We start from the raw sequence: 83,922 nt of genomic DNA, 5'->3' as shown, positions 1-83,922 counted from the left end.
CCGCTACGAACGCAAAGCCGTCCACTTCCTCGCCTTCGCCAGCATCGCCAGCACCCTCATCTGCTACCGCCGACTCACCAATTGAGATGACCTTTAAGGCGATCAGGGGGTGGCGATCTGTTCCTGGTTTCACGAAGCCGTTCGGGCCACATGGACGACGTCACCGCGCAGGATCCCAAATCCCGTGTCATTTACCGATGCCGTGGCCTGCTGTTGTTCGGGATGTCTCACAGCGACGACCGTGATTCTGTCTCAGGCGCCTGGCCATCTTCTCTCGCGGCCGGCCAGTTGCGGTGTGAGCTGCCGGCGAACCCTTCGTGGCGAAGCGGGGCGAGGTCGCCACCGATCGGCCGGGGATGGAGTCAGGGATGTCGTCCGACGGCGAGCGTCAGTCGGTGATCACGGGGCTGCGGTGGATCCACTCGTCACTGTGGACCGACTGGTGCATGAAGTCGGCCACGTCCGCACGGCTGATCGTCGGGTTGCCCTTCATCGGCAACCGGTCCCTCGCGCTGTAGGTCCCCTGGGCCGGGCCATGGGTCAGCCGGGTGGGGTAGACGATGGTCCAATCCAGACCGCTGTTGCGAATGCGCTCGTCCGCGATCTCCTTGTCTGCATAGATCGCTCGCGTAATCGTGCGGTAGATCACCTTCTGCGGTGCGCTCGCCCAGCCGTAGGTGCTACCGACGCCGAACGACGACAGCCACACCAGCCGGGAGACGCCCGCTTCCTCGGCCGCACCGATCACGGCCGCCGAGGAGCGCGTGAAGAGGCCGTCGGCGCGCACGGAGTTGCCTCTGCCGAGGGCGGAGACGATCGCGTCGTGCCCGACCGCGACGGCGGAGATGTCACGCTGCGAAGTGGCGTCCCCGATGACCGGCGTGACTCGCTCGGCAAGGTTGCCCATGGCCTCCGGGTTGCGCACGAAGGCCGTGACCGAGTCACCGGATCGCACGGCCAGGTCGACGAGATGGCGTCCGGTGGGACCGGTGGCGCCCAGGATGAGCAGCTTCACGTCAGGGGAATCTTTCGTGTGGAGGCGAGGGGGAAGCCAGGATCTGCCGGGTCTTGAGGTTCGCGAAGCCGTGTTCATTCGCCCCCGACCCGGCGGTGGGCTCCTTTCTCGGCTGCGGTGAGCTGATCGTTCCGGGCGGCCTCGCAGCCGGTGATGACCACCGGGTCGTCGTCGGGAACGTATTCCGTTGCCCGTCGGCGGCGAGCCGATCATCAAGTAGTCGATCACCGACTCGTCCGTACCCGTGCACCACGGCTGGCGTTCAGGCGAGGTCCGCGAGGTCTTCCTCTGTGAGGGTGATCGAGCCGGCGGCGACGTTGTCCTCCAGGTGCGCGAGGGACCCCGTGCCGGGGATGGCCAAGGTGACCGGGGAGGAGGCGAGCAACCAGGCCAGGCCGATCTGGGGAACGGTGGCGCCGTGCCGGGCTGCGACCTTGGCCAGCCGCCCGTCGCTGAGGTCTCGACCGCCACCGACCGGGAAGAAGGGCACGAAGGCGATGCCCAGCTCCTCGCAGGCGGCCAGGAGGTCCGCGTCGTCGCGCCGGTCGGCGTGGTACTGGTTCTGCACGGCCATGACGGGTGCGATGGTGCGGGCCTCCGCGAGGTGGTCGGCGTCGACGTTGCTGAGGCCGAGGTGGCGGATCAGTCCCTCCTCGCGCAGTGCGGCGAGCGCCTCGAAGCGTGCGGCGAGCAACTCGCCGTGCGGGGGTTCCATGAGGCCGATGCGCAGGTAGACCAGGTCGAGGCGGCTCACGGCCAGGCTTTCGAGGTTGGCCTCGACCAGGCCACGCATGTCGGCCGGAGGGGCCGCGGAGATGCCGTCAGGGCTGACGTGGGGGCCCACCTTGGTGGCGATGACGAGGTCGGACGGGTACGGGTGGAGGGCCTGGCGGATCAGGGTGTTGGCGCGGACCTTACCGTCGTCGCTGAAGTAGAAGTCGGCGGTGTCGATGTGGTTGACGCCGAGTTCGACGGCGCGGCGCAGTACGGCACGGCCGGTCTCGGGGTCGCGGGCGGGTCCGTTCATGCCCTGCTGGGACGGGAGGCGCATGGCGCCGAAGCCGAGGCGGTTGACGGGCAGGTCGCCGCCGAGGCGGAAGGAGTCGCTCATGGGGCCAGCGTGCGCGGCCCGTTTCGTACGGGCCAGCCATTGGCAGTTTGCTGCCAACGGCATAATGGACCTATGGCAGAGATCATGACGCTCCGCGGCGATCTTGAACTCCAAGCCCGGCTAGCACCGATCGTCACCGCAGGTGAAATGGAGTTCGTCAACGTTTCCCGTGACCTCGACACCTGGCCCGGCGCTCGTGAGAGTGCCCACCTGCGGGCACGGCACGGCGGAGCGAGTCTGGTCCGCAAGCTTTTCAGCCCCGCCGTGCTCGCCGACCAGCGCGACCGGTGGACCTTGCGTGAGATGACCGCCCAGGGATTCCAGGTTCGTATCGCCGCCGCCCCGTTGCCGCAGGGAATGGTGTTCATCGACCGGCGGACCATGATCCTCACCGAGCCCGCGAGCGCAGGTCCAGCCGTCGGCGGGCACCGCCAGTACGCCATGAGTGCCGCGCCCGCGCTGGTCAGCGGGGCCTATGCGCTGTTCGAAGCCGCTTGGGAGACCGCCGCTGATCTCGAGGTCTTCCTCAGCTCCGATCGCCCCCAGCTGGATGCTCAGGCACGCACGGTCCTGCGGGCGCTCGGCTCTGGTGCCACGGACGAGGCAGCCGCACGAGAACTTGGCATGTCGCTGCGCACCTACCGTCGCCGGGTCGCCGAACTCCTCGTCGCTCTCGACGCGGATTCGCGATTCCAGGCCGGGATACGCGCGGGCGAGCTGGGCCTGACCCGCGGGTGATCAACCTCCGTAAATGAAGGCGCGGCGCTGTCCCGGGTGCGCGTCCAGTCGTTGCGCTACCAAGACACTCTCCATCGAAGGTCTGCCTCACGTTCGATTCACTCCAGTCAGTGAACAGGGTGACCGGCCAGACTCAGATCGGTAGCCTTCCTGTGGCGGCTCTGTGACCTGCGCCGTCCGCGCTGTCTCAGGCTGCTTCACCGGTGGGCCGTCTCAACTCCACCGCACTTCACCGTGGTTCGCCGGGCCAGCGATGAAAGTGCACGCCGCTGACCTGAGGCGACGACCTCCTGTCGTGTTGCAGGAAGCGGCTGACATGTGCGTGCCGGGCAGCGACTGCGCGCATTCGGAGGATCTCGTCGTGATCCGTGATCCGCACCTCGTCCTCGACGAACACCCAGGCAGTGCGCCCTACCTCGGTGCCTGGAAGCCGCCGATCTTCTGCTCGAGCAGTTCGGCCAGCCGCAGCGGGGTGCGGTCCTCGAACATCGGACCGATGAGCTGCACTCCCACCGGCAGACCCTCGGGGGACCGGCCCGCTGGTATGGCGGTGGCGGGTAGGCCGGGCATGGTGGCCAGACCGGCCCAGACGAGCTGGTCGAAGTACGGGCACTCGACGCCGTCGATGTCGAGCCGGCGTTCCAGCGGATTGGGGTTGTGGTCGTGCGGGAACGCGGGAGTGGGCGTGATCGGGCACACCACGGCGTCGAACTCGGCGAACAGTTGCCGCCAGCCGTGGCGGTGCAGTTCGCGGTGGTTGTTCGCCTGGAGCCAGTCGCGGTGGCTGAACACCATGCCGCGCAGCCGTGCCGCGTCGAGACTCTGGTCGTCCGCGCTCAGTGCGGCGGCGCGGGTCCGTAGCCGATCGTACGGTTCGACGGGAAAACGTGCGACGGAGCCCGAAACCAGCAACTGGCTGTAGAGCGTCCCGGCCTCGGTCAGATCGGGTAGCAGCGGACTGTGCCGTTCGACGTGGGCGCCGCCCTCGACTAGCGCGTCGGCGACTCGGTTCACGCCGGCCCGCACCGCCGACCCGGTGGGGATGAGCGGATGTTCGTCGAGGATCAAGACCCGGAAGTCGCGGAGCCGTTCGTGGCGCGCGGGCGGCAGCCTCAAGTGGTGCGCCACGCCGAGCGTCAACGGATCCGGTCCGGCCATGACGTCGAGCAGGAGCGTGAGGTCGCGGGCGGTGCGTGCCATCGGACCGACGACGGCGAGGTCGAGGTCGACCGGCAAGGCCGGTGCGGACGGCGGGACCATACCGCGGTTGGCCGCCAGCCCGAGTGTCGGCTTGTGTGCGTAGACACCGCAGAAATGTGCGGGGGTGCGCAACGAACCGGCGATGTCGGAGCCGATGGACAGCGCGCCGAATCCGGACGCCAGGGCCGCCGCTGACCCGCCGGAGGATCCCCCCGGCGTGCGACCGTGATCCCACGGGTTATTGGTGGTGCCGTAGATCTCGTTGAAGCTCTGCACATCTTGCAGCCCCAGGGGCACATTGGTCTTCCCGAGCACCACCGCGCCTGCGGCCTTGAGCCGCGACACCTGCACCGCGTCCTCGGCCGGCACATAGTCCCGGTGTTGCGGCATGCCCCAGGTCGTGGGCAGCCCGGCGATGTTGTAGGACTCTTTGACCGTCACTGGAATGCCGAGCAGCGGCCGGTCCTCACCGCGGGCGCGCGCGTGGTCGGCATCGCGCGCGGCGGCCCGTGCACGGTCGAAGTCCGGCACACAGATCGCGTTGATCGCCTTGTCGTCCCGCTCGATACGGGTGATTGCCTCGTTGGTCAGTTCCGCCGAGGTCACTTCACCGGTACGCAAGGCAGCCGCGAGGTTTTCGGCAGTCGGAAATTTCCACTCCATGAATCCGACCGTAGCGGCCAGTGGAAGAGGTCATGAAATGCCGCTTCGCACAACGGGATGGGCGTCCCCATACTCGTGATGCTTCTCTTCGGCCACAGACGATTCGCCCGACCGCAGGCCATGGCGGCGTGCGGCGGCTTCGCCTGTGAGGCGCTGTCGAGACTCAGTGTTCAGCCTGGTCAACTCTTTGGATGACAGCCACCGTCGGGTGACCGGGTTGAGTCGTAGCCGGACCGGAGGGCCTCTCTGTGAACCCCGCTGGTGGGCGTCGCTCTGTCCAGCGCGCCTGTCCCGGCCGTCACGTGCGGGCCGTGTGGCCCTGCGAGCGGCGTGGCGTGCCCCGCGTGCCGCTGCGGGCCTGTTCAGTCCCGGCTGCCCCGTCCGATTCGCGCTCTACGCATATGCCGCTTGGCTGCGGACTCTGACCGTATGGGGGTTTTCGAGGACGGGATTGTGCTGCCCGAGCGGCGGCCGGACGAGTCGGATGACGACTACTGGGACCGGGTCGAGCAGGTGACGGATCGGATTGAGGCTCGGGAGGAGGGGGCGACCGCGCCTGCTCCTCCGCTGCCGCCGGTGTGCCGGGAGTGCGGGTTGGGGGCGGACCGGTTTCCGACGCTGTCGAAGGCGTGGGTGCTGCTGGAGCGGTTGGATCCAGTGAATGTGGTGCCCGCGCACATGGTGCCGCCGCGGTTCCGTTGGCTGATCAATGCGGATGGGGTGGCGTGGAATCCGTGGCTGGCGGAGCCTACGCCGGGCGCGGTGTGCCGGATTCCGCACCGTCTGGTGTGTCCGGGGCTGCCGGAGGTGAATCCGTGGACGTGGTTGACGGTCATGCGCGGGGAGAACGAGAGGCAGGCGCAGCGTCTCTACAATCCGCCGCGGTTCGGCTGGCCGGACGGGGGCGAGCCGGCGGCGAGCGCGTAGGGCCGGCTCCGCTCGAGACCGTCGCGGACGGCGGTCCGGATTTCGGCGAACACGGTCGTGATGGCCGCGTTGGTGTCCTGGCGTGCTGGGTCGATGGCGTGCTGCCGGCCTGCCATCTGCTGCCGTAGAGCTGCGAGTTCACTCAGGATCTGGTGAAGCACGTCGTCGTCGCCGTTCCCTTTGCCGAAGATCGCCACAAGCCCGCCTTGTCGTCGGTCAACCTGATCAGGGTGGGGGTGGGGGTGGGGCATGACGGGGCAAGGTCGCGAACCGGACATGAGCCCGAACTCTGTGCGGAGGGAGGGTCGTTCACGCCCTGTCCGGCGCCGTGTCGTCGTGAGATGTCGGCGAGTTGCGTCACCCAGAAGGGCGATTAGAGTGGAAAGTGACCACATATGACATAGATCCCGGAAGGGGACACAGTCATGCGTGCTAGCAATGGCAAGCGGGCGGCCGTCCTGAGCGCCGCCCTCTTCGCTGCCACCATCGCCCTCGCCCCTGTTGGTTTTCAGCAGGCTTCAGCGGCCACACCAAGCGCCGCTCCCGTCAGCGTGACCACGAACGTTTCCCATCAAAGTGACTACCGGCAGGGTTACAGGGACGGCTTCCGGGATGGGTACTCGGACGCCAGGGACGACTGCCACAGGAACAACAGACTTCGTGGAGAGCACGGGTACAAGATGAGTGACTACACCCGCGGTTACGCCGATGGATTCAGTGACGGGTTCGCTCGGGCCGAACGTCGATACTGCTGAGAGTCGCTGACGACGGGCACCAGTACCGCTCAGCCGAGGTAGTTGATCTGCAACACGGTGATCGTCTTCAGCGTGTCGCCGATGAGGAGTACCGCGAACGCCTGCTCGGTGACGATCATCCGCATGACGTCATCGTCTTCCCCGTGGGGCACGGTGTCGGCGGGTGCGTTCGTTACAGAGAGCGTGGTTGTGGAGGGGACAGTGTCCCCAGGCCTCACCTATGGCCCATGAGGACGATCGTTCGGCTGAACGCTCATGGAGCCTTTCGCCGCGGAGGCGACCGCCCTTCATGACCACACACACGTCGCAGACCTGGCCGGGATCCATCCCCGCCGGGGTTGTCTTCGTACGCCCGCCGTACCTCCGTACGGGCCGGTCTCGGTCCTGGACAGCGGGGCCTGCCGCCGGACGGTCGGTCAGGCCGCCTCACCGGTGGCCTGTGGCCGGTCGTCCAGAACGATGGTGGTGACCGCAAGGTAGTCATCGCTGACCTCGATCATTCCGTCGTCTGGGTCGTCGATGCGTTCGGGAAGACGGAAATGAGGGTGCTGCGAAGTCTGCTCGATCAGAAACGACCACGTGTCCCGATGCCAAGATCACCCGGGCTGAAACCATGGCTGCCGCCTGAAGCACGCTGTCCATGTGCCGATCGCGGTCCTCCCGTTGCTCTTGTTCGGCATCCTTTGGGACTGCGGCCGCAGGAGGTTTTGCTGGAGCCGGTTCGAGCGGAGGCGAGGCCGACGTGCCGCAGGCCTCTTCGAGGAGGACGTCAAAGTACCGTGCGTCGCCCGGGAGTTACGGGTGAGCGCGAAGTCCATCTACCAGCGGCTCCGTGCCTGGGAGCCGGGCGGGCCGGAAGCGCTGTGCTCGAAGGGGTCCACGGGTTACGACTGCCGACTCCGCCCCGACCTGCCAGGCCAAGCTCGCCGCCTGGCTGGACGAAGGGCCGGCCGCGCACGGCTGGAAGGACGACCAGGTGTGGACCGCCGCAAGGGTGCGCACGCTGATCGGGCGGAAGTCCCGCCTCTCCTAGAGCGTCTCCGGGGTCACCCGGCTGCTGCACCGCATGGGCTGCAGCGCGCAGATGCCGGACAGACCCGCCGCCGAGCGCGACGAAGACGCGATCACCGCGTGGTGGGAGGCGACCTGGCAGGAGGTCATACTCTCCGGGCGGTGACCGGCGCGTTCCTCTGCTTCGAGGATGAAGCGGGCGTGACCGGCCGGCCGCCCTAGAGCCGCACTTGGGGCCGACGCGGCGTCACCCCAACGGTGCGGCTGTCTGGCCGTAGCCGTAGCCGTAGCCGCAGCCGCCTGCCGGTGGCCGGGCTGCTGTGCTACCGGCCCAGCCCGACCTGCCCGCCTGTGCTACCGGCTGCGCCGGTATACCGGCCGCAAGGGCGAACGCCGCTCGCTCGGCGGGAGCGATGACATCCACCTGCTCGACGGCAATCACCAATTGCTCGAAGCCCGGCTGATCGTGGTGTGGGACCGGCTGAGCACCCACACCGCCAAGGCGATGAAGGCGCCCGTGGCCGAGCGGCAATGGCTCACGGTGATCCTGCTGCCCGGTATGCGCCGGAACTCAACCCGGTCGAGGGCATGTGGACGCGTATCAAGCGAAGCCTGGCCAACCTGGCAGCCCGCGCCCGCGCCCTCGGTGAAGGGGAGACCCTCCTCCGCAGGCGACTCAAGGCGCTGCAGTACCAGTACGGCATCCTCAGCGGATTGCTCGCCGGGACCGGCCTCGCTCTCGACAGACCGAACCGATCCCTGGAACGCCGAAGTCAGTAGGCCGTCACAGGACGTCGGCGAGGCGGTCTACCTGGTTCGGGTCGAGGCCGTAGCAGTAGAGCATGACCTCGTCGGCGCCGAGGTCGGCGAAGCGGGCGATCGCATCGCGGATCTCGGTGGGCGTGGTGAGCAATCCGGCGACCATCCGGTCGGCCATGCCGGTGAAGGTGTAGTACGCGTGCATGTTGGCCTGGGCGGCATCGATGACGTCTTGAGGGCCGAGGGCGACGTTGACCTGCGCGACCATGCGCGGTTCGCCGCCGCGGCCGTACGCCTTCCAGAAGGTGCGGACAGTGTCGAACAGGCCGCCCGCCCACGAGGGCGCCGCGGCGGCGAGGAAGCCGTCCCCCCAGCGAGCAACGCGTTCGAGCGCCACGGGCTTGAAGCCACCGAAGAGCACCTCCGGGCCGCCGGGCCGGGCGGGCGCGGGGCCGATCGGGCCGACGCCGTCGCCGTAGGGCTCGCCGGACCAGAGGCGGCGCATCACCGCCATCTGCTCGTCGAGGCGTCGGCCTCGGGTGCGCTGGTCGATCCCCGTGACCTGGTGGTCGTCGTCCCGGCCGCCGATACCCAGGCCGAGGACCAGGCGGCTACCGGTCATCCGGTCCAAGGTGGCAGCCTGCTTGGCGAGGAGGGCGGTATCGCGCAGCGGGGCGAGCAGCACCTCGGTCTGGACGCGGATGCGGGAGGTAGCGCCCGCGAGGATGGCGAGCGCGACCAGGGGTTCGGGGTTGTCGTAGACGAGTCGGTCGAGCAGGCCGAGCGTGCTGAAGGGCCCGGCGTCGGCGCGCTGGGCCCAGGTGAGCAGGGTGGTCGGGTCGCCGATGGGCAGACCGATACCGACGTTCATGAAGGAGACCTCCGAAAGGAAGGGTCGACAAAGACTGCTGCCGCCCCTCCGGCACCTCAGCAAGGTGGGACGCTCCCGCTCTGCGGCGTGTTTCGGGGGAGCGTGACGTCGAAGTGATCTGACCTTAGGGCGAGCCGTGTTCGTGGTACAAGCCAATTTGGCGAGCCCCTGCCCTCAGCAGTTACCGGCAGGACGTCGGGATTTGCTCAAGTGCAGAGAAGGTTCCCGAGGGCGCGTCGCCGACCGAGCTGAATGCGACGGTCGACCAGTGAGACCTGGACGACGAGGGGCGCCGGTTGCGGTCGAAGACCCGCACGGTCGGTGAGCACTTCGCCCAGGAACAGCCACTGCTGAGGCCGCTGCCGAGGGAGGTGTTAGAGACCGGCCGGTGGCTCACCCCGTGAGTGAACCGCTTCGGGCAGGTCACCGTCCGCTGCACATCCTGCTCCGTTCCTGTCCGCTTGATCGGACGCCAGTTGCGGGAGCTGCTGCACGCCGACGACTTGGTCGTCCATGACGGCCGCACGGTGGTCACCCACCACGAACGTCTCAGCGGCAGGGGTGAGTCCCGGCTGGGTTCTGGACCGCTATCTGGAAGCCCTGATGCGCAAGCCGGGTGTCTTTCCCGGCGCGACGCCCTCGAACAGGCCAAAGCCGCAGGGAAGTTCACGTCGGCTCATGACGCGTGGTGGACCGCGGCCCGAGCCGCCCATGGCGAGGCGGCCGGGACCAGAGCGTTGATCGAGGTTCTGCTGTTGGGACGGCACATGGAGCACGAGCATGTCGTTGCCGGACTTGCCGCGAAGCGTAAGTCGGCGCGTCATTGATCATCGAGGGATGCCTGCCGGGCAAGGAATTCCTCGAACGCCGCCTTCTGCTTCGGATCCATGAAGCCTTGGCGGACATTGCGGGCCTTCTCCTGGAGCCAGTGCGCCTCGTCGGGATCCAGTAGCTCGGCGACCACCACGCCTTCGCGAGCAACCGCCGTGCGCCCTCCTACGCGACGACGAAAAAGCGTGAACGCGCCGAATTCCGTTGGGTAGGCCAGTTCCGGCTCCTGCACCACGGCTTGGTTCTCATCCCCAGCGCCACTCGTCGGGTAGGCGGTGGGGGCCCAATGCTCCCAGAGCGCCAGCGTGGCCGCGGGCACTAGCACCGCGCGTTCCGCCTCTTCACGCCCCTCCCACATGAACGTGACAGCGACGGGCTCGCCGACCGCCTCGGCCAACCCGAGCACTCTCTCCATCTCATCGTTGATGGGGTAACCCACCACTACATCGATCTGAATGCCCATGGTGCCTGAGGCTACTGGCCGCTTCCGACATGCCGGCCCAAAGCTCCTGCGCCTCGTCGACCACGGCGCGCCAGGTGGACCGTCCGAAACCAGTGATCTCACCGACTGAGCGCCTGTCCGAGGCTCAGGGCATCCCGCTCGTGGTCGCTGTGTTCGGCGCGAACACGCACGGCAGTCAGGCCCTCGGCGTGATGCGACCACGGAGTGAAGCGGTGCCGGCTGTATCTGACGGGGGAACGGATCGAGTCAGTGGCGTACGGGTTCCGGCTGCACCGGATGACCCGGATCCGCGGCGGAAGCGAACTGTTTCGCGCGGGTGCGGCGTCATCCACCGGCCGGGTGCTGAGGGTCCGGGTTGCCGGGAACGTTGGGTGTTGGGCGCGGGGTGACGATGTGACGTCGCGCTCGCGGGGGTGAGGCGGCGGCGAAGTGCCGGACGGGCCGGGACCGTACCCACTCCGGAGATATCCAGGGCTCTGGCACCTTGGCGCAAGCCTCTGGATGTGCACGACCCGGCCAACAGGCGTGCTGGGCAATGTGCTTGCGACAGTTATGGCCGGAGGCCGAGTCACTCAACCAGGGTGGCGAAGTCTCGGCGCCGGGCTTCTTCAAGACCGCGTCTTACGGCCGCACCTGGACTCCGACCGTTCCTGGACTCCGACCATGGACAAAGTCGACTTCTTACGGGTGTCCTGTCCACGATGGGCGACCTCATCGAGGGCGTCGACGCCGACCAGTTCAGCTTCCCGACGTCGTGCGGCGAATACGACGTCGAAACCCTGAGAGGTCGTCGCTAGGGTCGGCGAGCGCGGCCTCGAACGCGGCGACTTCCATCAGCTCGGGCCGGCGTCGGCGTTCGCGGTGCATGTCGATGACGCGGCGCTTGAGGATCGTCCAGGCGTAGCCCGTCGATGCGGCGCTGCTGGTGGAAACCCCGGTAGGCCATCTGTGCGGCCGGCCCTCACTGGCCGATGGGCTCCACGCGCGGGACGCCGACCGCTCCGCCAGTCTCCTCCGGGCCCCCTCGCCGTTCACGGGACGTCCCGGGTCGGCTGGGCGGAGCGGGACGGGCCGTGTACCGGTCAGCCCGGGGATCCCAGCCCGTACCCCGGCCGCGAGCAGTTGGTCGCACACCCGGACGGCGTCCGGGCCGAACACCCCGAGAGCAAACGCAATTTCAGACAACCACGCGGCAGCGTTCTGCTGCACGGGGTGCTCCCTTGTACGTGGTTCTGCATTCCGGATGCCGCATGCCCACCCTCAACGGTCACCACCCGAGCCCAGAAAATATTACGGTCAGTATCGCTCTAATAACACCTAGTGGGCACGGATGCGGCCGTGAGCGGTCTTCATCTCGCAGGTTCAGATTCGCGGGGGATGTGCCTACACGTCTTTCCACCCCGAGGCCTGTGGAGTGAAGGGAGGGGCGGCCGGATGTGTCATCGCGATCAACCTGAACGGTCTGTGCAGGACGGAAGGGTCGGCTGCTGGCTCATCGGGCCTTCGGGGCCCGCCGCGAATTCATGCGGGGAATTTCTTCGGCTTTAATGGCGTACGTCCCATTAGTACAGGCAACCGATGTCGTCGAAGGGTGGGGCTGCGATGGAGCGGACCATGTGTTGCGTGGTGGGCGGTGGCCCCGCCGGAATGGTTCTCGGCCTGCTGCTGGCCCGGGCCGGCGTGGCCGTCACGGTCCTGGAGAAGCACGGCGACTTTCTGCGCGACTTCCGCGGCGACACCGTGCATCCGTCGACTCTGGCGCTGCTGGACGACCTCGGTCTGGCCGAGCGCTTCGCCCGTCTGCCGCAACGTCGGGTGACCACGGTCCAGTTGCCGCTCGGTGCGGATGGTTCGCTGATCACCGTCTCGGACATCAGCGCGCTACCGGGCCCGTACAACTACGTGGCGATGGTGCCCCAATGGGACCTGCTCGACCTCCTTGCCGACGAGGCTCGAAAAGAGCCTTCCTTCTCCCTGCGGATGAGCACCGAGGCGACGTCCTTCCTGGTGGAGCACGGACGGGTCACCGGTGTGCGTTATCGCACGTCCGACGGCCGTACCGGCGAACTGCGGGCCACCCTCACGGTGGCCTGCGACGGCCGGGGCTCGCTGGCCCGGTCGCGGCCCGAACTGCGGCTGCGGCAGTTCACCTGCCCCATGGACGCCTGGTGGTTCAGGCTGCCACGGCGGGAAGGCGACCCGCACGGGCTTGTGGGAGGTGTCGGCGACCGGTTCCTCACCGCGATGATCGACCGCGGGGAGTACTGGCAGTGTGCCGGGCTGATTCCCAAGGGGACCAGCGCCGAGCGCCGCGCCGCCGGTCTCGAGCAATTCATGGCCGATTTCTCGGCCGCCGTGCCCTGGCTCGAGGACCGGGCGCATGCGCTGCGGTCGTGGGAGGAGGTGAAAATGCTCGATGTACGGCTCGACCGCCTCCGGCGCTGGTACCGCCCTGGGCTGCTGTGCATCGGCGACGCGGCGCACGCGATGTCTCCGGTCTTCGGCATCGGTATCAATCTCGCCGTCGAAGATGCAGTTGCCGCCGCGCGGTACCTCGTCCAACCGCTGCGCAGGGGTGCGGTCGGCCTGCGGGACGTACGCGGCGTCCAGCGGCGCCGGTGGCCGACCACAGCGGCGACACAGGCACTGCAGCGGTTCGCCCACGCGCGGGTCATCACGCCCGTGCTCACGGGACGCCCGCCAGGCAAAGCCAGGTGGGCGGAGCGGATGAGTGAACTGCTCACCACCGCACCGTGGCTCAAGCGCGTGCCGGCGTACTTCATCGGCTACGGCGCGATGCGCGAACGTCCGCCCGCCGAGTCGGTACGGTGAGCTGCGGCGCGCTTGCGACCACCGGTGGAGGATGCGGGGGAGACGACAGCGCTCTCACACTCGTCGGGGCTGAATCGGAAACGCCGTTCATCGCCAGCAGTGTTGGGCGCGTCGCATACGGCACATGGAGAACACGGCAGACGAACCCATGCCTCACCCACGCCCTCGAAGTCGGGTTCGCCGCCTACGCAGCCTTCGGGAGCAGAAGAGCCAGCCTGCGGTGGTGTCTGTTTCTTGAGAGGTATTACGCGTCTCGAAGCGGTAGGCACCAGGTCTTTCGCGTGTGCGCCGATCAGGGGTAGGCCTCCCCAATGGACTGTGCGTGTCTGCACCGGCTGTTCATCCGGGTGCACCTGGGCATGGCTGCTTGCCGATCGCGTCCAGCTCCGGGTCCTGGAGCCGGGATCAGGGGATGAGGGGGATCTTGCCGTGGGTGTGGCGCTGTTCGAGTTGGGCGTAGGCGTCGCGGGCGTGGTCGAGGGGGTAGGTGGCGGCGAGAGGGATCTCGATGCGGCCGGTTGCGGCGCGTGTGGCCATTTCGGTAAGGACGTCGCGAGGGGATCCGTCGCCGAGTTCGGCCACGGTGCCGGCGAGGTCGCTGCCCTGACCGGAGGGGAAGCCGGGGGGGGAGCCGGTGGTGCAGGGCGCCGGTGCGGAGGGCGGTCTCATCGGGGTTGATGCCTGCGGTCCCGATCCCGACGAGGATGGCACCGGCGGCTGGCGGGAGTGCTCGTGAGTGAGGCTGAGCACCACCGCCCGCGCTGGTTTCGTTCGTTCGCGGCAGCTGGGAATCAGGCTGTGTACTGGTGGGCCGAGTAGGTGAGGTAGCCCGCGTCACCGCCCTGGTAGTACGTGGTCTCGTCGACGGGGGCGATCGGAAGTCCGCTCCGCAGCCGCTCGACGAGGTCGGGGTTGGCGAGGAAGGCGCGGCCGAAGCTGATGAGATCGGCGCCCAGGCCGAGCCAGTGGTCGGCGTCGTCCCGGCTGGTCTGCTTGGGGCCCATCGGAAGGACGGGGTTCATGACGAGGGTGCCCGGCCACGCTCGTCGCAGGGCGACGAGCACCTCTTCGTCGGCGGTGGCCTCGAGGTGTACATAGGCCAGCTCGAGGGGGGCCAGTTCGGCCAGCAGTGCGGTGTAGAGCTTGAGGACGTCGGTCTCCTGAACTCCCCAGAACGTCCCGCCCGGTGAGAAGCGGATGCCGGTCCTGTCGCCGCCGACGGCTTCGACGGTGGCGGTGACGGCCTCGACGGCGAACCTGATCCGGTTGGCGACCGGGCCTCCGTAGCGGTCCGTGCGCAGGTTGGCGTTGGACGAGAGGAACTGTGAGATGAGGTAGCCGTTGGCGCCGTGGAGTTCCACGCCGTCGAAGCCCGCGTCGACGGCGCGGCGTGCGGCTTCGGCGTAGGACCGTGCGTGCTCGGGCACTTCGGCGGTGTCCAGCGCGCGCGGCGTCGGGGCGGGCTGGGGTCCGGTGGGGGTGAACACGTCGCCGACGGCGGGGACGGCCGAGGGTCCGACCGGGTGCAGGCCGGTGGTGCTGGAATGGGAGACCCGGCCGCCGTGCATGAGCTGGGCGAAGATCCGGCCGCCGTTGGCGTGGACGGCGGCGGTCACGGGGCGCCATGCCTCGACCTGCTCGTCGGTGTGCAGTCCCGGTGTACCCGGATTGGACTGCCCGATCGCGCTCGGCTGCACGCCCTCGCTCACGATCAGCCCGGCTGTGGCCCGCTGGGCGTAGTAGGTCGCCATCGACGACGTGGCCAGGCCACCGGCGGCGGCCCGGACCCGGGTCATCGGGGCCATGACCGTCCGGTTGGGCAGCGTGAGGCCGCCGAGCCGGTAGCTGGTGAAGAGGGTCGTCATGTCAGGACTCCTTCGGGTTCCGCCGTGCCCGCACCTCGGGCACGGCGGCTACGCTAAAACCTCACACTGACGTCAGAGGCAAGGGTCTGTGACGCAGAACTCAGCCAGGAGGCTTTGTGAGGATCGGGGAGCTCGCGTCACGCGCCGGAGTCAGCGTCCGGTCCGTGCGCTACTACGAGGAGCAGGGGCTGCTCACCAGTACTCGCAGCCCGAGCGGGCAGCGGCACTACACGGACGGCGAGGTCGAACGGGTGGCGTTCATCCAGCGGTTGTACGCCGCCGGCCTGTCCAGCCGCACCATCACCGAGCTACTGCCCTGCGTCGACGCACCCAGCGAGGAAAACTCCGACGCTGCGCTGGAGCGGATGGCACTGGAACGCGAGCGGCTCTCCACGCACATCGCCGACCTCGTGCGGACCAGGGACACGCTCGACGGGCTGATGGCCACGGCCCGGGCGCACCGGGAACAGCTGGAGAAGTCTGCGGTCGGCTGACTGGGGGAGGGGCTGGTAGGGCCGCACTGGCCTCCTCCGGGAAGCGCGCAGCCCCGGAGGTTGCCGGGACCGTCTGGGGTTGGGTCTCCGGAAAGCGTTGGCACTCGCGCGACGTCCGGGGCCGCTGTCCGTCCGATGGGCACGCGGCGAGAAAGTCGGTCTGTTGCTCCCGCCTTGCGGGAGGGCACACCGCTCGGCCTGTTTGATCAGGTCAGGACCGTGTGGCGTGGCCTTCATGACGGATATCGCGAAGATCATCACTGTTCAGATGCGCCAGTACTACCTGCGCTGGGTCCTCCTTGCTGGCGGCCGCTCCCGGCCCGAAAACCGCTGCGGGTCGCCCAGGTGGAGGCTGGTGTCCCGGCCGGGAGATGCGACACCAGGCGCTACTCGCGCATCCACCGCGACGGAGGGTGCCGCACCCAGGTGCGGGCACCCTCCAGTTTCAGGCGAGTGAAAGAGCGTAGTCCGGCGGAAGTGTGGTCTCGTTCACGCCTGACGTACGGCGCGGGATCAGCATCACGGCTCGTCCGTTCACCTGCCCGGGCGTCGGCGCGGTCGAGGCGCGTTCGTCGGTGAGCTGCTCGCTCATCCGTCCAAGGACCCGTTCGGTGAAGGTGAGTTCGTCCCGCTCTGCCCGTACCTCCGCCAATTGCTTGGAGCTCGTAACAAGATCATGTTGCTGACACGGACTCGGAGCGACCCGAGGACCAGAACCGGCTTGCACCGGGCGTTGTCAGGGGCATCAGGCACACTGCGCCGTATGAACTTGGTGACCGCGCACGACTACGCTTGGATCCGCACCTCGCCGCTCTTCCGCCACGCGATGGAGAGCGGATACACCCTGACACTGATACAAGGGCGGACCCCGCGTGAGGTGCTGCGCGCGATGGAGGCGGAACCGCGCGGCACTGGGGAGGGAACGGCCGGTCTGATCGAGGCCGACAACGCCCACCGCGCCGAGGTGGACTACGACTACTGGGACGAGTCCTACGTCGCGGGCGCCTTCAGCACTCCGGGCGAGAACGGCGACTGGACACTCGTCCTCGGCTTCGACGGTGGCCTGGGGATCGCGGGCGCGTGCGTGGAGACGCTGTCGAAGGGCGGCCGGGCTGTGGCCCACTCGACCAACGGGGGCAAGCCCATCCACCTCTTCCACTGGTTCGAGGACGGCGAGCTCCGTACGGCGTTCGAGGGCCCCTCGTCGCGCGACGGCAACACCCCCGATGAACTGGTCCCCCTGCTGCGGGAGGTCGGCTTCCCCTTGACCTCCGAGGGAGAGCACGACGAGAGCGCCCCGGACGTCGACCGGAAGGCGGCGGTCCTCGCTCTGGCCGAGAGACTCACTGGCATACGCGTCACCGAATCCCTCCTCCAGGAGGCTACGTACGAACTGGGACTCGTCCCCGAACAGCCCGCCGAGGAGTGGACCCGCGTGGTCATCGACATCACCGATGCCCACGGGGAGCGCCTGTACAGGGAATGGACCTACGAGGAGATCGCGACGGCGTCGGACCGTGCACGGGCGGAGGCAAACGCGCCGGTCGTGATCACCTACAACGAGCCGCCGGCCACGGATCGTTCGGAGCACGAGACGGGTGAGTAGCGAGGGCGCGTGGTGGGTTCCCCGGCGCACTTGCCGCCCTCTATAGGGAGCTTGCCGCTATGGGGGCTTCTGCGACCATGGTCCAGCAGCCTTTTTGAGCCGCCGCCGGCAGATGAGGCCGCAACCGAGCGACACGAAGGCATGGTGGAGGTCGAGGCGTCGTTTTCACCGCACGGCCAGGCGCCTGAACTGGTGCAGCAGGGCGAAGGTCTGCTCGACAACGTAGCGGATCTTGCCCAGGCCCTTGATGTTCGGGGCGCCCCTGCGGGAGATCACCGGCAGGATCCGGCGGCGCCGAAGTTCACGGCGCACAGCACGTGAGTCGTACGCCTTGTCGCCCAGGACGGACTCGGGTCGCCTTCGCGGGCGGCCGGTCCGTCCGGCGACGGGCGGGATGGCGTCGACCAGGTTGAGGGTCTGGGTGATGTCATTGACGTTGGCGGCAGTTGTGATGACCCGGAGCGGAGTGCCGCGCCCGTCGCAGATCAAGTGGTGTTTGCTGCCTGTCTTCCGCCGGTCGACCGGCGACGGAGCGGTTGCGGCTCCCCCTATTTCGCGCGGATGTGAGAGCCATCCACGCACGCGCGCGTCCAGTCGAATTCGCCAGCCGCGTGCAGTTCGGCGATCACTCGACCACCGTCAGCACGATCTTGCCTTGGAGGTGGCCCTGCGCGGCTCGCGTGTGTGCGCTGCCCGCCTCGGGCAGCGGGTAGGTGCTGTCCACCCCGACCTGGAGCTTGCCCTCGTCGAACAGGCGCCCGATCTCGGCGAGCTGGGGGCCGTTGGAACGCACCTGAATGTCCGAGACTGTGATGCCCAGACTCGCCGTCTCTTCCGGGTCGTACTGGGCAAAGAACACCGGAAGCATGGTGCCGCCGCGCTTGAGCACGGTCAGGAAGCGTGAGCTGTCCGGGCCACCGACGGTGTCGATCACCAGGTCGACACCGCTGACCACGTCCGCGGCCTGCGTCCTGGTGTAGTCGATGAACTCATCGGCGCCGAGCTTGCGCAGGAACTGCTCGTGCCGGCCCGAGGCCACCGCGATTACGTGTGCCCCCTTCCATTTCGCCAGCTGCACCGCGAAGTGGCCCACTCCACCGGCGGCCCCGTTGACCAGCACGGTCATCCCTGGCGTGATCGGCACCGGCTGGTGCACCTGGCCGGTGAATGGAGACGGCACGTCGTGGCCGAGATCAACCAGGTACTGCCAGGCCGTAAGCACGGCCATCGGCGCCCCAGCCGCCTGCACGTGGTCGATGGCGGCCGGCTTGTGAGCCAGGTCCGACGCCGGCGCGGCCACGTACTCGGCGTACGTCCGGCCGTCGAATCCGGGGAACCGCAGCATGCCGAAGACCTCGTCACCGACGGCGAACCCCAGCACGTCCGGAGCGACCTCCTGGACCACGCCCGACATGTCCGTTCCGGGGATCAGGGGGAACTCCAGCGCCGGCCTCATCTCGGCCGGCATGACCTTCATCCCCTCACGCAGGTACCAGTCCGGTGGGTTGATGCCCGCCGCGTGCACCCGGACGAGCACCTCACCCGGGCCGATCTCGGGAACCGGCACCTCGTCATACTGCAAAACTTCCGGCCCGCCCGCTTCGTGGAACTGGATCGCCTTCATCGCGCCTGTCGCTTTCTCGGGGAAACGTTGCTCCTTCAGTCAAGGCCCAGGACGGCATGGCCGTCCAAGACCGGTTCGGCAACCTAGTCATTCCGAAACGGCATGACGCGTACGCTGGAAGGGTGAACGATCTTGGACAGGATCTGGAACTGCGGCTGGTGCGCTACTTCACCGTGGTGGCGGCGCACCAGCACTTCGGCCGGGCCGCCGCCGACTTGCACGTGGCCCAGCCCGCACTGAGCCGCCAGATTCAACGGCTCGAGAAGTATCTCGGCGCACGACTGCTGGACCGCGTACCCCAGGGCACCCGGCTCACTCCGGCCGGCCAGAGCTTCCTCCCCCGGGCCCAAGCCCTGCTGCAGGCCGCCCGCCAGGCCGAACTGGCCGTGCGTGAACAAGCCGAGACCGAACGAATCGCCATCGGCTACGTTGAAGACCTGGTGATCACCGCCGCCGTACGGGAACTGCGCCGCCGTTGCCCGGACGCCGAGATCGCCACCCGGTACCTGAGCTGCCGCGACGTCGGGGCGCTGTCCGACAAGCGCGTCGACGCCCTGATCGCGCGGGCCCCGCTGCCGCTTGCCGCCGACGACGTGTTCACCACCCCGCTGTACGAGGAGCCCCGGATGCTCGTGGTCCCGCGCGGCCATCCCTTGGCCGACCGCGCGTCGGTGACCGCGGAAGAACTGGCCGGCGAGGAGGCGGCGCCGTGCGCGTTCGAAACCGCGGACTGGACTTCCTACCGGATCCTCGGGGCCGGCGTGCCGCCGATCGAGAGCTACGAGGACAAGCTCGAACTCGTCGCGAGTGGCAGGGTGATCGCCGTGCTACCGGTCGGCGATCGGCGTAGCTCACTGCGTCCCAACCTCGTCACCGTCCCGATCGAGGGCGCTCCCCCCAGCCAGGTCGTCCTGGTCAGCCGCAAGGGCGACCCGAATCCGATGATCAGGAATCTCCGGCTGGCGGCCAAGGCCGTCCTGACCGCTCCGGCAGCCTGACCGGGACCGGCCGACCCGCTTGGCGCTGAACTGCACCAAGCGGTGCTCACGCGCGCCGTGTTCGTCGCGCATCTGCCGGTATCGCTCAGGGTTAGGTTGGTGCCGGCTCAGCGTCCGACCCTATGGCACGGCGTTCAAGCACGTCGTCTCGACCAGGAACCGTTGCCGTATCGCGTGAGGATGCAGGGAAGCTTCAGATCCGACAAGGTTAACACAACACGTATTGTTCAGGGTCGTCGTTGAGATGAGCTCCGGAGCGCTGCCTGTCGCGAGCGGCAGCCCGGCAACGTCTGGATACATGTCGATGACCGTTTGAAGACCCCGCGGTGGCGTGGGCGTCCGCCGCGGCTGACCGATGCCGAGCTGGTGGCCCAGGCCGTGCTGGGCTTCCACTGCGAGGCCCGTTGGCTGCGCTTCGCCCACGCCCACCTGCACGGGATGTTCCCGTATCTGCCGCAGCACCCGTCCTGCAACAAGCGGCTGCGAGCTGCTCGGCCCCTGGTCAAGCGGGCCATTCGGTCGCTAGCCGCAGATACCGACCGACCTGTGGCTGGACGATGTGTGGATCGTCGACTCCACGCCCGTCGAGTGCGCCCGCTCCCGCGAGACCGTCAAACGCTCCGACCTGGCCGGCTGGGCCAACTACGGCTACTGCCGCTCTCACTCCCGCTTCTACTGGGGCCTGAAACTGCACCTGGGATGCACCCCGGCCGGCCCGTGGCTATGTAAGCGAGTTGCTGCGACGTGGTTTCGACGCGAGATTGGGAGTCGCGCGCTCGCACGAATAGGCGATGTTCACGAGAACGGGAGTCAGTCGCTCTGGGCCTGTTGGGAGTCGGGCGGTGGTGCGAATAGTGCTTGGACAGTTTCGGTGGCCAGGTCCAGCAGCCAGGTGTGGGCGCGGTCGTCGTCGTGGCGCTGGTGCCACAGCAGGTACAGCGGGATGGCGGGCATCTGGAGTGGCAGTGGCAATGTGATCAGACCGAGTTGGTCCCGGGCCGCGCGGGTGACCGCGTCGGGAAGGGTGACCACCAGGTCGGTTTCGAGGGCTAGTTGCAGCGCGATGGCAGCAGTGGGCGCGGCGGCGGCGACGCGGCGTTCGTGGCCGCGTGTGGTCAGGGCTTCGTCTATCGGGTCGCGCAGGCGTCCGCGGCGCGAGACGGTGACGTGGTCGGTGGCCGTGTAGCGCTCGACGCTCAGCGGGCCTTCGGTGAGCGAGTGGCCGGGGCGGACGGCGACGACGATCCGGTCTTTGCCGACGAGGCGGTGGCGGATGTCGGGGAGGGTCGGCAGCGTGGAGCTGGATTCGAGGTCGACCTCGCCCCGGCGTAGGTCGGGGGTGTCCGTGCCGGGTTCGGCGGGCAGACGCAGCTGCACGCCGGGGGCCTGGCGGTGGATGGCGGCGATCAGGGCCGGACCGCAGGCGACGGTCAGGGCGTCGTGCCAGCGCAGGGTGAACACCCGCTCCAGAGTCGCCAGGTTGAGGTCCTGCTGCGCGGAGAGAAGCTGATGGGCCTCCTGCACGAGGGCGTGGACCTGGGTGCGGATGGCCAGTGCGCGGGTGGTGGGGACCATGGTGCGACCGGTGCGGACCAGGATCTGGTCACCGGTGACCTTGCGGATGCGGCCCAGGGAGCGGCTCATAGCCGGTGGGGTGACGTGGAGACGGGTCGCGGCGCCGGCGACGCTGCCCTCTTCCAGCAGCGCGTCAAGCGCCGTGAGCAGGTTCAAATCCAGTTGCATGAGAGTAACTTTACGAGTGAAAGCATGCACTTGTTGTTAATCAAGAACGGACCTGCCTCCGCGACGAGTTCGGCGATCACATCGGCCGACAGACCGGTGATCCTCCGGTCGTCGGTGATTGCTGCACGAGACACGTTCCCCACCACACGACCATGATCAACGATCGAGAGCTCGACGTCTCACCGCCAACGCTGAGCCCTCCCTCCGTGCGCGGCACCCCGCGCGACAGCCTCTACACCCTGGACACCCTGCTGAACCTCGACGGCGGGGTGAAGCCGGAGATGGTGGCCACCGACACCGCCCCGTACGGCGACATGGCCTTCAGCCCGTACAAGATGGACGAGGGCGTCGCCCGCCTCCCCCCGCTCATGCCTGCACACCAACTTCTTGGGCCCCTACCTGTTCAGCATTAAGGCCGCCGACCACGGCCGGGGCCTGCGCCCCTTCCGTGACCCCGACGCTGCCGAAGGCGACTATGGTGCTGGACAACTACGCCACCCGCAAAACCCCGGCCGTCGGGATCTGGCTGCCGGTCCACCCCGCCTTCACGTGCACTTCACGCCCACCGGATCGTCGTGGCTGAACCTGGTGGAACGCTGGTTCGCCGAGCTGACCAACAAGCAGATACGACGAGGCGTCCACCGATCCGTGCAAGCCCTGGCGGGTCGTTTCGGGGAATCGCGTTGCGTCGGGGGTTCGGCGCGCGGAGGCCGGCGTCGGGGTGTGGAGTTCCCCGATGTACCCCCGGTTGATGCTGGCGGATCGTCAGGGCCGGATGGGGAGGTTGGCTTCCCATCCGTCGAGGAGCCGTTCGAGTCCCAGTTCGAAGCCGCGCTCGGCGCTGTCGGCCGAGTGGGGGAGCGCGGCATCACGAATGACCCGGGCGAGGAGTGGGTGGCGCCCGGTCTCGACGATTTTGTCGAGGTAGGGCGCGTGGGCGTCCATCCATTCCTGGATGCCGACTCCGGAGCGTCGGACGGCTTCCTGTTCGGCGAGCTCGCCGATGGCGTAGCCGCGGACGTAGGCCTGCAGCGTGTTGACGACGGTGATCATGACGTCGATGTCGAAGCCGAGGGGATCGAGGGCGGCGAGTGCGTATTCGGTGGCATCGAGGGAGTTCGGTCCAAGTGATGGGCGCCCTGCTGCGAGGGAGGTCATCCAGGGATGCCGGTGGATGGTGGCTCGGGAACGATGGGCCAGGCTTCGCAGGTCGCTGCGCCAGTCGCCGGTCGGGGCGGGCGGGCCGCCGTCTTCGGCCGCTACGGCGTCGAGCATGAGGTCGAGCAGGTCGTCTTTGGACGCCAGGTAGCGGTAGAGCGAGGCTGTGCCCGTTCCCAGTTCCTTGGCGACGCGCCGCATGGACAGTGCCTCGATGCCCTCGGCGTCGGCGATCGCGACAGCGGCGCTGGTGATCTCCGCCCGGGTGCGTGACGGCGCGGGGCCTTTCGCGGCCCGCTCCGGCCGGTTCCAGATCACCGTGTGAGCGTCGTCCATCGGTTTTCCTCCTCACTACTGCGCTCACTGTTCGCAGTAGTGCTATCGTGACGCCGGTACTGCGAACACTGTATCGCAGTAGAGCGGTGTCCAAGCGAAAGGGAAACCACCATGACCACTCCCGTCACGATCGTCGGCGCCGGGCTCGGGGGCCTGACCCTCGCACGGGTTCTGCACCTGCACGGCATCCCCGCGACCATCTACGAAGCCGAGACATCGGCGGACGCCCGCCCGCAGGGCGGTCAGCTCGACATCCACGAGTACAACGGGCAGCTCGCCCTCGAAGCGGCCGGCCTCACCGACGAGTTCCGCGCGATCATCCACGAAGGCGGCGAGGCCCTGCGCGTGCTCGACCAGCACGGCGCGGTACTGCTCGACCAGCCCGACGACGGCACGGGCGGTCGCCCTGAGGTGCTCCGCGGAGACCTGCGTCGGATCCTGCTCGACTCGCTGCCCGACGAGATGATCCAGTGGGGACACAAGGTCACCAGTGTCCGCCCCCTCGGAGACGGAAGGCACGAGCTGACCTTCGCCGACGGGCCAACCGTGACGACCGGCCTCCTCGTCGGCGCGGACGGCGCCTGGTCGAGGATCCGGCCGCTGCTCTCCGACGCGAAGCCCGAGTACGTCGGCACGTCGTTCATCGAGACCTACCTGTACGACGCCGACCAACGCCACCCCGCAGCGGCCAAGGCCGCCGGCGACGGTTCCCTGTTCGCCGTCACAGCCGGCAAGGGGATCCTTGGCCATCGAGAGGCCAACGCCGTTCTTCACACCTACGTCGCGCTCAACAAACCGCAGGAATGGATCGCCGCCATCCTCTCCAGTCCCGAAACGGCGGCGGCCCAGGTCGCGGCAGAATTCTCCGGATGGGCGCCTGAACTCACCGCACTCATCACTGACGGGGGAACCGCCCTCGCCCCGCGCCCGATCAGCGCCCTGCCGATCGGCCACTGCTGGGACCGCGTTCCCGGAGTGACGCTGCTGGGCGACGCCGCCCACCTCATGTCACCGTTCGCCGGGGAGGGCGCCAACCTCGCCATGTTCGACGGCGCTGAACTCGGCAAAGCCATCGCCGCGCATTCCGACGACATCGAAGCCGCCCTTGCGGAGTACGAGCAGGCTCTTTTTCCCCGCAGTGCCCAGTTCGCCGCCGAATCCGACAAGAATCACCAGCTCATCTTCGGCGACAACGCTCCCGCCAGCCTGCTCGACCTGCTCATCGGCCAGGAGTCGACCGAGTGAGCTAGATCGCTGATCAGGGGATCGGAGCCGCGCGCGAACTCCAGCGCGGCTGCTTCGGTGGGCGTGGTCGCCACCACGCGGCGGGTGAGGCCGAGCGGCGCGAGGGCGTTGCTGAGATTTCCGCGCCGCGAGACGGTGACGTGCTCAGCGGCGGCGTACTGCTCTGCGGTGACGGCTTTGACACGCGTGAGGGGGTGCCCTTGCCGCACGACGATGACGAGGCGGGTCTCGCCCACGTTCTCGGTACGGATGTCTGGTGCGCTCGGGCGGTTGGCGTTCGCCTCCAGTTCGACCTCGCCACGCCGCAACTCGGGGGTATCGAGGCTCGATTCCGCGACGAAGCGCAATCGCACTCTCGGCGCCTGTCCGCGCACGGCCGCGAGCAGTGCGGGACCGCTCAGGGCGACCAGGGAATCGTGCCAGCGGAGTGTGAAGGTGCGCTCCAGCGTTGCCAGATCGAGTTCACGGCTCGGCGCCAGCACACCCTTGACCTGGTGCAGTAGCTCGTGCACCTGTTACCGGATGGCGATCGCATACGGCGTCGGGGTCATCGTGCGGCTGGTGCGCACCAGGATCTGATCCCTGGCCGTGCGAATGATTCGGCCCAGACTCCGACTCCTCACGGGGGCGGTGACATGCAGGCGTGCGGCCACCCCGGCCACGCTGCCCTCCCCCCAGCAACGCGTCGAGCGCGGCGAGCAGGGCAAACCCAATTGCACGCGAGTAATCCTAGGCGTGCTTGACATGCATTTGAAGTTAATTACGGGGCTGCATACCGTTGAGGCGAAGGCGCAAGACGGACCGCACAGCTCGGCCCGACCGACCTCACCATCCCCCTCTCACACGGGAGTACCACCATGTCCGAAACGCTTCAGACCACTGACGCCGCCGCCTCCGACGCCGACCTGCTCGACCAGACCTCGGTCGCCGTGCGCGCGGCCGGTTCGGCGCTGCGCGAGCGGTTCGGCGAGGTAGTCCGCTACCAGAACCGCGACGAGCTGATGCACGCGCTCGCCGCCAACGACGACACGGCCCTCGGCATCCTGCGGCCCCGCCTCACGCACCTGCGCCCCGACGCCGGATGGGTGGAGGACGAGCTGGACGGCGGGGCGCTGCCGCCCGGCGAATGGTGGGTCGTGGATCCGGCCGAGGGCAACGTCAACCACCTGCATGCCCTGCCGGAGTGGGCGGTGACCGCCACCCTCGTGCGCGAGAACCAGCCGGTGCTCACCGTGGTCCACCTGCCGTTGACCGGCGAGACCTACACCGCGCTCACCGGCGCGGGCGCCTACCTCGACGGCCGGCCGCTGCACGTCTCCCGGACCGCGGACCTCGGCCTGAGCCTCGTGGCCACCAGCCAGGCCCGGCCCGACGAGGACAAGAACGTCGTGCGACGCGTCGGCTCCTCGATCACCGCGATGCTCTTCGACGCGCTCGTCGTCCGCACTTCCGTGCCCGCGACCCTGCACCTGCTGAACGTGGCCGCCGGCCGGATCGACGCCTTCTGGCAGTTCGCCGGTGCCCGCGCGGACCTGCTGCCCGGGGCGCTCCTCGTCACCGAGGCCGGCGGACAGATCTCCGACGCCGAGGGCCGCCCCTGGACCCCGCAAAGCGAGAGCTTCCTGGCCGCCGCGCCCGGCGTCCACGCCCAGGCCGTCGCCACCCTCTCACGCTGACCGAACACCACCCCACCCGCACACATGTACCCGTACTCGGAGCCACGGTGGCCTGCTGGCGCGCCCGCCGGGCCCTGCTCGGCCACCTGCGATCGATCGCGACCCACCCCACGATTCTTCCGGAGATGACATGATCAAGACGGGTTCCGAGACGAGCCGGACACCGTACGGGTACGCCGCCACGACGCCGGTGTACTTCGACGACCTCGACCCCATGGGCATTCTGCACAACGCGCGTTACGCCGTGCTGGTCGAGCGCGCCATCACCACATGGTGGCAGGAGCGCGGTGTGTCGTATGCCGGTGGCCGCCCGACCACACCCGACGCGTTCTCTGTGGTCCGCGATTTTTCGATCACCTATCTATCACCCGTGCGCGGCACCGGCGAGATCACCGTCCACTTCTGGATCGAGCGGATCGGTGACACCAGCGTCGACTATCGGTTCCGATTGGTCTCCCCGGGAGGCGAGTCAGTATTCGCCGAGGGCCGCCGCCTGTCGGTACGCCTCGATCCGGCCACCATGAAGCCCGCGACGTGGACCGACCGCGGTCGCGAGCTCGCCGCCGCCCTGATCAAGCCCTGACAGCAGACCCGCGCTCAGACCCCCAGAGCCGTCCAGGCCGATAAGGCCGAGGAGAAACCTCTCGCGCATGAAGCAATGCCGCGTGAGAGGACGTTCGCGCGGGCCGCTCCCGCGACGCTGGTGGCCACACCGGCGAAATGAGTGCTCACCCTGACACGAGGGCCCGGCGAACTCGGCACCTTACTTCAGCGGCGTCATCGCGCACGCCAGCAAGCATGGCTGGGTGGCCGCCTCCGGCCTGGTCGCCGGTGCTCTGCTGGTCTCCGAGGCCAGAGGCACCGTCACCGACCTAACGGGCGAGCCCTGGACCACGAACAGCCGCGACTTCCTGGCCGCCGCCCCCGGCATCCACGCCGCCGCCCTCAAGGTCCTCTCGCCGATCGCCTGACCACAACAGCGGCCCCCGCTCCCGTCCGTCCCAGCCAACACCGCAAGGAGCATCACCTCATGACCACCATCGGCATCCTGGGCGCCGGCCGCGTCGGCCAGAGCCTCGCCCAAAAGCTCGCCATGAGCGGACACCACGTCATCCTCGGCCACCGGAGCACGGAGGAAGAGACCGCAGCGCCTGTCGGCGGCGTCGACCCCCGCATCTCCTTCGCCGATCAGCACACCACCGCCCGCACCGCGGACATCGTGATCAACGCGACGCCCGGCGACAGCGCCCTGGACCGCCTCACCGGCCTGCGCACCGAACTCGCCGGAAAGATCCTCGTCGACGTCTCCAACGCGACCCGCGACGCCGACGACGGCCTGCCGGGCGAGCTGTGCTACCCCGGCAGCAGCCTCGCCGAGCAACTCCAGGCCGCCCTGCCCGACACCCATGTGGTCAAGACCCTCAACACCATGCTGTTCATGGTCATGACCGCCCCCGAAACCCTGGACACCCCGCCGACCGTCTATGTGTCGGGCAACGACAAGCAGGCGAAGAGGACCGTCACCGGCCTGCTCGGCGACCTGGGCTGGCAGCCCGCGTGGATCGAGGACCTCGGCGACATCACCACCGCCCGCGCCACCGAGGCCATGATCCTGGTGGTGCCCCACATCCTGCGCCGGCACGGCTTCCAGCCCTTCGCCGTATCCCTCACCCGCTGACCCCACCGGGGCCGGCGCCGCGAAGGGGGAGCCGGCCTCGGACGAGGAAGCCAGGCGCCGGCACTGACAACGCCCGCCGGGACGTATGTGACTTCCAAACTCATCGACATTGATCAACACTGCCGTGTGCGAGGTGACTCCCGAAGTCGTCTACAAACGACTCCCGTTCTCGGATCAGGCACATATTTCGTGAGGACGATCAAGGTGGTTCGACTTCGTCACCTGACGTGAGCGACGGCGGTCAGTCAGCCCAGCCCGTGGTGTTCGAGTACGACTCATAGGAGTATCGGGTGCTGCGGTTCCACTTCTCGCCGGTGATGCGTTCGTATGCGTGGTCCGGTGTGTAGAGCAGGCTCTCGGCCCAGATGTGGCCGGTGGCGTACGGAACAAAGTCCGCAGGGTCTCGGATGACGCCTTCGAACGCGGTGCGGCCGGCGGCGACGACCGCGCAGCGTGTGTAGAGGAAGGCATTGCCGGACAGGCCCTGTCCGTGCTCCTTACGGTCCAGACGGTAGAGCGTCCATGACAGCTGTTCGGCGAAGCCGGTGACGACGAACAGCGGGGACGCGGCAAGGCGGTCGGTCAGTTCAGCTGCAAGCCGTTCGGCGTCAGGGTCCGGTCTCGTGGGCCTGCACTCTTCGATGAGCTGCCAGAAGGCGTCCTCGTTCATGCTGGTGAGCATGACGCGCCAGTCTGACACTACGGCAGCCGTGTCCCCCTGTTTCCTGCTGCCGTCAGGAGAACTCGCCTGCGCAGCAAGGGGAACTTGGCTCGTCCGAACATCTGGCGCTTGATCATCTTGATGTGATTGACACGGCCTTCCACCGGACCGGAGTTCCAGCAGGTGGTCAGACCCTGAACGACAGCGTCCAGTCCTTCTCCAGACCATGGGTGAACGTGTGCAGGCCGGGCAGATCCTCGGTGCGGGTGGCGACGATCCAGTCTTTGAGGTTCTGGCCGGAGCGTGATGTGAGGATCTCGGCGAAGGTGCGGACGTGGGCATGGAGGGCGGTCAATTCCGGGCATTGGGCGAGAACGGCGGTGAACTGTCGGCGTTCTTCGTCGCCCAGATGCTCGGGGTGCCGCATTATCCAGCCGGTGACCTGACGAACGCTCGGAGGCGCTGGGGCGACAACACGGATGCGTCGACGTCGCCGCGGTCGCAGATAGTCACTGATCGTCTGGTAGCTGCCGCGGTAGCCGAGGTCCTGAAGCTCGGTGTGCAGATCGATTGCGTTGGTTGATCCTTCTGCCCAGCGTTTGTTCAGGTGAGCTTTGTAGGGGTCGAGTTGGCTGGGCCGGGGCTGGTGACGTCCGGTCAGTAAGTCTTCGGGAGTCTCGATGCGGGCGGTGCGACGCACGGTGTTGGCGCCCATGTGCAGTTCCCGGGCGATCTCGCGGATGCCGTGTCCCTGGGCCAACAAGGCGTGGACGGTCGCATGGCGTTCGCGGATACGGGCCTCGATGGGCGACATTTCCTTCCCGGCGCCCGCATGGTCGGCAGCGGCGTCGTTCATAAGGCCCTCAGCACTGATGGCAGCCGCCTTCAGGCAGTTGTTGTGGCGGCGCACGCTGCGTTCGGCGGCGGCGCCGAGGTTCTGCCAGAGGTGGAAACGGTCGGCGACCTGGACCGCGTTCGGGGCACCGGTGCGGGCGCCCTCGGCGTAAGAACCGGCCCGATCACGACAGATGATCTCGGAGCCGGGATGTTCCCGTAACCAGCCGGTCAGGGTCGCAGCGTCACGGCCGGGCAGCAGATCGAGAGGCCGGCTGGTCTCGCAGTCGATGAGCACGGTGCCGTAATGCTGTCCGCGACGGGTGGCGAAGTCATCGACGCCCAACACCTTGGGAACGGTCCAGGCCGGATCGGGCATGGCCATGACCGCCCGAAGGAGTGTGGTCCGACTCACCGGTGCGTGCAGGACAGCGGCGAGACGGCTCCCGGCCCGACCAGCCAGCGCGACCGCGACAGCCTCCAGAACTCGCCGAGCGGCAGGAGTGCGGCGGCCATAGCGAACTGTCAGCCCCTCGACCTGCTCGGCGAACGTACGCCGCGAACAACGAAAGTTCTCGCAGTAGAGCCGCCGCACCGTCAGCTCGATCAGCACCGGCCGATCTCCAACCGGCGTGTCGGCGAGGCGTCTTCCGTACGTGCTGTGCACCCGGTCGGACATCACCGCACATCCAGGGCAGGCCACCTCAGCCTCCCGTGTACGCGCCATCAGGCGAATCACTCCGCAGTCGAAGAACACACGCTCCAGCTGTAACGCGGTGAGGTGCGGAAACAGGTCACCGACGAGCTCATCACACCGCACCACGATCCCAGGTGACGCCACGTCACCGAGGCCGAACCCCGTTGATCGTCCTCACGAAATATGTGCCTGATCCCCGTTCTCACTTACGAAGCCACGGCCCCGGTCGCGGAGTGCGCGGGCAAGGATTTCGGTGAGGCCGCTTGCACTTTTCCGGACTACGGAGCTGTCAGAGGCATGCGCGATGATCCCGACATGCTGGTGATGAGTGATGGTGCGCGAGTGGTAGCCAGACGGCCGACGAAACCGAAGATCAGCGCGGCGATAGCCGACCTGCAGCGCGGCGACGTGGTGATCGTCGAACGCTTCGTCGAGGAAGAGTCCGGCGACTGGTATGTGCAGGTGTTGATGCGCGAGGACAACACCTTCCAGTTGGAGTATCGAGATGGAGCTCCGGCCGAGCACTACCAGACTCGAACCGTCTCTCGGGAGAAGGTTGTCGCCGCCGTGCTCGGCTGGGTAAAGGGTGAGCCCGACTGGAAGGTCGCGTTCATGTGGAACAACATCGCATCCTGCTTCGACGACAGCGGCGACAGCTGAGGAGATCACTGCGACGCTTCGTCTTGAGGACGCGGGGGAGGTGGGCGTGAATGTGCTCCATCACGACGTCGCGTCCGAGTTGTTGGACCCTGTGACCAGCTATTTCTATAAGAGCGCAGGCCCTTTTCCAGACTAAGGGATCGCCCTCGGCTGTACACGCCGCAGGGCCCGGCGGCTTCGAGGTTTCGCCCGCCGTTGCCGGTTCCGGGCTGAAACGTCTTCATTTGTGGTCGCGCAGGAAAGTAGGGATCTCGTCGCGGGTCGGGTAGTTCGGCAGAGGTGCTGGCTTGCCCTGAAGGAACGCAGTGATGACGGCGACGGCCCGGTCGTTGTTGTCGTCGAGGCCGTTCCACATGTGGTGTCCGACTCCGGGCATGTACTGCGTGCGCTGGATGGCCGGGTCATTGGCAAGGACGATGGTCTCCCATTGACGAACCTGGGAGGAGCACTCGGCGATCATCAGCATCGCGGGGGTCCGGGAGCGACTCAGTTGCGCGGCGATGGAGGGGGAGTCCTTGACCGTCTGCTGGATGCGGAGGCTGGCGGCGGGGCTGAAGGAGAAGTTCTGTGGGGTGTCCTCGACGGGGATGCGGTGCGCGTCGCGAGCGCAGTAGGCGGATGCGGTGTCGCTGCCGAGGTCTGCGGCGGTGAAGGCGTTGTCGCCTTCGTCCTGTCCGATCAGTCCGGTGTCGGGGGTGAGGAGCCCGAGGCGCATGAGGCCGAACGCCACGGCGTACCGGGGGACGTGCGTCGATCGCGGTCCGGACATGGCCGGCGCGAGGCCGCGCGCGGATTTTCGGCCCTTGTGCCCGGTGATGTGTGCGGTGGGGCCGTCCATGGGGCCGGGCTCGGCGAGGATCGCCCGGTCCAAGCGTGCAGCGACGCTCGGGTCAGCCAGGGCTCGGGTGAGCACGGCCCCGCCTGAGGAGAATCCGAGGATGTCGACCTTGCCCTTGTTCAGGCGGTCGACGAAGGCGGCGAGGTCGCGAACCGACCTGGAGATCGTGTACTGGCTCATGGGGAGCAGGTCGCTTCGTCCGCCACCGGCCTGTTCGTAGGCGTAGATGTCGTAGCCCTGGCGTGCCAGGAGTTGCAGGAAGCGATGATCGAGCACCGAGATGCCGCGGACCGGTCCGCCGTTGAGGTACACGAGCGGGATGGGATGGCGGGTGTTGGGGTTCGCAGGCGGGTAGTGGTGCACCGCTACCCGGCTGCCTGTGGCCAGGCTCCAGTGCTGCGTGGCCACGAAGGGTAGGGCGGGCGGGTACTGCCGGGCCGTCGGCACGGTCGGGATACAGACCGACGCCGTCAATGCCGCCGCGACGACGACCGGCAGGAACGGCACGAGCCGCGTCGGCCAAGTGCGGCGCCGACCCAGCCACATCGCCAGGACAGCTCCGGCTCCAAGGGTCGTCAACCACGCGGCGAGCCCCGAACCTGCCCCATCTGTGAGGGCGATCAGTGCGAGAAAGACGACGACCAGCGTCGCGACGGCGGCCAAGGCCAGCAGTAAGCGCCCGGTGAAGCGGACGGGGCGTATGGCGGACGTGGGCACGGCGGACCTCCGAAAGTTTCAGAACGATGTTTCAAAACGACGTTATCAGAGGGGGTAGGCTGCTGGCCGTGGGTAGGCCGAGAACAAACGACGAGGCCGTCAAAGAGCGGCTTGTGGAGTGCGCGACCGAGATGCTCGCCACCCGTCCGCGGGAGTCGGTCACGGTCCGCGCCGTGGCCGCTGCTGCCGAGGCGTCGACGACGGCGGTGTACTCCTTGTTCGGTGGTAAGGACGGGCTGATCGGTGCGGTGCGCGACAGAGCCGTCGCCGGCCTGTTCCAGGATCTGTCGGCGGTGCGGCCCTCCGCGGACCCTCTCGCCGACCTCTATGCGCTGGCCGTCGCCTACCGTCGCTGGGGGCGCGGACACAGCCACCTGTACACGGTGCTGTTCGGTGGTGTGCAGTCCTTCGACCCGTCTGGGGAGGCCGGTGCCAGTGACCCGATCCGTCCGCTCCTCGCAGCGATCGATCGCGCCGTGACGGCGTCCGTCCTCGCCGGAGGCGCAACGGCGATCGCCCTGTCGATCTGGGGAACCCTGCATGGGCTCGTGACTCTCGAACTGGCCGGGGCTCTCGACGCCACCACGGCCGAGGCCGCATTCCGCTCGACAATTCACGCCACGCTGCGCGGATGGATGACCCCGGAGTTGTTCCGCAGTCTTCGCCAAGCCGAGCTCGCTCGGTGACAGGATCAGGGCCGGTATCTGGGCTCTCCCGATCCTGGCTGAAGCAGTGATGCGTGGTTGGTGAAGACCGGCATGCCAAGGTCAACCAGCTGCGACCGACCATCGGTCGGAGCCCGTTTGAGGCTGTTGAGCTTGGCCATCGCGGCGTCAAAGCTGACTTGGAGTCCTTCGACCTCGCCGAGCCAGCCGTTGGCGCGGGCCTCGCGGATGCAGGCTTCTCTGAACTTGCGCTGGTTAGGTGATCGAGTCAGGAACGCCCGTGGTCGCGGTTGAGTTCGTGGTAGCCGCGAAAGTCGAAGAAGCGCAGGCCGTCGATCACTGCTCCAGACAGGATTTCCGGCAGGGTCCATGGGTGGGGGGTGTAGTCGTCCGTGGCCACGCCTCCATGCTCAAGCAGCAGAGCGATCATCTGGTGAACCTCTGCCGTGCCGTCGATCCGCCCGGAGATGTCGATCTGCACCGCCCAAGTGGGGTGATGTCCGATGGCCGCTTCGAGGATCGCAACATCCTCAGGATCCCAGTCGGAGAAGAGGTAGCCGGTCTGCTCATCGTCGGTTTCGATGTAGAGGTTGCCGTCCAGAGTCCAGGGATGGCGCTGATCGGGCAAATGCCGATCGAGCGAGGCAACGGTCTCAGCTCGCTCACCTGTGGGAAACACGAAAACAGTTCGCATGGGTTGGAGCGTAGGCAGTTCAGCCTTGTGGCGACCATGGATTTCAGGGACGGTGTCGGCCCGCCGACGTTGTGGTGGTCGTGCGGTTAGTGATGTCTGCGAAGGTCGGCATGCCGAGATCGACTGTGGAGGGTCGGTGGGCTGCTTCGGCATCGAGCTGGTCCAGCTTGCCCTGCGCGCCGGCGAGGCTGACTTGGAGGCCCTCGACTTCGCCCAGCCATCCTTCCCGCTCCGCCTCGGCGATGCGGGCGATCAGGTTGTCATGGATGTCAGTTAGCCGTGACCGTTGGGCTGGATCAGGCCGGAGGAGCGAGCACCTGACACAAGCGTGCTCATGGATGCGGGGGGATCCGAAGGCGCGTGCGCAGGTGCCGATGGACACCTTCCGCTTCTCGAAGTGAGAGAGGAAGGCGTCCCACTCCTCCTCTGTCGGGATGCGGTACTCCTCACCAGGGCGGGAGGCCCGTCGGCGGGCGATGAACGCTCGGTGGGCCTCGATCGTCTCGGCAGGGTAAACCGCCTTGTATCCGATTGTGGTGTGGATGTTCTTATGGCCGCAGATGACCTGGGCAATGTGCGGGGGCAGGCCGTTCATGATGGCGTCAGTGACGAAGATCCTCCGGAAGTCGTGGGGAGAGAACAACGGTGCCTCACCGTCGGCGTTGGTCAGCCCGGTCGCAGCCAGCGCATTGATCAGCAGTTTCCGGATCGCGGTCGGTGTGAAAGCGCGGTGCTCGGAGCCGATGCCACGCTGGAACAGCAGTGGCATCGGCGGGTTCCAGGCTTTCTCACGAACGTCGTAGGCGGCCACCAGCGGAACCATCCCGCTGGGGCCGCGCAGTCGACTGATGATGGCGCTGAGGACATCGGCGAGTTCCGGGCTGACCAGCAGGAGTCGCTCGGTGTCGGTCTTGGACGGAGCGATCTGCAGCAGTGGGACGACCTCGCCCGTGGACGGGAGCCGGTACTGGGTGACGCTGTGGTGCGTGAGTTCCACGAGCTCCTCGTTTCGAACACTGGTCAGACGCAGGACTTCGATCGCGGCGAACGCCCAGAACGCCTCCTCTTCCTCGTAGGACAGATTCCGCCGATGCCCGCTGGAGCCCGCCTCGGCCCAGGTGAGGTGGCCCGCGGCCTTCGGGGCAACGGCTCTGCACAGGGCGCCGCCCGTGCCGGGGATCAGCTCTCCGGGGTCGGTGTCTCGCGCCGCCTGGAGCAGGCCGGCGGCTTCGCGGCGCCACCGGTCGGTGGCGCTGACCAGGGGAGGGAGGACCGGGAGCCGCTCGCGGGTGCGCTGGTCCATCCGGGCTTTGCGCCGCTTGCGTTCCTTGGCCTTGTGGATCTCGTTGTCGCTGATCGGACAGGGCACGGCCCATGGCCCCCAGCGGGCCGGTTCCTCGGCCGCCCATTGTGCGATGTCAAGGTAGAACGCTCGGACGCGCATGAGTTCGTCTTTGGAGTTGAGCCGCGGGCTGGTGACTTCCATGCTCTTGCCGTCGGGGCCGACGACGATGCGTCTCTTGACGTTTAGGTCGTCATTCCAGGCGCGAGCCACCTCCGGGGGTAGCCGCGGGGAGTCGATTCCTGGTGCCAGATCTTCGATGCGGCCCAGAACAGGCCTGCGAGCGGGCGGGAGATCGCGTCCAGGCTGGTGAAGTCCAGCGATGGCTGGCGTTCGCGCAGGTAGTCCACGATCACGTCGCGTACCGGTTGGCAGCGGATCTGGCCGCGGCGGCGATGCCGCGCGGCGACGCGACCTTGCCGTCGCCGACTTCGAATGCCACGGCGCCCACGACCCGGTCGTCGACCACGGCGAGGACGGCCGGGGAGCCGTTGACCAGCGCGATGTGCATCGCGGGGGAGCCGCCGGCCAGGCGCCGCTTCGCCGGAGTGGGCCTGAAGCCGGCCAGCACGTAGGAGGCGCCGCGCTCGCGCGTCTCCTACCACGGCAGCCGCCAGGCCAGTCCGACGCCGTCCGAGACCGCCGTCGCGTCGGCGGTGAGCAGCGCCAGCGGCCGTTCGGTGCGCCCCGACGTGGCGGCGGCGAGGAACTCCTCGACGATCCGGCGCGCGGACGCGGGGTCCACCTCGTCGCCGCCGCGGCGTTCGGCGGCGGCCCGACGGCGCGATGGCGAAGACCCGCTGCAGGCTCGCTGAAGGGATCACGACGCCGTCGGCGCTGTTCATGTAGACGTAGTCGCCAGGGCCGGAGGCGTCGACGGCTACGCCGGGGCATCGGTCGGTATGGACACGGCTCGCGGCCTGCGCTCCGCGCTGTAGCGGACGTCATCCTGTACGTCGGATGACCAGCACGGCCATATCGTCGATATGGCCCACCGGGACGGCTGCGTCGAGGATTCGGTCGGCGGTCGCCTCGGCGTCCAGTCCGTCGTGGAGGGCTTCGCCGGCCAGTGTTCCGATCAGCTCCAGTCCGGCGTCCAACGTCAGTCCCGGTCCTTCGACCACGCCGTCGGTGACCATGACCAGCGCGCTGTCCTTGTCCAGGGTGAAGGTCTCCTCGTGGTAGTCGGTGTCGGGCACGACTCCCAGGACCGGCCCGCCCGGCAGCTCACAGACGTCGTGGCTGCCGTCATTGTGCGCGTACAGCAGCGGCACGTGGCCGGCGCTGGTACCGGTGACCTGGCCGTCGTGTGGATCGATGTGCAGCATGGTGCAGCTGGCGAATCGCGCGGTGCCCATCGTGATGAGCAAGTCGTTGGTGCGTGTCAGCACGGTTCCCGGATCTGGTTCTCGGGCGGCGATCGCGCGCATGGACGAGCTCACTTGTCCCATAAAGGCGGCGGCGTCCACGTCGTGCCCTTGGGCGTCGCCGATCTCCAGGGCGATCGCGCCGTCGGGCATGGCGAAGGCGTCGTACCAGTCGCCGCCGATGTCGAGCCCGTCCTGGCTCGGTCGGTAGCGGGCGGCGACCTCCAGGCCCGGGAGGTGCGCAGGCAGCGTGGGGAGCATGGTCTGCTGGAGCGCCGTGGCCAGCTCGATTCGTGCTTTTTGCAACCTGATGCGCTTCAGTGCCTGGCCTGCCAGGTCGGTCAGAGTACTGATGAGGGCACGCTCGTGCGGGGACCAGTGGTGCTCACTGTCGTAGGTGACCGACCAGGCTCCGACCGGTTGTTCGCCCAGTGGGCTGAGGGGACTGACCACGGCAGCGAAGTCGGCCCCGAGCTGGTCGATCCACGGCAATATGACTCCTTGTGGCCAGCAGCGGATGTATTGCCTCTGGTTGGGAATGAACTGCGGCTTGCCGGTTCGGATGGCATGGGACAGCGGGCTCGGCGTATCCAGCGACAGATCTTGCAGGGCCTTGGCCAGCGGCAGCGGGTACCCGGCATCGGAGAGAACGCGAAGCCGGCCGTCGTCGACGAACGCCAGCACCGCGCCGGTACCACCGAAAGTCGCGGCGAGCCGTGTCAGGACGACTTGCTGCAGCTCTTGCTCCGTGGCTGCAGTGATCAGGGCGGAGGAAAATTCGGCGACCTCGTCGGCGCGCTGCCGCTCAGCGGTCAGCGCGACCAACGCTCTGCGTCGGCGCGCTCCCTGCTGGGTGTCGTCCCGGACCACTGCGAAAGTCCGTACAGGGCCGCCGAATCCCAGTTGGATCCGACGGGCCTGGCAGGCCAGATGGTGCCAGTCATCGTGCTCAGCGAGGTACCGCAACCTGATCCAGGGTGACTCGGGGGCGGTTGTACGTATGAACCGGCGCAGCGCCTGCCGGTCATCAGGGTGGGCTCGCCGCACCATGCCGGACAAGGACACGGAGCCCTCAGGGAACAGCATCGCCAGGGCGGGTGCGCCGCCCATCCACTCCACCTGGCCGTCATCAGGGGAGCACATGCACAGACCGAGATTGGCGGCCTTGGCTGCCAATCGGAACGGAATCAGCAGACCGCTCAGGTCGTTCCCGGCGTGCAAAGAGTGCACCCACACGAGCTGCTCGCCACCGGCGGGATCCTTCACTGCCCGCGCCTCGACCAAGCAGACAACGGACGCATGGCCTGGCCCAGGGAACTCCAGCACCCGCATGGCGACCGTTCCCGTGGTGGCGGTGTGGGCCACGAGACTCTTGGCTGACATCCGCTGACTTGCGGGCAACAGATCACCGATGTCACGACCCACGCACTGGTTCGCTGGTCTGCCCAGGGAACTGGCCATCGCAGCATTGAGGCTGAGGATGGCACCGCCCAGGGTCAGAAGAGCCGACGGACCGATGCTTCGAAGGAGCTCGTCCGAGGCGTCCATCTACCGCTCCCTGGCGATCGGCGAGCGACATTATGTCCTTATTCATACTACTTTGACTCGCCGGGGGCTTCGCATTGCCCGATCACGGAGGGCGAAGACTCGCCCATGTCGAACTCGTGCCGGGCCTCCAGTCCGACCACGAAGAAGAACAGTGCCATCGGGCCGCTGTTGACCAGATCGCGGAGCGGGGGCGACGCGATGTGGGAGGCGGCCTGCACCGAGATCTGCGTGCTCCCAACGAGGTGTAGCCCGACGGCGCTGCCCGTCTCGGTGTGGAGGAAGGCGTATAGCGGCGAGCGGGCGCTCTGTCCAAGTTCCGTCCGGCCGGAGAGTTCGACGGGGCTGAAGAAGAGGCTCATCTGACCGGCCCGCCGTCGGATGGGGCAGGGGCCGACGGCAGTCGGTCCGCCGTGGGCCGCCCTGCGCCCCGTGCGGCCGCACGTCGCCGGGCCGCGCCCTCCGGCTGCCCCTTGCCGGCGGATGCTCCGCCCCCGCTGCCTCTGGGCGCCTCTCGCAGCGGCGTCCGACCGCCGGCCCGACGGCGCCCCAGCCGCCGCCAGGACGGCGCCGATCCTCCGCGCCGTCTTACCGACAACTTCGCTGCGCTCGTTCCTCGACGCCCTCGCGCCCCACCTCTTATCGATCAGCGTGGTAAGACGCCGAGGTCAGACGCCGCTATTACTGGTGAACAGAGAATGCCGTGCAGGCATGGACTGGATATAGGGAGGTGCCGGATGAAGGCGATTGTGGTGACGGACCAGGCCGCGGGAACGGCCGGGATGACGCTGGCGGAGCGGCCTGAGCCACGAGCATCGAGGCTCGCCAGCCTCGCGGGCGCGAACTACGGCGATGTCGTCGTTCAAGTTCATGCGTCGGGATTCACCTGGGATGAGCTGTCGTGGCCCTCGACCTGGATCGATCGCCTCGGCCGTGACCGGACGCCTTCGATTCCCGGACACGAGCTGGCGGGAGTGGTCACCACCCTCAGCTATGGAACGACGGGGCTGTCGGTGGGACAGCGGGTGTTCGGCCTCACGGACTGGACTCGCGACGGCACGGCACGCTGGCGGAGTACGTAGTCGTCGAGGCATGCAACCTCGCGCCGTTGCCGGGCGACGTTGACTTTACGGCGGGCGCGGGCCTCGTGATGCCGGGCCTGACCGCGTGGCAGGGACTGTTCGAGCATGGCCGCCTGCAAGCGGGGCAGAGCGTCCTCGTGCACGGTGCGGCCGGCGTAGTCGGATCGATGGCAACCCAGCTCGCACGAGAGGTCGGCGCCTACGTCATCGGCACCGGGCGCGCTGCCGGCCGTCAGACGGCGCTCGACTTCGGCGCGAAGGAGTTCGTCGACCTCGATAACGACGCCCTGGAAGACGTCGGCGGAGTCGATCTGGTGTTCGACGTCCTCGGTGGAAACATCGGGAAGGGGTCCGCAGGCCTGATTCGCGCCGGAGGAACGCTGGTGACCATCGCCGGCCCGCCGGAGGCGCGGCCCGCCGGCGGCCTGGCAATCGACTTCGTTGTCGTGTCCGATTGCGCCCAACTGGGTGAGGTCGTCGAGCGGGTCCGGGTGGTCGGCTGCGGACAAACATCGGCAACGTGGCTGCCCTCGACGATGCCGTCGCCGCCTTCAACCCGACCGAGCGGCGCAAGGGGAAGACGATCATCCGTGTTCGTCCGTAAGGGCTCAGGGACAGTGACCGGGCCTCGTGGATCAGCGTCAGCCGCGTGACCCGGTCACTCACGCCGGTACGGCGTGGTGACAGCCGTCTCCTCGTCATGCTTCGCAAATGCGCGGGCGACGCTGGATTCCGCGCGCGCCGATCCTGGGAGAACAATGCAGAGCAGGCCGCCTTTGCAGGCGACTAGGGCACCGAGCGGATGGCGGGGCTACCGATAGGTGACCCTGTGGTCCCTGCCGATCATGGCGGTTCCGGAGGCCGACTGGTTCCTGCCGCCGGACATCCACCTCGCCCATCTGCTGGTCATCCCGCTCGCGCTCGCCGCCGCCTTCGCCGACACCCGCCGTAGCGCCGTCACCCCTCTGCGCGCCCTGGCGGCGCTGGTCGTCGCGGAGCCGAGCGACGCACGCTGACCACCGAGAACGTACTCGTGCAGATGCTGTCCCTGGTGCTGTTCTCGGCACTGCTCCTGATCGCCACCCGTCTGCGCGAGCAGCATCAGCGCCAGCTGGTCACAGTGCGCCAGGTCTCGGAAGCCGCACAGTCCGTGCTGCTGCGGCCACTTCGAGGCGGGCACATACGCCTCGACCCGAGCCAGCGTCCAGGTGCAGACCTATTCCACGATTGGCCCACTTACTGGCTCTAACAAAAGCTGTTGATCATGTGACTGTTGGCTTGTCTGTTCGTTGGTCTGGTTGTGGGGACACGTCAGTCGCGGCCTTGGATCGTTTCCGATGAACTGTGGTCGCTCATAGAGCCGTTGCTGCCCAAGCCTGCGCCGAAGCTGGTCGAGGGCAGACCTCGAGTGCCTGACCGGCAGGCGCTGTGCGGGATCCTCTTCGTCCTGCACACGGGGATCCAGTGGGAGTACCTGCCCCAGGAACTGGGCTTCGTTTCGGGTATGACCTGTTGGCGGCGCCTGGCGGCCTGGAACCAGGCCGGCGTCTGGGACCAGTTGCATGTGCTGCTGCTGGAGAAACTGCGGTCGAAGGACAAGCTGGACTGGTCCCGGGCGGTGATCGACTCCTCTCACGTCAGGGCTGCCCGGCGGGGCCCCAAAGCGGACCCAGCCCGGTCGACCGAGCACGTCCGGGCAGCAAGCACCACGTCATCACCGACGGCCAGGGCATCCCGCTCGCGGTGTCACTGACCGGCGGAAACCGTGGGCGACGTCACCCAACTTCTGCCCCTGCTCGACAAGATCCCGGCCATCGCGGGCCGGGTCGGCAGACCTCGCCGACGCCCCGATGCGCTGCTGGCCGACCGCGGCTACGACCATGACAAATACCGCCGCCTTCTCTGGGCCCGGGGGATCCGCCCCGTGATCGCGAAGCGAGGCGAGCCTCACGGCACCGGCCTGGGCATCTTCCGCTACGTCGTCGAGCGCACGATCGCCTGGCTCCACGGTTTCCGACGCCTTCGCATCCGCTGGGAACGACGCGACGACATCCACGAAGCATTCCTCGGACTCGCCGTCTGCCTGATCACCCACTGCCACGTACAGCGGCTTTGTTAGGACCAGTTAGTCACTCTTCAAGTGGACCACATGTCCAGGCCACTAGCTGCATAGGCTCGACACCAATGCGGCTGAGACAACGAGCGACCTCTGTAGGGGTCCCGGGGTCGACACTGGTGCCTGCTCTGGGTTTCCGGCCCGTGCCTCCCGGTCGGCCGGACTGAGTGAGAGGACAAAGATCCGCTGTGAAGGCGTGCGGAGTGTCCGGGGCCGAGAAGGAAGTCGCCCTGCTGGAGTTGCCCGAATCGTCATCTCCCGGGCCCGGTCAGATCCTGGTGGCGGTTGAGGCGGCCGGGGTCGGCCCGTGGGACCAACTGCTGAACGGCGCCGGCTGGGACGTGGGGTTGCGCCCCCCCGGCGGCGCTGGGAGTGGAGGGCGCGGGCAAGGTGCTGGCCGTCGGCGCGGGTGTCACCGGGTTCGCCGTAGGCGACCGGGTGCTCGCACACGAGGCGCGCGCGGAGCCGGTCGGGCAGGACGGCGTCGGGCAGGTACCGGGCGTTCTGGTGCCGGACGTTGATCTCGGCGACGACCTCAGGCCGTCTGGCGTGGATCGTGACGTTGCTGCCGGCGTCGGCGAACACCTTCGCCATCGCCGTCCCCCACGACCCTGCGGAGAGCACCGCAACCCGAGCCACCCGACACCCCGTCCACCTCGCGAGCCCTGACCCCGGTGACCCTATCCGCCATCCGAAGGCCTCCTCAGCGTCACGGCCAGGGCCTCGCGCGCCGCCAACCGGGGCAGGACCAACTCGGCTTCCCGCGCCGCCTGGTCGTCACCGAGCTCCCGGCGCAGCTCCGCTTCATGGGGCTGCCGCAGCCGGTAGAAGCGCCTTTACATCGCCGGATCGTCCGGCAGCTCGTCGATGTACTCCACCGTGAGCCCGGCCGCGCGCCTGCTCCACCACCGACGCCCGCAGCCCGCGCACTACGGCTTGCGTGAGGGACGTGGCGGCCGCAGTGCCGCGTCGACCGCTCAAAGGTGGCAGTCCAGGAACTCCCGTACCTCGGCGATGGTCATGGGGCCCGTGCCGTGCGCCACCACCTCTCCCTCCTTCAGTAGGACGTAGGACGGGGCTCCGGTGATCCCGTATCGCCTGGTCGCGGACGGACAGCGCGTGATGTCGGTGCGGACGGCCGTCAGGCGGCCCGTGTACTCGTCTGCGATGTCACCCACGACGAGGTCCATCGCCCGGCAGGGCTCGATTGCCTTGGGCCATGTCCCGGTGAAGTATGCGAGGACCGGGACTCCGCTCATCCCGAGGATGAAATCGAACTCCGCGTCCTCACGGGGTTGGTGAACCCGCTTCGCCATGGAAGCTCCAGACCTCGCGTTCCGACATTCCATCCCCATCTTCCCCCGCGCGGTGCGCCAGGCTGAGTCCGGTCGGTCGTCTGGCTGACCGACGGGCGTGTGTGAGAGTTGCTGCTCCAGCCGATTCGCCCCTCGGCGTCGGCCTGACAGGATCCGGTCCCGGGTTCCGTCGGCCGACCAGCGGCGGTGGCGCTCATAGACCGTCTTCCAGCATCCGAATCGCACCGGGAGATCCCGCCACGGGACGCCGGTGCGGGCACGGAACAGTATCTCGCTGATCACGGTCCGGTCATCGCTCCAATGCCCTGCCCGACGACCGGACTTGGGTAAATGGACTGCAAGTCGGGCCCACTCGTCATCGCTCACATCACCCCGCCCCACGACCAGAACAATGCCCCCAGGGCGAGGCGGACACATGATCAGCTGGATCCGGGCCGCGCCCACGGTGCAGGACGCCGCCAGGCATACAGTGCGCTCATCCTGTTACAACCGAACCCAGAAGGGACCAAGGTGAACAGACGCCTCAACGGCTGGTGGTGACCGCGGGGAGCCTGGCTCTCGCCGCGGTGCCGCTTGCCATGCCCGCGCAGGCAGCCACCATGTCGGCGAGCTCTTGCCTGTCCGGCTACCTGTGCGGATGGAGCGGTACGAACGAGACCGGCTCCATGATGAAGACCCGCGCCGACATGCCCACGATGGGCTCGTGGGAATCCGCTCCTTCTGGAACCGCACGTCCAGGTTTTCCTGCCCCTACACCGACCAGAACCGCGGTGGCGCTGGCACCTTCTTCAACGACGCTCCGGGCCAGGGCGCCACCAACTACTACCGGGACCTCGAGAGGAAGATCAGTTCCATCAAGTTCGTTCCCAACGAGCGGGAATGCGACGACACTCCGTACTCCGGGTGGTACGCGGAGCCCGCCCCGAGCGCTGCCGGGTTCGGCGACTTGGACCGTGACGGCCGCGCAGACCTGCTGTGGCTAGGGCGACGTTCAGCGGCCCCACCGAGGCGACTTGGGTTCTATAGGTCGTTGCAGCATCCCTCAGGGCAGGTGTTGCAACGACCTATAGAACCCAAGTTCCCAAGCGGGGCCACTACCCATCCGTGAAGCCACCGCCTCCTACGTCGGCTACCGCGCCGCCCTGCGCCCCGTCGAGCGATACCGCAGCGGGGCCGCCACCCTCGCCGACGGCACCCAGCATCTGCGCCTGGACGTGCCCGGTGACCGGGACGACGAGATCACCCGTCTCGGTCACACCCGCAACCACATGCTCGACCGCCTGGAGGCGTCCGCCGAACGCGAGCGCCGGTTCGTCGCGGACGCCAGCCACGAACTGCGCACCCCGTTCACCCTGATCCGCGCCGAACTCGACGTCGCCTTGCACCGCCCCCGCTCCGCCGGCGTACTCACCGCCCCCTGCGCTCCATGGACACCGAGGTGCAGCGTCTGATCGACCTGTCCAACGCGCTGCTGGACCTGGAGGAACTCGGCAGCACCGACCACCTCACCCGAGCACGGGTCTGCCTGGCCGACCTCGTCGATGCCGTGCTGGCTCCGCATCGGCGCAGCGCCGAACGGGCTGCGCGCGGCCTGACCGCCGAGGCGGCCGAGGTGACCGTCAATGTGGATGCCCGGCGGCTGAGGCCCGCCATCGGCAACCTGGTCGACAACGCCCTGCGCCACGGCCACGGGAGCGTCCGCATCACGGCTACTGTCCACGAGGGCAGGCTGCGGCTGTGCGTCACGGACGAGGGGAGCGGCTTCCCGCCGGAGTTCCTGCCCAGCGCCTTCGACCGGTTCGCCCGCGCCGACGCGAGCCGCACCGGCGAGGGATCCGGCCTCGGGCTCGCCTTCATGCAGGCGGTGGCCACCGCCCACGGCGGCACCGCGCACGCCGCCAACACCGGGCACGGCACCACCATCACCCTCGACGTGCTCTGCTGACCGCCGCCGCTGATCCGGGCCCTGCAGCGGCGGCGTACGGTGGGCACATGGTCCCGCCCCTCCCGGGCCCGCTGGCGCACCTGGCCCCGCTGCTGAGCCACTACGGCTACTGGGCCGTCGCCGCCGTGGTCTTCGTGGAGGATTTCGGCATTCCCGCCCCGGGCGAGACGATCCTGATCGCGGCAGGGATCTATGCCGGGGCCGGGCGGCTGAACGTCGTCGCTGTCGCGGCGCTCGCGTTCGTCGCGGCCGTCGCCGGGGACAACGTCGGTTACCTGATCGGCCGCAGTGGCGGCCGCGCGTTCGTCCACCGCTGGGGTCGCTACGTGTTCCTGACCCCCGAACGCTTCCACAGGGCCGAGGAGTTCTTCACCCGCAACGGCGGCAAGATCGTCACTGTCGCCCGCTTCATCGAAGGACTGCGCCAGGTCAATGGCATCATCGCGGGCACCAGCGGCATGCCCTGGCGCCGCTTCCTCGCCTTCAACGCCCTCGGTGCCGCGCTCTGGGTCGGCCTGTGGGTGACGCTGGCCTACCAGGCCGGCACCCACATCACGGCCATCTACGACGAGGTCACCCGCTACCAGCTCTACGCACTCATCGCCCTGGGCGTCCTCGCTGCCGCGTTCATCGGCCGGCACCTGCTGCGGCGCCAACACCAAAACTGACGCACCTGCGTCAGCTCGCCTTTCCCTCTCGCGCCGGGGCCGGCACCGAGCGAAGGCGCACCACCGCGACCACCGCCCCCATCCCGATCACAGCCGCGAGGACACCGAAGCCGTAGGTGAGCGTCGCGAGCGAGGCGAAGGCGGCGACGAGGAGGGGGCCGCCCGCATCGCCGAGTTCCCGGCCGAGTTCGGCCGCGCCCATGGTCTGGCCGAGGCGCTCCCGGGGGGTCGAGGAAGCCAGCGCCGCGAAACCGAGCGGCGTGATCAGACCCGTACCGACGCCGATCAGGGCGGCGCCGAGGAGGACGCCGGTCAGACCGGGCAACATCGCGCAGGCCAGACCGGCGGCGGTGACCGACAAACCCGCGGCCAGGCCCGAACGAGTGGTGAGCCGCCCGGCGTCCAGCGCGCGCCCGGCCCGCGGCTGGACCACAGCCGCACAGCCGGCGAGCACGGACACCGCTGCCCCGGTGGCGACCGTGCCCAGTCCGGCAACGCGACCGGACACCGGGAGGAAGCCGACGCCGACCGACAACGCCGCAGTCGCCGCCGCGAGCGCGGCCGTCGGACCGAGGAAGACCGGATCCATCAGCCGCCGGGCCAGATCCAGCACCGTCTGCCGACTCTTGGGCAGCGGGGCTGGGACGGGAACAGCGAGCGCGGCCCAGACGGCGACCGCCGCGCCCAGCCCCGCCAGTACGGCGAACAGCAGCCGCAGGCCGCCGGCCCAGACCAGGACACCGCCGAGCAGCGGGCCCAGGGTGTAGCCGATGGACTTGTAGAAGCCGTAGCTGCCGAACGCGCGGCCGTGCTTGGCGGCCGGGTTGAGCCGGGCGACCAGAGCAGAGGCCGAGGGGGAGAAGGCGGAGGCCGCGGCGCCCTGGCCGAGGCGGGCGGCCCACAGGCAGCCCGGGCTGTCCGCCATGACGTACAGCGCCGACGCGGCGGCGAAGGCCACGAGTCCGCCGAGCACGACCGGGCGGGCGCCGATGCGGTCGGCAAGGGTGCCGAAAACGGGTTTGAGGAGCACCTCGGCGCCGTCGTAGAGAGCGAGCAGCCCGCCCAGGACCAGCAGGGAGCTGACCGCGCCCTCGGCGTCGCCACCGAGGCTGGCGGCGATGCCGTGCGCGCCGAAGGCGGTGGTGAACCCGGCCGCATACAGCGGCCACATCTGCCGCGCCGGGGCCGCCTGAGCGCTCACTGCCGGCCCTCCGGGGCCTGGTGCAGGGCGGCGAAGACGCGCTCGGCGTAGTCCTCGCAGGCCGCGGCGCACTCCTTGAGCCGCCGTCCGGCCTCGGCCGCCTCCGACGCGCCGAACACGTCCCGCGCGGTCAGGTCACGGTGCCAGCGCCGCAGCCGCTCCAGCGACTGCTCCTCTTCCTCCAGCTCGGCCAGGGTGAACTTGCCGATGCGGATCTCCTTGGCCAGCTCCTGCTCGAACTTGCCGCAGTCGGCCAGGAACTCCTGCCAGTCCTCGGAGCGGGCCGCCGTGAACAGGGCCTGGAAGCGGGAGGCGTCCTGCTCGCTGCGTCCGGCGGCGTTCAACGTCACGGCCTGCCCGCCGGCCTGCTCGGTGAGCGTGACCGCCCGGGTGATGCCGTCGGCGAAGACGGGCACATCCGGAACGGCCCAGATCCCCTGGCCCAGGGAGAGCGCACCGGCCTTGCGCAACTCCCGCCAGACCGCGACCCGATGCCGGGACGGCTCCGCAGGCAGTTTGATCACGAGGATGAGCCAGCGGCTCCCCGGTTCTGTGTTCGACACAACCGTGAATGTAGCAGGCGTTACATCCACCGTTGTGTCGGCGGATGGTCAGGCGTTGAGCGCCCCGGTGGCCAGGAGCCCCAGCAGGCCGACACCGACGACGATCCGGTAGATGACGAGGGCGTCGAAGGAGTGCTTGGCGACGAACTTCAGCAGCCAGGCGGTCCGCGCGCCTGCGCAGGCGCCGCCAGGGATGAACCGGACGACGCCGTGCGCACCGCACCGATGAACGGCATCGTGCGCACCGGTGCGCGCACCGGCGATGAAGTTGCCGCCGCACCGGTGCGCATCTCGGTGTCAGAACCTTCGATAGTTCCGTCTCGCGTGCCGAAGCACTGCCCGCTTCCGTTGGAGTGAAGAACTCGATCAGCCGCTGCCCTTCACGCCTCAACGCGTCATGGTTCCTCTGAGGCAATCAGTGTCGAAGGGAGCAGGGTTGTGCATGTGAGGCGTATCGGAACAATCCTGAGCGCTGCCGCGCTCACCATGCTGGCCATTCCGACGAACGCTCACGCCGCAGCAGTCGCCTGCGGCGGTGGTGTGTCGACCGGCCGGGTGGCCGTCAACGGCTGCATCAGCGCCCAACGCGGAAAGGAAGGCCGAATCTACACTCGGGAGATCACGGCGTACGTCAAGGCGCGCAACACGGGGCCGAGGGCGGTGAACGTCTCCTACGAGGCGTTCTTCCGTGTCGTCGACGGTGGTCACTGGGTGAAGTTGGGCAGCGGCCGCACCTATGTCCCGGCAGGTAGGACCGTCGAGCCCACGGAGGTGGGAAGCTCGACCCGGGTGTGCGGGCCCGTGAAGGTCGAGATTCGTGTACACGCCCGTGCCGACGGGGCCGCCTGGAGCGGGTGGTCTACCGCCGGCACGGCGCAGTGCCAAACCTGAGCGGCCAAACGGCGACCGCTGCGCAGCAACGGAAACTCCTCAGCCAGGCAGGGGAGATGAGCAGAACATCGTTCCCGAGCACGATCGGCAGACACCTGGGGATCGAAGGTTCTGACACCGGCGCTGACTGAGCACGGCGTGCCCGGCCTCCATCCAGGCCGGGCACGCCGCCGTTCAGGGCCGGTTGTCGGTGGCGGCTGGAAGGCTGGTCGGATGAACGGTGATGAGCAGCTGCTCTACACGCGCACCGTGCTCAACTGCTCGGCGCCATCAGGTAATTGACGTGGCGGTCGGAGGACTGCTTCACTGAGGCAGTGGCTGAGCCACTAGACCAAGAAGTCGCTGAACCAGTGGGCCACTAGACCAGTGAGCCGCTGAACCATTGACCGAAGCCTGGGAGATCCTCCGTGGCCGTCGAAAGCATTCCGCGCCGAACCGTGGTCGACCTGCTTGAAGCACGGCTGCGTGACGACATCCTGAGCGGCACGCACAAACCCGGATCCCTGCTGCCCCCCGAGAGGGAGCTGGCCGCCGGGTACGAGGTCACCCGTACGACCTTGAAGCACGCGCTGACCCGGTTGGAGCAGGCGGGACTGCTGAGCACCCGGCACGGCATCGGCACGCGCATCTTGGACTACCTGCGGGTCGGCGGCGCCGACCTGCTTCCGATGCTGGCCGCACAGGACCCCACATGGCTGCGGGAGGTCTTCGAGGTACGGCGGCAGATCGGCACCCTGATCGCCGGTCGCGCGGCCGACCGGCGCACGGAACGACAGGCCCGGCGGCTGGAACACCTGCTGCGTCAGGTCGCGGACGGCCCGGACGCCGACGCCGTCCAGCTCGCCGACGCGGAGGTGCATCGCGAACTGGCGCGTGCCACGGGCAACCGGGTCTATCTGCTCCTCACGAACACGCTGTTCAACGCCTACCTTCCGGTACGGGCCTCTCTGCGGGCGCCGTTCGAGGACGCGGCGCGGGCGACGGACCGGCTTGCGCCGGTGGTACGGGCCGTGGTCGACCGGGACGGCGAGGAGGCGCGGCGCGCGGCGGAGGCGTATCTGGCCGGCACCGAGAAGATCATGCTCGGTTCGCTGAGCAGTCCTCGCGGGCGGCCAGCCGCCGACAGTCCCCGGTAGCCGCGCTTCCCGGCCGCGAGTCCGGGCCCGCCGGCTCCCGTCGAGGCGAGGTGTGTGCGGCGAAGCGGCCCGGCTTCGGCGTGGCCCCGATCATGCACGGATGCCCGTTCATCTCACATTTCCCTGACTGTCATGTACGGGTCAAGGTCCTGGTGAACGCCCGGCGGGGCGGGATCAGATGCGCGACTGCGACCCCTCAGGGGCCCGAGGCAATCCGGGCCCATCACCTCCAGGACGGCCGCCCGTTCACCGTGGGCGCGGCGGCGACCAACAACACAAGGAGCATGGTGAACAGATCAAGCAAGAGACGCGGCGTCCTCATCGGCGTGATGCTGTCCGCGGTCATCGGCGGCACCGTCCAGCCGGCGATCGCCGCACCGGTGCGGGACGCGGGAGACCAGGCCACGCCGTTCCGGAAGTCTCCGGTGCGGTCGACCGAGAAGGAGATCGCGCGGGCGCTGTCCGCCTCGCTGCGCGACCCGCAGTGGCGCGAGCAGGTCCGGGCGGCCGCGCTCGGCACCGAGGACGTGGACCTCCAGGCGCTGGCGGGCAGGACCGCCGCTCCGCAGGGCAGGAACCTGTTCGCTTCCGTCTCTGCCGCGGACCGTCGCATCGCGGGCCTGAAGGGCCTGCCCGCCTCGACCGGGTCGCTGCTGCGCGTCCGGCTGGGCGCGCCGTCCATGCGGTCACACCTGAACGCCGAAGTCACCCCCTGGATCGCCGTCGCCGCGGCCGACGACGACGCCAAGAACATCACGGCGTACGACAGTCAGGGCCACGCCCACGCCGTCGACACCGCGCGCGTCCCCGACCGCCCGCTGTACATCCTGGACATCGACGTCACCAAGGCTCACCGGGCCGGCCTGAAGGTGCTGCAGAAGGCCTTCGCCGACAAGGGGCTGACCTCCCTCCCGCCGAAGACGGCGAACAGCGCCGCCGCCGCGAGCGCGGCGGGCTGGTGGGCGACCAAGGTCACGGCCGTCGAGGTGAACGACGACCAGGAGCCCTGGTTCAAGGGCGCCGCCGAGATGTTCTCCCTGGTGACCGGCTTCGGCCAGGACGGCACGGCGCGCGTGGACTCGGTGGACATGCCCTACCTGGACTACGACGGCACCGTCTACTACCCGAACCAGATCCTGGTCAACTGGTCGAACTACAAGTACAACCTGGCCGACGTCGTCATGATGGAGGACGACGACGGCACCAACTACCGTGCGCTGGCACAGGCGATCACCACGGCGCTGCTCACCGTGACCGACCAGGGCACCTACATCCCATTGGTGAACGCGGTCCTGAGCGCGATCCCCGACAGTTGGTTCACCGACGACCCCGACTACGTGGAGTCCTGGTACACCCTCGCCCAGAACTCCTCGGGCCGGCTGAACGGCGCCTCGGGCAACGGCTGGATGACCGTCGAGCCCTACTTCGTCGAGGAGTTCTAGACCTCGCACGCAAGCGCGGACCGGCGCCGTACGTCGACGAACGCGCCGGTCCGCACCGAGGACGCGGCCGTCTGGGTGCGCGCTCAGACGGCGCGGGCAGGGCGTAGGTGATGTCACGGGGTATCTTCTCCACGGCCGGTGTTCTGGTCGTGGGCCAGGGCGTGGGTGACCGCGGTGGTGCTCTCGTACAGGACCCGGTACTGGGTGAACCGGCGGTCGTGGACACCCGCGGTGGCGGGATCGGGCCGGACCACCGATTCCGCCGGATTCCAGGCCGTGATGTCCGGTCGGCCGATCAGCCCAGCGGCGAGGAAGGCGGCACCGTAGCTGGCACCGATGGTCGTGCGGGCGACGATCTGTTCGAGACCGGTGACATCGCTGACGATCTGAGGCCACAGTCCGCCCCGGGTGCCGCCGCCGACCGCGACGATCCGCCGGATGTCGGCGCCGGCCGCGAGCATCGTCTCGACGTTGTGCCGGACACCGTAGGCGGTGGCCTCCAGTGCCGCCCGCATCAGGTCGCCGCGGGTGTGACCCAGCGTCAGGCCCGCGATCACACCCCGGGCGCCGGGGTCCATGACGGGTGTGCGTTCCCCGGCGAAGTACGGCAGCATCACCAGGCCGTTCGCCCCCGGGGGCGAGGCGGCCGCCTCGTCGAACAGCACGCCGAGGTCGACGTCGCCGAAGAGGTGCCCGAGCCAGTCGGTGACGGCTCCGGAGGTGGCCATACCGCCGGCCAGGCAACGGGTGCCGGGCAGGGCGCCGACCACGGACCACATCGACGGGCTGGTCACGAGCCGGTCGACGGTGTTCACCAGGAACATCGTGGTGCCGTACATCAGCATCAGGTCGCCGACGCCGTGGCCGCCGACGCTGATGGCCTCGCTCCAGGCGTCGATCGTCCCCACGGTGACCGGCGTCCCGGCCGGGATGCCCGCGACGGGCGTGCTCACCCGGCCGGCCTCCTGGCCCGGCCAGCGCAGCGGAGGGAGTTCGATACCGGGTGCGATGTGCTCGGCCCATTCGGGGATCCAGCGCTGCTCGTGGATGTCGAACAGCGGGGTGCACTGGCTGGCGGAATGCAGGTCCAGCACGTAGGCGCCGGTCAGCCGGTGGGCGAGCCACGAGGCGGGCATGAAGAGGCGGCGGGCGCGTGCCCACGCCTCGGGCTCCTGCTCGCGGATCCAGGCGAGTTTCGGCCCGACGGCCTGGGACGACAACGCCGAACCACACCTGCGAAAGACGGTGTTCGACCCCAACTCCCGGTTCAGCCGGGTGATCTGTTCTTCGGCCCGAGTGTCCACCCCGTACAGCACCGCCGCACGCACGGGCTCGCCCGCGTCGTCGACCAGGAGGGTGCACGGGCCCATGCCGCTGACTCCGACGGCCCGGACGGTGACGTCGTCGCCGTCGAGCAGCTCGGATGCGAGCGAGACGAACTCGTCCCACCACACCTGTGCGTCCATCTCGACGTGCCCCGGCCGGGGACGGTCGACCACGTGACCGCGTACGGCCTCGCCCAGGATGCGACCGGCAGCGTCGACCACCACGCCCTTGGTGCTGGAGGTGCCAATGTCAACTCCGAAGACGACGTCGATCATGTACTTCCTTCCTGCATCTGTTCCTCGGACGAGCGCGGCGGCGTCCCCCCGGGTCTGATGCCGTCTGTGACCCGCACGCTGATCCTCTCCGTTGCAGTCGTTGACATGCCCCTGCCTAGTGGCTAGCTTCACGAAGAGTTCCCACTGCGCTCCTTGGGCGCTCGCAACCCAGGGTCCCATCCAAGCGTTCGCATCTCAGGCACCTCATCTCCACGGTTGGACAACGTTGTCAGACTTTGGCGATCAAGACATCTCGGCGCGTCGTTCATTCACCCGGGGTCGCGTTCTCGACGCGGAGACAACGTTGTCGGACCTCCACTCCCGAGTAGAGGAGCAAACCCCGTGATCACACGACTGTCGAGACCTCCCGGAACCATGGCGATCGGTCTCCTCGCTGCCGCAGCGCTTGCTGCGGCCGGGCTGTGCACGCCCGCGTGGGCGGCCGGGAAGGCCGCGCTCGTCACCTCGCCGGCGACCCTCGTCAATCCGTTCATCGGAACCTCGAACCAGGCCGACGACTTCCCGGGGGCCGACGTCCCGTTCGGCATGGTGCAGTGGAGCCCGGACACGCCGTCGCGTCCTGACGGCGGAGGCTACGAGTACAACGATTCGTCGATCACCGGTTTCAGTCTGACCCACATCGCCGGACCCGGCTGCGGCGCGGCCGGTGACATACCGGTGCTGCCCACGGTGGGGGCCGTGAATGCCGGTGCCACGGACGCGTTCTCGCACGCCAACGAGTCGGCGTCCGCCGGGTCGTACAAGGTCACGCTCAACAACCAGGTGACCACCGAGCTGACCACCACGACACGTAGTGGCATGGCCCGCTTCACCTTCCCCTCGACCAGCCAGGCCAACCTGATCTTCAAGTTGACGGGCAGTCAGAACGGTGCCAGTTCGACGCAGTTCACCAAGGTGTCGAACACGGAGGTGAGCGGGCAGGTCACCAGCGGCCACTTCTGCGGCGCGGGAAACACGTACACCGTGTACTTCGACATGGTCTTCGACCAGCCGTTCGCCTCGCAGGGCAGCTCACTCGCCAAGGCGTCGACCGCCACTTCCACTGCGCCGGCCAAGGCGTCGAAGAACGCCGCCGAGAAGCCCAACAAGCCGGTGCTGCACGGGAAGAACCCCAGCACTTCGGGCTCGAAGTCCGCGAAGTCCACGCAGACCACCAAGGACAGCGCTGCCCCTGACGCCGCCGCTTCGAACGGCTACGTCACCTTCAACACCACGAGCAACCCGGTCGTGCAGGCCAAGGTCAGCATCTCCTACGTGTCGGTCGCCAACGCGGTCGCCAACCAGACTGCGGAGAACACCGGTTGGGACTTCAACGCGACCCGCACCGCGGCGCAGAACGCGTGGAACAGCACGCTCGGCAAGGTGCAGATCGCCGGCGGAACGGCCGCGCAGCAGCAGAGCTTCTACACCGCGCTCTACCACTCGCTGCTGCACCCCAATGTGATCAGTGACGCCAACGGCCAGTACTACGGCTTCGACGGGAAGACGCACACCGTGGACGCCGGCCACAGCGCGGTGTACGCGAACTACTCCGGCTGGGACATCTACCGTTCGCAGGCCCAGCTCGAAGCCCTGGTCGCTCCCCAGGTCGCCTCGGACACCGCGCAGTCGATGGTCGACGACTACGCGCAGACCGGGATCTTCCCCAAGTGGTCGGAGAACAACGGCGAGTCGTACGTCATGGTCGGTGACCCGGCGGACGCCATCCTCGCCGACTACTACGCCTTCGGCGCCCGGAACTTCGACACCGCCACCGCCCTGGCCGACATGGTCAAACAGGCGAGCACGACCAACAACGACCGGCCCGGCCTCGCCTACTTGAACTCGCCGGGATACATGCCGCACGACGGCAGCTACGGCTGCTGCAACTTCTACGGCCCGGTGGCCACCACTCTGGAGTACAACACCGCGGACTTCGCGATCTCCGCGTTTGCCGGGGCGCTCGGCGGCACCGCCAACCAGAAGACCTACGCCAACCGCGCGCAGGACTGGCGCAACGTGCTCAACCCCGCCTCCGGTTTCGTGGAACCCCGAAACGCCAACGGCTCGTGGACCGGTGGTTTCGACCCCACCAGCGGCACCGACATGGTCGAGGCCGACTCGTGGATCTACACCGGAATGGTTCCCTTCAACATTGGCGGCCTGGCGCGCGCCAAGGGTGGCAACACGGCGATGAACCACTACCTGGACACCGTGCTGCGCAGCTACACCGGCGCCAACGGCTACGCCTGGGTCGGCAACGAGCCGAGCATCGAGCTCCCGTGGGAGTACGACTACACGGGCCAGCCCTACAAGACGCAGGGCACGGTTCGGGCGATCCAGGACCAGATCTGGTCGAACATCCCGGGCGGCCTGGCCGACGGCAACGACGATCTCGGCGCGATGAGTGCCTGGTACGTGTGGTCGGCGCTCGGCGCGTTCCCCGAGACGCCCGGAACCTCCGATCTCGCCCTGGGATCACCGATGTTCACACAGGCCGTGGTCACCCTTCCCTCGGGCGGGACGCTGACGATCAACGGCAACGGCGCAGCCGACAACGCCCCCTACGTCCAGTCCGCGGCGTGGAACGGCACGGCGTGGAACAACGCCTACGCTCCCACCGGGGCGATCACGGCCGGTGGCACGCTGGACTTCACGTTGGGCACCAGCGCCAACACGGCATGGGCGACGGCGGCCACTGCGGCTCCGCCCTCGTACGCGGGGGACACCACGACGCCGGCCTCGCCGCGCATCGGTCCGCTCTCCTCCGCGGTGGCCTCGAACCTGTGTGCGGACGACGCGTCTTCCGGCACCTCCGACGGCACTCACGTCCAGATCTGGGGCTGCAACAACACGTACGCCCAGGACTGGATCATCGCAGGCGACGGGACCGTCCGGGCCCTCGGCAAGTGTCTGGACGCCGATCACAGCGGGACCACCAACGGCACGCTGATCCAACTGTGGACCTGCAATGGCAGCGGTGCTCAGCAGTGGACTGCCGGAACCAACGGGTCGCTGGTCAACCCAGAGTCGAAGCTGTGCCTGGACGACCCCAACGCCTCGACAACGAACGGCACCCAGCTTCAGCTGTACACCTGCAACGGGACGGCGCCCCAGAACTGGAGACTGCCGAGCTGAGCCGTCGGCGGGGGAGTTGACAGTGCGGGTGCCGATACATCATCCGCACTGGTCAAGCGACTTGTCGGTACTCGTGAAGGACACCGCCAAGTCGATCGTGTCGGCGAACGTCGAGGCGCATGATCTGCTCTGGATCGATCACCGGCTCGGGCAGCGCGCGCAACGGCGCGGCCTGCCCGAGGGTCCGATGGGGCCGATGCCCGTCGTAGAACTGCTCGAACTCGCGCAGCGCGTGGAGGAGGTGGCGTTCGTTCCAGATCAAAGTACGGTCGAGGAGCTCGCGCCGGCAGGTCTGCACCCACCGTTCCGTGATCCGGGTTCATTCTCGGCATCCGGACGCCGCTGAGTACGACCTCGATACCCGCGTCCGTGAGGACAGCGTCGAACGCGGCGGTGAATTTCGAGTTCCGGTCACGGATCATGAACTTCGCCGTCGCCCTCGCGTCCTCCAGATCCATGACGAGATTGCGCCCCGACTGCACCACCCGGGCCGCGGTCGGATGCGCGGTGGCCCCCAGGCCCCGGATCCTGCGGGTGGCGTGCTCGATCACGGCGAACACGTACAACCGCGCGCCGGTCAACGTGCGGATCTCGAAGAAGTCGCACGCGAGTATCGCCTCGATCTGACCACGCAGGAAGGCGGCCCAGGTGCTGTGGTCCCACTGCGGTGCAGGATCGATGCCGTGCTCCTTGAAGATCTCCCGCACGGTCGAGGCAGCGACCCCGATAGCCGAGAGCCGCGAGCTCGCCGTGTACGCGTCTATAGCCCCAATTCGGGTTCTCCTTGGCCAGACGCAGCACCAGGGTGCGGATCGAGAGGACGGTCCGCGGTCGGCCCCGCCGACGTCGTACGCAGGTCGCGGCATGACGCTGCTTCAGCAGATCGCGGTGCCGGCGCAGGATTGTGTCCGGCCGTACCAGCAGCAGAAGGCGACGCAGTTTCTCCACGGGCTGATGGTGCGGCAGGCCGGCCAGCGGAAACCGGTCATCCAGGGTGAAGGCGGGCTTCGTCGCCTGGCGCTGCAGGACGGTCAACGGGTGCCGTAGGAGCAGGATCTCGATCTCCTTCTCCCGCTCACTCATCGGAAGAAGGCATAGGGGGAGAACGTGTTCGTGACGGCAAGGTAGGCCAGCCATCCGCGAGAGCGGCCGCTGGGCCCCTACCCGCCCGCTTCCGAGCAGACGACACAGCCAACGCCTCAGCACACGCACGGCAGTTCACCGCTGTAGGGACACCATCCCATGACCCAGCCCGAACCCGACCACGCCGTCCGCACCGCGGGCGTATATCTGCTCTTCGCCCACGAGCCGCAGTACCTCCGCCCCGGCACCCAGGAGATCAACACGACTCTGGTGACCGCTGCCTCGTCGCTCCACCCGCGGGTACGGCAGCCCGACGGCGCACAGATCGACGACCGCCTCACTCAAGGACGCCAGCCGGAGAGATCATCCAGCTGGCCACCCTCACCCACGAGCTAAACGGGGGCGCCGACTGGCCGACGGTCGGCGACTGGGAGAGCGTCACGACCTCCTGCAGCTCGCCCGTGAAGGGGAGTGTGACGCCCTCAGCCTCGGATTGCCCGAGATCCCGCGGGCCCTCATCTGCACCGGCCCGCACAGCCACGTGCGCACCTACGACGCGGCGGCCGACCAGTTCATCGCTTACGGGCCGACGGAGCGCGCCGCCGTCCTGGCCGAGGTCGACATGTTCCTCGCCCCCTTCGTGGCCGAGCACGCCTTCTGGCCAGGCGACAGCCTGCTGCCCCCGCTCACCCGCGGGCCATGAGACCGCCACCCCCGGTGCGGTGAGGGGCCGACGACTGCGTGCTCCGGTGCGTTGTCAGCGGCGGTTCGTACGCTGGCCGCTGCCGTTCATTCCCCCACGACCTTCGTGCTGGTCAAGTGCCTCTTTGGTCGGAGCGCAGGATCAGACGAAGGCCGTGTTCACGTCTCCGAAATCCTCGTACGAGCGGGTACGTTCGGGACATCGATCGAGGTCAGACCATAGAGAACAAGCTGACGGAACGGGGAGAGAATCACGGGCATGGTGGGGCGTAGGAGAGCTGGGGGATGTACTTGTGCCACTGCCGCGGCGTGAGGACGTTCCGGGTGGTGGAGCAGATCCACTTGGCGGCGTGCTCGGCGTTCAGGTCCCACAGCCTGATCACGCCATCGGCCCCGGCGCTGACCAAACGGCCGTCGCGGTTGAACGCCACCGATTCGACTGAGCTGTAGGCCCCGGTCAGAGGTTGACCCACGGCCTGTGCGCGGGCGGGGTCGGTAACGTCCCACAGCCGGAGCGTGCTGTCGCTGCCGCCGCTGGCAAGGCGGCGTCCGTCGCGACTGAACGCCACCGACAGGACAGAGCTGGTGTGGCCGGTCAGTGGTTGGCCGAGCGGTTTCGCGTGGGCCGGGTCGGACACGTTCCATAGCCGGAGCGTGCTGTCGTAGCCGGCGCTGGCGAGGGTGTGGCCCTCGGGGCTGAACGCCACCGCCAGGACGAGGCCGGTGTTGCCGGTCAGAGGGCGGCCGAGTGGCACCGGGCTTGCCGGGTCGGTGACGTTCCACAGTCGGATGGTCTTGTCCGAGCTGCCGCTGGCGAGGGTGTGGCCGTCGGGGCTGAACCGCACAGAGGTGACGGCACCGGTGTGGCCGGTCAGGGGTTGACCGAACGGGACCGGGTTCGCCGGGTTGGTGAGGTTCCAGAGCTGGATCAGTCCGTTCCAGCCGGCGACGGCCAGGGTGCGGCCGTCCGGGCTGAATGCCACGGACATCACCTGGCCCATCCCTGTGACCAGTTGTCGGCCCAGGGCTGTGGTTCGGGCCGGGTCGGTCGTGTTCCATAGTTTCACCGTGCCGTCGTAACTGCCGCTCGCGAGGACGTGTCCGTCGGGGCTGAACGCCAACGACGAGACTGTCGCGGGGGCGTCGACGGTCAGGGGGCTGCCGAGTGTGGTGGGGTCGGCCGGGTCGGTGACGTTCCACAGCCTGAGCTTCCGGTCGGAGCTGCCGCTGGCCAGCGTGTGCCCGTCCGGGCTGAACGTGACGAACGTGAGGGAGCGGCTGTAGGACGTGATCAGTCGGGGAGGGAGAGACCATACCCTCACCGTGTTGTCGGCACTGCCGCTGACCAGGGTGCGGCCGTTGTGGCTGAAGCCCAGCGCGAGAACGGCTCCCGTGTGGCCTACCAGATCCCCACCGCGCGACACGGGGTTGTTCGGGAAGGCCACGTTCCACAGCTTGATCGAGCCGTCATAGCCGCTGCTGGCCAGAGTCTGCCCGCTCTGACTGAATGTCACCGACGTGAGGGACCCGGTGTGCCCGAGGAGTTGGCCCAGCATGACGGTGTGCGCGGGATCGGTCACGTTCCACAGTCGGACTCGGTTGTCGGCGCCGCCGCTGGCCAGGGTGTGTCCGTCGGGGCTGAACGCCACCGTCGCCACCCGGCTGTCGCCATGGCCGTACAAGGGACGGCCCAGGGCCGCCGCATGGACTGGATCGGCCACGTTCCAGAGCCGGACGGAGTGATCGAAGCTGCCGCTGGCCAGGACCCGTCCGTCCGATCGGAAAGCCACCGATGCGACCGTGTCGGTGTGGCCGGTGAGAGGGTGGCCCAGGAGCACAGGGCGGGCAGGATTGGCCACGTTCCATAGTCTGATCGTCTTGTCGGCACTGCCGCTGGCCAGCACCCGTCCGTCAGGGCTGAACGCTACCGACCCGACGGTGCTGGTGTGGCCGGTCAGGGGTTGTCCCAGGGCGACCGGCTGGGCGGGGTCGCTGACGTTCCACAGCCGGATCGCCGCGTCGTTGCCGCCCGCCGCCAAGGTGTGTCCGTCGGGGCTGAACGCCACGGATTCGGTGATGTCGGCGTGGACGGGCAGTGGTTGGCCCAGGGCCACCGGGTGGGTCGGGTCGGTGATGTTCCACAGCCTGACCGCGTTGCTGTTGCCGCCGGTGGCCATGGTGCGCCCGTCGGGCGTGATCGCCACCGAGACGACCGCCCCGATACCCGAGGACACAGGCGTGGACAACGGAGTGGTGGCGCTGGTGATGAGATGTGTGTACAGATCCGGATTGGGGCGCATTCGGTAAGCGACCAGGTCGAGTTGTGCCGCGAGCGAGGAATCAGTGCTCCGCAGCCGGTTCGCTTCCGCGGTGATCTGGCCGAAGACCGCGGTATCACGTTCGGCCAGGGCTTTGCCGCGTTGCTGAAAGGCGAACACGGCGGCTGCGGAGGCCAGGAGAAGGAGGGTGACCAGGACGGCGGTGATCCCGCGGCGTATCCGTACGGCGCGCTTGGCGCGACGGGCCGAGGCGGTGAGGAACGCCCGCGTCACCTGGTCCACGTCCCCCGAGTCCGTGACTCTCGCCGCTGCGGTCTCCAACCGGCTTCCCGGGTAGAGAAGGTCGTTGTCGCGTCCGGCCCGGTCCCAGGAGAAGGCGGCGTCGCGTAGTTCCTGACGTACGACATTGCCGATCCGGTCGTTGTTGATCCACCCCTTGAGCCGCGGCCACGCGCGCAGCAGCACCTCGTGCGTGATGGCGACGGTGTCCCGGTCCTGCGTCAGCAGCCGGGCCCCGGTGAATGCGTCGAGGACCGTCTGCGCCGTCTGCGGATCGACCTCAGAACGCATCAGGTCGGCGCGCAGTACCCGTCGTCTGGAGTGCTCAGAGCCCTCTGCGACCGTCACCAGACGTAGGAAGACGCTCTTCGTGGCTTCCTCGGCCGGTCTCAGTTGTGTGAAGGCCCGCTCGGCGGTGTCCGCCACCGCGTGTTCGATCCCCTGGGTTGCTTGATACCCGCGGATGGTCAGCTGGCTGTCGTCGCGCTGCATCCACGTGGCGCGCAGCGCGTGGGCCAGCAGTGGCAACCTGCCAGCCTCATAGTCCTCCGGGTTCTCGGCGGTCCCGTCCCGGCCGCCGGGTTCGGTGCCGGACGCGCCGAGATCCCGTAACAGCACCTCGACCAGGCCCGTTTCGACCGCAAGACCGACCTTGTGCGCGGGAAGCACGATTGCGTCCCGCAGCTCGGACCGTGACATCGGGCCCAGAAAGACCTGATTGTGCTGCACCGTGGTGCGTAGCCACGGGTAGCCGGCGCAGGGCGCGTAGAAGTCGGCCCGCAACCCCAGGACGACAAGACCGACCGGGTCGTGTCCGTCCCCCGGATCCGCCAGCCACGCCAGCTCCTCGATGAAGGCCCGCCGCTCCTCCTCGTCCTCGCACTGCGTGAAGATCTCCTCAAGCTGGTCCACGATCACGACGACCCGCGAGTCGGTGCCGGCCGCGTTCTGGCTGAGGGCCCGGCGGAGCGTCGACCGGCGGACGTCATGGTCCACCGAACGCCAGTCCGGCGGCTCGGCGGCGCCCCCGTGGGGGTCGGTCAGCACGGCGAAGTGCGCGGTCAGGGCCCTCATCGGGCTGTGGGTGGGAGTGAACACCAGACGCTGCCAGTGGCGCGAACCTGCTGCGGGCAGGTCGCCGCGTTCGATCGCTGGCAGCAGGCCGGCCCGCAGGAGCGAGGACTTGCCCGCGCCTGAGGGAGCGACAACCACCAGCGGGGTTCGGTCGGCGACGCTGCCGTCCAGCCGTATGGTCAGGTCGGCGATCAGCCTTTCCCTGCCGAAGTACCAGTCGGCTTGTTCGAGGCCGAACGGTTCCAGACCGGGATAGGGGCAGTCCTCGTCCGCCGTCGGTCTGCCGACCCGGTGGATGCGGCCCTGGTCCATGACGAAGGTGACGCGGAGATCGCGGACTTCCACGATGTACTGGTCGCCGACCGCCTGGAAGACACGTGCCTCGTCCGACGCCTCGGCATGCAGGGAGGCCGGTTCCCGAGGTCCGTCCCCGGCCGGATCCCGAATGGGTGCCGGCCCGTCTCCGGTGTTCAACGCTCGGTGATGTGCTGGTCGCGGCCGGCCTGGTAGACACGGCTGCTGTCTGTCGCGTGGGCCTCCAAGTGGAGGTTTCCGTGTACGGTCTGAGCGCCGGACGTCGCCTCCCAGTCGGCCAGGACCGCCCGGAGTGCCGGTTCGGCGTCCCGGTGCGACGCCAGCAACTCGCCGATCCGCCGCCCCCATTCCACGCGCAGCGCTTCTTCGTCGATCGGCGTCCCGGACTCTCTGGCGGCCACGACAGCGACGCGCGCCGAATCGAGCTCGGCCGCCACGGCTACGGCGCTCTCGGGGCGGAACTGCCGCCACAGCCTTACGGCCTTGTCCCGGGCCTGCAGCCAGCCATCTGTGACCATGAGCGTAATCAGGGTGCTTCCGGCGGTACTCGACAGAGCGACGAGCTGCGGATCCATATCTATCCCCGTTGTCCGGTCTTTCGTGGAGCGAAGTCCTGTGCAGGCATCAGAGTGCGGGATGTTACGGCCTCTCGACTGTAAGCCAAGTGACGCCTGATGAGCCGTGGTTGGCGGCGAAAGCACCACATCTCCTCCGTGTAAATGGCCATTGGCGGTGGTGTGAGGCTGTGGGGAAGGAGACGTCCACTGACCGAAGACCTAACTGGTCGACCTGCCGGAACGGGTTGCTTGCCGCCGGGGCGGGGACGCCGGCCTCTCCGATGAGGACGCCACTGTGACGGAGAACATCGGACGGTGCCGGGTTCGTGCGTTACGAGCTTGCGCCACCGCAACGCCCACTCGCCCCATTCGGGAGGGACGGAGGAAGCGAGGCGGACTTGGGGTCCGGCCTTGTCCGGGTTGTGCGCAGCGGGAAAGGGATGATGCCGCTGTCCGCGAGCGCTCAGCGGTCACCCGCAGATCCCGGGCAACCGCGACGATCGGCGGTACTTCCGGCCCCGCACACGCCAGGACATTCCGCGCCCGCAGGGCCAGTGCCCGGGCCGATGCCGCCCGACGCGCCCACCGCTCCACCACCGCCCGCTCGTCATCAGACAGCAGCAACGGTTCCAGCTTTGGGCCCCGACGAGGAACTGACGCACCAGCAGCAGAAGTCACACAACTACTAGCGAGCAACTACTGGCGCAGGACACTAGTAGGGCTTGGTCAGGTCGGTTGTGGTGGTGCGTGTCCTGAGGGCCCGGTGTGGCGCGTTGAGAGTGTGTGACTCCGGACGAGATTGCTGTGGTGCGTGGTGAGTTGGAGGCGTTCGCGGCGGAGGTGTTCGAGCCGTTCGCGCGCAAGGATCAGCGCCGGTGGGGGCAGGTCTACCTGCGCGGGCTGCTGACCGACGGGCAGCGTAAATCGGTCGAGCCGATGGCAGCCCGGCTCGGGGAGGACGGCAATCGTCAGGCACTGGCCAACTTCATCACCACCAGCCCCTGGGACCCGGCCCACATCCGGGCCCGGCTCTCCTGGCGGATGGAGGAGGCGATCGGACCCAAGGCCCTGGTCTTCGACGACACCGGGTTCCTGAAGGACGGGACTGCCTCTGCGTGCGTGTCGCGGCAGTACACCGGCACCGCGGGCAAGGTCACCAACTGCCAGGTCGGCGTCTCGCTCCACCTCGCGTCCGAGACCGCCTCGGCGACGGTCAACTGGCGGCTGTTTCTGCCGCAGACATGGGATCCCGCCTCACCCAAGGCCGACGCGGACAAGATCGCCCGACGTGCCGCCTGCGGCATCCCGGACGATGTCGGGCATGTGGAGAAGTGGCAGCTCGCCCTGGACATGCTCGATGAGACCCGCTCCTGGGGCATCGAGGTGCCGCTGGCCGTCGCGGACGCCGGATACGGTGATGCCGCCGCCTTCCGGCACGGACTGCAGGCCCGCGGCCTGAACTACGTGGTGGGGATCTCCACCACGCTCTCTGCCCAGCCCGCCGACGCGGCATTGGTGGCCGAGCCGTACTCGGGGACACGCCCGCCGGTGGCGAAGTATCCCGACAAGCCGCGGTCGGTGAAGGAGCTGGTCATCGCGGCGGGGCGGAAGGCGGCCAGGCCGGTGCAGTGGCGGGAGGGCTCCCGGCCCGGCACCGGCCGCTCGGGCCGCAAGCGGATGTACTCCCGCTTCGTGGCCCTGCGTGTCCGGTCTGCCGGACGCGAGGTCCGCCAGGCCACCGACGGCCCTGAACTGCCCGTCTGCTGGCTGCTGGCCGAGTGGCCCGCCGGCGAGAGCGAGCCGGTGCAGTTCTGGCTGTCCGACCTGCCCTCCGGCATGCCCCTGACCACACTGGTCCGCCTCGCCAAGCTCCGCTGGCGCATCGAACACGACTACCGGGAGATGAAACAGGCCCTGGGACTTGCCCACTTCGAGGGCCGGACCTGGGGCGGCTGGCACCACCACGTCACCCTCGTCTCGGTCGCGCACGCCTTCTGCACCCTGCAACGACTGGCCCCGCCCCCCAAAGACGCGGCACCGGCCTGAGCCTCTACCAGGTCGTCCGCGAGCTGCAGACTGCGAGAGCCCGCTCCGGCGCTGGCGCCACGTCGACGCCTCGCACGCCGAATACTGGAGCTCGATGCTCGTCGACGGCCATCCAAACGGTTACATCGACTGGTTCCTCCATGCTCATTCGTGGGAGGTCCTGCCGCTGCGGCCGATGCCCGATGCCGACGACAGCCGGGTCAAGGCGTACCGCAAGCAAGCCCGTGAAGGGACACTCCCACCCGTCCTGTTGTGGTGGGTCAGTGGCCTGGACTGCCATCTGATCCTGGACGGTCACGCTCGGTTCGCCGCGGCAGTCGCCGAATCCGTCGAGCCTCCGCTGCTGCAACTGCACCGCACGGTCCCGCGCGATGACCTGGCCACGCGCACCGAGGAAGCCGTGGGCTTCTACGAGGACGAACTGGCACGCTTCGCCGAACTCCGCGCCATCCACGGCCTCGCCGTCCCGGACGGCGCCGCCACCGCCGGCCCACAACTCGTCCGCGTCCTGCACGACCTGAACACCGCGGAACAGCCGACCCGGGCCTGGCCCCTGCCCGGCGGGGAAGAGCAGTGGCGTCGCATCGCGCGCGAGGTGACAGACAGCCAGAACTGGCCCTGTACCTGACGGGGCGTCGTGTTCGGCCTGGCGGATCCACGCCAGCAGTAGGTGTCCGCGCCGGTGACGGACGAGATCGGCGAACGTGCGGGCGAGGTCGCGGGCCTGAGTGATGTCCGGGCAGGCGAGCCGGACGTCCTGCAGCCTCCGGCCTGGCTTTCGGTGAGGGTTTCGCGGGGCCGCATGATCCATGAGGTGATCTTGCGAGGGCAGAACACCGCCGACGCCTTCACCAACGGCATCAGCGGACCACTACACCCCCGGCACAGCCTCGGCCCCGTGTCGTCGTCCGTGACCACGAGCAGCCTCAGACGGGGCACCTTGTCCCTGCGCATGCGGCCACCGTACGAAAGGGCGGAGACCGTCAGAATCCCGGCGTCAGCGAACCCTCCGGCCTACCAAATTACGAGGACGCCAGAGGAAGAGCATGCAGGGACGGGCCCTGCCTCACCACGACGCCGACATGGAGCAAGGTCAGAGACGCGGCATCTGTCCCGGCCATGCGGAGCTACTGTGCTGTCGGGATTCGGTAGACGGAGACGTGAGAACGCGACTCGGCGGTGAATGCGGCGCCGGCCCAGTCTGCATGTCTGGTCTCCAGTTCGAATCCGGCCAGCTGGGCCATAAGGTCGAGTTCGGCCGGCCAGATATAGCGATGAGGACTCCGGAACAACCGTGCCTGCTCAGTCTCATCGAAACGGAAGTGGTGCGATACCACGTGCTGGCGCAGGACGTCGTAGGTGTCCAACCCGATGTAGCCGGGTTCGGACTGCCAGACGGTGGCCGTTTGGCCCGGTGGGAGCTTGCGCAACTCGGGTACCCAGAGCTCAATCACGAACCGACCACCAGGCGTGAGGTGGCGGGCAGCGTTGCGGAAGCACTGGACCTGCTCATCCTGGGTGAGCAGGTTGGAGATCGTGTTGTAGACGAGGTAGATGAGGGTGTACTTCCCGGGGGCGACGGTGGTCGCCATGTCACCAATGATCACCGGGATCGTTGCTTCATCTGCCTTGGCTCGCAGTTGCTCCACCATCGGGAGCGACAGTTCGATGCCGGTGACAGAGACTCCTCGCCCGGCAAGCGGGACCGCTACTCGGCCGGTCCCGATGGCGAACTCAAGCGCTGCTCCGTCCTCGGCGATCTGGGCGAGACGGTCCACGGTCGGCCCCAAGACCTCGGGCGCGAACATGCCGGAGCCGGGCGTGTCATAGCGCTGGGCGGCATCGGCGTCCCAGATCTTCTCCTGCTGCATTCCGTCAACGCTCGCCGCTGGCCCATGCGATGTCCAGCGAGTTTTTCGCACTGCTCTGAGGAAGGATCAGGAAGAGCCAGTCGTTGTCATGCGGGCATCGGGAACAGCTTCTGAGCTTGTCTTTTAACCTCGGCTGGCTATCGGGTGATGCTCCCAGGTGAGTAGTTCGTAGGTCCGGCCCTTGTCGGTGACGGTCTCGGATGCCGAGTTGGCGGGGCGGAAGCCGGCGGATCGCGCGACCGCGATGCTGTGGTGGTTGTCGGGTTCGATCTCCAGGATCACCCGCGGCAGGGCGGCGCTGGTGTGCGCGTACTCGGTCACTGCCTGGACAGCGCGCACTGCCAGCCGCTGTCCCCGGTGGGCGGCGCCCACGATGTAGCCGATGCTGCCCGTGCCCTGGTTGAGGAGGACTTCTCCCAGGGCCTGTTGCCCGTCGGTGGTGATGGCCAGGTGGATCCGCTCGTTCCCGCGTCGGGCTTGTTGCGCGCTGTGCAGGTATCGCAGCGCGGCGGTCTGGTCGAACGGCGACTCCAAGGGCGTCCGATAAGCGACATCGGGGTCGTCGAACAGCTCTTGCATGACATCGAGGTCGTCACTCGTCCATTGGCGAAGTACCAGGCCATGAACGGTGAGTTGGAAGGTATGCGTGTCCATAGCGACCTCATTCTGCCCCGGGATCGCCCAGTGCAGCTGGCCTCGAACGGTGTATCGAACATGATCGCCGTGCGGGGGTTTCCGGGACGTGAGCACGGCCTTCGTCTGATCATGTGCTCCGACCAAGGTGCACCGATCAAGACGAAGACCGTGAGGGTGAGTCTGCTGCCTGATGCCGCTCCCGGGGAAGCGTTCGCGCAAGCGTCACGCTTCAGGGAGGACTTATTCGACTGCCTGACCGCGCGCGGGGACGAACTGTTCGAGATCGTCGACGCGTTGCTGTGCGCGGACGGTCCGGTGACGTCGCCGGTGGACCTCACGCTGGTTGCCGAGCACCGCCGTGGGCACGGCGCGATGTATGAGGCGTTGAACCGCGGGAACGTGGACGTGCCCCGGCTGCGGCAGGTGCTGGCCGGTCTGCCGATGCCGCGGGCGGCTGACGGGCGCCTGGTCCTGGCGGTCGATGTCAGCAACTGGCTCCGCCCTGACGCGCCGACCTGCGCGGACCGTCTGTTCTGCCACGTCTACGGCCGCAGCGGACGGTCCTCGGACCAGTTCGTCCCCGGCTGGCCGTACTCGTTCGTCGCCGCCCTCGAATCGGGCCGGACGTCCTGGTGCCGGCTCCTGGACGCCGTCCGTCTCGGACCGGAGGACGATGTCGCCGAGGTCACCGCCGTCCAGCTCCGCCGTGTGGTCACGGACCTGATCGAGATGGACCGCTGGCACATCGGCGACCGCGACATCCTCATCGGCTTCGACGCCCCGCGCATGGCCCACCTCCTTACCAGCCTCCCGGTCGAGGTGCTGGGACGGATGCGCTGCGACCGCGTCATGCGACGGCCGACGCCCTCGCTCAAGGAGTACTCCTTGGCCTATCCTCAGGGCGGGCGGCCGTCGAAGCACGGCAAGGAGTTCCGCTTCGCCAAGCCGGGGACCTGGGGCGAGCCCAACGCGGCAACCGTGCAGGTCACCGACCGATACGGCACCGCCCGTGCTATGGCCTGGGACCGCATCCACCCTCGCCTGACCACCCGTTCCGCGTGGATCGACCACACCGGCGAACTCCCCGTCATGGGGAATGAGCCGCCCGCACTCCAACGCGCGAGCGAAAAAGAGAGACTTGAGGCAGACGCCTTCGCCACCAGCCCGTATCTCCGCGAGCGCTTCGGCAGGCACTGGCCGCTCCGGTGCCGGGCGAACTGAGCGCCGTGCTGCACCACCTCAAAGAAGCGATCGAGGCGATCCCACCGTGACCTGCAGGAAGATCATACTGAGGTCTACCGGCCGTCACCTGAGCCCAGCACAATCGCCCGATTGACGATCAGCACGGGTGCGCTTCCGCCCACGCACAACACGCCCGTCGCGCTCGCCCGGGGTTTCCTGACCGGTGGCGCGGTCGGGACGTCGCTCACCGCGCTCGTCGTGGGCGGGATCATCGAGAACGCACCGCTGTTCGTCACGGGGTTGGTGCTGCCTGCGGCCTACGCACTGCTGTTGTTCCTCACCGGTATGCCGAGGCGTGCCCGGGAGGCAACGGTCGTGCCCCGCACGGCTCTTGCGATGATCGAGAGTCGGGAGGCCGTCGGGGGCGAGACGAGCGAGGTACCGGTGCGGTTCGAGCTCACCGTCGTACCGGACGACGGGCCGGCGTACCGGGTAGAAATCACGCAGGACATCAACCTCGTGGACCTGCCCGACTACCGGCCGCGCGGTGTCGTGGTGGTCCAGTACCCGCCGGACCGGCCATCGCGGGTGCGCATCGTCAAGCGGCCGACGCCGGAGTGGGAGGACCAGGCGGCCTCGGCCCACCTCGATTCGGTGCCTGGGACGGCCAGAGTGGCCGCGCCCCCGGAGGGCTGTGCCTTCGGCTTCGTCGTGCTCCTCGGCCTGCTGCTCGGCGCGGCCGCCGTGGTCCTGCTTTTCCGCGCGGACCTCTTTGACCGGGACGACACCGCGAAGCCGCCTTCGGCCGCGCGGCCGTCCGTTTCCTCCACGTCGTCGACCACGGTTGTGTCGTCGGCGTCCGGAACGGTCGCCCTGGGCCCGGGCCAGTGGTTTCTCGACAAGGGCGAGCTGGCCCGGGCCCTCGGCTCGCTCACCAAGGGTGGGGACACACGCCAGGCGCTCACCGTCGTCGTGCAGGAGCGCCTGCTGTCGGTCGTGTTCTCGCCCGCCGGCACGCAGTCTCCGGGGTTCGACCCCCGTGTGTTGCCCTACGGCCGTTTCCCCGCCCTGGTCGAGGAGGCCACGACCGACCTCGGCGTCCGCTCCCCGCGGACCTGGCAGATCACCGCCGACTCTCTCACCGGCTCCCTCATCATCAGGGTCGTTGTGACCGGTGCCGAGGGCACGGCGTCACTGGAGGCGGACGGGCAGGGCAAGGTGGTGCGGCGCACGCCCGCACGGTGAGGTGCCCGGGGACCGCACTGTTTTGGACGGCAAGGGGTGTGCTCGGTGGCCGTCCCCGAAGTGGCAGGAGGAAAGACGGATGGGCTGGCACGGATATCTGGTGCTGTGGTGTGGCGTGTTCGGTGCGGTGGCGCTGGTCGGATACGGGAGGTCGCTGGCCGGAATGACCCGGGCGCAGCGGACGGTCTGGGCGAAGGGGCGGATCGAGCGGGTGGATGAGCCTCGGCACGGAATCTCCCCGAAGGACGGGATAGCCGTGGTCGTCTCCTTCCAGGACCCGGCCACCGGGCAGGAGTTCACCGTCACCAACGACGGTGAGCGCGGCGAGAGGATCAGCGTGGCCTGGACGGGCCGGGAGACCGGGGTCCACTACCCGCGCGGCAGGCCCCACGCCTTCCGGTTCGCCAATCACCTCTCCGAAGGCGGGCACGGACTCGGCCGGCCGACCTTCGCGCTCTTCCTCGTCTACGCCGGTCTGGTCGCCGTTGCCGCGATCGACTGGGGCTGGCCGTGGGCGCTGCTCGGCTTCTGCGGACCCTGGGCCCTCTCTGGCGCGTACCACCTGCCCGGGAACGTCCGCGACAGGAATCGCCGTATCGACGCGCTGGCCGCCATGGCCGCCGTACCCGGCCGTGTCGTCGCCGTGCTCAAGAGCGTCACCGTCGACTCCGATGACGGCCACACCTGCACCCACCTGGTACCGGTCGTCACCTTCACTACCCTCGACGGCAGGGTCGTCACGGCCTACTGCGAGTCCGGGCTGCCGGACCCCGCCGGATCGCGGGGCCTGGACGTCACGATCCACTACGCCCCGACGACCCGGCGGTCTTCGTCCTGGACGTTGAGGCCGAACGCCGGTCCTGGAAGCGGGACATGGCCGTCAACGTCGTGGGTGTTCTGGTCGTGGCGGCGGCGGCCGTGGTGGGGGTGGTCGCGCTGTGACGCGGGAGCCGGGCTATCTTCTCGCCATGGATCCGCTGACGTTCGACTACGAGGACCTTCATCTGCGGGTGGACCGGGGAGTATTCGAACTGTTCTACCTGGCCAGTCCCGCTAACACCTTCCGGGTGCCGCTGCGGTGGCTCGGGGCGCTGGTGCATTACAAGAAGCCCAACCAGCCCGGCAAGTTGTCCATCGGTTCCGTACGCGATCCGAACGCCGCGCTCTACGGCACCGACCAGGCCGCCTTCTGGTACAGCACCTCGCCCGCGTTCCGGGTGCCGCACGGTGACGAGCCGTTGTTCCGCGCGTACTTCACCGAGGTGGCTGCGCTCGCCGACCGGAGGGTGGTCTGACATGGATCCGGCGGAGCCGAAGGTCTTCCAGCACGAGCGTGTCCACATCCAGGCCAACAGCGGGATCCTTGAGGTCTTCCGCCGCAGTAACGTCATCGGGCCGTACCGGTACCCGTTGGCCTGGGTGACGGTGCGTGCCGAGGCACGCCGAGGCGGTCTGACCCGGCTGCACTTCGGCATCGCCGAAGACCTGGGCGAACCGATCTACGGGAGCGTGCCGGGCGCCGGACCCATGTTCTTCAGGCACGAGATCCCGACCGCCGACGAGCCCCTCTACCGCGCCTTCTTCACCGAACTCGCCCACCTGGCCGACCAGCACGAGGAGATCAGCCCGTACGAGCCGCGCAGCGATAGCCCTCGACCGGGGCCCGGCACTTCCGAGGCCGCGGTGGACGCCCGTCGGCGCCGGCCGCGGCCCTGGCCTACTCGTCGTCGGCGGCGTCCGGTTCCCGCAGCGGGCGCAGTCCGCCGGGCAGCTCGGGGAGCTGGAACGAGTACCGGCCGTGCGCGCACTGCCGTCCCGCACCCGCGACAAGGCACCTGACACCGACGGACCCGACCTACAGGTCAACGCGGCCACCTGATTCTCACCCAAATGACAACTTTTTCGAAGCATCCAGATTGCCGTCGCGGCTATCTAGCACTTCGACAGCGCGTTGCACTTGGGAGGGTTTGTCCATGGCCGGCACCACCGCGGAAACCATCGCCTCGGCCCCGCCGATAGGCGTGCGGCTGCTCAGCCGCAGCTCAGGGGCCGGACGGGGCGTGGCGAGCCGACCCGGCTGGGCGCGGGTCGCGTACTGGGCGATCCTGCTGGCGGCGGTCGTGCTGTTCAGCTGGGGCATCCAGAACAGCGGCTATCACGCGTTCTACTCGGAGACCGCGCGCAGCATGACGCAGAGCTGGAAAGGCTTTCTCTTCGGCTCGTTCGACCCGGGCAACACGATCACCATCGACAAGCTGCCGGGCTTCCTGTGGCCGCAGGCCCTGTCCGCGCGGATCTTCGGCTTCCGACCTTGGGCGCTGACCCTGCCCCAGGTGATCGAAGGCGTGCTCGGCGTCGTCGTACTGCACCGCGCGGTGCGCCGCTGGGCCGGGGAGAGCGCGGCCCTGCTCGCCGCGGGCGCCTTCGTGCTCACCCCGGCGATCGCCGGACTGTTCCGCACCGAGGTCGAGGACCCGCTGTTCACCCTGTGCGTGCTGCTCGCCGCGAACGCCGGCCTGCGGGCGGCCCGTGAGGGCCGGCTGCGCCCGCTGCTCGCGGCCGGGGCCTGGATCGGCCTCAGCTTCCAGGCCAAGATGCTGGAGGCCTGGGCGATCCTCCCGGCGTTCGCCCTGCTCTACGCCGTGTCGGCCCCCGTGACACTGCGCCGCCGCCTCGCGCATCTGGCGGCGGCGGGCGCGACCTGCCTCGCGGTGTCGGCGTCCTGGGTGCTGCTGGTGACCCTGACCCCGGCGCAGGACCGGCCGTTCGTCGACGGTACGACGGACAACTCCGCGTTCAGCCAGGTCGTCGGCTACAACTTCCTCACCCGTTTCTCCAGCCTCGGCGTCAGCGCGAAGTCCACCGGAAGCGTCGCGGCGCAGAGCATGGCCGGAACCGATCCGGTGCCTCACACCGGACAGACCCTCACCGAGTGGGCCAAGATGTTCGGGCCCTCGCTCACCACCCAGATCGGCTGGCTCTATCCGATGGCCGCGCTCGCCGCCGTATGCGGTCTGGTGTGGCTGCGGGGCCGGCCGCGCACGGATCCGCTGCGGGCGGGCTTCCTGTTCTGGACGGTGTGGCTGGCCACCTACTTCCTGGTGTTCAGCGCCGGCGCGGTCGGCGCGCACACGTACTACATGGGTGTGGTGGGCGTTCCGATCGCCGCGCTGTTCGGCGGCGGAATGGTGCAGTTCTGGCGGGCCTGGCGGCGTGGCGACCGGGCCCGGCTGTGGGCGCTGCCGACGGCTGTCGGGTGCACGGTCGTGTGGTCGGCGTTCGTCGCCTACCAGTTCCCGGCGTTCCTGCCCTGGCTGGCGCCCACCGCGTTCGTCCTCGGAGCCGGCGCGCTCGCGCTGCTGATCCTCTCCCGCGTCCGCGCCGGGATGCCGGCCCGGGCCGCGGTGCTGGGCGTCGGGCTCGGCATCGCCGCGATGCTGCTGCCGTCCGCCGCCTGGGCGTCCTCGGTCCTCACCACCCAGTACGGCCACTCAGGCATGGGCGCGGCCGGCCCCGTCTTCGTACGGCACGGCAGCAAGTACCGCGACAGGGCCACCTGGTCCTCCTCCCAGGGCAAGACCGCCCCGGTCCGCTCGACGTTCAAGGGCACCGGCCACGAGGGGCTCACTCGCCAGGAGCAGCGTCTCCTGGAGTACACCCGGGCCCGCCAGGGCCGCGCCACCTTCGTCTTCGCGACGACCAGCTGGCGCGCCGCCTCCCCCTACATCCTCTACGCCGGCGCCCCGGTCCTCCCCATGGGCGGCTTCACCGGCGCCGTCCCGACCCCCACCGCCGCCGGCTTCCACCACCTGATCGCCACCGGGAAGGTGCGCTACGTCGTCCTGGGCGGCGCCGCCACCGACCCCGGCACCGTCAACGCCGCCTGGGTACGCGGCCATTGTGCCTGGGTACCCGGCCAGACGTTCCCTCTCTACGACTGCTCGAAGCCGCCCGCCCCGCACAAGGCACAGGCACAACACCACCATCACGCGGGGAAGGCGGACCGGGCCAGGGCGCCGAAGTCCAGCACCTGAGTCGTGCCGTTGACACCCCGTGCCAGGTCCGAGGCGAGATAGCCGCCGCCGCGATCTCCTCGGGCCGGTGCACCGGGAAGGGCTGCCCTTCGAAGCCCTTCTCGGTGAGCCCGAGGTCTCCGCGGGACATCGGTGTGTCGACGATGCTCGGGGCCACGCAGTTGACCCGGATGCCGTCGGCGTCGAAGTCGGTGGCCAGCGCCCTGGTCAGCATCAGCACCCCTGCGCTTGTCGTAAACCCCATCCACGCTGCCCGCGCCGCATGTTGGCACTCGTGCAAGGTGCCGCCGAGCTGTTCGTGTCGACGGATGTCGAGGCGGATGATCTCCTCCGGATCGACGAGGGATGCGGGCAGCGGGCGCAGTGGGGCGGCGTTCGCGATGCCCTGATGGGGCCGATAGCCGTTGTAAAACCTTCCGAACTCCCGCAGGCCGTGAAGCAGATGGCGCTGGATCGGAACGTCATGCCCCGTTCAGTGGCAGGCGGTCAGGGGCGCGGCGTATCCCTGTTCCTCACTCCGATGATCGGCAGGAGCTGACCTGGTGCCGCGCCGGGCGCAGTGGGAATGTCTGCGAGGGCTCCAGCAGCCTTTTCAGTGCGGCTTGGCCGTCCTCGACATCGGCTTGCTCGTCGTCCGTAAGAGGGATGGTGGCGCGCATGTGCTGGAGGTTGTCTTTCGCCTCCAGGAGCTGGCCCTTGCTGGAGTTCTTGGTGCTGTAGAAGTCACACCACGCGCAGGCCGTACTTTTCCGGACTACGGATGCCAGTGATCGCGCGGGATAGTCGCGCCTGGCGTACGGAGTCTTGAGCAGAGATCCCATGCCGCTGCCGCTTGCCCATGAGAAGACCGAGCTGATCGAGGTTGTCCGAATCACTGACCCGATGCGACATCTCCTTGCGGAGCACTTGGTTGGCGACGATGTCGCGATCTGGGAGAAGACCCGGGTGAATGAGGTCCTGGCACTGATCAAGGACCTGCCGGGCAGCGAACTGCATCGATGCTTCATCCCGGGCTGGGGCATCAGAGCTCACAGTGCCACGGACCTGCTCTTCCAGGTCGCCTTCTGCTTCCGATGCCATGGCGCCCGTCTGTGGGGTCCGGGCGTCCCCGCTGCTCAGGCGGGGATCCACAGCTTTGATCCGGACAGCCCTCCTGCCCGTGAGTTGCTTGAGCGGTTCCGTGATTGCGACTCCGGCTTGAGCAAGAGGCTGTTCCGGAGCAGGTGAAAGGTGGTCCTATGCTGGGCGCTGTGTTCATCAGCGCTCCCCGGGGATGATCGGCATGCCGAGGTCGACCGAGGCCCGCGGCCGGTATCGGACCAGACGGTCGAGCGAGGCGAGCTTGTTGCGTGCGGCCTCGGCGCTGACTTGGAGACCTTGGACCTCGCCGAGCCAGCCGTTGGCGCGCGCTTCGTCGATGCGGGCAGTGAGGTTGCGGATGATCTCTTCCAGACGCCGTCGCTGTGCCGGGTCGATCCGGAGCATCGGACGACGGATGCAGGCTTCTCCGAACTATTGAGGTTGAAGCCTGAGAAGCCGTATCTCAACCGAACATGATCGCTTGATTTCTGCTGGTCAGGCATGGTCTAGCTCGGAATGAGGGAGGCATCCGGCGTCTTGTTTCCGCTCCATGAGCGAGGGGTGCGCGAGGGCGTCGGTGCTGGGAATGCTGGAGGAGCGGGAGACATCTGCCCGTGTGCGGGTGGAAGGACTGCGGGAGGAAGCCGCCCGGTTGGCTGAGGTGTTGGAGGCCGCCGAGGTCGAGCTGGACCGGCGGGTGATCGCGCGGGAAGAGCTGGTCGAGGCCCTGGCCGCCTCGGCTGCCGAGACCACCGCCGTGACCGGGGCCGAGACGGAGCAGGAAACTGCGCCCTCGCCCGCGCCCGTGCCGGGCTCGATCGTGCCACCTTGGCGCGAAGGATTGCTGGTGACGGTGCTGGCGCTGGCCTACCAGCGGATCCTGGACGTGCTCGACGAGCGGCAGCCGACGGGCCAAGGACCGCTGAAGGCCAAGGAGATCACGGTGGAGCTGGGCCTTCAGACGACGCCGGCGAAGGTTGAGGGGGCTCGTACATGCTCTGACCCGGACGTTCTCGCGCCAGGACGTGATCTTCGTTACCGGGTGTTGCGGTACTCGTGGATGAGCCCGCCGAGGAGGTTGTGGCGTTCGATGCGCTGCGCGGCGGGGACCCCGGCGGCCGCGTGGACACTCTGGGTGTCCAGGACCACCACGGTCGGGTCCTCTAATCGGCGGGCGCGTTCACGGACCTGGCAGCGCAGGAGTTCACCGATGACCTGGTCGGTTCCGTCGTCCCGCCAGGCGGCGTAGTAGTACGTGGCGCTCTTCTGCGGCAGGTCGTACGGGAGATAGGCCCACTGGCAGCCGGTCCGCCCCTGGTAGAGGATCACGTTCACGATCTCCCGCATGTCGTAGGCGCCCTGGTAGCCGCTGACCGAGCGGTGCCGGTCCTCCTACGCTGTGATCACCGGCTCGATCAGCGACCACTGCTCGTCCGATAAGTCACTCGGATACGGCTTGCGTTCGCTCGCCCGGTCACATCACCAGATCAACAACCGCGGACCGGCAGATTCCGCCCGCACCCCACAGTGGAGGTGGTTGTCCTCGGGGGCGCCGAATCATGGCGGTGTGCAGCCGTCTAAAGTGCCCGTGCATGTCGAGGACCACACCACCGCGCCCGCTCGATGTCGAGGCGCTGTTCCCGGAGCTGGCGGCCTACCGAGGGACCACCACCCGGCTCCATCCGCGCCCGGGCCGACCGGATGTGGTGGACAGTTCCGTGGGCGGTCCGCTGCTGTGGCCGGCGGACGAACCCTGGCCGGTGTGCACCGAGCCTCACGGCCATGCGCGTGGCCGACGCCCGGCGGACATCCACCGGCAGCGGCAGATCCTGGCTTCCGCATGGCTCCGTGAACCGAACCCCGGCCCCACGGACGAGGAACGGCAGCTGCTGGAGCAACTGGACCACAAACACCGAGTTCAAGAAGCTGCTGCGAACGGCCCCCTGCCGCTGATCGGCCTTGCGCAGCTATACAGGCGGGACATCCCCGACCTGTCGGCCGGGCCGGCTGACTGCGATCTGCTCCAGGTGTTCTGGTGCCCCTTCGACGCACACGGCCCGACCGGCTACGGCATGCTGATCGACCTGCGCTGGCGCCGGTCGCGGGAGGTCACCGCGGTACTGGCGTCACCGCCGCAACCGCAGGTCGTCGGCTTCGAGGGGTACGTGCCCGAGCCCTGTGTGCTGCATCCGGAGCAGGTGGTCACCTACCCATTCGCGGGTCTCCTGCCGATGGACCTGTGCGCCCGGATCGACGCCTGGGAAGAGGCCCTGGAGGAGCAGGCCGAGCAGTCGACGGACGAAGATGCGGCATCGCCGGCGGGCTATCAGTACGACCTGTCCATCCCACCAGGCTGGAGGGCCGGCGGATTCGCCTCCTGGCACACGACCGACCCGTCCCCCATGAACTGCCGGACGTGCGCGGCACCGATGCACCTGCTGCTGACCATCGACAGCTCTGAGTGGGACGGCGGCAGCGGCAGCTGGAAGCCGTTGGAAGACCAGGACCTGCCCACGCACCTGTCCGCCGGGCCGACCGAGGTCACCGTGGGACGCTGGGGCGAACTCAACATCTTCGTCTGCCCCGAAGAGCCCAACCACCCGCATCGCTGGAGCATCCAGTAGGTCACTCGGTCATGACCAGTGCACCTACTTGAGCGAAACCGTTCCGTCGGGCTGCGTCGTTTGATTGGCGCAGCCGTGGCTGACCGCCGAGTGCTGTCGTCTCCCGTGAGCATCGAACACGGCACAGTCCAGGTGCCTCCCAAAGCACTGAGCAGCCGCTGCCCAAACCCGTGAACAAAGTCAGCCGCCATTACTCCGGCAGCACTGGAGCTTCATCAGGTCCCCAAACAGTCCAAAATCCACATCGACGACACCCCAGGCTTGTTCGAGATCGACGTCACCGACACCTGGGGCCTGTCCGATGGGTCGGCGAGCCTGCCGTGCCTGGTCAGTTGACTGCACTGACTCAGTTGACCGGCTCGACTCAGCGAAGGCTCATCAGGGGCGGCAGCCGCGTGCCCGACGGCGAAGGCGACAATCGGCCCTCCGTGGCCCGAGCCGCGACCACGTCAGCCCGAGGAGCTGGTGTGCCCGCGCACCTTCGTGAACCATCGGGTTGCGTGCCGCGTCCTCCTGATGCGCGGCCCGTGCCAGGCGGGCGCTGTGCGAGGGAGAGCAGGGGACGGATGACGGGTGAAACGATCGGTATCGGGCTGGCCGTATTGGTGGGCCTGGTGGGTCTGTCGGCCAGTGCGCGGGAGGCACGGTTGCAGATGCGGCTGAGCCGCTACGGGTCGCGCGCCGAGGGGGTGGTGGTGGACCAGGAGCATGAGCCCGGGGACGATTGTTCGACGCCCGTCATCGAGTTTTTCGACCGGCAGGGCCGGCCCGTCAGGTTCCGGCCACCCACGACGGCGACGGGGCTGGACCTCGGAACCCATGTACCGGTCGCCTACCTGCCCGAAAAGCCGAAAAGCGCACGGGTGTTCACCTGGAAGTACCGCCTACATCAGATCGTCGGCCTGTTCTTCGGAGCCATGATCTTCCTCGGCGTCGCGGCTGGGTGCCTGCTCACGCGCTGAGCTTGTTCTCCCTCCTCGTTCTCGCCAGCGGATCCACCGCCAGACCCGTCACGAGACCCATCGGACACGCCCTGGTTCTCCCGACGACCCCACCGAGCCGGACGAGCACGGGTAAAGGCGCTGATGGTCGCACCGCGTGGCCAACTGGCGGGTTCTGGCCGCGCTTGCGTGATGACTACGCCAAAGAAGCCCGAAATTTTGATGCCGGCGGCCACACTCTGGACCTCATCGGCGTTCATCGCAGGCGTACCGGGGTCACGACGGCGTGGCGGGTGGTACCTGCCAGAACTTCCACGACGGCGAGGCCAGAAGGAATCCTGGTGTAGGTCTCACTGGTGTCTGCGCGGCCCTGCTCTGCTGGACCGGCCGCAATCAGGACCTGCGTAATCTGCGCAGCGAGCGGCGCCGACAGCGTCTGCGTGAGTGCGGTACTTCCGTTCGGCAGATGTTGCGCCTGCCGAAAAAGTCATCCACCCTGGTGGGGGCTGCCGCGCGGGCTATGGGGGGTGTCGGGGACGGGCGCTCGAACGGGTGCTCTCGTGCGGCTGGTGATTGCCCCGGCATGATGGTCGGTCGTGCTGCTGCGATTGGCTTGCCTGGCCGTTTCGAACGCGTGCTGCGTGCTGCGCCTGCTGGCGATGAGTGACTGGGACAAGGACGCGGACATACTCGCCTTGTGTCATCGGATCACCGTGCTGGAGCGCCAACTCGGACACGGGAGAGTGCGGTTCGCCCTGGGTGGTCGTGCGTTCCTGGCGGCGTTGCTGCGCCGGCTGCCGGTCGAAGTGCTGCGCGGGGTGCGGCTGGTGGTGTGTCCGGACACGGTGCTGCGCTGGCACCGCGACCTGATCGCACGCCGTCATGCGGCCGTCTCCCGGCCCAAGCGCCCTGGAAGGCCGCGGACGGTACGCTCCGTCCCCCTCTTGGTGCTGCGGCTCGCCCAGAGAATCCCGGCTGGGGATACTGCCGCATCCACGGCGAGCTCCTTGTGCTCGGGATCAAGGTCGCCGCCACCACCGTCGGGGAAGTCCTCAAGGCGGCCGGGATGGGCCCGGCGCCGGGACGCGCTTCCCGTACGTGGGCGGGCTTCCTGCGTTCTCCGGCCGACGCCCTGCTGGCCTGCGACGTCCTGGAGACGGTCACGCTGTCCGGGACGCGTCTGTATGTGTGCGCGGTGATCGAGCACGCCGGCCGACGAATCCGGATCCTGGGCGCCACCGCTCATTCGACCGTCTCCTGGGTGAGGCAAGCCGCGAAGAGCCTCGTCATGGATCTCGAAGACACGGGCTGCCGGGCCGGGTTCCTGATCGGGGACCGCGATGGGAAGTTTCCCCGCCTTGTCCGACGTGGTCCTCGCCGCCGCGGGGATCGAGGTAGTGCTCAGCGGCGTCCGGATGCCGCGCATGTACTCGCTCATGGAACGGTGGGTGCAGACCTGCCGGTGTGAGGTGCTGGACCGCACCTTGATCTGGAACCACGCCCACCTGCTCCACGCGCTATGGGAGTTCGAAGAGTTCTCCAACTCTCACCGACCCCATCAGATCGTCGCCAACGCCCGCCCGCTGCACCCGCTGCCGGTGCCGATCACCGACCCACAACAGATCACCCGTCTCGACATATGAAGACGCGAACGACTCGGCGGCATCTTCCACCAGTGTTGGAGGCGGAGTCGGACGTGGGCGTAGACCGCGGTACGCGGCCGGGCCCCGTCGGAAGGGGACCCCGGCCGCGCGGCGCTGTCAGGACCCGGGCCGCCTGGAGGCGGTCCCGGTCAGTCGACGGTCAGCTGCCAGCCACCGAACCCGGCAGTGGGGTCGGACGTGGTCTGCGTGTCCGTGTAGAGGTCGGCGTCGGTGCCCAGCGTCAGGGCGACGACGCGGCCGGCGGAGTCCCGGGCGAGCGCGGGCGGACCCGTCGTGACGAGGCCCAGGTCGGTCCAACTGGTCGGGTCGTAACCGAGGTTCGCGCTGAGCTGACGCAGGGAGCTGACGCCGGTGCCGCGGTTGCGCGCGAGCGCCCAGATCAGGCTGTTCGACGGGGAAGCGGGGGCGCTCAGCGCCGCCACCATGCCGATGCCGCCCTGTCCCCCGGTGGAGGGGCCGCTCTGCCAGGCCGAACCGCTGTAGTAACTGACCTGGACCGAGCCGTCACCGGTGCGGTAGAAGAACTCCAGACGGCCGTCCTGGTTGAGCGCGGCGCCCGGCGGGCTGGAGGGCGCGCCGACCACGGGCGCGTCGGGCTCTCGGATGAGCGTCTCGCTGCCGCTGTTCTGCTGCCAGTGCAGGATGCCCTGCCGGGTGGAGGCGAAGACCTCGACCCGGCGGTCGCGCGTGAGGATCGCGGAGGGCTGGTCCTGGAGGCCGGCGCCGCCCAGGTCGGTCCAGCCGGCGCGGAACCCGTCGTCCGGATCGGAGGTGGCCTCGATGCGGCTGCTCAGACCGCCGCCCGCGTTGCGCAGGATCACCTGCAGGCGCCCGTCGCCGTTGGGTACGACCACGGGCGCGCCGATCTGGTACGGGGAGAGACTGCTGCTGCCCGTGTTGGGGTTGCCCATGTCGGTGAACGAGCCGAAGGCGGCGTTCACCGCGGTCTGCCGCAGCCCGTAGAGTACCGGCGGGGTCGCGGTGTAGTCGGCGTTGTCGTCGAAGCCGAGCGCGAAGACCTGGAGCCTGCCGCTGTTGTCCGTCCCCACGGCGACGCCCGGCTCGAATCTGCGGCCCGCGGGATGGCCGAGGTCGGCCTTGCCCCAGCCGCCGGCCGGCTTCTGCCACCACGTCCACAGGTCGCCGCCGAGCACGCCGAACGCCTGGAGCCGGCCGTCCTGGTTGTGCCCGACCCAGTCGGTGCCGGGGGTCCAGCGCTGGTACTCGCGGGACAGATAGCCGTTGAACTGACCGCCGGCATCGATGTCCCAGGGCGTGTAGGCCTGGAACGTGTCCGTCTTGGCGTCGACGCGGCTGGCGTCGAGATTCGGGGTCATGTCGCCGATGCCGTAGCCGCGGTAGCCGACCAGGGCGTGCTGGTGGGCGTCGGAGCCGTGGAAGTACAGGTCCGAGGCGCGGGTGGCGAACAGCGAGGTCATCACGTGGTCCGCGTGGTCGTGCCATTTGGCGCCCACGCCGCTGTTGTCGTAGCGGACGTCGGGGTGGGTGTCCATGATGCGTACGACGGTCGGCTGGGCCTTGACCATCAGGTCGGCCAGGGTTTCGGTCAACTGGTCCTTGGTGTACGTGTACCGCTGATCGCCCAGCAGACTCCCCGCCGGCACCAGCGAGGTGACCGTGGTGCCGGGCGTGTACCACAGCTGCTCCAGCGGACCGGCGCTCTGTCCGCTGTAGTTGACGTCCGCCTCCTCTGGGAGGTTGAGGAAGATCAGCGACACGTCGCGGCTGGTGTCGGCCCAGGCGTACTTCTCGGCCTGGTGGCCGTCGGGCAGGCTGATGAGCGAACGCTGCCACAGCGCAGGGTCGTTCGGGTCCGAGGCGCCCAACATCTGCGCGTAGGCGGCCTCGACGCCCCGCTGACGGCAGCCGATGTACTCCTCGCGGTCCAGGTTCGGGTCCGCGCAGAGCGCGGCGGTCACCGGATCGGGGTGGTCGCGGGTGTCCGTCGGCGTGGAGGCCTCACCGCCGGTGAGGTACACGGTGGTCGTATGGCCGCCGCTGCGCAGGCTCTCGGCCATGTCCGGGTTCATGAACAGCAGGTCGTCGTCCTCGTGCGCGACGATCTCCAGCTGGCTGGCGCGGTCCGCGGGGGCGGCGGCCGGGGAGGCGGCGGCCGCGGTGACGGCGTCCGACAGGGTCGAGGCCGATATGCCGGTGGCCGGTCTGGCGGACGCTGTGGTGGCGCCGGGTCTGCTGGGGCCGGCCCCGAGGAGCAGGGGCAGCAGGGCGATGGCGGCTGCGGGCCCCGCGAGACGTGAGAGCGACTTGTACATCTGTCTCCGCTGTCGTGGGAGCGCCGTTCCACTGACTAGCGGCACGGCGCGTCCGTGACGACCGCGCCCGCATTCGGCGGGCGCCGGTCCTGGTCATCATCCGTGGTAGCGGCCGCCGGTGAATGGAGGGCGGACGGAGGTCCAACTCTGGTGCTTTGCAGAGAAGTTGGCGGTGAGATCGATGAGTTGGGTGTGTTCGGCGTCCCGACGGGTGATGAAGCACGGCGGGGTCGACGCCCCGCCGTGACGCCTCTCGGTCAGCGATCCTTGGCCAGGGCAAGGAGTTCAGCGAACAAGCCGCTCCCGTAAGCAAGTCCGTCGTACCGGCCTTGCTCGATGATGCGGCCGTCACGCATGACGAGGATCCGGTCTGCGAGACGTGTGTTCTCGAGCTGGTGCGTCACGACGATTGTCATGCGCTCGGCGGCGATGGGCTTGATCTCAAGGAAGATCTGGTGCTCGCCACGCGGGTCCATCTGCGAGGTCGGCTCGTCCAGGATCAGCAGCGGGGTCTGCCGGTACAAGGCCCTGGCACACGCGAGCCGCTGCCACTGGCCTCGGGACAGCTCGGCGCCTCCAAAGAGTTCTTTGGCGAGCAGGGTGTCGAGCTGCTTGGGCAGTTCCTCGACCGCCTTCCGCATGCCGACAGCGTCGACGGCTTCCCACACGGGCCCGTCGTCGAAGGTTTTGGGCTGCCCGAGGGTGATGTTCTCGCGGGCCCGCAGGGGCCAGCAGGCGAAGTTTCGCGGGACGAGGGCCGTACGGGACCACACGGAGTCAGGACGGGTGTCGGCCAGGTCGGTGCTGGCCCACAGGACACGACCTTTGTCGGCGAGCAGGATGCCGGTGATGAGCTTGGCGAGGGTGGATTTGCCCGAGCCGTTCTCGCCCACGACGGCCAGGATCTCGCCCCGGTGCAGGGTGAGTGAGACTCCGTCGACGGCGGGTTCCTCCGTGCCGGGGTACTGATACACGACCTCGTCGAGACGGATCTCCTCTACCTGTTCGGAGATGGTCAGCTCCCCGCGCTTGGCGACTCGTTCGGCGACCATGTCGAGGAAGGAACGCATGTCGGCGAGGTACAGCGAGGTGTGGAACATCGAGGCGCCGTGGATGACGAACTGAGAGAGCGCGGCCAGGGTGGTCTGGACGGCGACCACCGCGGTGGCCGCGACCGGGAGGGCGACGCGGCCGGTGGTGGCGAGCCAGGCGAGGGTGGCCCAGGTACCGAGCAGGAACACCCCGCCGAGGGCGCTGCTCGCAAGGACGATGCGCAGCATGCGGGGTGCGGCGGTGAGGGTGCGCTCGTCGATGCGATCGGACAGGGCCCGGTACCAGTAGACGAGGTAGCTGGTCATGCCGTTCGCACGGACCTCGTCGCCGTAACGGGAGTAGGTGGCCCACCAGCGCATCATGGCCCGCACATTGCGGTCGCCGACGTTGGCGTAGTGGGTCTCGTAGTCGACGCGCGCGGACAGCACGGCCCCCATGCCGGCTGGGAGGACGGCGAGCAGCAGCAGCGGCAGCATCCTCCAGTGCAGCGCCGTGATGACGCCGCCCGCGGCGATCATGCGGACGACGGCGGTCATGAAGCGCTGGGCGTCCTGCACCATCATCCGTGTGCGTGTGACGCCGACCTCAGCGGCTTCCTGCTGGTCGGAGAAGCCGTCCTCCCCGTATGCGGAGGCTTCGACGCGGCACATCGCGGACACCAAGGCGACGTCCGCCTCGGTCATCAGCAGTGGAGTGATCCGCCTGTCGGCGTAGGAGGATAAAGCGCTACTGACTCGGCCGACCGGCGCGGCCGCCGTGACGACGATGAGAGCGGGCAGGGTGGCATGCAGGTGTTCGGAGACCGCGTCGGCTCCGAGGATATGCGTCATGGCCTTCGCGGTGAACGCGAGGACCGTGGCGGCGGCTCCCGTGAGGAACTGGAAGGTGAACAGGAGCATGGCGGCGGGCCGGTCCACGGCCCAGGCCATGCGGGCGGTGTGTCCCAACACGGACGGAAGCCGGCCGCACATCTTCGCGAAACTGGCCTCTGCCAGCGGGTTCTTGCCGTGCTTCCCCTCAAAGTTGATGGTGGCCGGAGGTGGAGGGGGTGGGGTGGAATCTTTGGGCGAGGTGTCGGTCACGGTCACCTGCATGCTTCCTCGGGGTCCGCGCCGCACCTGGTTGGTCCGGCGGTGTCAGGCTCAACGAGACGGGGAGCGAGTCGAACGCGCTCGATTCCGGACGAAGGGCAGGGCCCGGAATCTCAATGCGTCGAACGCGTGGTCGCAGTGCTGGACGGCCTTTGACGCGACGCGAGTTGGCCGAAACGCCAAGGCTTGTTGCGCAGGTGACGGAAACGGAGGCGGCCCGGCACGCCTTCATGTGCCAGGCCACCTCTGCCCCCACCACTCCTGGGTGAGGTTTGGTGGTGCGGAAGGAAGTACAACGCCTCCTTCGATGTAGGCCGTCTCGCCGGTGGCGAGGGACTGCAGCCCGACCAGGACCCGTAGCCGTCCCTGAGTGGGAAGGTCGTCGATGACACGCATGGTGGGCAGCACACGCACTGTTGCCCGCGGATCGCGGTAGATCAGGTGTCCGACGGCTTCGCGGGTCATCGGCGCAGTCGCCAGTACGTGCGTGATGACCTTCCTGCGCCGCGTCTGTACCCAGTCCACGGCGAGGCGACGCAGCAGCCGAAGCCCGCCCGGGGGACCGGAGAAGACGCGATGGGCGGCATTCTCCGGCGTCTGCCTGTCGTACACACCCCCGCCAGGCAGCACGAGCATGCCCCGCAGGTCAGCGACGGCGAGACAATCCGCTCCGACCGGCACCAGAAGACAGACGCCGATCACCGGTGGCCGCCAGTTCTCGTAGGGGCCCTCATTCGGGGAGCGGCGATGGCCTGGGTGACTGCTGACATCACGGCCTCCCGCCGGTGCCGACGGCGTTCACGATCTCGGCGAGATGGCTGAGCCGGCTGGTTGCGGGGATGGGGGCAATGTGCGGGCCGAGCTGAAGCAGCCAGGAAAGGGATGCCTTAAGTCCGGGGCCGCGTACAAGGTTGCCCGCGTCGAGCGGCCGGTACGCGACGTACGGGATGCCGCGGTCCCGGCAGAGTTCCAGAGTCGGGTCGAAGTTGTCCCTCAGGCGTTGTCACGTTGTTGGGTGTTGGGTCTCTGACGGTGCATCGGGGCGTGGTGAAGTCCGGGTCCGGGCGATGTTCAGGCCTTGGTGGGCAGGCCGGCGACTCCGGTGACCTGTTCCCAGATCATGAAGCGGACGGTCATCTCGGCTCGGTATTCGG

At 68.3% G+C, this 83,922-nt stretch carries 69 protein-coding genes and 18 pseudogenes; 44 read left to right on the top strand and 43 right to left on the bottom strand.

What is annotated here, in order from left to right:
* Positions 1 to 388: 388 nt before the first annotated feature.
* Complete coding sequence (locus ACZ7M2_RS48615; protein WP_471600745.1) at positions 389 to 1,015, bottom strand: NAD(P)-dependent oxidoreductase; 627 nt, start codon at positions 1,013 to 1,015, stop codon at positions 389 to 391.
* 262 nt (positions 1,016 to 1,277) lie between these two features.
* Complete coding sequence (locus ACZ7M2_RS48610) at positions 1,278 to 2,126, bottom strand: aldo/keto reductase (protein WP_471600744.1); 849 nt, start codon at positions 2,124 to 2,126, stop codon at positions 1,278 to 1,280.
* 84 nt (positions 2,127 to 2,210) lie between these two features.
* Here ACZ7M2_RS48610 and ACZ7M2_RS48605 point away from each other — a divergent pair, with 84 nt between their 5' ends.
* On the top strand, positions 2,211 to 2,864 hold the full coding sequence (locus ACZ7M2_RS48605; RefSeq protein ID WP_471600743.1) for a helix-turn-helix transcriptional regulator: 654 nt from the start codon (positions 2,211 to 2,213) through the stop codon (positions 2,862 to 2,864).
* A 411-nt stretch (positions 2,865 to 3,275) separates the two neighbouring features.
* Here ACZ7M2_RS48605 and ACZ7M2_RS48600 read toward each other — a convergent pair whose 3' ends face one another.
* The gene (locus ACZ7M2_RS48600) at positions 3,276 to 4,727 is read right to left on the bottom strand and encodes an amidase (RefSeq protein WP_471600742.1); all 1,452 of its coding nucleotides are present in this window, start codon (positions 4,725 to 4,727) and stop codon (positions 3,276 to 3,278) included.
* Positions 4,728 to 5,156: 429 nt separating this feature from the next.
* Here ACZ7M2_RS48600 and ACZ7M2_RS48595 point away from each other — a divergent pair, with 429 nt between their 5' ends.
* On the top strand, positions 5,157 to 5,654 hold the full coding sequence (locus tag ACZ7M2_RS48595; protein WP_471600741.1) for a DUF6083 domain-containing protein: 498 nt from the start codon (positions 5,157 to 5,159) through the stop codon (positions 5,652 to 5,654).
* On the opposite strand, the gene ACZ7M2_RS48590 is transcribed toward ACZ7M2_RS48595, so the two are convergent.
* Entirely contained in the window at positions 5,597 to 5,851 is a 255-nt protein-coding gene (locus ACZ7M2_RS48590) for a hypothetical protein (RefSeq protein WP_471600740.1), read from the bottom strand. The genes ACZ7M2_RS48595 and ACZ7M2_RS48590 overlap by 58 nt on opposite strands.
* Positions 5,852 to 7,051: 1,200 nt before the next feature.
* On the opposite strand from ACZ7M2_RS48590, the pseudogene ACZ7M2_RS48585 reads away from it, so the two are divergent.
* A pseudogene (locus ACZ7M2_RS48585) lies at positions 7,052 to 8,200 on the top strand (IS630 family transposase).
* Positions 8,201 to 8,204: 4 nt separating this feature from the next.
* Here ACZ7M2_RS48585 and ACZ7M2_RS48580 read toward each other — a convergent pair.
* Entirely contained in the window at positions 8,205 to 9,050 is an 846-nt protein-coding gene (locus ACZ7M2_RS48580) for an LLM class flavin-dependent oxidoreductase (RefSeq protein ID WP_471600739.1), read from the bottom strand.
* 404 nt (positions 9,051 to 9,454) lie between these two features.
* Between ACZ7M2_RS48580 and ACZ7M2_RS48575 the strand changes: the two genes are divergently transcribed.
* A complete protein-coding gene (locus ACZ7M2_RS48575) occupies positions 9,455 to 9,877 on the top strand; it encodes a Mu transposase domain-containing protein (RefSeq protein WP_471600738.1) in 423 nt (140 codons plus the stop codon).
* Here the strand turns inward: ACZ7M2_RS48575 and ACZ7M2_RS48570 are convergent.
* Together ACZ7M2_RS48570 and ACZ7M2_RS48565 are read right to left on the bottom strand one after the other, a co-directional pair.
* Positions 9,871 to 10,344, bottom strand: coding sequence for a hypothetical protein (locus ACZ7M2_RS48570; protein ID WP_471600737.1), 474 nt, complete (start codon positions 10,342 to 10,344; stop codon positions 9,871 to 9,873). The two genes, ACZ7M2_RS48575 and ACZ7M2_RS48570, sit on opposite strands and share 7 nt — an antisense overlap.
* A gap of 738 nt (positions 10,345 to 11,082) precedes the next feature.
* On the bottom strand, positions 11,083 to 11,553 hold the full coding sequence (locus ACZ7M2_RS48565; RefSeq protein WP_471600736.1) for a hypothetical protein: 471 nt from the start codon (positions 11,551 to 11,553) through the stop codon (positions 11,083 to 11,085).
* A gap of 393 nt (positions 11,554 to 11,946) precedes the next feature.
* Between ACZ7M2_RS48565 and ACZ7M2_RS48560 the strand changes: the two genes are divergently transcribed.
* Positions 11,947 to 13,176 carry an FAD-dependent oxidoreductase gene (locus ACZ7M2_RS48560; protein WP_471600735.1) on the top strand — a complete coding sequence of 410 codons (1,230 nt, stop codon included), beginning with the start codon at positions 11,947 to 11,949 and terminating at the stop codon, positions 13,174 to 13,176.
* 405 nt (positions 13,177 to 13,581) lie between these two features.
* Here ACZ7M2_RS48560 and ACZ7M2_RS48555 read toward each other — a convergent pair whose 3' ends face one another.
* Positions 13,582 to 13,845 (bottom strand): zinc-binding dehydrogenase, encoded by a 264-nt coding sequence (locus tag ACZ7M2_RS48555; RefSeq protein WP_471600734.1) that lies wholly within the window; start codon positions 13,843 to 13,845, stop codon positions 13,582 to 13,584.
* A 122-nt stretch (positions 13,846 to 13,967) separates the two neighbouring features.
* On the bottom strand, positions 13,968 to 15,041 hold the full coding sequence (locus ACZ7M2_RS48550; protein ID WP_471600733.1) for an alkene reductase: 1,074 nt from the start codon (positions 15,039 to 15,041) through the stop codon (positions 13,968 to 13,970).
* 116 nt (positions 15,042 to 15,157) lie between these two features.
* Here ACZ7M2_RS48550 and ACZ7M2_RS48545 point away from each other — a divergent pair, with 116 nt between their 5' ends.
* Positions 15,158 to 15,535, top strand: coding sequence for a MerR family transcriptional regulator (locus tag ACZ7M2_RS48545; protein ID WP_471600732.1), 378 nt, complete (start codon positions 15,158 to 15,160; stop codon positions 15,533 to 15,535).
* 445 nt (positions 15,536 to 15,980) lie between these two features.
* Here the strand turns inward: ACZ7M2_RS48545 and ACZ7M2_RS48540 are convergent, their stop codons facing one another.
* Complete coding sequence (locus ACZ7M2_RS48540) at positions 15,981 to 16,127, bottom strand: hypothetical protein (protein WP_471600731.1); 147 nt, start codon at positions 16,125 to 16,127, stop codon at positions 15,981 to 15,983.
* 171 nt (positions 16,128 to 16,298) lie between these two features.
* Between ACZ7M2_RS48540 and ACZ7M2_RS48535 the strand changes: the two genes are divergently transcribed.
* The gene (locus ACZ7M2_RS48535; RefSeq protein ID WP_471600730.1) at positions 16,299 to 17,141 is read left to right on the top strand and encodes a DUF6461 domain-containing protein; all 843 of its coding nucleotides are present in this window, start codon (positions 16,299 to 16,301) and stop codon (positions 17,139 to 17,141) included.
* 165 nt (positions 17,142 to 17,306) lie between these two features.
* Here the strand turns inward: ACZ7M2_RS48535 and ACZ7M2_RS48530 are convergent, their stop codons facing one another.
* Together ACZ7M2_RS48530 and ACZ7M2_RS48525 are read right to left on the bottom strand one after the other, a co-directional pair.
* Positions 17,307 to 17,723: a transposase gene (locus ACZ7M2_RS48530; RefSeq protein WP_471600729.1), complete on the bottom strand. Its 417-nt coding sequence runs from the start codon at positions 17,721 to 17,723 to the stop codon at positions 17,307 to 17,309.
* A 43-nt stretch (positions 17,724 to 17,766) separates the two neighbouring features.
* Positions 17,767 to 18,765 carry an NADP-dependent oxidoreductase gene (locus ACZ7M2_RS48525; RefSeq protein WP_471600728.1) on the bottom strand — a complete coding sequence of 333 codons (999 nt, stop codon included), beginning with the start codon at positions 18,763 to 18,765 and terminating at the stop codon, positions 17,767 to 17,769.
* 122 nt (positions 18,766 to 18,887) lie between these two features.
* Between ACZ7M2_RS48525 and ACZ7M2_RS48520 the strand changes: the two genes are divergently transcribed.
* Positions 18,888 to 19,763, top strand: coding sequence for a LysR family transcriptional regulator (locus ACZ7M2_RS48520; protein ID WP_471600727.1), 876 nt, complete (start codon positions 18,888 to 18,890; stop codon positions 19,761 to 19,763).
* Positions 19,764 to 20,057: 294 nt separating this feature from the next.
* Positions 20,058 to 20,478, top strand: a pseudogene (locus ACZ7M2_RS48515) (transposase family protein); the annotation flags it as partial.
* 95 nt (positions 20,479 to 20,573) lie between these two features.
* Here the strand turns inward: ACZ7M2_RS48515 and ACZ7M2_RS48510 are convergent.
* A complete protein-coding gene (locus ACZ7M2_RS48510) occupies positions 20,574 to 21,506 on the bottom strand; it encodes a LysR family transcriptional regulator (protein ID WP_471600726.1) in 933 nt (310 codons plus the stop codon).
* A gap of 206 nt (positions 21,507 to 21,712) precedes the next feature.
* On the opposite strand from ACZ7M2_RS48510, the pseudogene ACZ7M2_RS48505 reads away from it, so the two are divergent.
* Together ACZ7M2_RS48505 and ACZ7M2_RS48500 are read left to right on the top strand one after the other, a co-directional pair.
* Positions 21,713 to 21,844 (top strand): annotated as a pseudogene (locus ACZ7M2_RS48505) (Tn3 family transposase); the annotation flags it as partial.
* 137 nt (positions 21,845 to 21,981) lie between these two features.
* Positions 21,982 to 22,166 (top strand): annotated as a pseudogene (locus tag ACZ7M2_RS48500) (IS630 family transposase); the annotation flags it as partial.
* 105 nt (positions 22,167 to 22,271) lie between these two features.
* On the opposite strand, the gene ACZ7M2_RS48495 reads toward ACZ7M2_RS48500, so the two are convergent.
* A complete protein-coding gene (locus tag ACZ7M2_RS48495; protein ID WP_471600725.1) occupies positions 22,272 to 23,000 on the bottom strand; it encodes a TetR/AcrR family transcriptional regulator in 729 nt (242 codons plus the stop codon).
* 111 nt (positions 23,001 to 23,111) lie between these two features.
* Here ACZ7M2_RS48495 and ACZ7M2_RS48490 point away from each other — a divergent pair, with 111 nt between their 5' ends.
* A complete protein-coding gene (locus ACZ7M2_RS48490) occupies positions 23,112 to 24,245 on the top strand; it encodes an FAD-dependent oxidoreductase (RefSeq protein ID WP_471600724.1) in 1,134 nt (377 codons plus the stop codon).
* A gap of 8 nt (positions 24,246 to 24,253) precedes the next feature.
* Here ACZ7M2_RS48490 and ACZ7M2_RS48485 read toward each other — a convergent pair.
* Positions 24,254 to 24,959 (bottom strand): annotated as a pseudogene (locus tag ACZ7M2_RS48485) (LysR family transcriptional regulator); the annotation flags it as partial.
* Between the two features lie 143 nt (positions 24,960 to 25,102).
* Between ACZ7M2_RS48485 and ACZ7M2_RS48480 the strand changes: the two are divergent.
* From ACZ7M2_RS48480 to ACZ7M2_RS48465, 4 genes and pseudogenes are all read left to right on the top strand, one after another.
* Positions 25,103 to 25,921, top strand: a complete 819-nt coding sequence (locus ACZ7M2_RS48480) for an inositol monophosphatase family protein (protein ID WP_471600723.1) — start codon at positions 25,103 to 25,105, stop codon at positions 25,919 to 25,921.
* Positions 25,922 to 26,051: 130 nt separating this feature from the next.
* Entirely contained in the window at positions 26,052 to 26,504 is a 453-nt protein-coding gene (locus ACZ7M2_RS48475) for an acyl-CoA thioesterase (protein WP_471600722.1), read from the top strand.
* A 232-nt stretch (positions 26,505 to 26,736) separates the two neighbouring features.
* Positions 26,737 to 26,892: pseudogene (locus tag ACZ7M2_RS48470) on the top strand (3'(2'),5'-bisphosphate nucleotidase CysQ); the annotation flags it as partial.
* Positions 26,893 to 26,951: 59 nt separating this feature from the next.
* Positions 26,952 to 27,599 carry an NADPH-dependent F420 reductase gene (locus tag ACZ7M2_RS48465; protein WP_471600721.1) on the top strand — a complete coding sequence of 216 codons (648 nt, stop codon included), beginning with the start codon at positions 26,952 to 26,954 and terminating at the stop codon, positions 27,597 to 27,599.
* Positions 27,600 to 27,840: 241 nt separating this feature from the next.
* On the opposite strand, the gene ACZ7M2_RS48460 is transcribed toward ACZ7M2_RS48465, so the two are convergent.
* On the bottom strand, positions 27,841 to 28,281 hold the full coding sequence (locus ACZ7M2_RS48460; RefSeq protein WP_471600720.1) for a DUF4240 domain-containing protein: 441 nt from the start codon (positions 28,279 to 28,281) through the stop codon (positions 27,841 to 27,843).
* A 166-nt stretch (positions 28,282 to 28,447) separates the two neighbouring features.
* Complete coding sequence (locus tag ACZ7M2_RS48455; RefSeq protein ID WP_471600719.1) at positions 28,448 to 29,917, bottom strand: ISL3 family transposase; 1,470 nt, start codon at positions 29,915 to 29,917, stop codon at positions 28,448 to 28,450.
* 171 nt (positions 29,918 to 30,088) lie between these two features.
* On the opposite strand from ACZ7M2_RS48455, the gene ACZ7M2_RS48450 reads away from it, so the two are divergent.
* Positions 30,089 to 30,451: a hypothetical protein gene (locus ACZ7M2_RS48450; RefSeq protein WP_471600718.1), complete on the top strand. Its 363-nt coding sequence runs from the start codon at positions 30,089 to 30,091 to the stop codon at positions 30,449 to 30,451.
* A gap of 220 nt (positions 30,452 to 30,671) precedes the next feature.
* Here ACZ7M2_RS48450 and ACZ7M2_RS48445 read toward each other — a convergent pair whose 3' ends face one another.
* Positions 30,672 to 32,006 (bottom strand): alpha/beta fold hydrolase, encoded by a 1,335-nt coding sequence (locus ACZ7M2_RS48445; RefSeq protein WP_471600717.1) that lies wholly within the window; start codon positions 32,004 to 32,006, stop codon positions 30,672 to 30,674.
* Between the two features lie 68 nt (positions 32,007 to 32,074).
* Between ACZ7M2_RS48445 and ACZ7M2_RS48440 the strand changes: the two genes are divergently transcribed.
* Positions 32,075 to 32,692 (top strand): TetR/AcrR family transcriptional regulator, encoded by a 618-nt coding sequence (locus ACZ7M2_RS48440; protein ID WP_471600716.1) that lies wholly within the window; start codon positions 32,075 to 32,077, stop codon positions 32,690 to 32,692.
* A 247-nt stretch (positions 32,693 to 32,939) separates the two neighbouring features.
* Here the strand turns inward: ACZ7M2_RS48440 and ACZ7M2_RS48435 are convergent, their stop codons facing one another.
* The 6 genes and pseudogenes from ACZ7M2_RS48435 to ACZ7M2_RS48410 all read right to left on the bottom strand — a co-directional run bounded on the left by ACZ7M2_RS48435 (position 32,940) and on the right by ACZ7M2_RS48410 (position 37,981).
* On the bottom strand, positions 32,940 to 33,365 hold the full coding sequence (locus tag ACZ7M2_RS48435; RefSeq protein WP_471600715.1) for a hypothetical protein: 426 nt from the start codon (positions 33,363 to 33,365) through the stop codon (positions 32,940 to 32,942).
* Between the two features lie 43 nt (positions 33,366 to 33,408).
* Positions 33,409 to 34,851: a tyrosine-type recombinase/integrase gene (locus ACZ7M2_RS48430; RefSeq protein WP_471600714.1), complete on the bottom strand. Its 1,443-nt coding sequence runs from the start codon at positions 34,849 to 34,851 to the stop codon at positions 33,409 to 33,411.
* A 41-nt stretch (positions 34,852 to 34,892) separates the two neighbouring features.
* Positions 34,893 to 35,063, bottom strand: coding sequence for a hypothetical protein (locus ACZ7M2_RS48425; protein ID WP_471600713.1), 171 nt, complete (start codon positions 35,061 to 35,063; stop codon positions 34,893 to 34,895).
* A pseudogene (locus ACZ7M2_RS48420) lies at positions 35,060 to 35,494 on the bottom strand (sigma-70 family RNA polymerase sigma factor family protein); the annotation flags it as partial. The pseudogene ACZ7M2_RS48420 and the gene ACZ7M2_RS48425, both read right to left, overlap by 4 nt.
* Positions 35,495 to 35,651: 157 nt before the next feature.
* Positions 35,652 to 37,622, bottom strand: coding sequence for a SpoIIE family protein phosphatase (locus ACZ7M2_RS48415; RefSeq protein ID WP_471600712.1), 1,971 nt, complete (start codon positions 37,620 to 37,622; stop codon positions 35,652 to 35,654).
* Positions 37,623 to 37,669: 47 nt separating this feature from the next.
* Positions 37,670 to 37,981 (bottom strand): Na+/H+ antiporter NhaA, encoded by a 312-nt coding sequence (locus ACZ7M2_RS48410; RefSeq protein ID WP_471600711.1) that lies wholly within the window; start codon positions 37,979 to 37,981, stop codon positions 37,670 to 37,672.
* Between the two features lie 375 nt (positions 37,982 to 38,356).
* Here ACZ7M2_RS48410 and ACZ7M2_RS48405 point away from each other — a divergent pair.
* From ACZ7M2_RS48405 to ACZ7M2_RS48390, 4 genes and pseudogenes are all read left to right on the top strand, one after another.
* Positions 38,357 to 39,305, top strand: a pseudogene (locus ACZ7M2_RS48405) (NADP-dependent oxidoreductase).
* Positions 39,306 to 39,546: 241 nt separating this feature from the next.
* A complete protein-coding gene (locus ACZ7M2_RS48400) occupies positions 39,547 to 39,717 on the top strand; it encodes a hypothetical protein (protein WP_471600710.1) in 171 nt (56 codons plus the stop codon).
* Between the two features lie 284 nt (positions 39,718 to 40,001).
* Positions 40,002 to 40,820, top strand: a pseudogene (locus tag ACZ7M2_RS48395) (IS5 family transposase).
* A 348-nt stretch (positions 40,821 to 41,168) separates the two neighbouring features.
* Positions 41,169 to 41,258, top strand: a pseudogene (locus tag ACZ7M2_RS48390) (alcohol dehydrogenase catalytic domain-containing protein); the annotation flags it as partial.
* A gap of 24 nt (positions 41,259 to 41,282) precedes the next feature.
* Here ACZ7M2_RS48390 and ACZ7M2_RS48385 read toward each other — a convergent pair.
* From ACZ7M2_RS48385 to ACZ7M2_RS48375, 3 genes and pseudogenes are all read right to left on the bottom strand, one after another.
* Positions 41,283 to 41,441: pseudogene (locus tag ACZ7M2_RS48385) on the bottom strand (NAD(P)H-dependent glycerol-3-phosphate dehydrogenase); the annotation flags it as partial.
* Between the two features lie 353 nt (positions 41,442 to 41,794).
* A complete protein-coding gene (locus ACZ7M2_RS48380) occupies positions 41,795 to 42,133 on the bottom strand; it encodes a thioredoxin family protein (protein WP_471600709.1) in 339 nt (112 codons plus the stop codon).
* 113 nt (positions 42,134 to 42,246) lie between these two features.
* Positions 42,247 to 42,514 (bottom strand): annotated as a pseudogene (locus tag ACZ7M2_RS48375) (transposase); the annotation flags it as partial.
* A 197-nt stretch (positions 42,515 to 42,711) separates the two neighbouring features.
* Between ACZ7M2_RS48375 and ACZ7M2_RS48370 the strand changes: the two are divergent.
* The 4 genes from ACZ7M2_RS48370 (at position 42,712) to ACZ7M2_RS48355 (ending at position 44,746) form a co-directional block, all read left to right on the top strand.
* Complete coding sequence (locus tag ACZ7M2_RS48370; RefSeq protein ID WP_471600708.1) at positions 42,712 to 43,116, top strand: peptidase inhibitor family I36 protein; 405 nt, start codon at positions 42,712 to 42,714, stop codon at positions 43,114 to 43,116.
* Between the two features lie 117 nt (positions 43,117 to 43,233).
* Complete coding sequence (locus ACZ7M2_RS48365; RefSeq protein WP_471600748.1) at positions 43,234 to 43,584, top strand: HAMP domain-containing protein; 351 nt, start codon at positions 43,234 to 43,236, stop codon at positions 43,582 to 43,584.
* The gene (locus ACZ7M2_RS48360) at positions 43,560 to 44,078 is read left to right on the top strand and encodes a sensor histidine kinase (RefSeq protein WP_471600707.1); all 519 of its coding nucleotides are present in this window, start codon (positions 43,560 to 43,562) and stop codon (positions 44,076 to 44,078) included. Before ACZ7M2_RS48365 ends, ACZ7M2_RS48360 begins: the two co-directional genes overlap by 25 nt.
* Positions 44,079 to 44,125: 47 nt before the next feature.
* On the top strand, positions 44,126 to 44,746 hold the full coding sequence (locus tag ACZ7M2_RS48355) for a DedA family protein (RefSeq protein ID WP_471600706.1): 621 nt from the start codon (positions 44,126 to 44,128) through the stop codon (positions 44,744 to 44,746).
* A 10-nt stretch (positions 44,747 to 44,756) separates the two neighbouring features.
* On the opposite strand, the gene ACZ7M2_RS48350 is transcribed toward ACZ7M2_RS48355, so the two are convergent.
* The 3 genes and pseudogenes from ACZ7M2_RS48350 to ACZ7M2_RS48340 form a co-directional block, all read right to left on the bottom strand.
* Positions 44,757 to 45,917, bottom strand: a complete 1,161-nt coding sequence (locus ACZ7M2_RS48350; protein ID WP_471600747.1) for an MFS transporter — start codon at positions 45,915 to 45,917, stop codon at positions 44,757 to 44,759.
* Between the two features lie 26 nt (positions 45,918 to 45,943).
* Positions 45,944 to 46,510 (bottom strand): Chromate resistance protein ChrB, encoded by a 567-nt coding sequence (locus ACZ7M2_RS48345; protein ID WP_471600705.1) that lies wholly within the window; start codon positions 46,508 to 46,510, stop codon positions 45,944 to 45,946.
* 48 nt (positions 46,511 to 46,558) lie between these two features.
* Positions 46,559 to 46,687: pseudogene (locus ACZ7M2_RS48340) on the bottom strand (undecaprenyl-diphosphatase); the annotation flags it as partial.
* 267 nt (positions 46,688 to 46,954) lie between these two features.
* On the opposite strand from ACZ7M2_RS48340, the gene ACZ7M2_RS48335 reads away from it, so the two are divergent.
* From ACZ7M2_RS48335 to ACZ7M2_RS48325, 3 genes are all read left to right on the top strand, one after another.
* A complete protein-coding gene (locus ACZ7M2_RS48335; RefSeq protein ID WP_471600704.1) occupies positions 46,955 to 47,401 on the top strand; it encodes a hypothetical protein in 447 nt (148 codons plus the stop codon).
* 407 nt (positions 47,402 to 47,808) lie between these two features.
* Positions 47,809 to 48,537, top strand: coding sequence for a FadR/GntR family transcriptional regulator (locus tag ACZ7M2_RS48330; protein ID WP_352054079.1), 729 nt, complete (start codon positions 47,809 to 47,811; stop codon positions 48,535 to 48,537).
* 284 nt (positions 48,538 to 48,821) lie between these two features.
* The gene (locus ACZ7M2_RS48325; protein ID WP_471600703.1) at positions 48,822 to 49,979 is read left to right on the top strand and encodes a DUF3103 family protein; all 1,158 of its coding nucleotides are present in this window, start codon (positions 48,822 to 48,824) and stop codon (positions 49,977 to 49,979) included.
* A 113-nt stretch (positions 49,980 to 50,092) separates the two neighbouring features.
* Here the strand turns inward: ACZ7M2_RS48325 and ACZ7M2_RS48320 are convergent, their stop codons facing one another.
* Entirely contained in the window at positions 50,093 to 51,580 is a 1,488-nt protein-coding gene (locus ACZ7M2_RS48320; protein ID WP_471600702.1) for an FGGY-family carbohydrate kinase, read from the bottom strand.
* 342 nt (positions 51,581 to 51,922) lie between these two features.
* On the opposite strand from ACZ7M2_RS48320, the gene ACZ7M2_RS48315 reads away from it, so the two are divergent.
* Positions 51,923 to 54,718: a lectin gene (locus ACZ7M2_RS48315; RefSeq protein WP_471600701.1), complete on the top strand. Its 2,796-nt coding sequence runs from the start codon at positions 51,923 to 51,925 to the stop codon at positions 54,716 to 54,718.
* A 52-nt stretch (positions 54,719 to 54,770) separates the two neighbouring features.
* Here the strand turns inward: ACZ7M2_RS48315 and ACZ7M2_RS48310 are convergent.
* Positions 54,771 to 55,851 (bottom strand): annotated as a pseudogene (locus tag ACZ7M2_RS48310) (integrase core domain-containing protein).
* Positions 55,852 to 55,960: 109 nt separating this feature from the next.
* Between ACZ7M2_RS48310 and ACZ7M2_RS48305 the strand changes: the two are divergent.
* Both ACZ7M2_RS48305 and ACZ7M2_RS48300 read left to right on the top strand, forming a co-directional pair.
* Complete coding sequence (locus tag ACZ7M2_RS48305) at positions 55,961 to 56,197, top strand: hypothetical protein (RefSeq protein ID WP_471600700.1); 237 nt, start codon at positions 55,961 to 55,963, stop codon at positions 56,195 to 56,197.
* A gap of 97 nt (positions 56,198 to 56,294) precedes the next feature.
* The gene (locus tag ACZ7M2_RS48300) at positions 56,295 to 56,504 is read left to right on the top strand and encodes a hypothetical protein (RefSeq protein ID WP_471600699.1); all 210 of its coding nucleotides are present in this window, start codon (positions 56,295 to 56,297) and stop codon (positions 56,502 to 56,504) included.
* A 250-nt stretch (positions 56,505 to 56,754) separates the two neighbouring features.
* Here the strand turns inward: ACZ7M2_RS48300 and ACZ7M2_RS48295 are convergent, their stop codons facing one another.
* Together ACZ7M2_RS48295 and ACZ7M2_RS48290 are read right to left on the bottom strand one after the other, a co-directional pair.
* Positions 56,755 to 60,609, bottom strand: a complete 3,855-nt coding sequence (locus ACZ7M2_RS48295) for an nSTAND1 domain-containing NTPase (RefSeq protein ID WP_471600698.1) — start codon at positions 60,607 to 60,609, stop codon at positions 56,755 to 56,757.
* Positions 60,606 to 60,968 carry a hypothetical protein gene (locus ACZ7M2_RS48290; RefSeq protein ID WP_471600697.1) on the bottom strand — a complete coding sequence of 121 codons (363 nt, stop codon included), beginning with the start codon at positions 60,966 to 60,968 and terminating at the stop codon, positions 60,606 to 60,608. Before ACZ7M2_RS48290 ends, ACZ7M2_RS48295 begins: the two co-directional genes overlap by 4 nt.
* Before the next feature lie 822 nt (positions 60,969 to 61,790).
* Here ACZ7M2_RS48290 and ACZ7M2_RS48285 point away from each other — a divergent pair.
* Together ACZ7M2_RS48285 and ACZ7M2_RS48280 are read left to right on the top strand one after the other, a co-directional pair.
* Positions 61,791 to 63,053 (top strand): IS701 family transposase, encoded by a 1,263-nt coding sequence (locus ACZ7M2_RS48285; RefSeq protein ID WP_471600696.1) that lies wholly within the window; start codon positions 61,791 to 61,793, stop codon positions 63,051 to 63,053.
* A gap of 94 nt (positions 63,054 to 63,147) precedes the next feature.
* The gene (locus tag ACZ7M2_RS48280; protein WP_471600695.1) at positions 63,148 to 63,681 is read left to right on the top strand and encodes a hypothetical protein; all 534 of its coding nucleotides are present in this window, start codon (positions 63,148 to 63,150) and stop codon (positions 63,679 to 63,681) included.
* A gap of 499 nt (positions 63,682 to 64,180) precedes the next feature.
* Here the strand turns inward: ACZ7M2_RS48280 and ACZ7M2_RS48275 are convergent, their stop codons facing one another.
* Together ACZ7M2_RS48275 and ACZ7M2_RS48270 are read right to left on the bottom strand one after the other, a co-directional pair.
* Positions 64,181 to 64,924, bottom strand: a complete 744-nt coding sequence (locus tag ACZ7M2_RS48275) for a class I SAM-dependent methyltransferase (RefSeq protein WP_471600694.1) — start codon at positions 64,922 to 64,924, stop codon at positions 64,181 to 64,183.
* A 123-nt stretch (positions 64,925 to 65,047) separates the two neighbouring features.
* The gene (locus ACZ7M2_RS48270; protein ID WP_471600693.1) at positions 65,048 to 65,578 is read right to left on the bottom strand and encodes a GNAT family N-acetyltransferase; all 531 of its coding nucleotides are present in this window, start codon (positions 65,576 to 65,578) and stop codon (positions 65,048 to 65,050) included.
* A 156-nt stretch (positions 65,579 to 65,734) separates the two neighbouring features.
* Here ACZ7M2_RS48270 and ACZ7M2_RS48265 point away from each other — a divergent pair.
* The 6 genes and pseudogenes from ACZ7M2_RS48265 to ACZ7M2_RS48240 all read left to right on the top strand — a co-directional run.
* A pseudogene (locus ACZ7M2_RS48265) lies at positions 65,735 to 66,652 on the top strand (transposase); the annotation flags it as partial.
* A 240-nt stretch (positions 66,653 to 66,892) separates the two neighbouring features.
* On the top strand, positions 66,893 to 67,987 hold the full coding sequence (locus ACZ7M2_RS48260) for a hypothetical protein (RefSeq protein WP_471600692.1): 1,095 nt from the start codon (positions 66,893 to 66,895) through the stop codon (positions 67,985 to 67,987).
* Between the two features lie 79 nt (positions 67,988 to 68,066).
* A pseudogene (locus ACZ7M2_RS48255) lies at positions 68,067 to 68,929 on the top strand (DUF3592 domain-containing protein).
* A gap of 26 nt (positions 68,930 to 68,955) precedes the next feature.
* Positions 68,956 to 69,282, top strand: coding sequence for a hypothetical protein (locus tag ACZ7M2_RS48250; RefSeq protein ID WP_471600691.1), 327 nt, complete (start codon positions 68,956 to 68,958; stop codon positions 69,280 to 69,282).
* Between the two features lies 1 nt (position 69,283).
* A complete protein-coding gene (locus ACZ7M2_RS48245; RefSeq protein ID WP_471600690.1) occupies positions 69,284 to 69,826 on the top strand; it encodes a hypothetical protein in 543 nt (180 codons plus the stop codon).
* A gap of 134 nt (positions 69,827 to 69,960) precedes the next feature.
* Positions 69,961 to 72,021, top strand: a complete 2,061-nt coding sequence (locus tag ACZ7M2_RS48240; protein WP_471600689.1) for a glycosyltransferase family 39 protein — start codon at positions 69,961 to 69,963, stop codon at positions 72,019 to 72,021.
* Between the two features lie 52 nt (positions 72,022 to 72,073).
* Here ACZ7M2_RS48240 and ACZ7M2_RS48235 read toward each other — a convergent pair.
* Positions 72,074 to 72,265 (bottom strand): annotated as a pseudogene (locus ACZ7M2_RS48235) (SDR family oxidoreductase); the annotation flags it as partial.
* A gap of 18 nt (positions 72,266 to 72,283) precedes the next feature.
* Between ACZ7M2_RS48235 and ACZ7M2_RS48230 the strand changes: the two are divergent.
* Positions 72,284 to 72,559: a hypothetical protein gene (locus ACZ7M2_RS48230; RefSeq protein ID WP_471600688.1), complete on the top strand. Its 276-nt coding sequence runs from the start codon at positions 72,284 to 72,286 to the stop codon at positions 72,557 to 72,559.
* Between the two features lie 185 nt (positions 72,560 to 72,744).
* On the opposite strand, the gene ACZ7M2_RS48225 is transcribed toward ACZ7M2_RS48230, so the two are convergent.
* From ACZ7M2_RS48225 to ACZ7M2_RS48215, 3 genes and pseudogenes are all read right to left on the bottom strand, one after another.
* Positions 72,745 to 73,101 carry a hypothetical protein gene (locus ACZ7M2_RS48225; RefSeq protein WP_471600687.1) on the bottom strand — a complete coding sequence of 119 codons (357 nt, stop codon included), beginning with the start codon at positions 73,099 to 73,101 and terminating at the stop codon, positions 72,745 to 72,747.
* A gap of 177 nt (positions 73,102 to 73,278) precedes the next feature.
* A complete protein-coding gene (locus tag ACZ7M2_RS48220; RefSeq protein ID WP_471600686.1) occupies positions 73,279 to 73,506 on the bottom strand; it encodes a hypothetical protein in 228 nt (75 codons plus the stop codon).
* A 693-nt stretch (positions 73,507 to 74,199) separates the two neighbouring features.
* A pseudogene (locus ACZ7M2_RS48215) lies at positions 74,200 to 74,520 on the bottom strand (transposase); the annotation flags it as partial.
* A gap of 173 nt (positions 74,521 to 74,693) precedes the next feature.
* Here ACZ7M2_RS48215 and ACZ7M2_RS48210 point away from each other — a divergent pair.
* The 3 genes from ACZ7M2_RS48210 to ACZ7M2_RS48200 all read left to right on the top strand — a co-directional run bounded on the left by ACZ7M2_RS48210 (position 74,694) and on the right by ACZ7M2_RS48200 (position 78,309).
* A complete protein-coding gene (locus ACZ7M2_RS48210; RefSeq protein WP_471600685.1) occupies positions 74,694 to 75,725 on the top strand; it encodes a hypothetical protein in 1,032 nt (343 codons plus the stop codon).
* Positions 75,726 to 76,291: 566 nt separating this feature from the next.
* Positions 76,292 to 76,687, top strand: a complete 396-nt coding sequence (locus tag ACZ7M2_RS48205; protein WP_471600684.1) for a DUF3592 domain-containing protein — start codon at positions 76,292 to 76,294, stop codon at positions 76,685 to 76,687.
* A gap of 1,337 nt (positions 76,688 to 78,024) precedes the next feature.
* Positions 78,025 to 78,309, top strand: coding sequence for a hypothetical protein (locus ACZ7M2_RS48200; protein WP_471600683.1), 285 nt, complete (start codon positions 78,025 to 78,027; stop codon positions 78,307 to 78,309).
* Positions 78,310 to 78,458: 149 nt separating this feature from the next.
* Here the strand turns inward: ACZ7M2_RS48200 and ACZ7M2_RS48195 are convergent, their stop codons facing one another.
* The 3 genes from ACZ7M2_RS48195 to ACZ7M2_RS48185 all read right to left on the bottom strand — a co-directional run bounded on the left by ACZ7M2_RS48195 (position 78,459) and on the right by ACZ7M2_RS48185 (position 83,404).
* Positions 78,459 to 80,624 (bottom strand): DUF8189 domain-containing protein, encoded by a 2,166-nt coding sequence (locus ACZ7M2_RS48195; RefSeq protein WP_471600682.1) that lies wholly within the window; start codon positions 80,622 to 80,624, stop codon positions 78,459 to 78,461.
* 257 nt (positions 80,625 to 80,881) lie between these two features.
* Complete coding sequence (locus tag ACZ7M2_RS48190; RefSeq protein ID WP_471600746.1) at positions 80,882 to 82,765, bottom strand: ATP-binding cassette domain-containing protein; 1,884 nt, start codon at positions 82,763 to 82,765, stop codon at positions 80,882 to 80,884.
* Positions 82,766 to 82,996: 231 nt separating this feature from the next.
* Positions 82,997 to 83,404 (bottom strand): hypothetical protein, encoded by a 408-nt coding sequence (locus tag ACZ7M2_RS48185; protein WP_471600681.1) that lies wholly within the window; start codon positions 83,402 to 83,404, stop codon positions 82,997 to 82,999.
* Between the last annotated feature and the right edge of the window lie 518 nt (positions 83,405 to 83,922).

Source organism: Streptomyces sp. NPDC111507, from assembly GCF_055638955.1.
The sequence above is the reverse complement of the archived record's forward strand: the minus strand, read 5'-3'. Positions and strand labels throughout refer to the sequence as shown.

Excerpts from the sequence above, each read along its gene's own strand:
- ACZ7M2_RS48370 (WP_471600708.1), top strand. The coding sequence starts at position 42,712 with ATGCCCGCGCAGGCAGCCACCATGTCGGCGAGCTCTTGCCTGTCCGGC.
- ACZ7M2_RS48595 (WP_471600741.1), top strand. The coding sequence starts at position 5,157 with ATGGGGGTTTTCGAGGACGGGATTGTGCTGCCCGAGCGGCGGCCGGAC.
- ACZ7M2_RS48490 (WP_471600724.1), top strand. The coding sequence starts at position 23,112 with ATGACCACTCCCGTCACGATCGTCGGCGCCGGGCTCGGGGGCCTGACC.
- ACZ7M2_RS48320 (WP_471600702.1), bottom strand. The coding sequence starts at position 51,580 with ATGATCGACGTCGTCTTCGGAGTTGACATTGGCACCTCCAGCACCAAG.
- ACZ7M2_RS48415 (WP_471600712.1), bottom strand. The coding sequence starts at position 37,622 with ATGGACGCCTCGGACGAGCTCCTTCGAAGCATCGGTCCGTCGGCTCTT.
- ACZ7M2_RS48380 (WP_471600709.1), bottom strand. The coding sequence starts at position 42,133 with ATGGCGAAGCGGGTTCACCAACCCCGTGAGGACGCGGAGTTCGATTTC.
- ACZ7M2_RS48465 (WP_471600721.1), top strand. The coding sequence starts at position 26,952 with ATGACCACCATCGGCATCCTGGGCGCCGGCCGCGTCGGCCAGAGCCTC.
- ACZ7M2_RS48225 (WP_471600687.1), bottom strand. The coding sequence starts at position 73,101 with ATGGCATCGGAAGCAGAAGGCGACCTGGAAGAGCAGGTCCGTGGCACT.
- ACZ7M2_RS48525 (WP_471600728.1), bottom strand. The coding sequence starts at position 18,765 with ATGAAGGCGATCCAGTTCCACGAAGCGGGCGGGCCGGAAGTTTTGCAG.
- ACZ7M2_RS48185 (WP_471600681.1), bottom strand. The coding sequence starts at position 83,404 with ATGCTCGTGCTGCCTGGCGGGGGTGTGTACGACAGGCAGACGCCGGAG.
- ACZ7M2_RS48510 (WP_471600726.1), bottom strand. The coding sequence starts at position 21,506 with ATGCAACTGGATTTGAACCTGCTCACGGCGCTTGACGCGCTGCTGGAA.
- ACZ7M2_RS48240 (WP_471600689.1), top strand. The coding sequence starts at position 69,961 with ATGGCCGGCACCACCGCGGAAACCATCGCCTCGGCCCCGCCGATAGGC.
- ACZ7M2_RS48460 (WP_471600720.1), bottom strand. The coding sequence starts at position 28,281 with ATGCTCACCAGCATGAACGAGGACGCCTTCTGGCAGCTCATCGAAGAG.
- ACZ7M2_RS48560 (WP_471600735.1), top strand. The coding sequence starts at position 11,947 with ATGGAGCGGACCATGTGTTGCGTGGTGGGCGGTGGCCCCGCCGGAATG.
- ACZ7M2_RS48430 (WP_471600714.1), bottom strand. The coding sequence starts at position 34,851 with ATGGAAGTCACCAGCCCGCGGCTCAACTCCAAAGACGAACTCATGCGC.
- ACZ7M2_RS48350 (WP_471600747.1), bottom strand. The coding sequence starts at position 45,917 with ATGTGGCCGCTGTATGCGGCCGGGTTCACCACCGCCTTCGGCGCGCAC.
- ACZ7M2_RS48475 (WP_471600722.1), top strand. The coding sequence starts at position 26,052 with ATGATCAAGACGGGTTCCGAGACGAGCCGGACACCGTACGGGTACGCC.
- ACZ7M2_RS48270 (WP_471600693.1), bottom strand. The coding sequence starts at position 65,578 with ATGGACACGCATACCTTCCAACTCACCGTTCATGGCCTGGTACTTCGC.
- ACZ7M2_RS48290 (WP_471600697.1), bottom strand. The coding sequence starts at position 60,968 with ATGGTCACAGATGGCTGGCTGCAGGCCCGGGACAAGGCCGTAAGGCTG.
- ACZ7M2_RS48280 (WP_471600695.1), top strand. The coding sequence starts at position 63,148 with ATGCTCGTCGACGGCCATCCAAACGGTTACATCGACTGGTTCCTCCAT.
- ACZ7M2_RS48305 (WP_471600700.1), top strand. The coding sequence starts at position 55,961 with ATGACCCAGCCCGAACCCGACCACGCCGTCCGCACCGCGGGCGTATAT.
- ACZ7M2_RS48600 (WP_471600742.1), bottom strand. The coding sequence starts at position 4,727 with ATGGAGTGGAAATTTCCGACTGCCGAAAACCTCGCGGCTGCCTTGCGT.
- ACZ7M2_RS48360 (WP_471600707.1), top strand. The coding sequence starts at position 43,560 with ATGGACACCGAGGTGCAGCGTCTGATCGACCTGTCCAACGCGCTGCTG.
- ACZ7M2_RS48195 (WP_471600682.1), bottom strand. The coding sequence starts at position 80,624 with ATGTACAAGTCGCTCTCACGTCTCGCGGGGCCCGCAGCCGCCATCGCC.
- ACZ7M2_RS48220 (WP_471600686.1), bottom strand. The coding sequence starts at position 73,506 with ATGCTCCGGATCGACCCGGCACAGCGACGGCGTCTGGAAGAGATCATC.
- ACZ7M2_RS48355 (WP_471600706.1), top strand. The coding sequence starts at position 44,126 with ATGGTCCCGCCCCTCCCGGGCCCGCTGGCGCACCTGGCCCCGCTGCTG.
- ACZ7M2_RS48580 (WP_471600739.1), bottom strand. The coding sequence starts at position 9,050 with ATGAACGTCGGTATCGGTCTGCCCATCGGCGACCCGACCACCCTGCTC.
- ACZ7M2_RS48605 (WP_471600743.1), top strand. The coding sequence starts at position 2,211 with ATGACGCTCCGCGGCGATCTTGAACTCCAAGCCCGGCTAGCACCGATC.
- ACZ7M2_RS48400 (WP_471600710.1), top strand. The coding sequence starts at position 39,547 with ATGGCGGTTCCGGAGGCCGACTGGTTCCTGCCGCCGGACATCCACCTC.
- ACZ7M2_RS48205 (WP_471600684.1), top strand. The coding sequence starts at position 76,292 with ATGACGGGTGAAACGATCGGTATCGGGCTGGCCGTATTGGTGGGCCTG.
- ACZ7M2_RS48540 (WP_471600731.1), bottom strand. The coding sequence starts at position 16,127 with ATGAGCGAGCAGCTCACCGACGAACGCGCCTCGACCGCGCCGACGCCC.
- ACZ7M2_RS48450 (WP_471600718.1), top strand. The coding sequence starts at position 30,089 with ATGCGCGATGATCCCGACATGCTGGTGATGAGTGATGGTGCGCGAGTG.
- ACZ7M2_RS48550 (WP_471600733.1), bottom strand. The coding sequence starts at position 15,041 with ATGACGACCCTCTTCACCAGCTACCGGCTCGGCGGCCTCACGCTGCCC.
- ACZ7M2_RS48570 (WP_471600737.1), bottom strand. The coding sequence starts at position 10,344 with ATGGGCATTCAGATCGATGTAGTGGTGGGTTACCCCATCAACGATGAG.
- ACZ7M2_RS48610 (WP_471600744.1), bottom strand. The coding sequence starts at position 2,126 with ATGAGCGACTCCTTCCGCCTCGGCGGCGACCTGCCCGTCAACCGCCTC.
- ACZ7M2_RS48275 (WP_471600694.1), bottom strand. The coding sequence starts at position 64,924 with ATGCAGCAGGAGAAGATCTGGGACGCCGATGCCGCCCAGCGCTATGAC.
- ACZ7M2_RS48245 (WP_471600690.1), top strand. The coding sequence starts at position 69,284 with ATGGATCCGGCGGAGCCGAAGGTCTTCCAGCACGAGCGTGTCCACATC.
- ACZ7M2_RS48210 (WP_471600685.1), top strand. The coding sequence starts at position 74,694 with ATGTCGAGGACCACACCACCGCGCCCGCTCGATGTCGAGGCGCTGTTC.
- ACZ7M2_RS48250 (WP_471600691.1), top strand. The coding sequence starts at position 68,956 with ATGGATCCGCTGACGTTCGACTACGAGGACCTTCATCTGCGGGTGGAC.
- ACZ7M2_RS48480 (WP_471600723.1), top strand. The coding sequence starts at position 25,103 with ATGTCCGAAACGCTTCAGACCACTGACGCCGCCGCCTCCGACGCCGAC.
- ACZ7M2_RS48535 (WP_471600730.1), top strand. The coding sequence starts at position 16,299 with ATGAACTTGGTGACCGCGCACGACTACGCTTGGATCCGCACCTCGCCG.
- ACZ7M2_RS48410 (WP_471600711.1), bottom strand. The coding sequence starts at position 37,981 with ATGAGCCTCTTCTTCAGCCCCGTCGAACTCTCCGGCCGGACGGAACTT.
- ACZ7M2_RS48325 (WP_471600703.1), top strand. The coding sequence starts at position 48,822 with ATGGTGAACAGATCAAGCAAGAGACGCGGCGTCCTCATCGGCGTGATG.
- ACZ7M2_RS48495 (WP_471600725.1), bottom strand. The coding sequence starts at position 23,000 with ATGGACGACGCTCACACGGTGATCTGGAACCGGCCGGAGCGGGCCGCG.
- ACZ7M2_RS48230 (WP_471600688.1), top strand. The coding sequence starts at position 72,284 with ATGTTGGCACTCGTGCAAGGTGCCGCCGAGCTGTTCGTGTCGACGGAT.
- ACZ7M2_RS48555 (WP_471600734.1), bottom strand. The coding sequence starts at position 13,845 with ATGAGACCGCCCTCCGCACCGGCGCCCTGCACCACCGGCTCCCCCCCC.
- ACZ7M2_RS48435 (WP_471600715.1), bottom strand. The coding sequence starts at position 33,365 with ATGCGAACTGTTTTCGTGTTTCCCACAGGTGAGCGAGCTGAGACCGTT.